Source organism: Geobacillus sp. Y412MC52 (assembly GCF_000174795.2).
Taxonomy (GTDB): Bacteria; Bacillota; Bacilli; order Bacillales; family Anoxybacillaceae; genus Geobacillus; species Geobacillus thermoleovorans.
In genome coordinates, this window is the sequence record NC_014915.1 from 1,187,347 (window position 1) to 1,302,689 (window position 115,343).

Sequence of the window (115,343 nt, forward strand, 5' to 3'; positions counted from 1 at the left end):
TCCGCTCACTACTATCATAAAGGTGGTTGAAACGTTGGAATCGATCATTTCATTTATCGTCGTCTTTGGTGCTCTTGTCTTTTTTCACGAGCTCGGCCACTTGCTGCTAGCAAAACGGGCCGGCATTTTGTGCCGCGAATTTGCCATCGGCTTCGGGCCGAAAGTGTTTTCGTTCAAGAAAAACGAAACGGTGTACACGATCCGCCTGCTCCCGCTTGGCGGCTTCGTCCGCATGGCCGGTGAAGACCCGGAGACGATTGAATTGAAGCGTGGGCAAGTCGTCGGTCTTTTGCTTGATGAGAGCGGCCAAGTGGAAAAAATCGTCCTCAACCATAAGGACGATTATCCGAATATCCGCGTAGTGGAAGTGGAAGAGGCCGATTTAGAGCATGGCATGTATGTGACCGGCTATACGGACGGCGAGCGGTTCGAGCGGTTTACGGTCAAGGAGCCGGCGTTTTTCGTCGTCGACCGCCAAGAGATTCAAATTGCTCCGTACCATCGCCAATTTGCGGCAAAAACGCTCGGGCAGCGAACGATGACGATTTTGGCCGGACCGCTCGCCAACTTTCTCTTGTCGCTCGTTGTCTTTATCATCATCGGTCTTTTGCAAGGCTATCCGGTCGACAAGCCGGTGATCGGCGAGCTGACGCCGGAAGGAGCGGCGCGCGCCGCCGGCTTGAAGCAAGGGGATGAAGTGATCGCCATTAACGGCGAACGGATGGAAACATGGACGGAAATCGTCAACACGATTCGCGCCCATCCGGGAGAACCGCTTCAGTTTCAAATTGAGCGGAATGGGAAAGAACGGAGTGTGACGGTCACTCCGGAGGCGAAAACGGTGCAAGGGGAGACGATCGGCTTGATCGGCGTCTATCAGCCGATGGAAAAATCGGTGTTGGGCTCGATCAAGCAAGGGCTGGTTGAGACGTATTACTGGACGCGGGAAATTGTAACGGGGCTCGGCCAATTGATCACCGGCCAGTTTCAGCTTGACATGCTGTCCGGACCGGTCGGCATCGCCGTATCGACCGGCAAAGTGGCTGAGTCTGGGATCTACTACTTGATGAAATGGGGCGCGATTTTAAGCATCAACCTGGGGATTGTCAACCTGTTGCCATTGCCGGCGCTAGACGGCGGGCGGCTCCTCTTTTTCGCCATTGAAGCGGTGCGCGGCAAGCCGGTCGACCGGCAAAAAGAAGGAATGGTTCATTTTATCGGCTTTGCCTTGCTTATGTTGCTTATGCTTGTGGTGACATGGAATGACATTCAAAAATTTTTCCTATAGAGAGAAAACGAGGTGGCTAATGGATGAGACAAAGTCAAGCATTTATTCCGACGTTGCGTGAAGTGCCGGCGGATGCGGAAGTGAAAAGCCATCAGCTCCTGCTGCGGGCCGGCTTCATTCGTCAAAGCGCAAGCGGCGTCTATACGTTTTTGCCGCTTGGGCAGCGTGTTTTGCAAAAAGTGGAAGCCATCATTCGCGAGGAAATGAACCGGATTGGAGCGATGGAGCTCTTCATGCCGGCCTTGCAGCCAGCTGAGCTTTGGCAGCAGTCCGGCCGCTGGTACTCGTACGGGCCGGAGCTGATGCGCTTAAAAGACCGGCACGAGCGCGATTTCGCCCTCGGGCCGACGCATGAGGAAATGATCACGGCGATCGTCCGTGACGAGGTGAAAACGTACAAGCGGCTGCCGCTTGTCTTGTATCAAATCCAAACGAAATTCCGCGATGAAAAGCGTCCGCGTTTTGGGCTGTTGCGCGGCCGCGAGTTCATGATGAAAGACGCCTACTCGTTCCATACGTCGAAAGAAAGCTTGGATGAAACGTACAACAACATGTATGAGGCGTATGCGAACATTTTCCGCCGCTGCGGATTGAACTTCCGCGCCGTCATCGCCGACTCGGGGGCGATTGGCGGCAAAGATACGCATGAGTTTATGGTGTTATCTGACATCGGCGAAGATACGATCGCCTACTCCGATGCGTCTGACTATGCCGCCAACATCGAGATGGCGCCGGTCGTGGCGACGTACGAAAAAAGCGATGAGCCGCCAGCCGAATTGAAAAAAGTGGCGACGCCGGGGCAAAAAACGATCGCTGAAGTCGCTTCGCACTTACAAATATCGCCGGAGCGCTGCATCAAATCGCTTTTGTTCAATGTGGACGGCCGCTATGTGCTCGTTCTCGTCCGCGGCGATCATGAAGCGAACGAGGTGAAGGTGAAAAACGTGCTCGACGCGACGGTCGTCGAATTGGCGACGCCGGAAGAAACGGAGCGGGTGATGAACGCTCCAATCGGTTCGCTCGGCCCGATCGGCGTCAGCGAAGACGTCACGGTGATCGCGGACCATGCTGTCGCCGCCATCGTCAATGGCGTTTGCGGCGCGAACGAGGAAGGATACCATTACATCGGAGTCAACCCGGGCCGCGATTTTGCCGTCAGTCAATACGCCGATTTGCGCTTCGTAAAAGAAGGCGACCCGTCTCCAGATGGCAAAGGGACGATCCGCTTTGCCCGCGGCATTGAAGTCGGGCATGTGTTTAAGCTGGGGACAAAATACAGCGAAGCGATGAACGCCGTCTATTTGGATGAAAACGGCCAAACGCAGACGATGATCATGGGTTGCTACGGCATCGGCGTATCAAGATTGGTGGCCGCAATCGCCGAACAGTTTGCTGACGAACACGGGCTTGTGTGGCCGGCTTCGGTCGCACCGTTTCACATCCATTTGCTTACAGCGAACGCAAAAAGCGATGAACAGCGCGCGTTGGCGGAAGAGTGGTATGAAAAGCTCGGACAGGCTGGGTTTGAAGTGTTGTATGACGACCGCCCCGAACGGGCCGGAGTGAAGTTTGCCGACAGCGATTTGATCGGCATTCCGCTCCGCGTCACCGTCGGCAAGCGAGCGGGCGAAGGCGTTGTGGAAGTAAAAGTGCGGAAAACAGGCGAGACGTTCGATGTGCCGGTCAGCGAGCTTGTCGACACTGCGCGCCGTCTCCTTCAATCATGAGTGCCGGCGCTGGCGAAAAAGAATTCTGTCTTTTTCGCCGGCGCTTTTGTTATGGTATGATATAGAAAGAGAATGATGTTGAGAGGGGAACAAACGGACGTCATGGTGACAAAAGAGCAAAAAGAGCGGTTTCTCATCCTGCTTGAGCAGCTGAAGATGACGTCGGACGAATGGATGCCGCATTTTCGTGAGGCAGCCATTCGCAAAGTCGTGATCGATAAAGAGGAGAAAAGCTGGCATTTTTATTTTCAGTTCGACAACGTGCTGCCGGTTCATGTATACAAAACGTTTGCCGATCGGCTGCAGACGGCGTTCCGCCATATCGCCGCCGTCCGCCATACGATGGAGGTCGAAGCGCCGCGCGTAACTGAGGCGGATGTGCAGGCGTATTGGCCGCTTTGCCTTGCCGAGCTGCAAGAAGGCATGTCGCCGCTTGTCGATTGGCTCAACCGGCAGACGCCTGAGCTGAAAGGAAACAAGCTGCTTGTCGTTGCCCGCCATGAAGCGGAAGCGCTGGCGATCAAACGGCGGTTCGCCAAAAAAATCGCTGATGTGTACGCTTCGTTTGGGTTTCCCCCCCTTCAGCTTGACGTCAGCGTCGAGCCGTCCAAGCAAGAAATGGAACAGTTTTTGGCGCAAAAACAGCAAGAGGACGAAGAGCGAGCGCTTGCTGTACTGACCGATTTAGCGAGGGGAGAAGAAAAGGCCGCGTCTGCGCCGCTGTCCGGTCCGCTTGTCATCGGCTATCCGATCCGCGACGAGGAGCCGGTGCGGCGGCTTGAAACGATCGTCGAAGAAGAGCGGCGCGTCGTTGTGCAAGGCTATGTATTTGACGCCGAAGTGAGCGAATTAAAAAGCGGCCGCACGCTGTTGACCATGAAAATCACAGATTACACGAACTCGATTTTAGTCAAAATGTTCTCGCGCGACAAAGAGGACGCCGAGCTCATGAGCGGCGTCAAAAAAGGCATGTGGGTGAAAGTGCGCGGCAGCGTGCAAAACGATACGTTCGTCCGTGATTTGGTCATCATCGCCAACGATTTGAACGAAATCGCCGCAAACGAACGGCAAGATACGGCGCCGGAAGGGGAAAAGAGGGTCGAGCTCCATTTGCATACCCCGATGAGCCAAATGGACGCGGTCACCTCGGTGACAAAACTCATTGAGCAAGCGAAAAAATGGGGGCATCCGGCGATCGCCGTCACCGACCATGCCGTTGTTCAGTCGTTTCCGGAGGCCTACAGCGCGGCGAAAAAACACGGCATGAAGGTCATTTACGGCCTTGAAGCGAACATCGTCGACGATGGCGTGCCGATCGCCTACAATGAAACGCACCGCCGTCTTTCGGAGGAAACGTACGTCGTGTTCGACGTCGAAACGACGGGCCTGTCGGCTGTGTACAATACGATCATTGAGCTGGCGGCGGTGAAAGTGAAAGACGGCGAGATCATCGACCGATTCATGTCGTTTGCCAACCCTGGACATCCGTTGTCGGTGACAACGATGGAGCTGACTGGGATCACCGATGAGATGGTGAAAGACGCCCCGAAGCCGGACGAGGTGCTAGCCCGTTTTGTTGACTGGGCCGGCGATGCGACGCTTGTTGCCCACAACGCCAGCTTTGACATCGGTTTTTTAAACGCGGGCCTCGCTCGCATGGGGCGCGGCAAAATCGCGAATCCAGTCATCGATACGCTCGAGCTGGCCCGTTTTTTATACCCGGATTTGAAAAACCATCGGCTCAATACATTGTGCAAAAAATTTGACATTGAATTGACGCAGCATCACCGCGCCATCTACGACGCGGAGGCGACCGGGCATTTGCTTATGCGGCTGTTGAAGGAAGCGGAAGAGCGCGGCATACTGTTTCATGACGAATTAAACAGCCGCACGCACAGCGAAGCGTCCTATCGGCTTGCGCGCCCGTTCCATGTGACGCTGTTGGCGCAAAACGAGACTGGATTGAAAAATTTGTTCAAGCTTGTGTCATTGTCGCACATTCAATATTTTCACCGTGTGCCGCGCATCCCGCGCTCCGTGCTCGTCAAGCACCGCGACGGCCTGCTTGTCGGCTCGGGCTGCGACAAAGGAGAGCTGTTTGACAACTTGATCCAAAAGGCGCCGGAAGAAGTCGAAGACATCGCCCGTTTTTACGATTTTCTTGAAGTGCATCCGCCGGACGTGTACAAGCCGCTCATCGAGATGGATTATGTGAAAGACGAAGAGATGATCAAAAACATCATCCGCAGCATCGTCGCCCTTGGTGAGAAGCTTGACATCCCGGTTGTCGCCACTGGCAACGTCCATTACTTGAACCCAGAAGATAAAATTTACCGGAAAATCTTAATCCATTCGCAAGGCGGGGCGAATCCGCTCAACCGCCATGAACTGCCGGATGTATATTTCCGTACGACGAATGAAATGCTTGACTGCTTCTCGTTTTTAGGGCCGGAAAAAGCGAAGGAAATCGTCGTTGACAACACGCAAAAAATCGCTTCGTTAATCGGCGATGTCAAGCCGATCAAAGATGAGCTGTATACGCCGCGCATCGAAGGGGCGGACGAGGAAATCAGGGAAATGAGCTACCGGCGGGCGAAGGAAATTTACGGCGACCCGTTGCCGAAACTTGTTGAAGAGCGGCTTGAGAAGGAGCTAAAAAGCATCATCGGCCATGGCTTTGCGGTCATTTATTTGATCTCGCACAAGCTTGTGAAAAAATCGCTCGATGACGGCTACCTTGTCGGGTCGCGCGGATCGGTCGGCTCGTCGTTTGTCGCGACGATGACGGAAATCACCGAGGTCAATCCGCTGCCGCCGCATTACGTTTGCCCGAACTGCAAGCATTCGGAGTTCTTTAACGACGGTTCAGTCGGCTCAGGGTTTGATTTGCCGGATAAAAACTGCCCGCGATGTGGGACGAAATACAAGAAAGACGGGCACGACATCCCGTTTGAGACGTTTCTCGGCTTTAAAGGCGACAAAGTGCCGGATATCGACTTGAACTTTTCCGGCGAATACCAGCCGCGCGCCCACAACTATACGAAAGTGCTGTTTGGCGAAGACAACGTCTACCGCGCCGGGACGATTGGCACGGTCGCTGACAAAACGGCGTACGGATTTGTCAAAGCGTATGCGAGCGACCATAACTTAGAGCTGCGCGGCGCGGAAATCGACCGGCTCGCGGCTGGCTGCACCGGGGTGAAGCGGACGACCGGGCAGCATCCGGGCGGCATCATCGTCGTCCCGGATTATATGGAAATTTACGATTTTACGCCGATTCAATATCCGGCCGATGACACGTCCTCTGAATGGCGGACGACCCATTTCGACTTCCATTCGATCCACGACAATTTGTTGAAGCTCGATATTCTCGGGCACGACGATCCGACGGTCATTCGCATGCTGCAAGATTTAAGCGGCATCGATCCGAAAACGATCCCGACCGACGACCCGGATGTGATGGGCATTTTCAGCAGCACCGAGCCGCTTGGCGTTACGCCGGAGCAAATCATGTGCAATGTCGGCACGATCGGCATTCCGGAGTTTGGCACGCGCTTCGTTCGGCAAATGTTGGAAGAGACAAGGCCAAAAACGTTTTCCGAACTCGTGCAAATTTCCGGCTTGTCGCACGGCACCGATGTGTGGCTCGGCAACGCGCAAGAGCTCATTCAAAACGGCACGTGTACGTTATCGGAAGTCATCGGCTGCCGCGACGACATTATGGTCTATTTGATTTACCGCGGGCTCGAGCCGTCGCTCGCTTTTAAAATCATGGAATCCGTGCGCAAAGGAAAAGGCTTAACGCCGGAGTTTGAAGCAGAAATGCGCAAACATGACGTGCCGGAGTGGTACATCGATTCATGCAAAAAAATCAAGTACATGTTCCCGAAAGCGCACGCCGCCGCCTACGTGTTAATGGCGGTGCGCATCGCCTACTTTAAGGTGCACCATCCGCTTTTGTATTACGCGTCGTACTTTACGGTGCGGGCGGAGGACTTTGACCTTGACGCCATGATCAAAGGATCAGCCGCCATTCGCAAGCGGATTGAGGAAATCAACGCCAAAGGCATTCAGGCGACGGCGAAAGAAAAAAGCTTGCTCACGGTTCTTGAGGTGGCCTTAGAGATGTGCGAGCGCGGCTTTTCCTTTAAAAATATCGATTTGTACCGCTCGCAGGCGACGGAATTCGTCATTGACGGCAATTCTCTCATTCCGCCGTTCAACGCCATTCCGGGGCTTGGGACGAACGTGGCGCAGGCGATCGTGCGCGCCCGCGAGGAAGGCGAGTTTTTGTCGAAGGAGGATTTGCAACAGCGCGGCAAATTGTCGAAAACGCTGCTCGAGTATCTAGAAAGCCGCGGCTGCCTTGACTCGCTTCCAGACCATAACCAGCTGTCGCTGTTTTAGTGGAAACGCCGCCGCTGAAGGAAGCGGACAGCGCTCTTTCGCCCGAGCGGCAGTTTCCCGTTGCAATATATTTCCCAATGTGTTATAGTTTTAGTGGAATTGGCAAAGATAATGGCAAGCAGAGAGTGGGGAAACCCACTCTTTCGTCTTGAATGGGCACCCATCTCTCGTTCATTCCCCGCCTTGTGCAGGGGATTTTCTCATTATGCCACGCATGCACGTTTGCTCGGTAAGGAGGAACACAATGAGCAAAAAGGTGACAGAAACGGTCGAACAACTCGTCACACCGATCTTAGACGAAATGGGGCTTGAACTCGTCGATATTGAATATGTGAAGGAAGGGAAAAATTGGTTTTTGCGCGTCTTCATTGACTCTGACGATGGCGTCGATATTGAACAATGCGGTGCTGTCAGCGAAAAATTGAGCGAAAAGCTGGATGAAGTTGATCCGATTCCGTATAACTATTTTTTGGAAGTATCATCGCCCGGAGCGGAGCGGCCGCTGAAAAAGGCAAAAGATTTTGCCAAGGCCATTGGGAAAAATGTATATATCAAAACGTATGAGCCCATTGAAGGAGAAAAGCAGTTTGAAGGCGAACTAACCGCTTTTGACGGAACGACCGTGACGCTGTTGGTCAAAGACCGCGGACGGCAAAAAACGGTCGCCATTCCGTATGAAAAAGTGGCAAGCGCCCGATTAGCCGTCATTTTCTTCTAATCGCAAAAGGGGGATTTTTGTTGCATGAACACGCAATTGCTTGAGGCGTTAGCCGATCTGATGCGGGAAAAAGGCATCAGCAAAGAAGTCGTGATGGAAGCGATCGAAGCGGCGATCGTTTCGGCGTATAAACGCAATTTCGGCCAGGCGCAAAACGTGCGCGTCGATCTCAATATGGACACCGGCACGATCCGCGTGTTCACGCGCAAAGATGTCGTCGAAGAGGTGGCCGATCCGCGCCTTGAAATTTCGCTTGAGGACGCGCAGCGGATCAATCCGAATTATCAAATCGGCGACGTCGTCGAGCTCGAAGTGACGCCGCGCGATTTCGGGCGCATCGCCGCACAGACGGCGAAGCAAGTCGTCACCCAGCGCGTGCGCGAGGCAGAGCGGAGCATCATCTACGCCGAATTTGTCGACCGTGAAGAGGACATTATGACCGGCATCGTTCAGCGCGTCGACCCGCGCTTTGTCTACGTCAGCCTCGGCAAGGCGGAGGCGCTCCTGCCGGCAAACGAACAAATGCCGAATGAAACATATAAGCCGCACGACCGGTTGAAAGTATACATTACGAAAGTGGAAAAAACGACAAAAGGGCCGCAAATTTTCGTCTCCCGCACCCACCCGGGACTGTTGAAACGGCTGTTTGAGCTCGAAGTGCCGGAAATTTACGACGGAACGGTCGAGATTAAATCGATCGCCCGCGAAGCCGGCGACCGTTCGAAAATTTCCGTCCACTCCGACAACCCGGAAGTCGATCCGGTCGGCGCATGCGTCGGACCGAGAGGGCAACGCGTGCAGGCCATTGTTGATGAGCTGAACGGAGAAAAAATCGATATCGTCCGCTGGTCGGCCGATCCGGTGGAGTTTGTCGCCAACGCGTTAAGCCCGGCGAAAGTGTTGCGCGTCATTGTCAACGAGGAGCAAAAGGCGACGACGGTCATCGTTCCGGACTATCAGCTGTCGCTCGCCATCGGCAAACGCGGGCAAAACGCGCGGCTGGCGGCGAAATTGACCGGCTGGAAAATTGATATTAAAAGCGAATCGGAAGCGCGGGAGATGGGCATTGATCCGCATGCGCCATCCACTTCGCTTGATTTCAGCGATGCGGCGGCCGATAATGAAAATAGCGAAGAAAACGGCCCATCGTTTGATCAATCGGCGGAAATCGAGTGAGGGGGGATGAAAAATGGCAGCGCAAAAGAAAATTCCGTTGCGCAAATGCGTCGTCACTGGAGAGATGAAGCCGAAACGGGAGATGGTGCGCATCGTCCGCTCGAAAGAGGGGGAAGTGTCGATCGACCCAACCGGCAAAAAGGCGGGGCGCGGCGCGTATATTACCCTTGATCCGGAATGCATTTTGCAGGCGAAAAAGAAAAACATTTTGGCCCGCCATTTAAAAGCAGACATCGATGATGCGATTTATGACGAATTGCTCGCCTTGGCGGAAAAGGAGAAACAGGCCGGACATGAAGCATAACCGTTGGGCATCGCTGCTTGGATTGGCGCAGCGGGCGGGCAAAGTCGTCTCCGGCGAGGAGCTTGTCGTCAAAGAAGTGCAGCGGGGCCGGGCGCGGCTCGTCTTGCTTTCGCAAGACGCATCGGTCAACACCGAAAAAAAAGTGACGGACAAATGCACGTTTTATGGCGTCCCGCTTTGCAAAGTGCCGGACCGGTATGTGCTTGGCGGCGCGATCGGCAAGGACGCCCGCGTCGTTGTCGCTGTCATCGACGAAGGGTTTGCGCGCCAATTGCAAACGATGCTCGACCGATCTTAATGGGGGTGAATGTATGTCGAAAATGCGTGTGTATGAATACGCGAAAAAACAGAACGTTCCAAGCAAGGACGTCATTCATAAATTGAAAGAAATGAACATTGAAGTGAACAACCATATGGCGATGCTGGAGGCTGATGTCGTCGAAAAACTCGACCATCAATATCGCCCGAACACCGGGAAAAAAGAAGAGAAAAAAGCGGAAAAGAAAACGGAGAAGCCGAAACGGCCGACGCCGGCGAAAGCGGCCGATTTTGCTGATGAGGAAATTTTTGACGACAGCAAAGAAGCGGCGAAAATGAAACCGGCGAAGAAAAAGGGAGCGCCAAAAGGGAAGGAAACGAAAAAAACCGAGGCGCAACAGCAAGAAAAGAAACTGCTCCAAGCGGCGAAAAAGAAAGGAAAAGGGCCGGCGAAAGGGAAAAAGCAGGCAGCACCAGCCGCAAAACAAGCGCCGCAGCCGGCGAAAAAAGAAAAAGAGCTGCCGAAAAAAATTACGTTTGAAGGCTCGCTTACCGTGGCCGAACTGGCGAAAAAGCTTGGCCGCGAACCGTCGGAAATTATTAAGAAGCTGTTTATGCTCGGCGTGATGGCGACAATCAACCAAGATTTAGACAAAGACGCCATCGAGCTCATCTGCTCGGATTACGGCGTTGAAGTCGAAGAAAAAGTGACGATCGATGAGACGAACTTTGAAGCGATCGAAATTGTCGATGCGCCGGAAGATTTGGTTGAACGGCCGCCGGTCGTGACGATCATGGGGCACGTCGACCACGGGAAAACGACGTTGCTTGATGCGATCCGCCATTCCAAAGTGACGGAGCAAGAAGCCGGCGGTATTACGCAACACATCGGTGCGTATCAAGTGACGGTCAATGACAAAAAAATTACGTTCCTCGATACGCCGGGGCATGAAGCGTTTACAACGATGCGGGCGCGCGGCGCGCAAGTGACCGATATCGTCATTCTTGTCGTTGCCGCGGATGACGGGGTGATGCCGCAGACGGTGGAAGCGATCAACCACGCCAAGGCGGCAAACGTGCCGATTATTGTCGCCATCAACAAAATCGATAAGCCGGAAGCGAACCCGGACCGCGTCATGCAAGAATTGATGGAATACAACCTCGTTCCGGAAGAATGGGGCGGCGATACGATTTTCTGCAAGTTGTCGGCGAAAACGAAAGAGGGCCTTGATCATCTTTTGGAAATGATTTTGCTTGTCAGTGAGATGGAAGAATTAAAAGCCAACCCGAACCGGCGTGCGGTCGGTACGGTGATCGAAGCGAAGCTTGATAAAGGGCGTGGCCCGGTGGCAACGCTTTTGATTCAAGCGGGAACGTTGCGTGTCGGCGATCCGATCGTCGTCGGCACAACATACGGGCGCGTGCGCGCGATGGTGAACGACAGCGGCCGGCGCGTCAAAGAGGCGACTCCGTCGATGCCAGTCGAAATTACTGGGCTGCATGAAGTGCCGCAAGCCGGCGACCGCTTCATGGTGTTTGAGGATGAGAAAAAGGCGCGGCAAATCGCGGAGGCGCGGGCGCAGCGGCAGCTGCAGGAGCAGCGAAGCGTCAAAACGCGCGTCAGCTTGGATGATTTGTTTGAACAAATTAAGCAAGGCGAAATGAAAGAGCTGAATTTGATCGTCAAAGCCGATGTTCAAGGATCGGTTGAGGCGCTTGTCGCCGCCTTGCAAAAAATCGATGTGGAAGGCGTGCGGGTGAAAATCATCCACGCGGCTGTCGGCGCCATCACCGAATCGGATATTTCGCTGGCGACGGCATCGAACGCCATCGTCATTGGATTTAACGTCCGTCCGGATGCAAACGCAAAGCGCGCCGCTGAATCGGAAAAAGTCGACATCCGCCTCCATCGCATCATTTACAATGTCATCGAGGAAATTGAAGCGGCGATGAAAGGGATGCTCGATCCGGAGTACGAAGAGAAAGTGATCGGTCAGGCGGAAGTGCGGCAAACGTTCAAAGTATCGAAAGTCGGCACGATCGCCGGTTGCTATGTCACGGACGGCAAAATTACCCGCGACAGCAAGGTGCGCCTCATTCGCCAAGGCATCGTCGTCTACGAAGGGGAAATCGATTCGCTCAAGCGGTATAAAGACGATGTGCGCGAAGTGGCGCAAGGGTATGAATGCGGGCTGACGATCAAAAACTTCAATGATATCAAAGAAGGAGATGTCATCGAAGCATACATCATGCAGGAAGTGGCCCGGGCATGATCGGCTTCGCCGCGTGCGAATGCATCATCTACAACGCCCGCTCGCTCAAGGATAAACGGGCCGTCCTGCAGCGGGTCATGACAAGAATCCGGCAAAAATATAACGTCTCTGTGGCCGAAATCGATCATCAAGATGCATGGCAACGAGCGACCATCGGCCTTGTTGCCATTACGTCCAGCCGCCGGGCGACCGAACGGGAGCTCGAGCGGGCGCTTGCTTTGATCGACTCGTTCCCTGAGCTGGAGCGGGCGGCCACATCATTCGAGTGGTTGTAACCGAGGTGATGGGTGATGAATATACGGGCAACTCGCGTTGGCGAGCAAATGAAAAAAGAGTTGAGCGACATCATCAGCCGCAGGCTGAAAGACCCGCGCATCGGCTTTGTCACGGTGACCGATGTGCGGGTCACCGGTGATTTGCAGCAGGCGAAAGTGTACATCAGCGTCCTCGGCGATGACAAGCAGCGGGAAAATACATTGAAGGCGCTCGAGAAAGCGAAAGGGTTTATCCGTTCGGAAATCGGGCAGCGCATCCGCCTTCGCAAGACGCCGGAAATTTTCTTTGAAATCGATGAAACGATTGAATACGGCAGCCGCATCGAACAGCTGATCCGGCAAATTTCAAGCGATGACCACCCGGCGAAAGAGGCGGATGGGGAGCCGAACAATGGATAGACGAACCGTCTATCCATTTCCATTCATGATCATGGAAACGGAAAGGGTGCATCGATGGACGGGGTATTGCTGCTGAATAAACCGAAAGGGATGACGTCTCACGACTGCGTGGCCAAAGTGCGCCGTCTGCTTGGCGTAAAAAAAGCGGGACACACCGGCACGCTTGACCCAAACGTGTCCGGTGTGCTGCCCATTTGCCTTGGCAAGGCGACGCGCATCGCCGAGTTTTTGACCGGGACGACGAAAACGTATGAAGGAAAAGTGACGCTTGGCGCCGCGACGACAACCGAAGATGCGGACGGCGACATCATCGCCGCCCGTCCGGTTGACCGGCCGATTGCGCGCGCGGAAATCGAAGCGGTGTTTGACAGCTTGACCGGAGAAATTGAGCAAACGCCGCCGATGTACTCCGCGGTGAAAGTGGGCGGCAAAAAACTGTATGAATACGCGCGCGCCGGCATCGAAGTCGAACGTCCGACGCGGCGCGTGACCATTTATGAGCTCGAACTGCTTGATGAACGTGAACAATTCTTTGGGGAAACGGTGTCATTTCGCTTTCGCGTCACGTGCAGCAAAGGCACGTACGTGCGTACGCTGGCGGTGATGATCGGCGAGCGGCTCGGCTATCCGGCGCATATGTCCGACCTCATCCGTACGGCGTCCGGGCCGTTTCGGCTTGAAGATTGCGTAACGTTTGAAGACGTTGAGCGCCGGGCGGCCGACGGGACGGCTGATGCCTTGCTCATCCCGATCGAGCGGGCGCTTTTTCATTTGCCGAAATATGAAATCAATGATAAAGTAGCAGAGAAGGTAAAAAACGGGGCGCTGCTCCGGCTTCCCGCTTTTTTAGAGAAGCTTGACGGGCCGGTCGTGCTTGTTTCGCCCGAGCGGGAAGCGCTGGCCCTGTACGTGAAGCATCCGGCGCGCCCCGGCTTGATGAAACCGCTCAAAGTGTTTCGTTAACGCCGCGGGTGCAGCGCGGAAATAAAGAAGGTAGGTCATGGACATGGAAACGCTGTTTCTTTCGCATCCGCACCGTCTCGAACGCCAGGCGCTCCCTCCGACGGTGATGGCGCTGGGCTATTTCGACGGCATCCACCTCGGCCATCAAAAAGTGATCCGCACCGCGGTCGAGATCGCCAACGAGCGTGGGTACGAAAGCGCGGTGATGACGTTTCATCCTCATCCGTCCGTTGTGCTTGGCAAACAGTCCGAGCTGCGCTCGATCACGCCGCTTGGCAAAAAGGAGCAGCTGATTGCATCACTTGGCGTCAACCGGCTGTACATCGTTGAATTTACGCCGACGTTTGCTGCGCTGTCGCCAGAAGCGTTCGTTGACCAATATTTGGACGGGTTGCACGTGAAACATGTCGTCGCCGGCTTCGATTTCACTTATGGGCGGTTCGGAAAAGGAACGATGGAGACGATGCCGATTCATGCGCGCGGCCGCTTTGGACAGACGGTCATTCCGAAGCTCGCGATCGACGGGGAAAAAGTGAGCTCGTCCCGGGTGCGGAAACTGCTCGAAGACGGGGCGGTCGAACAGCTTCCCCGCCTGCTCGGCCGCTTTTATGAGCTTGAAGGAACGGTCGTTGCCGGGGAACGGCGCGGGCGGATGATCGGCTTTCCAACGGCGAACATCGCTTTAAACAGCGATTATGTCTTGCCGGCAGTCGGCGTCTATGCAGTCAAGGCGGTGATCGGCGGGCAAGTATATGAAGGGGTGGCGAACGTCGGCTACAAACCGACGTTCCATAAAACGCGCGAAGGATTGCCGAATATTGAGGTGCACTTATTCGAGTTTTCCGGCGATATTTATGGACAAACGATGACCATTGAGTGGCACCGCCGTCTGCGGAGCGAGCAGAAGTTCGCCAGTGTCGACGAACTGACGGCGCAAATCGCCCGCGACAAGAAAGAGGCGGAGCAGTATTTCCGCTGTTTCAGCGAAAAGACTTGCATTTTGCCGGAAAAAGAGGTATTCTAATCAATGTATGCGAACCATTGCTTGGCTAGGCGAGTCACCGACGCCCGCTCGGCAATTGGGGATCTAGGACTAGGGAGGTGAACAAGGATGGCATTGACGCAGGAGCGCAAACGCGAAATCATCGAGCAATTTAAAATCCATGAGAACGACACCGGTTCTCCGGAAGTGCAAGTTGCGATCCTGACGGAGCAAATCAACAACTTGAACGAGCATTTGCGCATTCATAAAAAAGACCATCATTCACGGCGCGGCTTGCTGAAAATGGTCGGGAAGCGCCGCAACTTATTGGCCTACTTGCGCAAGAAAGATGTGGCGCGCTACCGTGAATTGATTGAGAAACTTGGATTACGTCGATAAAAAAGCGGGAGCATTCCCGCTTTTTTGCTAGTTTATAGGCGTGATTGACACGGCGATGATAACAATGGTGCCAATTCGTCTATACTAATCATCAGCGGATCTATAATTTCATCTGTACATAGAGAGGAGTACTCGTCTGTATGGAACAAGAGAAACGCGTGTTTTCCATCGATGTGGCCGGGCGGCCGCTCATCGTCGAAACCGGCGAGCTGGCGAAGCAGGCGAATGGCGCGGCGCTCGTCCGCTACGGCGATACGGTCGTGTTGAGCACAGCCACCGCGTCGCGAGAGGCGAAAAACGTTGACTTTTTCCCGCTCACCGTCAACTACGAGGAACGGTTGTATGCGGTTGGAAAAATTCCTGGCGGGTTTATTAAGCGCGAAGGTCGCCCGAGCGAGAAAGCCATTTTGGTGAGCCGTCTCATCGACCGACCGATTCGCCCGCTGTTTGCCGAAGGATTCCGCAACGAAGTGCAAGTCGTATCGATGGTCATGAGCGTTGATCAAGACTGCGCGCCGGAAGTAGCGGCCTTAATCGGTTCGTCGGTGGCGCTGACGATTTCCGACATTCCGTTTGAAGGGCCGATCGCCGGTGTCATCGTCGGCCGCGTCGACGGCCAGTTTGTCATCAATCCGACGGTCGAGCAAATGGAAAAAAGCGATCTGCATCTTGTCGTCGCCGGCACAAAAGATGCGATCAACATGGTGGAAGCCGGGGCAGATGAGGTGCCGGAAGAAGTGATTCTTGAAGCGATCATGTTCGGCCATGAGGAAGTGAAGCGGCTCATCGCCTTCCAAGAGGAAATCGCCGCCCAAGTCGGCAAAGAAAAAATGGAAGTCGTCCTTTACGAGCCGGATCCAGCGCTGGAGGCGGAAATCCGCCAGCTTGCCGAAGCGGACATTAAGCGAGCGGTGCAAGTGCCGGAGAAACTGGCGCGCGATGCTGCCATTGAAGATGTGAAAGCTGGCGTCATCGCCAAATATGAGGCGGAAGAAGCGGATGAGGAGAAGCTCAAGCAAGTACAGGAAATTTTGCATAAACTCGTAAAAGAGGAAGTGCGCCGTTTGATCACGGTCGAGAAAATCCGTCCGGACGGGCGCAAAGTCGATGAAATCCGTCCGCTTTCATCGGCGGTCGGCGTCCTGCCGCGCACGCACGGCTCCGGTTTGTTTACGCGCGGGCAGACGCAAGTGTTGAGCGTTTGTACGCTTGGGGCGCTTGGCGACGTGCAAATTTTGGACGGGCTTGACCTTGAAGAATCGAAGCGGTTTATGCACCATTACAACTTCCCGCCGTTTTCCGTCGGGGAAACCGGGCCGATGCGCGGGCCGGGGCGTCGTGAAATCGGACACGGGGCGCTTGGCGAACGGGCGCTCGAGCCGGTCGTGCCGTCGGAGCGCGAATTCCCGTATACGATCCGCCTCGTTTCAGAAGTGCTTGAGTCGAACGGCTCGACATCGCAGGCCAGCATTTGCGCCAGCACGCTGGCGATGATGGATGCTGGGGTGCCGATTAAAGCACCGGTCGCCGGCATTGCCATGGGGCTTGTGAAAAACGACGACCATTACACGATTTTGACGGACATTCAAGGCATCGAAGACCATCTTGGCGATATGGACTTTAAAGTCGCCGGCACGAGAAAAGGCGTGACGGCATTGCAAATGGACATTAAAATCAAAGGATTGACGCGCGAGATTTTGGAAGAGGCGCTCATGCAAGCGCGCAAAGGGCGGCTCGAGATTTTGGATCATATGATGCAAACGCTCAGCGAACCGCGCAAAGAGCTGTCCAAATATGCACCGAAAATTTTGATCATGCACATCAACCCGGACAAAATCCGGGAGGTTATCGGACCAAGCGGCAAGCAGATCAACAAAATCATCGACGAAACCGGCGTCAAAATCGACATCGAACAAGACGGCACGATTTTCATCTCGTCTGTGGATGAAGCGGCCAACCAAAAAGCGAAGCAAATCATCGAAGACATCGTCCGCGAAGTCGAAGTCGGCCAAGTGTACTTAGGCAAAGTGAAACGGATTGAAAAATTCGGCGCCTTCGTTGAGTTGTTCAACGGCAAAGACGGGCTTGTCCATATTTCCGAGCTCGCTGAAGGGCGGGTCGGCAAAGTCGAAGACGTCGTTTCGATTGGCGATGAAATTTTAGTGAAAGTAACGGAAATCGATAAGCAAGGGCGCGTCAACCTGTCGCGCAAAGCGGTGTTGCGCGATGCCCGCAACATTGGAGGGGAACTGCCGCGGGAATCTAGGGAAAAACGAGGAAGACGGCCGGAGCGCCATCGCATGAAGCCTTAGGAATTTGTTTCTTAAGGCTCTTTTGTTATGTTCTATCCTGTCCCCCTAAGACATATGTTGTAGTAGTAAAAAAGGAGCATTCCCGTTAGGAGCTTTTCCGGGGGACTTGATCAAAAAAAGCCCTCTTGGTATGATGCAGGGGTGTCAAACACATCACTCACCATACCAAGGAGGACTTCAGATGAATTGTACACAAAACTATAAAATTGATCAAGTCACCGAACAAACGCTTGTCGTGGGCATCGATATCGCGAAACGAACCCACTACGCCTGCTTCGTGGATGACCGGGGGCGTGTGCTTCGCAAATCGTTCCCGATCTTCCAGTCGAAAGAGGGCTTTCGCCAGCTGTATGAAGCGATTCAGGAGGCGATGCAAGCGTTCGGAAAGCCGCAGGTGATCGTCGCGGTGGAGCCGACCGGGCACTACTGGTTGAACCTGGCCTACTTCCTCGAGGAGCACGGGATCCCGTTGGTCATGGTCAACCCGGCGCATGTGTGCCGGTCGAAAGAACTCGATGACAACCTGCCGACGAAACATGACGCCAAAGACGCCCTAGTCATCGCCAGACTGGCGAAAGACGGACGATTCCTCGTCCCCCGGCTGCTGCACGAGATCGAAGCCGATTTGCGCGTCGGGAGCACGCTCAAAGAGAAGCTCCGCAAGGAACAGACGGCGGTGAAAAACGCGATCGTCCGCTGGACCGACCGATATTTTCCAGAGTTTTGGACGGTGTTTCGCGACCTGGGGAAAACGGCGCTTTCGGTGCTGGAGTGGACGCCGCTTCCGGCTGATATGGCGGGCCGATCCGCCGAGGAGCTCATCGAAGTGTACCGGCAAAGCGAAGGGCTGAAATGCCCGCAGAAGGCCAAAATTCAGGCGTTGATCGACGCCGCGAAGGACTCGATTGGGGTGACGGAAGGGACGACGATGGCCCGGTTTGAAATCGCCGCGCTCGTCCGCCGATACCGCCAATTGGAGGCTGAGATCGCCGCGTTGGACGCCGAGTTGAAGGCGTTGGTTCAAACGACGATGGAGTATCAATGGCTGAAAACGGTCGACGGGTTGGGAGACGCCACGATCATCGATCTGCTGGCGGAGATCGGCAGCTTCGCCCACTATCGGGACCCGCGTCAATTGGTGAAGTTGGCGGGCCTGACGCTCAAAGAGAACTCCTCCGGCCAGCGCAAAGGGCAAAAGCACATCTCCAAACGGGGACGGAAACGGCTGCGATCGGTGCTGTTTCGGGCGATGATTCCGCTGATCCGGCACAACGAGGCGTTTCGCGAGCTGCATGACTATTACACGACCCGCCCCGTCAATCCGCTGACCGGAAAGCAGTCCATCGTCGCATTATGCCGGAAGCTGTTGAATGTGCTGTTTGCGATTTGTACGAAGAAACAAGCCTTTGACGCGGAGCGAATGAAACAGGACGTCTTGTCCCAGGTGCAACGGGCGGCCTAAGGCCTCCCCCTGCGAACGGAAGAATCGTTGGACAACAGGATGACACCGGAGAAGCTGGCGTGATTTTATCCATTCGACCTTGAGTCCCCAAAGGAGCTTGGCCGGCCTCCGCCTGATGACGAGACCGAACGAGGGAATGTTGGCGCGAAGACGCCCGGAGACATGGGAGGGTTCGTCCTCATCAGCGACGCGGAGATCCAAAGGGTGCATCGAATACGCTTCTCCCCACGGAAGGAAAATATCCCCAGCCGTGGCCGCGAAGCGCACCCTAGGTCTGTAAGATATCCACAAAACTGAAAAAGGATGTAAGGGATTTTGTCGAAAAATATTTTTTGGACACCCCTGAGGGGCCGAAAAGCCTTGATAAATCAACATTTCTAGAGGGAGGGGGACAAGGGTGAACAACGGAATTGCCCGCTATATGGCGCTAGCGGTCATGTTTCTTGCCGCCTGGGCGGCGGTTCATTGGCCTCCGGTTGGCGATTACATCGCGAGCTGGCGCCCGATGGAAACAACCGCGATGAAAGAGCGCGACAAGCTGTACGACACGATCGTCAAACAAGCGAAGCAATATGAAATTCCCGCCCAAGATGCGGTCATCGATAAAGTATGGAAGGCGACGCCCGGCTACAACGGGCTCGCCGTTGACATTGACGCCTCCTATCAAAACATGAAGAAAACGGGGATGTTTGATGAGCGAAAACTCGTGTTCCGTCAAGTGCCCCCGCGCGTCCATTTGGACGATTTGCCGCCGGCGCCGATTTACCGCGGCCATCCTGACAAGCCGATGGTGGCGTTTGCGGTCAATGTCGCTTGGGGGGAAGAATACCTCCCCGACATGCTTGAGACGATGAAAAAATACAATGTCAAGGCGACGTTCTTCTTGGAAGGACGATGGGTAAAAAAACACCCGGAGATGGCAAAAATGATAGCAGACGCCGGCCATGAAATCGGCAACCATTCCTACAGCCATCCCGATATGAAAACGCTCGCTGTCGACAACATCCGCCGCGAGCTCGAGAAAACAAACGAAGTGATTAAGGCGGCGACATCGGTTAAATGCAAATGGTTTGCCCCGCCAAGCGGCAGCTACCGCGACGAGGTTGTCGAGGTCGCCGCGGAACTCGGCATGAAAACGATTCTATGGAGCGTCGATACAATTGATTGGCAAAAACCGTCGCCATCTGTTATAGTGAAACGGGTGACATCGAAAGTTCATCCTGGCGCCATCATTTTGATGCACCCAACGATGCCGACGGCGGCTGCACTTGACGAGCTGATCACCTCGATTAAGCAAAAAGGCTACGCCCTAGGCAGCTTGACGGCCTTATTCGATGAGAAAAGACTGGCAAACAAACAGGAGGAACATGGAGTTGATTAACAAATATACGTGCAAAAACGGTGTGCGAATCGTGCTCGAGCAAATTCCGACTGTAAGGTCGGTGGCCATCGGCATATGGATCGGGACCGGCTCGCGCAATGAAACGGAGCAAACCAATGGCATTTCCCATTTTTTAGAGCATATGTTTTTCAAGGGGACAACGACGCGCACGGCCCGGGACATTGCGGAAGCATTCGACAGCATCGGCGGGCAAGTAAACGCCTTTACATCGAAGGAGTATACGTGTTACTACGCCAAAGTGTTGGATGAACACGCGCCGCTGGCGCTTGAAATGCTCGCCGATATGTTTTTCCACTCGACATTTGTGGAGGATGAGCTGCAAAAGGAGCGCAACGTCGTGCTCGAGGAAATCAAAATGTATGAAGATACACCGGATGACATCGTCCACGATTTGCTCGGCAAAGCGTGCTATGCGGGTCATCCGCTCGGCTATCCGATTTTGGGCACGGAAGAGACGCTGCGCACGTTTACTGGCGACACGCTGCGCCAATATATGGCGGACTACTATACACCGGATCGCGTCGTCATTTCGGTCGCCGGCAACGTCGACGAACGGTTTATTGATGAGGTCGAGCGCTATTTCGGCTCGTTCGCCGCAGAGAGCAAGCCGCCTTCTTCAGGGACGCCGGCGTTTGTGCCGCAAAAGATCGCGCGCAAAAAGGACACTGAGCAGGCGCACGTATGCATCGGATTCAACGGGTTGCCGATCGGCCATCCGGACGCGTACCCGCTCCTCATCTTGAACAATATTTTAGGCGGCAGCATGAGCAGCCGGCTGTTTCAGGAAGTGCGCGAACAGCGCGGATTGGCGTATTCGGTGTTCTCGTACCATTCCGCCTACCAAGACAGCGGCCTGCTCGCCATTTACGCCGGCACAGGAAGCAGCCAGCTTGATGTGCTGTTCGAAACGATCCAGCAGACCATTCGCCAGCTGAAGGAGGACGGAGTGACCGAAAAAGAGTTGCATAACAGCAAAGAGCAGATGAAAGGAAGCCTGATGCTTGGGCTCGAGAGCACGAACAGCCGGATGAGCCGCAACGGCAAAAATGAACTCCTTCTCGGCCGCCACCGCTCGCTTGATGAGATCATTGAAGAGATTGAAAGTGTCACGGTGGAAAAAGTAAACGAACTGGCGCGCACGGTTTTCACGGACGATTACGCGCTCGCCTTAATCAGCCCGGACGGCGTGCTGCCGCGCCCGCTCCGTTCATAGACCGAGCTCAAAAAAGCTAACGACCTTTCGCTAGGTTGTTAGCTTTTTCGTTTCCGCCTCTTTCACCCTTCCTCGGGGACGTCGATCATCACCATATCGGCGCCGATTTTGCGAATATATTTCCACGGCACGCGAATTTCCTGTCCGTCTTTGCGAAACCCGAACCATTTTCCCGTTGGGATGAGCAGCGCCTCGATCTGCCCCGTTTGCTCGTTGATTTCCAAATCGGTCTGCCCGAGCACCCCGAGCCGCTCGGCTCGGCTTACATCGACAATTTCTTTTCCGCTTAATTCGCTCAGCCTCATGCTGGTTTCCTCCTTTTTCGCTTCTTTACTTTATATGTAAGGAACAAAAACAGAAAAAATGACTGCCTCTTGTCAGCTTTGGGCGCATATCGCCCATTTTTTCCTGCAAGGATATTCACCTATATTTTCCTTCCGACATAAGATGGGAAAGGAAACGGAGCAGTTTGCCAGAAAAGAAGGTGAGCGTACAACATGATGCTGACAGGAATGCATATCGCCATCATCGGCGGCGATGCTAGGCAGCTTGAAGTCATCCGTAAACTCGTTGAACTCGACGCGAAGTTGTCGCTTGTCGGCTTCGACCAGCTCGCCCATCATTTCACCGGGGCGATGAAGCTGCCGATTGGCGAAGTCGATTTTGCCGATTTGGATGCGATCATTTTGCCGGTTCACGGCACGACGCTGGACGGAAACGTCAACAGCGTGTTTGCCCACGAACCGATTCCGTTTACAGAAGAGATGGTGCAAAAAACGGCGCGGCAATGCACGATTTATTCCGGCATCAGCAACGCGTATTTGGACGAATTGGTGAAAAAAACAGGGCGCAAGCACGTGCAGTTGTTTGAGCGCGACGATGTCGCCATTTACAACTCCATTCCGACCGCGGAAGGCACGGTGATGATGGTCATTCAGCATACGGATTTTACGATCCATGGCTCATGCGTTGCCGTCTTGGGGCTTGGACGCGTTGGCATGACCGTCGCCCGGACGTTCGCCGCGTTGGGGGCGAAAGTGAAAGTCGGGGCGCGCCGGTCGGAGCATCTCGCCCGCATTACAGAAATGGGGCTCGTGCCGTTTCACTTAAACGATTTGGAAAAAGAAGTGCGTGACATTGACGTCTGCATCAACACCGTGCCTCATCTCATCGTGACGGCGAGCGTCATCGCCAAAATGCCGCCCCATACGCTGATTATCGATTTGGCGTCAAAACCGGGCGGCACTGACTTCCGCTATGCCGAAAAACGCGGAGTGAAAGCCATTTTGGCGCCCGGGCTGCCGGGGATCGTCGCGCCGAAGACAGCTGGGCAAATCATCGCCAACGTCTTGGCGCAGCTGTTATATGCAGATTTACAAAAACGGGAGGAGAATCATGCATGAGCGGAAACAGCTTGAAAGGAAAACGGATCGGCTTTGGCCTCACCGGGTCGCATTGCACATATGATGCGGTGTTCCCGGAGATCGAGAAGCTTGTCAACGAAGGAGCGGAGGTGCTGCCGATCGTCACCTATACGGTGAAAACGACGAACACCCGCTTCGGGGAAGGGGAAGAATGGGTGAAAAAACTGGAGCAACTGACCGGAAACGAGGTGATCGATACGATCGTCAAAGCAGAACCTCTCGGACCGAAAATCCCGCTCGACTGCATGGTGATCGCCCCGCTCACCGGCAACTCGATGAGCAAGCTGGCCAATGCCATGACGGATTCCCCCGTGCTGATGGCAGCGAAAGCGACGATGCGCAACCACCGCCCGGTCGTGCTTGGCATCTCCACGAACGATGCGCTCGGCTTAAACGGCGTCAATCTAATGCGGCTTATGGCAGCAAAAAACATTTATTTCATCCCGTTCGGCCAAGACGCCCCGCAGGCGAAGCCGAACTCCATGGTCGCCTACATGCCGCTTTTGCGCGATACGATTCTCGCCGCGCTTGAAGGGAAGCAGCTGCAGCCGGTCATTATCGAGCGGTTCCGCTACAACTGAATCAAAAATCAATGTTCCGCATAAAAATGTTCTCTCGTCCACAGCGGAATGTGATAAAATAAAGACTATGAATTCACTTCTTAGAGTGACGATGTGGAAGGAGAATGGTTGATGGCTCAAAAACAATATCATGTCGCTGTCGTCGGAGCAACGGGGGCAGTTGGGCAGCAAATGGTGCGGACGCTTGAAGACCGGAACTTCCCGGTTGGAAAATTGACTTTGTTGTCATCGGAGCGGTCAGCCGGCAAAAAAATGCGCTTTCGCAGCGAGGAGATCGAAGTGCAGGCGGCATCGCCCGAGCGCTTTAACGGGGTCGACATCGCCTTGTTCAGCGCCGGCGGCGCCGTATCGAAAGCGCTGGCGCCGGAAGCGGTGCGGCGCGGGGCGATCGTGATCGACAATACGAGCGCGTTTCGGATGGAGGAAAACGTGCCGCTTGTCGTTCCGGAAGTGAACGAAAGCGATTTGACGTGGCATAACGGCATTATCGCCAATCCGAACTGCTCGACGATTCAAATGGTCGTGGCGTTGGAGCCGATTCGAAAAGCGTTTGGCTTAGAGCGCGTCATCGTCTCGACGTACCAGGCCGTCTCCGGGGCGGGAGCGCAGGCCATTGAAGAGCTCAACGAGCAGACGAAAGCCGTGCTCGAAGGCAAGCCGGTTGAGGCGAACATTTTGCCAGTGAAATCGGACCGGAAGCATTACCCAATTGCGTTCAACGCCATTCCGCAAATCGATAAGTTTCAAGACAATGGATTCACGTTTGAAGAGATGAAAATGATCAATGAAACAAAAAAAATCATGCATATGCCTGAGCTGAAAGTGGCGGCGACGTGCGTGCGCATTCCGGTGGCGAGCGGCCATTCGGAATCGGTGTACATCGAAATTGAACAAGACGGCGTCACCGCCTCTGACTTGCAGGCGGTGCTCCGCGAAGCGCCGGGCGTCGTGCTTCAAGATGATCCGAGCGAACAGTTGTATCCGATGCCGGCCAATTGCGTCGGTAAGTACGACGTGTTTGTCGGCCGCATCCGCCGCGATTTGGACAACCGCCGCGGCTTCCATCTATGGATTGTCGCTGACAACTTGCTAAAAGGTGCAGCCTCGAACTCGGTGCAAATCGCAGAAAGTTTGTTGAAGCTCGGGCTCATTTGAAAAAGCATCGAGGTGTTAGCATGAAACTCATTGTTCAAAAGTTCGGCGGCACGTCCGTCCGCGACGAGCGCGGGCGGAACTTGGCGCGCCGCCATATTGAACGGGCGTTGGAAGATGGCTATAAAGTCGTGGCCGTCGTATCGGCTATGGGACGTTCCGGCGATCCATATGCGACCGATACGCTGCTTAGTTTGATCGGCGGCGTTCATCACCATGTCACAAAACGAGAGCAAGATATGCTTATGGCGTGCGGAGAAATCATCTCAAGCGTTGTGTTCAGCAACTTGTTGAACGAACACGGCATCAAAGCGACGGCGTTCACCGGCGCCCAGGCAGGATTTTGCACGAACAGCGATCATACGAACGCGAAAATTCTCGAAATGCGCTGCGACCGCCTCCTTGAGGCGCTTCGGCAATACGACGTCGTCGTTGTCGCCGGCTTTCAAGGCATGGCGGAAAACGGCGACATAACAACGCTCGGCCGCGGCGGGAGCGACACGTCGGCGGCAGCGCTCGGCGCGGCGTTAAACGCGGAGTGGGTTGATATTTTCACCGATGTCGACGGCGTCATGACCGCCGACCCGCGCATCGTTGAGAGCGCCCGGCCGCTTGACGTCGTTACGTATACGGAAATTTGCAACATGGCGTACCAAGGGGCGAAAGTGATCCATCCGCGCGCGGTGGAGATCGCCATGCAGGCGAAAGTGCCGCTGCGCATTCGCTCGACGTACTCCGATGCCCCCGGGACGCTCGTCACTTCATCGGTGCGCGGCCGAAAAGGAAGCGATGTGAAAGAGCGGCTTGTCACCGGCATTACGTACGTCGCCGACGTCACACAAATCAAAGTGCTGGCGAAAGAAGGCCACTATGAGCTGCAGTCTGACGTGTTTCAAGCGATGGCCCATGAAGGGATCAGCGTGGACTTTATCAACATTTCCCCGTACGGTGTTGTGTACACCGTGAGCGGCGACATGACGGAAAAAGCGGTGGCCGCCCTGCGCCGCATCGGCTACGAACCGGCCGTGACGCCCCGATGCGCCAAAGTGTCGGTCGTCGGCGCCGGCATTGCCGGCGTACCGGGGGTGACGGCGAAAATCGTCACTGCCTTGTCGGAGCAAGGCATTCAAATTTTGCAGTCCGCCGACAGCCATACGACGATTTGGGTGTTAGTGAAGCAAGACGATATGGAAAAGGCGGTCAACGCTCTGCATGACGCCTTCTGTTTATCCGAGGCGGATGCGGGCGAAGATGAAGCGATTTGGAGCGAGGAGTGAAAACCGTGGTTCAGTTCGGGAACATCATAACGGCGATGGTTACGCCATTTGACCGAAAAGGGAATCTCGACTTGGCAAAAACAACGGAGCTTGTCAACTATTTGCTTGACAATGGCACAGATGCGCTCGTTGTCGCCGGCACGACCGGCGAGTCGCCGACGTTGACGACCGAGGAAAAAATCGCGCTTTTTCGCCATGTCGTCTCCGTCGTCAACGGCCGAGCGCCGGTCATTGCTGGAACGGGCACGAACGATACGCGCGCGTCGATCGAGCTGACGAAAAAGGCGGAAGAGGCGGGCGTCGATGCTGTCATGCTTGTGGCTCCGTATTACAACAAGCCGAACCAAGAAGGGCTGTATCAACATTTCAAAGCGATTGCCGAAAGCACACGGCTTCCGGTGATGCTGTATAACGTTCCAGGGCGCACGTCGGTGAGTCTTGCTCCGGAGACGGTCATCCGGCTGTCCGAAGTTCCGAACATTGTCGCTGTCAAGGAAGCGGGCGGCAATTTGGACGCCATGGCGGAAATCATTGAGCGTACGCCGGACGACTTTTTGCTCTACAGCGGCGACGACAGCTTGACGCTTCCAGTGCTAGCGATCGGCGGCAATGGCGTCGTCTCGGTCGCTTCGCACATCATTGGCAATGAAATGCAGGAAATGATTCGTTCCTTTTTAGCGGGCGATCATCAGAAGGCGGCGGCGCTGCATCGAAAATGGCTGCCGCTCATGAAAGGCTTGTTTGCCGCCCCAAGCCCGGTGCCGGTGAAAACGGCGCTGCAGCTGCGCGGGCTGGACGTTGGTTCGGTGCGCCTTCCGCTTGTGCCGCTTGCCGAACAAGAGCGGAAGGAGCTAAGCCGCCTGCTCGATGCGCTGTCGTAACGAAACGATTCCCCAACGCTTTGCTTGCGCGTTGGGGCCTTTTTTTGCCTTGGCTGTGAAATCCATTGGCTCGTGAATGAACCATCTTGTGTTTTTCAGCATCGATTCGTTATAATAAAAGCAAGTGACTTTGAGCGGGTTAGCATCACAATTGGGAGGACGCAGCCTTGAAATCGAAAATAAAGCCGGTAGAGAAAATACGCATTTTTGCCCTTGGGGGAGTCGGAGAAATCGGCAAAAACATGTATGTTGTCGAATTGGACGAGGACATTTTTGTCATCGACGCCGGGGTGATGTTTCCGGAAGACGAAATGCTCGGCATCGACAAAGTGATCCCGGACATCACATATTTGATTGAACGGCAGCATCGCATTCAGGCAATTTTTCTCACCCACGGGCACGAGGAGCATATGGGGGCGATCGCCTACGTGCTCAAGCAGCTGTCTGTGCCGGTATACGGAACGAAGCTGACGCTCGGGTTGGCGGAGGCGCTGTTAAAAGAACAAGGGGTGTCGGGCGCAAAGCTCAATGAAGTTCATCCGGATGAGGAGCTCGTGTTTGACAAGGCGAAAGTGACGTTTTTCCGCACGATCCACAGCATCCCCGATTCGATCGGCATCAGTCTGCATACATCGCAAGGTGCGATCGTGTACACGAGTGATTTTAAATTTGACCAAACCCCGTACGGCAACAACCGCACCGACTTAGGGAAAATGGCGCAAATCGGCGAAGAAGGGGTGCTGTGTCTTTTGTCGGACAGCACAAACGCCGAACGCCCCGGCTACAGCGGCTCCGATACGGTAGTCGCCTATGAGATCGCTGACGTGATCGGCCATGCGAAAGGGCGTGTGTTTGTTGCCTGCTACGCTTCCAACATCACCCGCATCCAGCAAGTGCTGTACGCCGCCCACCAATCCGGGCGTAAAGTGGCAGTCATCGGCAAAACGCTGCATAAAGTAATGGACATCGCCGTGCGCCTTGGCTATTTGCACGTTCCAGACAAGGTGACGATTTCTGCGCACGATATCGATCGCTACAATGACCGCGAGCTCGTCATTTTGACAACCGGCGGGCATGGCGAGCCGATGAGCGCGCTTTGGCGCATGGCGCGTCAAGCGAACAAACAAGTGAACATCAAAGAAGGGGATACCGTCATCGTCGCCGCATCCGTCATGCCGGGCTATGAGCTTGGGTTCGCGAAAACGATCGACGCCTTGTATCGGGCCGGCGCCAACGTGATTTACCGCGACCGGCAAGTGCACGTATCTGGGCACGGTTGCCAAGAAGAATTAAAGTTGATGCTCAATTTAATGAAGCCAAAATACTTTATTCCGGTGCATGGGGAATATCGGATGCAAAAAGCGCACGCCCGGTTGGCGAAGGCGGTCGGCATCTCGGAGGAGCGGACGTTTTTAATCGACAAAGGCGAAGTGATCGAGTTCCGCGGCGGTGCCGCCCGCCCCGGCGGCAAAGTGCCGTACGGCAACATTTTAATTGATGGCCTCGGCATTGGCGATGTCGGCAACATTGTGTTGCGTGACCGCCGCTTATTGTCCCAGGACGGCATTTTGATCGCCGTCGTCACGCTGAATAAAGAAGCGAAAACGATCGCCGCCGGCCCGGAAATCATTTCGCGGGGGTTCGTCTACATGCGCGAGTCTGAGACACTGCTTGAGGAAGCAGAGAAAATGGTGGCGGCAATCATCGAGCGCTGCCTTGAATCGTACATGCTTGAATGGTCGTCGTTGAAAGCGAACATCCGTGAAGCGTTAAGCCAGTTTTTATTTGAAAAAACGAAGCGCAGACCAATGATTTTGCCTATTATTATGGAAGTATAATGCAATCATGCTCAAAGTCAACCGGAAAATGCTGGAAACGGTCAGCCGTTGCCGGCATTTTTCTTTTTTCTTTCGGCCATACTAAGCGTATGATCGACAAGAAAGGAGACGAAATGGATGGAGAAGGAACGTTATTTTCAAGCGGAAACCGAGGGCGAACAGCCGGAAACAAAGGCCGAGGAAGCGACTGCGGCCATCACCCAGCTTGGGCAGACGAACGTCCCGCAAATGGATCCCGATACGAACATTCATTGTTTGACGATCGTCGGACAGATTGAAGGGCATATTCAGCTGCCTCCGCAAAATAAGGCGACGAAATACGAGCACGTCATTCCACAGATTGTGGCCATCGAGCAAAACCCGAAAATTGAAGGGCTGCTCGTCATTTTAAATACGGTCGGCGGCGATGTGGAAGCAGGGCTCGCCATTGCCGAAATGCTCGCCTCGCTCTCGAAACCGACTGTTTCCGTTGTGCTTGGCGGCGGCCATTCGATCGGCGTGCCGATCGCTGTGTCGTGCAACTATTCGTTCATCACCGAGACGGCGACGATGACGATTCATCCGATCCGTTTGACGGGTCTTGTCATCGGCGTGCCGCAGACGTTTGAGTACTTGGATAAAATGCAGGAGCGCGTCGTCCGCTTCGTGACGAAACATTCGAAGATCAGCGAGGAAAAGTTTAAAGAGCTCATGTTTTCCAAAGGCAATTTGACGCGCGACATCGGCACGAACGTCGTTGGGCCTGACGCCGTCCGGTACGGGCTCATCGATGAAGTCGGGGGCGTGTCCCAAGCGATGGTGAAGCTGCGCGAGCTGATCGCGATGAGGAAAAACGGGGAAGGGAAGATGATCCAATGATTTTGTATACGATCATGCCCGAACATTTGATTTTTCCGGTCGATGCCGCTGTTTATGAGAAGCGGAAAATGGTGTATTACGATGGCATTCCGTTTCTCGTCCAATCTGTAGAAACGGGAGAATATGAAATCGTGCAAAACTTAAGCACCAATCCGTTCCATTTTTTAAACGCCAAATATGCGCCTGGGGCGCGATTTCCGGCTTCTCTGGCAACATCGTAATGAATTGTTCAGCCGTTCATGATATAATAGTAAACAAACGGAAAAAAGCAGCCATTGTTGGCTGCTTTTTTCCGGCTTGCCAATTCATTCATGCTGGAGTGAACGATCATGGCGAAACGAAAGCGAAGAAGAAAAGGGAAGCCGTCAAAAACACAGCCATGGACGGAAACAATCCGCTTTGAATTGATCGGACTTGGCTTGCTCGCGGTCGCTGTCGTTGCGATGGCCCGCCTCGGGCTTGTCGGGGAGACGCTCGTGCTTGTGGGCCGCTTTTTTTTCGGCGAATGGTACATGCTATTAGTAGGCGGACTTTTCATATTATCGCTCATCGTCATGTGGCGGCGGGAGTGGCCGTCATGGACGGGCCGCCCGTTTGTCGGCGCTTCGTCCATCGCCGCGGCGCTTCTGCTTTTGAGCCATGACAAGCTGTTTGAACTCATGTCGCGGCGCGGCGAGCTTGATCCGAGCATCATTCGGACGACGTGGGGGCTGTTTTGGAACGAAGCAAGCGGCAAGGCGGCCGATGTGGATTTAGGGGGCGGAATGGTCGGCGCCCTGTTATTTGCCGCCAGCTACCAGCTGTTCGATTCGCCCGGGACGAAATGGATTTGTTTCCTTCTGTTCATCGTCGGCTTTGTCGTGCTGACCGGGAAATCGCTGCGCGAGACGGCCGGCAAATGGGTTGCTTTTGCCGCAGCGTTTGTGCGAAAAGAATGGTTGGCGTTTGTCGAAGATATAAAGCAATGGCGGGCGGGGAGGAAGCGCAAGGAAAGCGGCGGCCGAAGCCGACGCTCGCGGCGGGCGGCCGCAAAGCGGGAAGACGAGCCGGCTGAAGCAAGCAGCGTCGAGCCGGATGAGGAATTGCTTTCCCCGCCGCCGATCATTTCCGATTTTGCCGCGGTCCGGTCGGCCGCTGAGCCGGAAGAAGAGAAGAATCCACTGGTGGAAGGCGACAGTGGGGGGGAGGAGGACAAACCGGCGCCGCCGCTTGCGTTTTCCGAGCATGAAAACACCAATTACGACCTGCCGCCGCTTGATTTGCTTCGCCTGCCGAAGCCGGCCGGGCAATCGGCCGATCATGCGAACATTTACGCCAACGCGCGAAAACTGGAGAAAACGTTCCAAAGCTTCGGCGTCAAGGCGAAAGTGACGCAAGTGCACCTCGGTCCGGCGGTGACGAAATATGAAGTGTATCCGGACGTCGGGGTGAAAGTGAGCAAAATTGTCAGCTTAAGCGACGATTTGGCGCTCGCTTTGGCGGCGAAAGACATCCGCATTGAAGCACCGATCCCCGGCAAGTCCGCGATCGGCATCGAAGTGCCAAATGAAGAGATCGCCACTGTTTCGCTGCGCGAAGTGCTGGAAGCCATTGAGCATACACGGGACAAGGCGAAGCTTTTGATTCCGCTTGGGCGCGACATCTCCGGTGAAGTCGTCGCTGCGGAACTAAACAAAATGCCGCATTTGTTGATCGCCGGCGCGACCGGCAGCGGCAAAAGCGTCTGCATCAACGGCATTATCGTCAGCCTGCTCATGCGCACGAAGCCGCATGAGGTGAAGCTGATGATGATCGATCCGAAAATGGTGGAGTTAAGTGTGTACAACGGTGTTCCTCATTTGTTGACACCGGTCGTCACCGACGCGAAAAAAGCGGCCCAGGCGCTGAAAAAAGTCGTCCAAGAAATGGAGCGGCGCTACGAGCTGTTCTCGCATACCGGCACGCGCAACATTGAAGGATATAACGAGCATATCCGCCACCATAACGAAACGGCGTCGGAACAGCAGCCGCTTTTGCCATACATCGTCGTGATCATCGACGAATTGGCCGACTTGATGATGGTGGCTTCCTCGGATGTGGAAGAGGCGATCACCCGTTTGGCGCAAATGGCGCGCGCCGCTGGCATCCATTTGATCATCGCCACCCAGCGCCCGTCGGTGGACGTCATCACCGGCGTCATCAAAGCGAACATTCCGTCGCGCATCGCCTTCAGTGTATCATCGCAAATCGACTCGCGCACCATTTTGGATATGGGCGGGGCGGAAAAACTGCTCGGCCGCGGCGATATGCTGTTTTTGCCGATGGGGGCCTCAAAACCAGTGCGCGTCCAAGGGGCGTTTGTCTCCGACCAAGAGGTGGAAGAAGTCGTTCGGTTTGTCATCGGACAGCAGCAGGCGCAATATTATGAGGAGATGTTCGTCGAAGACAGCGAACCCTCTTCCTCAGCTCTTGAAGACGAGTTGTACGATGAGGCGGTCCGTCTTGTCGTTGAAATGCAAAGCGCCTCCGTCTCGATGCTGCAACGCCGCTTCCGCATCGGTTACAATCGCGCCGCTCGGCTCATTGATGCCATGGAGGAGCGCGGCGTCGTCGGCCCGTATGAAGGAAGCAAGCCGCGCGCCGTTCTTTGGTCGAAGGAAGATTTAAAAAAGACATCATAAATGGGAAAAAGGGCGGGCGAAAAAAGCCTGCCCGCTCAATCATACATCTTATTGGAAGCGTTGCCAATCCTATTTCTTTTTCTTCGACAAAATTTGATATCACCTATTTATTTGCCCAGTAAAAAATGATATAGTAATCTCAAAAAGGTTATATGTCTAATGTCAGAGGTCTGATCTCAACGGAAATGCGTAACACGGAGGACGTTGTCATGTCAATCAAATCAGACAGCCGCCACCTTTACTTGCAAGTGATTGATCGCATCAAGCGCGATATTGAAACGGGAGTGTACAAAGAAAAGCAAAAACTGCCGTCCGAGTTTGAACTCGCCAAACAGCTTGGCGTCAGCCGGGCGACATTGAGGGAAGCGCTGCGGGTGCTTGAAGAAGAAAACATTATCATCCGCCGCCACGGCGTCGGAACGTTTGTCAACGCCCGTCCGCTGTTTACGTCCGGCATCGAGCAGCTCTCAAGCGTCACGGATATGATTCGTCAAGCGGGGCGCAAGCCAGGAACGATTTTTTTGTCTTCCTCCATCCAACAGCCGACGGAAGACGATATGCGCCGCTTCCAATGCCGGCCGGACGAGAATTTGTTGCTCATCGAGCGGGTGCGCACCGCCGATGGGGAGCCGGTCGTTTATTGCTTGGATAAAATTTTATGCAAATATTTGCCGAAGGGCATCTCCTATGAACATGAGTCGCTGTTTGAAAACTTGCACAACCAAACGCATCGCGACATCGCCTATGCGGTCGCGCGCATCGTGCCGCTTGGCTATCATGAAAAAGTGTCGCCGATTTTGCAATGCGACCCGGAAACGGCGCTGCTTGTGCTCAAGCAAATGCATTTCGATAAAAACGATGAGCCGATTTTTTATTCCGTCAACTACTTCCGCTCCGACAAGTTCAGCTTCCATGTCATGCGGAAGCGGTTCAGCTTTTAAGGGGGGTGAAAAGGGTACATAGAAAGAAGCCGGAAGTTTCATACTAAATATAAAGGAACCAATTTTCAAAGCAGGGGGTAGTGATGGATGAAAAAGCGAATGGGATTGGTGTTGTCCGTCCTGTTTGCCGCCGGCACGCTGCTTAGCGCCTGCGGACAAGCCGGCAACAATGCGGGAGGCGGCAATCAGAAAGATACGTTCAGTGTCGCCATGGTCACCGACGTCGGCGGCATTGACGACAAATCGTTCAACCAGTCGGCTTGGGAAGGGCTGCAAAAGTTCGGCAAAGACAACGGGCTTGAAAAAGGCCGCGGCGGCTACGACTATTTGCAGTCATCGAGCGACGCTGACTATGCCACGAACTTAAACAAGCTTGTGCGCAGCGACTTTGACTTGATTTTCGGCATCGGGTATTTGATGGGCGACGCGGTGAAAGAAGTCGCGAAGCAAAACCCGAAAAAACATTTCGCCATCGTCGACACTGTTGTTGACGAGCCAAATGTCGCCAGCATCACGTTCAAGGAGCATGAAGGCTCGTTCCTTGTCGGTGTTGTCGCCGGGCTAATGACGAAAACGAATAAAATCGGCTTTGTCGGTGGGATGGAGATTCCGTTGATCGAAAAATTCGAAAGCGGATTCCGCGCCGGCGTGAAAGCGGTCAATCCGAAGGCGACTGTGGAAGTGCAATACGCCGGGGCGTTCGACCAAGCGGATAAAGGGAAAGCGATCGCCTCGAGCATGTACGCGTCTGGCATCGACATCATCTACCATGCAGCTGGAGCGACTGGGAACGGCGTCTTCTCGGAAGCGAAAGATTTGAAGAAGAAAGATCCGAACCGCGAAATTTGGGTCATCGGTGTTGACAAAGACCAAGCGCCGGAGGGAGAAGTGAAAGTCGGCGGCAAAACGTACAACGTAACGCTCACTTCGATGGTGAAGCGCGTCGACGTCGCTGTCTATGACACGGCGAAACGGGCGAAAGAGGGCGACTTCCCGGGCGGCAAAACGATTGAGTACGGGTTGCCGGAAAATGGGGTTGGCATTGCCCCGACGCAAGACAACATTCCGGAGAACGTGTTAAAAACAGTTGACGAATGGAAGCAAAAAATCATCAAAGGCGAAGTGAAAGTTCCGACAAACCGGAAAGAGTACGAGCAATTCGCTGCGACGATCAAGTGACGAACAACGGCGAAGAAGGCTAGTGCGCGCCGCTAGCCTTCTTCAAAATCATGAAATGAAGGGCGGCTGTTTCGCTGTCGCCTTTCATTTTGTGATTTTGACCTTGCTTGAGTAAGGAGTGAATCGCTTGGAATACGTGATTGAAATGCTCAATATCCGCAAGGTGTTTGGCACGTTTGTCGCCAATGACAACATTACGCTGCAAGTGAAAAAGGGGGAGATACACGCTCTGCTTGGCGAAAACGGGGCCGGCAAATCGACGCTCATGAACGTGCTGTTCGGTTTATACCAGCCGGACGGCGGCAAAATCCGCGTGAAAGGAAAGCCGGTGCGCATCACCGACCCGAACGTCGCCAATGATCTTGGCATCGGCATGGTGCATCAGCACTTTATGCTCGTCGATACGTTCACCGTGACGGAAAACATCATCTTAGGCAGCGAGCCGACGCGGGCCGGAACGATCGATATGAAGCGGGCGGAGCGGGAAGTGCGCGAATTGTCGGAACGATATGGACTCGCGGTCGATCCGACAGCGAAGATCGCCGACATTTCCGTCGGCATGCAGCAGCGCGTGGAAATTTTAAAGACGCTTTACCGCGGCGCCGATATTTTGATTTTTGACGAACCGACAGCGGTGTTGACGCCGCAGGAAATTCGCGAGCTCATGCAAATTATGCGCACGCTCGTCCGCGAAGGAAAATCCATCATTTTAATTACGCACAAACTCAAAGAAATTATGGAAGTGTGCGACCGCGTCACCGTCATCCGCCGCGGCAAAGGAATTGCGACGCTCAATGTGGCGGAGACGAATCCGAACGAACTGGCGGCGCTCATGGTCGGCCGCGAGGTGCAGTTTACGACCGCTAAGAAACCGGCTGAGCCGGGAAAACCGGTGTTGGAAATTAAAGACTTAGTCGTCAAGGACGCGCGCGGGATCAAAGCGGTCAACGGTTTGAACTTGACGGTGCACGCCGGCGAGATCGTCGGCATTGCTGGAGTCGACGGCAACGGCCAGACCGAGCTCATTGAAGCCATAACCGGCTTGATCAAAGCTGAATCAGGGACAATCCGCCTCAACGGCCGAGACATTACGAATTTGCCGCCGCGCAAAATCATCGAAGCCGGCGTCGGCCATATTCCGCAAGATCGGCATAAGCACGGGCTTGTCCTTGACTTTCCGATCGGCGAAAACATGGTGCTGCAAACGTACTATCAGCCGCCGTACTCGAAGCGGGGTCTGTTGAATTTTCAAGCCATTTACGAAAAAGCGCGCCAGCTCATCCGCGAATTTGACGTGCGCACGCCGGATGAATATACGAAGGCGCGGGCGCTATCGGGCGGAAACCAGCAAAAAGCGATCATCGGCCGTGAAGTCGACCGCGACCCGGACTTGTTGATCGCCGCCCAGCCGACGAGGGGGCTTGATGTTGGAGCGATCGAATTTATTCATAAGCGGCTCATTGAACAGCGAGACCGCGGGAAAGCGGTGCTGCTCGTCTCGTTTGAGCTTGACGAAGTGATGAACGTCAGCGACCGGATCGCTGTCATTTATGAAGGAAACATCGTCGCCATCGTTGATCCGAAAGAAACAACCGAACAGGAGCTCGGGCTGTTGATGGCTGGAAGCAAACGGAAGGAAGCAGGTGTGTCGTGATGAAGTCGAATCGTCTCCAGCAATTTTTGATACCATTGTTGGCCGTTCTTCTTGGCATGATCGCCGGTTCGATCGTGATGCTTGCAAGCGGCTACAACCCGATCGCCGGCTTTGGCGCTCTCGTGTACGGGGCGTTTGGCGATACGTACTATATCGGCGAAACGATCCGCCAGACGACGCCATACATTTTAACGGGCTTGGCGGTGGCGTTTGCCTTTCGCACCGGCTTGTTTAACATCGGGGTTGAAGGGCAGCTGATCGTCGGCTGGCTCGCTGCCGTCTGGGTCGGGGTGTCCTTTGATTTGCCCAAAATCATCCATTTGCCGCTTGCCTTGTTGGCCGCCGCGTTGGCCGGGGCGCTATGGGGCTTGATTCCGGGTGTGCTGAAGGCGTATTTAAAAGTGCACGAAGTCATTATTACGATCATGATGAACTATATTGCTTTGCATGTAACGAACGCCATCATCCGTTCCGTTTTGTCTGATGAGGGATTTAAATCAAAGCCGGTGAAAGAAAGCGCATCGCTTCACTCCGACTTTTTTGATGCCATTACGCATCATTCCACCATGCATTACGGCATTTTCATCGCTGTCGCCGCCGCATTTGTCATGTGGTTTTTGCTTGAGCGGACGACGAAAGGGTTTGAGCTGCGGGCGGTCGGTTTCAATCAGCACGCGTCACAGTACGCGGGCATGAATGTGCGCGCCAACATCATTTTAGCGATGGTCATCTCCGGCGCTTTTGCCGGCGTCGCCGGGGCGATGGAGGGGCTTGGCACATTTGGAAACATCTCGACGAAAGCCGGCTTTACCGGCCTTGGATTTGATGGCATCGCGGTTGCCTTGATCGGAGGAAACAACGCGTTTGGCATTTTGCTCTCCGCCTTGTTGTTTGGCGCCTTAAAAGTCGGGGCGTTGGAAATGCCGTCAAGCGCCGGCGTGCCGACCGAACTCGTCGATATTATTATCGCGCTCATCATTTTCTTTGTTGCATCCAGCTACATGATCCGCTGGCTGTTATCTCGTTGGCAAAAGGGGGCGGAGTAAGTGAGCGTGTATGACGTCTTGCAAACGATTGTCCCGACAACGATTTTCTTTGCGGCTCCTCTCATTTTCACCGCCCTTGGCGGCGTGTTTAGCGAACGGTCCGGCGTCGTCAACATCGGGCTTGAAGGATTGATGACCATCGGCGCGTTTGTCGGCATCGTCTTTAATTTGACGTTTGCCGATCGGTTTGGCGAATGGACGCCGTGGCTTGCCTTATTGGCTGCCATGGTGGTCGGCGCTGTATTTTCCCTGCTGCACGCTGTCGCATCGGTCACATTTCGCGCCGACCAAGTCGTAAGCGGGGTGGCGATCAACTTTTTGGCGCTTGGTCTGTCGCTGTTTTTAGTGAAGAAAATGTACGGCAAGGGGCAGACGGACCAAATTCAAGTTGGGTTTGACAAAATTGACGTGCCAGTGTTAAGCGACATTCCCGTCATCGGGCCGCTGTTGTTTTCCAACGCGTACGCGCCGTCGTATATCGCCATTGCGCTGGCGTTTGTATCATGGTATGTCATTTACAAAACGCCGTTTGGCCTGCGGCTGCGTGCGGTCGGCGAACATCCGATGGCGGCGGATACGATGGGGATTCATGTCGCCAAAATGCGCTACATCGCTGTCATGATCAGCGGCGCGCTCGGCGGCTTGGGCGGTGCGGTATACGCGACGATCATTTCCCGCGATTTCAGCCATGCGACGATTTCCGGGCACGGATTTATGGCGCTTGCGGCGATGATTTTCGGCAAGTGGCATCCGATCGGCGCGATGGGGGCGGCGCTCTTTTTCGGGTTGGCGCAAAGCTTAAGCATCGTCGGGCAAACGATTCCGTTCTTGAAAAACGTCCCGACCGTTTACTTGCTCATCGCCCCGTATGCACTCACGATTTTGGCGCTGGCGGGCTTCATCGGCCGCGCTGAGGCGCCGAAAGCGGCTGGCACGCCATACATCAAAGGAAAACGGTGATGAAAGCGGCTGTCCGAAAAATGGACGGCCGTTTTTGCTGAATGGAATGATTTGCATTTTTCCATTGGCAAAAGGTATATTGTTGATAAGACGCTTTACAATAAATGAAAGATAGTGCATATCTGCAAAGAGAAAAAGTAAGGAGGAGTTGGATTGGTCGACGAAAAAGTCACAGCGGTCGGACCGGTTCGCGTCCATACGATTTCGACCGATAAGTACAAAACGAACACGATCGTTTGGAAAATGAAGGCCCCTCTTGCTAAAGAGACGGTCACGCTGCGCGCGCTTTTGCCATACGTCTTGCAAAGCGGCACGGCCGACTATCCGAGCGTTAAGGCGCTGCGCACCTATTTGGATGAACTGTATGGGGCGACGCTGAACGTCGATTTAACGAAAAAAGGCGAACATCATATCATGACGATTCGCATCGATGTCGCCAATGAACGATTTTTGCCGGAGCAAACGCCGCTTCTTGCGAAAGCGTTTCAGTTCTTGGCCGATCTTCTGTTCCGCCCGGCGCTTGATGGCGGCCGGTTTGTCACTGACATTGTTGAGCAGGAAAAGCGGGCGCTCCGTCAACGCATTCAGGCGGTGTATGATGACAAAATGCGCTATGCGAACATGCGCCTTGTAGAAGAAATGTGCAAAGGCGAACCGTACGCCCTCTCTCCAAACGGCGAGCTTGAAGACGTGGACGGCATCACGGCGGAAGGGCTGTATCGCTATTATGAACGAGCGCTGGCCGAGGATGAGCTGGATCTATATGTCATTGGCGACGTGGCTGAAGAGGCGGTGCTCAATGCGGTGAAGCAGCGTTTTTCTCTGCCGGATCGTCCAAAGCGGGAGCGCGCATCGTCGGTTTCTGTCAAGCCGCAAGGGGAAGTTCGCGAAGTCATCGAGCGGCAAGACGTGAAGCAAGGAAAGCTCAACATCGGCTATCGGACAAATGTGACGTATGAAGATGACGATTATTACGCCTTGCAAATGTTTAACGGCATTTTTGGCGGTTTTTCCCATTCGAAGCTGTTCATCAACGTCCGCGAGAAGGCAAGCCTTGCCTATTATGCCGCCTCAAGGCTTGAGAGCCATAAAGGGCTTTTGATGGTCATGTCCGGCATTGAACCGGCCAACTATGAGAAGGCGCGCCGCATCATCGATGAGCAAATGCAGGCGATGAAAAACGGCGATTTCACAGATGAAGAAATGGCGCAGACGAAAGCGGTCATCCGCAACCAGCTGCTTGAGACGCTCGATACGCCGCGCGGGCTTGTGGAGGTGTTGTACCATAACGTCGTCTCAACGCGAAAGCGCCCGATCGATGAATGGATTGCCGGCACCGATCAAGTGACGCGCGAGGATGTGGTGCGCGTCGCTGACAAGGTGGAGCTTGATACGGTGTACTTTTTGACCGGAATGGAGGCGACGGAAGATGGAAAAACGGGTGTATGAGACGCTGCACGAAGAGCTGTTTTATGAAAAAATGGACAACGGCCTTGACGTGTACATTTTGCCGAAAAAAGGATTCAACAAAACGTATGCGACATTCACCACGAACTACGGTTCGGTCGACAACCAGTTCGTCCCGCTCGGTAAAACGGAGATGAAGCGCGTTCCGGACGGCATCGCCCATTTTTTGGAGCATAAGCTGTTTGAAAAAGAAGACGGCGACGTGTTTCAGCAGTTCAGCAAACAAGGCGCCTCGGCGAACGCCTTTACGACGTTCACCCGCACCGCCTATTTGTTCTCAAGCACCGACAACGTCGAGAAAAACTTGGAAACGTTGATCGATTTTGTGCAAAGCCCGTACTTTTCCGACAAGACAGTGGAAAAAGAAAAAGGGATCATCGGCCAGGAAATTCGGATGTACGACGACAACCCAGACTGGCGCGTCTATTTCGGCGCCATCGAAAGCATGTATCACAACCATCCGGTCAAAATCGACATCGCCGGCACAGTTGAATCGATCGCCCAAATTACGAAAGAGTTGCTGTATGAGTGCTACGAAACGTTTTACCACCCGAGCAACATGCTTTTGTTTGTCGTCGGCCCGGTCGATGAACAAAAAATCATGCAGCAAATCCGCGACAACCAGGCGAAAAAGTCGTTCCCGCAAGCCCCGGAAGTGAAGCGGTTTGCATATGAAGAACCGAGCGCAGTAGCGGAAAAGAAAAAAGTGATTCCGATGCATGTGCAGACGAACAAGTGCTTTGTCGGCATCAAAGCGCCGTCCGTTCCTGAAGCCGGCGAACAAAAACTTCGGCATGAGCTTGCCTTCCACGTCGCATTGGACTATTTGTTTGGAAAAAGCTCGCCGCATTATGAACGGCTGTACCGCGAAGGATTGATCGATGATACATTTATGTACGATTATACAGAAGAGCGCGGGTTCGGCTTCGCGTTGATCGGCGGCGATACAAGGGACGCTGAACGGCTCGCTTCGGAAATTCAAACGGTGCTGCTGTCGTTTTCGTCGGAAGCAGTCAAAAAGGAAGAGTTTGAACGGGTGAAAAAGAAAAAAATCGGCGCCTTTTTGCGCGCGCTCAACTCGCCGGAATACATCGCCAACCAGTTTACGCGCTACGCGTTTTACGGATCCAACTTGTTTGACATTTTGCCGGCGCTTTCATCCCTTGCCATGGACGATATCGCGGCGGTTGCCTCTTCTTGCTTCCGCGATTCGCAAATCGCGGTTTGCGAAGTCGTTCCAAAAGGGCAATAAGGCATCCTTCCTGAGAAGGATGCTTTTTTGCGGCAAAAAGGAGAGGATGGTTTCATGCGCTACGCCTTGATTACGGGAGCCTCTGGAGGCATCGGACAAAGCATCGCCCGTGTGCTCGCTCGGGAGGGGTACGGACTTTTTCTCCATTACTATCGGCGACGGGCGCCTGTTGAAGCGCTGAAAGAAGAGCTTAACGATGTGCATATTGTGCCGATTGAGGCCGATTTGTCGGCACCGGATGGGGTGGAAAAGCTCGTTTCGCAAATCGATCGCCCGGTTGATGCCATCGTTTACAACAGCGGTGCAAGCTATTACGGATTGTTGACCGACATGAACGATGAATTAATCGAGCGGATGGTGCGGCTTCACATGACAAGCCCGGCGTTGCTCATCAAAAGGCTGATCCCATCAATGGTGGCGAGAAAGCGCGGTCATATTGTGTTCATTTCCTCGATTTGGGGATTGTGCGGCGCTTCGTGCGAGGCGGTGTACTCGATGACAAAGGGAGGGCAGAACGCGTTTGCCAAGGCGCTGGCCAAGGAGCTTGCCCCAAGCGGCATTCGCGTCAACGCTGTTGCACCGGGGGCGATTGATACCGATATGCTGCGGGTGTTTCGTCCTGAGGAGCTGGAAGCGCTCACTGACGAAATTCCAGCCGGCCGGCTCGGCACCCCGGATGAGGTGGCGGAAACGGTGGCGTTTTTGCTGTCTGATGCCGCTTCGTATATCACCGGCCAAGTCATTTCCGTCAACGGCGGCTGGTATTGTTGAACGTATATTTTCCGGTTCGGCAGGCAAACTATCCTTGAAACATTCAACAAGGAGGGATTGACATGTCGGTACTGGATAACTTTGAACAATGGAAAGACTTTTTGGCGGAACGTTTAGAACAAGCGCAACAGCAAGGATTGACTCAGCAAGTGATCACAGATGTCGCTTACCAAATCGGGGATTATTTGGCGAAACACGTCGACCCGAAAAACCCGGAAGAACGGGTGCTCGCTGATCTTTGGAGCGTTGCGGATGAAAAAGAGCAGCACGCCCTTGCCAACATGATGGTCAAGCTGGTCCAACAAAAATAATCACCCGGTAAAAGAGAGGGGCCTCCCTCTCTTTTTTCTTCCTCCCTCTAGAAATGTTGATTTATCAAGGCTTTTCGGCCCCTCAGGGGTGTCCAAAAAATATTTTTCGACAAAATCCCTTACATCCTTTTTCAGTTTTGTGGATATCTTACAGACCTAGGGTGCGCTTCGCGGCCACGGCTGGGGATATTTTCCTTCCGTGGGGAGAAGCGTATTCGATGCACCCTTTGGATCTCCGCGTCGCTGATGAGGACGAACCCTCCCATGTCTCCGGGCGTCTTGGCGCCAACATTCCCTCGTTCGGTCTCGTCATCAGGCGGAGGCCGGCCAAGCTCCTTTGGGGACTCAAGGTCGAATGGATAAAATCACGCCAGCTTCTCCGGTGTCATCCTGTTGTCCAACGATTCTTCCGTTCGCAGGGGGAGGCCTTAGGCCGCCCGTTGCACCTGGGACAAGACGTCCTGTTTCATTCGCTCCGCGTCAAAGGCTTGTTTCTTCGTACAAATCGCAAACAGCACATTCAACAGCTTCCGGCATAATGCGACGATGGACTGCTTTCCGGTCAGCGGATTGACGGGGCGGGTCGTGTAATAGTCATGCAGCTCGCGAAACGCCTCGTTGTGCCGGATCAGCGGAATCATCGCCCGAAACAGCACCGATCGCAGCCGTTTCCGTCCCCGTTTGGAGATGTGCTTTTGCCCTTTGCGCTGGCCGGAGGAGTTCTCTTTGAGCGTCAGGCCCGCCAACTTCACCAATTGACGCGGGTCCCGATAGTGGGCGAAGCTGCCGATCTCCGCCAGCAGATCGATGATCGTGGCGTCTCCCAACCCGTCGACCGTTTTCAGCCATTGATACTCCATCGTCGTTTGAACCAACGCCTTCAACTCGGCGTCCAACGCGGCGATCTCAGCCTCCAATTGGCGGTATCGGCGGACGAGCGCGGCGATTTCAAACCGGGCCATCGTCGTCCCTTCCGTCACCCCAATCGAGTCCTTCGCGGCGTCGATCAACGCCTGAATTTTGGCCTTCTGCGGGCATTTCAGCCCTTCGCTTTGCCGGTACACCTCGATGAGCTCCTCGGCGGATCGGCTGGCCATATCGGCCGGAAGCGGCGTCCACTCCAGCACCGAAAGCGCCGTTTTCCCCAGGTCGCGAAACACCGTCCAAAACTCTGGAAAGTATCGGTCGGTCCAGCGGACGATCGCGTTTTTCACCGCCGTCTGTTCCTTGCGGAGCTTCTCTTTGAGCGTGCTCCCGACGCGCAAATCGGCTTCGATCTCGTGCAGCAGCCGGGGGACGAGGAATCGTCCGTCTTTCGCCAGTCTGGCGATGACTAGGGCGTCTTTGGCGTCATGTTTCGTCGGCAGGTTGTCATCGAGTTCTTTCGACCGGCACACATGCGCCGGGTTGACCATGACCAACGGGATCCCGTGCTCCTCGAGGAAGTAGGCCAGGTTCAACCAGTAGTGCCCGGTCGGCTCCACCGCGACGATCACCTGCGGCTTTCCGAACGCTTGCATCGCCTCCTGAATCGCTTCATACAGCTGGCGAAAGCCCTCTTTCGACTGGAAGATCGGGAACGATTTGCGAAGCACACGCCCCCGGTCATCCACGAAGCAGGCGTAGTGGGTTCGTTTCGCGATATCGATGCCCACGACAAGCGTTTGTTCGGTGACTTGATTGATTTTCTGATTTTGTGTACAATTCATTTGAAGTCCTCCTTGGTATGGTGAGTGATGTGTTTGACACCCCTGCATCATACCAAGAGGGCTTTTTTTGATCAAGTCCCCGGAAAAGCTCCTAACGGGAATGCTCCTTTTCGGTTGCTTTTCCATTTATAATTATAGTAGTATGAACTTAGCATAAGGCGTTCGTGCGGACACCGGCAAGGGAGGAGACGGGATGGGCAAGCAGGAATGGTATTTGGAATATGAAATTCATGTCAACCGCCCGGGGTTGCTCGGCGACGTTGCTTCGCTGCTCGGTATGTTGTCCATTAACATCGTGACGATCAACGGTGTCCGGGATTCGCGCCGCGGCATGTTGCTTTTGTGCGACAATAACGAGCAAATTGAACGGTTGGCGACGATCTTGCGGACGATGGACAACATTACGGTGACGAAGCTGCGCCAGCCGAAGCTGCTCGACCGCCTCGCCGTCCGCCACGGCCGTTATATCCAGCGCGATGCCGATGACAAAAAAACGTTCCGCTTCGTCCGTGATGAACTTGGACTGCTTGTCGATTTTATGGCGGAACTTTTTAAAGAAAAAGGGCATAAGCTAATCGGCATCCGCGGGATGCCGCGCGTCGGCAAGACAGAATCGATCGTCGCCGCCAGCGTGTGCGCCAACAAACGATGGCTGTTTGTTTCATCGACGCTGATTAAACAGACGGTTCGCACGCAGTTGATGGAAGATGAGTATAGCGAGGACAACATTTTCATTATCGACGGCATCGTCTCAACGCGCCGCGGGAACGAGCAGCACTGGCAGCTCATCCGTGAGCTCATGCGCCTTGAGGCGACGAAAGTCGTCGAGCATCCGGACATGTTTGTTCGCCATACGGAATACACGCTCGATGATTTTGATTATATTATTGAGCTGCGCCATGAACCGGACGAAGATATTTCCTACGAAGCGATTGACCGCCCGTCATTGTTGGGCGATGACGGGTTTTCCGAATTTGGGTTTTAATTTAAAAAAAGTGGAAGGTGTTGGCCGTTGACGGAACTAGGAAAACGTTTGCGGGAAGCACGGGAAGAAAAAAAGATGAGTTTGGACGAGCTGCAGGAGATGACGAAAATTCAAAAGCGGTATTTGATCGGCATCGAAGAAGGCAACTATGCCATCATGCCTGGAAATTTTTATGTGCGTGCCTTCATCCGGCAATATGCTGAAGCGGTCGGACTTGATCCGGATGAGCTGTTTGAACAGTATAAACAGGACATTCCCCAGTCTTATCAAGATGACATTCCGCAGACGCTGTCGCGCGTGAAGACGCGCCAGCAACTGTCTGCCGAGGGGGCGAAATGGCTCGATTGGCTGCCGAAAGTGATTGTCGCGGCGGTCGTCATCGGGGCGGCTGTCCTCGTTTGGGTGCTGCTCCAGCACGGCGCCGCAAATGAGCCGCCGACAAAGACAAGCCCAAAAACAGCGGAGGTCGAAAAGCCGAAACATTCGCCGCTTGAGCAGGCGAAACAAAAGCAGCCGGCGAAGGAAACGGACGAGAAGGCAACGAATGAAAACGGACAGCAAAATGAACAGCCAGCGCCGACTGGCGAAGAAGAACAGCCGGGTGCGGCGATGAATGTGACGGAAAAGCGCGGCAACACGGCGACGATTGAAGTCGCCAGCTCCGGCGCGTTTTCCATCGAGCTTTCATCCAAAGGAACGTCATGGGTCGAAGTATACAATACGAAAGGCCATACGTTTTACCGCGGAAACTTGACAAGCGGGCAGACGAAAACGTTCGATCTGTCGGCCGAAAGCGAAGTATGGGTGAAAATCGGGCGTACGCTGGACGTCGACATGAAGGTAAACGGCCAGCCGTTTGCCTATCCGTTTGCCCCGAAAGAGGAAGTATACCAAAAGCTGCATTTCGTGTTGAAGAAATGATGGAACAGGGCGCTTTTCCGCAGGAAGGCGCCTGCTTTTCGCACGGACTGAACTATGTTGAATGAGCGGAGGTATTTGTGGTGAACTTGCCGAATAAAATTACGGTAGCGCGCATTATGCTCATCCCGTTTTTCTTGATCGTGATGCTCGTTCCGTTCGGGTGGGGAAGCATCCAAATCGGCGGGACAGAGCTTCCGGTGGCCCATCTTGCCGGCGCGCTCATTTTCATCATCGCCTCAGCGACGGACTGGATCGATGGCTACTATGCCCGCAAATACGGGTTGGTGACGAATTTAGGAAAATTTTTAGATCCGCTTGCCGATAAATTGCTTGTGTCGGCGGCGCTTATCGTGCTTGTCGAGCTCGGGGCCGTTCCGGCGTGGATGGTGATTGTCATCATCAGCCGCGAGTTTGCCGTCACCGGCTTGCGGCTCGTGCTTGCCGGCGAGGGGGAAGTCGTCGCTGCCAACATGCTTGGCAAAATCAAGACATGGACGCAAATTGTCGCCATTTCCGCTTTATTGTTACATAACTTCCCTTTCTCGCTCATTTCGTTTCCGTTCGCTGAATTGGCGCTGTGGGTGGCGGTCATTTTCACGATTTGGTCTGGCTGGGATTATTTTGCGAAAAACAGACATGCGTTTTCCCATTCGAAATAGCCGGCCGCAAAGGGGGAGAAAGTCTGTTGAACGCGGAGATCATTGCCGTTGGCTCCGAGCTGTTGCTTGGGCAAATCGCCAATACGAACGCCCAGTTTTTGTCGCAGCAGCTGGCGATGCTTGGCATTAACGTCTATTTCCATACCGTCGTCGGCGACAACGCCGGCCGCCTCGAACAGGCGGTGAAAACGGCGCAAACGAGAGCGAACCTCATCATTTTCACCGGCGGCCTCGGCCCGACGAAAGACGATTTAACGAAGGAGACGATCGCCCGTTTGCTTGGCCGCCGGCTCGTGATCGACGAGGAAGCGCTCCGAGCGATTGAGGTGTATTTTGCCCGCACAAACCGGCCGATGACAGAAAACAATAAAAAGCAGGCGCTCGTCTTGGAAGGATCGACGGTGCTGAAAAACGAGCACGGCATGGCGCCAGGGATGGCGCTTGTGGCAGACGGCATTACGTACATGCTGCTGCCCGGGCCGCCGAAAGAAATGCGGCCGATGTTCAAAAAATACGGAAACGCCTTTTTGCGCCGTACGTTTTCGCTTTCCGAGCGCATCGAGTCGCGCGTGCTCCGCTTTTTTGGCATCGGTGAATCAGCGCTCGAGACGGCGATTGCGGATTTGATCGACGCCCAGTCGAATCCGACGATCGCGCCGCTGGCCGGCGACGGTGAAGTGACGCTTCGTCTGACAGCGAAGCATCAGGATGAGGCGGAGGCGAAGCGGCTTCTTGACGAAGTGGAAGCGGCCATTTTGGCGCGCGTCGGCCGCCACTGCTACGGATATAACGATGAAACGTTGTTTACAAAGACGCTCGAGCGGTTAAAAGAAAGAGGATGGACGATCGCGTCGGCCGAAAGTTTGACCGGCGGCCTTTTCCTCGAACAGCTCACCGCCATCCCCGGCGCGTCGCAAGTCGTGCAGGGCGGTGTCGTCTGCTACACAAACGGCGTCAAAGAACAGGTGCTTGGCATACCGCGCCCGCTGCTTGAGGCAGAAGGGGCGGTGAGCGAGCCGTGCGCCCGTTTGCTTGCTGAAAACGTCCGCGCGATGTGCGATGCGGATATCGGCATCAGCTTCACCGGCGTCGCCGGACCCGATCCGCTTGAGGGCCACCCGCCCGGCACCGTGTATATCGGCATCGCCGTCCGCGGGCGCGATGCGACTGTCCACCGTCTGACGCTGTCCGGCACGCGTGATGCCATTCGCATCCGCACCGCCAAATACGGCTGTTTTTTTCTGCTTGAGATGCTCGCGGCCGACTGCTGATCGGCCGCCCCCTTCCTTCTCCATTCTCCACCGCACATCGTTTTTTCCACCGCATGAGTATGGCGATTGTTGCTAGTTTCTCCACCGAAAAAAACGAATGGACGTTCGTTTTTTGCTTGGCAATGGCCGCAAAACGCGGTATAGTATAAGTAGTCCTAGAATAAGGAGGAGTAGGTTAGTGAACCAAGATCGTCAAGCTGCATTGGAGCAGGCATTAAAACAAATTGAACGACAGTTTGGCAAGGGGGCCATCATGAAGCTCGGCGAGCAAGTCGACCGCAAAGTGTCGGTCGTGCCGAGCGGTTCGCTGGCGCTCGACATCGCGTTAGGCGTCGGCGGCTATCCGCGCGGGCGGATTGTGGAAATTTACGGCCCGGAATCGTCCGGGAAAACGACCGTTGCCCTTCACGCGATCGCTGAAGTGCAAAAGCGGGGCGGGCAAGCAGCTTTCATCGACGCAGAGCATGCGCTCGATCCGATTTACGCACAAAAATTAGGGGTCAATATCGATGAATTGCTGCTTTCCCAGCCTGACACGGGCGAGCAAGGTGCGTCACGTTTCCGTATAAGTGCGTAGGCACGAAAGCGGAGTCCGATGGGAACATCGGGACAACTCTACAGCCGAGTTGGAAGGTGAAATTCCTTCCCGTGGTGATAGTCCTATATCCACGAGCCTGAGACTCCTGCATGCATTCCGGTGCACCCTCACCGGGATGTATGAAGCCAGGTGAAGTCGTAACCCAAGTAGCCTAAGGCCGCAAAATGTGGCTATGGCGAAAGTGGTGCGGGGCTCCTTAAAAGACGCCTATGGTGACGAAAGGAACCTATGCGTGAAGCTCGGTTACCGGTGCTCCCTGAAAAGGGACCATACAGGACGAACCACCGTGTCTTGTTTGCGGTGTTTCCTTTAACCGGCTGGCTTAGTTCGGTTACTGCTCTGATGGGTAGCGGACGTTCCAATCAGAGGTCCTGCCGAGTAGAGTAGGCACCTAAGGGCGTTCAAAAGAAGGGATAGGCTGTAGGGAACGTGAGAGGCCCCCTAAGGAGGAGACAGGGCTGGTCGATGATATCTTAGGGGGAGTCAGCGGTTCCATAGTAATGATGAAGGAGCGCCGTTTGAACCCCAAAGGCAACGATGGGGGAGGAAAAAACGCTCTGGAGTGAAGGGAACCAGCCGGGGCGGCAAAGTATCTACATGTTACGGCAAGCAGGCTAATTCATGGCACTTCCACCCAGTATTATAAAAAGGGAGAAAGGAGCATGAAGGTAAACAAACTTGTCGTAAAAAGCGAACAGGACTTGAGAAACTGCTTGGATCTTCTTTATCAAGAAGCTAAAAAGGGAAAACATTTTTACGGCATGCTTGAGTTGCTTCAAAATGATGTTGTCATTTTAGAAGCTATTCGCAATATTAAAAGCAATAAAGGTAGCAAAACGGCGGGGATTGATCAGAAAATAGTAGATGATTATTTGCTTATGCCAACGGAAAAGGTTTTCGGGATGATAAAAGCCAAACTCAATGACTATAAGCCTATACCAGTGAGAAGGTGCAACAAGCCCAAAGGAAATGCCAAAAGCTCAAAAAGAAAAGGCAATAGTCCGAATGAGGAAGGGGAAACGAGGCCCTTAGGAATATCCGCAGTGACGGATAGAATCATCCAAGAGATGCTACGGATAGTGCTCGAGCCGATTTTCGAAGCCCAATTCTATCCGCACAGTTATGGGTTCAGACCGTATCGCTCCACCGAACATGCCTTAGCCTGGATGCTGAAAATCATCAACGGAAGCAAACTGTATTGGGTTGTAAAAGGTGACATTGAAAGTTATTTTGATCACATCAATCATAAGAAGCTTCTGAACATCATGTGGAATATGGGCGTTAGGGATAAACGGGTACTATGCATCGTTAAGAAAATGCTGAAGGCGGGGCAAGTGATACAAGGTAAATTCTATCCAACCGCTAAGGGGATTCCTCAGGGAGGAATTATTAGCCCGTTGTTGGCTAATGTATATCTCAACAGCTTTGACTGGATGGTTGGCCAAGAATATGAGTATCACCCTAATAACGCAAACTATCGGGAAAAGAAAAACGCATTAGCGGCGTTAAGGAACAAGGGACATCATCCCGTCTTTTACATTCGTTATGCTGATGATTGGGTTATTCTTACGGATACGAAAGAATATGCGGAAAAAATAAGGGAGCAATGTAAGCAGTATTTAGCCTGTGAGTTGCACTTAACTCTATCGGATGAGAAAACGTTCATTGCAGATATCCGCGAACAACGGGTTAAGTTTCTAGGCTTTTGTATTGAGGCAGGAAAGCGGCGTTTTCATAAAAAAGGATTCGCCGCTAGAATGATTCCCGATATGGAAAAAGTCAATGCCAAGGTCAAAGAAATTAAGCGCGATATTCGATTGTTAAGAACGAGAAAATCGGAATTAGAGAAAGCCCTTGATATTGAAAACATTAACACCAAAATTATAGGATTAGCCAATCATCTAAAAATAGGCATTTCCAAGTACATTATGGGCAAAGTAGATCGCGTCATTGAAGAGACAGCCTACCGCACCTGGGTTAAAATGTATGGGAAAGAAAAAGCGGCGCAATATAAAAGGCCTGTGTCAGAGTTTCACAATCGGATTGACAGACATAAAGGCTATCAAATGAAACATTTTTCTGTCGTCACAGAGGATGGCATAAGAGTAGGGATTACCCATGCAAAAATAACGCCTATACAGTATGCAACAGTATTCAAACAAGAAATGACCCCATACACTGCAGACGGCAGAAAAATGTATGAAGAAAAGCATAGAAAAATACGATTGCCGGATAAAATGAGTCTGTTCGATCACGATTCGATATTCATCTACATTTTATCTGAGCATAATGATGGGAAATATAATCTTGAATATTTCTTAAATAGGGTGAATGTATTTCACAGAGATAAAGGAAAATGCAAAATATGTGCCGTATACTTAAGTCCCGGTAACTTCCACTGCCATCATATTGACCCGAGTAAACCTTTAAGTGAGATCAATAAGACCGTTAATCTAATTAGCTTATGCAACCAATGCCATAGGCTTGTCCATAGCAACCAAGAACCGCCGTTTACAGAACGAAAAATGTTTGACAAACTAACGAAATATAGGAACAAGCTGAAAATATAAAAGTCCTGTTCGCTGGAAGAATTGTAGGTGCTGCTGCCATGTCATCGCGAGGTGATATGGTGGAGAGATAGCCCAAAGGGGGCTATCGAAGCTGTCCCGGTGGAACGCCGTGTGCGGGGAAACTCGCACGCACGGTGTGGGGTGGGGGAAAAGCCGGAGATTGCATCAAAGGCTTACCTATCACTATCGCTCGAAATCGCGGAAGCGCTCGTGCGAAGCGGCGCGGTCGATATTATCGTCATCGACTCGGTGGCGGCGCTTGTGCCGAAAGCGGAAATTGAAGGGGAGATGGGCGACGCCCATGTTGGCTTGCAAGCGCGGCTTATGTCCCAGGCGCTTCGCAAGCTGTCTGGCGCCATTAACAAATCGAAAACGATCGCCATCTTCATCAACCAAATTCGCGAAAAAGTCGGCGTCATGTTTGGCAATCCGGAAACGACGCCGGGCGGGCGGGCGCTCAAGTTTTACGCTTCCGTCCGCCTAGAGGTGCGCCGCGCCGAGCAAATTAAGCAAGGCAATGATATGGTCGGCAACAAGACGAAAATTAAAGTCGTCAAAAACAAAGTTGCGCCGCCATTTAAAACGGCTGACGTCGACATTATGTACGGCGAAGGCATTTCCCGCGAAGGGGAAATTCTCGACATGGCGTCCGAATTGGACATCGTGCAAAAAAGCGGTTCGTGGTATTCGTACAAAGACGAGCGGCTTGGCCAAGGGCGGGAAAACGCGAAGCAATTTTTGAAGGAAAACCCGCACATCGCCGATGAGATCGCCCGCGCCATCCGCCAGCATTACGGCATCGACGTTGAAGAGGGAACAAGCGAACCGCAGCAAGACGGGTTCGGATTGCTTGAAGAATAACGGCGCAAGGCGTCCTGGCAAGTGGCCGGGGCGCCTTTTTCCAGTACGCCCGGCATGGGTGCGACGCTATAGGGTGAAAGTCCCGAACGGGGGCTGGCGAGCGCCTACCGTTAGCTGAAGGCAAGGGTGTCCACCGTGAGGTGGAATCTGAAGGAAGCTGGAGGCAAACACTTGACCTGAGGTACACGAACCCAATGGGAGGCCGCCACAGTCGGACGAGTCTGCTGGACAAGACGAAGTCCTAAGCCGCCAAGGGCTGTGGAGGTAGATTGGGCAGGTGCATGAGTGGAAAGTGTCCATCCTTATCCGGGGAGGCCTGTACGGAACGCCTTCTGACGATGGCAACCAGAGTCGAAAGGCTCTGCTGAACGTACAGGAGTCAGCAGAGGCCATAGTACTGGAGTAAGGGACGCCTGAAACAGGAAGGGCCGAACGTCAACTCAGGGATGAATCAGACTCTTTCGAGATGTTGCGTGTCGAAGCAGAATTCCTTTCGGAACTCATCTGAGGAAGCAAGGGTGAAGCCCAGAGGGCCTCAGATCGAGGGCTGAGCGCAACCCGGCAAGACCTGAATCTCATCCCGCGGAAGGAGAAGATCACGATGGCTTTGTTGGAACGCATCTTAGCGAGAGACAACCTCATCACGGCGCTCAAACGGGTCGAAGCCAACCAAGGAGCACCGGGAATCGACGGAGTATCAACCGATCAACTCCGTGATTACATCCGCGCTCACTGGAGCACGATCCGCGCCCAACTCTTGGCGGGAACCTACCGGCCGGCGCCTGTCCGCAGGGTCGAAATCCCGAAACCGGGCGGCGGCACACGGCAGCTAGGCATTCCCACCGTGGTGGACCGGCTGATCCAACAAGCCATTCTTCAAGAACTCACACCCATTTTCGATCCAGACTTCTCCCCTTCCAGCTTCGGATTCCGTCCGGGCCGCAACGCCCACGATGCCGTGCGGCAAGCGCAAGGCTACATCCAGGAAGGATATCGGTACGTGGTCGACATGGACCTGGAAAAGTTCTTTGATCGGGTCAACCATGACATCTTGATGAGTCGGGTGGCCCGAAAAGTCAAGGATAAACGCGTGCTGAAACTGATCCGTGCCTACCTGCAAGCCGGCGTTATGATCGAAGGGGTGAAGGTGCAGACGGAGGAAGGGACGCCGCAAGGCGGCCCCCTCAGCCCCCTGCTGGCGAACATCCTTCTCGACGATTTAGACAAGGAATTGGAGAAGCGAGGATTGAAATTCTGCCGTTACGCAGATGACTGCAACATCTATGTGAAAAGTCTGCGGGCAGGACAACGGGTGAAACAAAGCATCCAACGGTTCTTGGAGAAAACGCTCAAACTCAAAGTAAACGAGGAGAAAAGTGCGGTGGACCGCCCGTGGAAACGGGCCTTTCTGGGGTTTAGCTTCACACCGGAACGAAAAGCGCGAATCCGGCTCGCCCCAAGGTCGATTCAACGTCTGAAACAGCGGATTCGACAGCTGACCAACCCAAACTGGAGCATATCGATGCCAGAACGAATTCATCGCGTCAATCAATACGTCATGGGATGGATCGGGTATTTTCGGCTCGTCGAAACCCCGTCTGTCCTTCAGACCATCGAAGGATGGATTCGGAGGAGGCTTCGACTCTGTCAATGGCTTCAATGGAAACGGGTCAGAACCAGAATCCGTGAGTTAAGAGCGCTGGGGCTGAAAGAGACAGCGGTGATGGAGATCGCCAATACCCGAAAAGGAGCTTGGCGAACAACGAAAACGCCGCAACTCCACCAGGCCCTGGGCAAGACCTACTGGACCGCTCAAGGGCTCAAGAGTTTGACGCAACGATATTTCGAACTCCGTCAAGGTTGACGAACCGCCTAGTGCGGACCCGCATGCTAGGTGGTGTGAGAGGACGGGGGTTAGCCGCCCCCTCCTACTCGATTCCGTTCGGCCTGCCAAGGAGAGCGATAAGCCTAAAAAGGACGGCGTGCGGAACGGTCTTGTTCCGTTGTCATCCTCTAGGCGCGTGGGTGTAATATCTTGACAATTCCTATTGCCGCCTTTACAATGAACATGTATATTTGTCCATACGCGCGGCAGGGCCATACGCCCGCCCGCTGCGGCGGACCGCCTTCGTGCGGAAGGCTGCGCGGGCGATTGCTATGCCAAGCGACTGAGCTAATGGATTGAAAACGGGAATGTCCATCTGCGCCGGTCATGGCGGTGAGAAGAGAGAGCGAAAGGAAACCGAACAGCAAGAGGAGGTGAAACGATGGGTTCGATCATCATCTCCGCTTTGCTTGCCTTAGTCATTGGTGCCGTTGTTGGCTTTTTTGTTCGCAAATCGATTGCCGAAGCGAAAATCGGCGGGGCGAAAGCCGCTGCCGAACAGCTGATTGAGGAGGCGAAACGCGAGGCGGACGCCTTGAAAAAAGAGGCGCTTCTCGAAGCGAAAGACGAGATTCATAAACTGCGTACGGAGGCGGAGCGTGATATCCGCGACCGGAGAAGCGAGCTCCAAAAACAAGAAAACCGCCTGATGCAAAAGGAGGAAAATCTCGACCGCAAAGATGAAGCGCTCAACAAACGTGAGGCGTTGCTTGAGGCAAAGGAAGAAGCGTTGAACGAAAGACAACAGCATATTGAACAAATGGAAAGCAAAGTGGAAGCGCTCGTCAACCAACAACAAGCCGAACTTGAACGCATTTCCGGCCTGACGCGCGACGATGCCCGCCAGCTCATTTTAGAGCGCGTTGAGAAAGAGCTGTCGCATGAGATTGCGATGATGATCAAAGAGGCGGAAACGCGGGCGAAAGAGGAGGCAGACAAACGGGCAAAGGCGATTTTGTCGCTTGCCATCCAACGTTGCGCCGCCGACCATGTCGCCGAAACGACTGTTTCCGTCGTCAATTTGCCAAACGACGAAATGAAAGGGCGGATCATCGGGCGCGAAGGGCGGAACATCCGCACGCTCGAGACGTTGACCGGCATCGATTTGATCATCGACGATACGCCGGAAGCGGTCATTTTGTCCGGATTTGACCCGATTCGCCGCGAGACGGCGCGCATCGCGCTCGATAAGCTTGTGCAAGATGGCCGCATCCATCCAGCGCGCATTGAGGAAATGGTCGAAAAGGCGCGCCGCGAAGTGGATGAGCATATCCGCGAAGTCGGCGAACAGACGACGTTTGAAGTCGGTGTTCACGGCTTGCATCCGGATTTGATCAAAATTTTAGGGCGGCTCAAGTTCCGAACGAGCTACGGACAAAACGTCTTAAAACACTCGGTGGAAGTGGCGTTTTTAGCCGGACTGATGGCGGCCGAGCTTGGGGAGGACGAAATGCTGGCGCGCCGGGCCGGCTTGCTTCATGACATTGGCAAAGCGATCGACCACGAAGTGGAAGGAAGCCATGTGGAAATCGGCGTTGAGCTGGCGACGAAGTATAAAGAACATCCGGTCGTCATCAACAGCATCGCTTCCCACCATGGCGATACGGAACCGACGTCGGTCATCGCTGTGCTCGTCGCGGCGGCCGATGCGCTGTCGGCGGCGCGGCCGGGAGCGCGCAGCGAAACGCTGGAAAACTATATCCGTCGTCTAGAGAAGCTTGAAGAAATCGCCGAATCGTACGAAGGCGTGGAAAAATCGTACGCCATTCAAGCTGGACGTGAAGTGCGCATTATGGTCAAACCAGATATGATCGACGATTTGGAAGCGCACCGGCTGGCGCGTGACATCCGCAAACGAATCGAAGAAGAGCTCGATTACCCGGGCCATATTAAAGTGACGGTCATCCGCGAAACGCGGGCGGTCGAATACGCGAAATAAAGTGGCTATTGCCACTTTCTTTTTTTGTGCGTAAAATAGGAGGGTATAACGATGCGGAGATGGGCGCAAGGCGATATTTTTCGTTTAGAAAGGGATCAGGGATGAGAATTTTATTTATCGGCGACGTCGTCGGTTTGCCGGGGCAAAAAATGGTGGAGCACTATTTGCCAAGGCTGAAGGAAAAACATCGGCCGGACGTTGTTGTGATCAACGGCGAAAACGCCGCCGGCGGGAAAGGAATCACCGAACCGATTTACCGGGCGCTTCTCGCTTGGGGGGCTCATGTGATCACGTTGGGCAATCACGCATGGGACAAACGCGATATTTTTGAGTTTATCGATCAGGCGAAGGCGCTGATCCGCCCGGCGAATTACCCGCCCGGCACGCCGGGAAAAGGCATCGTCTTTGTGCCGACCGAGCATGGCGAAGCGGCGGTCATCAATTTGCAAGGGCGGGCGTTTTTGCCGGCGATTGACTGCCCATTTCAAAAGGCGGACGAGCTGATCGCCGCCGCCTCCGCGCGCACGCCGGTCATCATCGTCGATTTCCATGCCGAGGCGACGAGTGAAAAACAGGCGATGGGCTGGTACTTAGACGGCCGCGTATCCGCGGTCATCGGCACGCATACACACGTCCAGACGGCCGATAACCGCATTTTGCCAAGAGGGACGGCGTACATTACCGACGTTGGCATGACCGGTCCATACGACGGCATTTTAGGCGTCGATCGAGAGGCGGTGCTGCGCAAATTTTTAACCGGGCTGCCAGTTCGTTTCGACGTCAAGGAAGGACGAAGCCAATTGAATGCCGTCTTTGTTGATGTAGACGAAAAAAGCGGACGGGCGTTTCGCATTGAACGGTTGATCATTAACGATGACCACCCTTATTTTGAATAGTCCATCTTTTAAAAATTTTTTAAAATGTCCTCCTCCCATGCAGGAATAGTTGTCGAAACAGTGAATATAGTTACAATGAAGACCTTTTACCGAAATCATTTTCCAAGGAAACGAGGGAGGAGCTAGGAATGGAAATATTAAAAGTTTCAGCAAAATCGAATCCGAACTCTGTAGCTGGTGCACTTGCCGGGGTGCTGCGCGAGCGCGGCGCGGCGGAAATTCAAGCGATCGGCGCAGGTGCATTGAACCAAGCCGTTAAAGCAGTAGCGATCGCACGAGGGTTTGTGGCACCGAGCGGCATGGACTTGATTTGCATTCCGGCGTTTACGGATATTATCATCGACGGAGAAGAGCGGACAGCGATCAAATTGATTGTCGAACCTCGTTAACTGGATGATCAGACAATGGCGGCTATAACCTGTTGGCGCCTTCGGCTGCGAAGGCAGGCAGGTTATTTTTGCTTTTTCAAGGGGGGAACGGAATGATCTTCGATGCACATTGCGATGTGTTGATGAAGTTATGGCAAGATCGGTCTCTGTCGTTTTACGACGGAGCTTCGCTTCACGTCACTCTTTCCGGGATGGCGGAAGCAGGGGTGAAAGTGCAATGCTTTGCCATCTACATACCGGAAACGGTGTCGGAGGAAGCCCGGTTCACTGTTGCGCTGGAGATGGTGGATATCTTCTTTACCCATGTGATCGAGGCGTTTCCGTCTGTGAAGTTCGTGCGGACGAGACGGGATATCGCCGCCCTTAAAAAAGAGGAAGTCGGCGCCATGTTGACGCTGGAAGGGTGCGACGCCATCGGCGCCAACCTTGTCAAGCTAAAGACGCTCCTCCGCCTCGGCGTCGCTTCCGTAGGGTTGACATGGAACTTCCCGAACGCTGTTGCTGACGGAGCGTGGGAGAAGCGCGGCGCCGGGCTGACGGCGTTTGGCCGGCAAGTCGTTGCGCTTCTTAATGAAGCAAAACGATGGGTCGATGTGTCCCACTTATCGGAGAAAGCGTTTTGGGATGTCATCGAGATGGCTCGGTTCCCCATCGCTTCCCATTCCAACGTGCATCGTCTATGCCCGCATCCACGCAACTTAACCGACGAGCAGATCAAAGCGTTGATCGAAAAAGACGGCATGATCGGCATTAATTTCGTTCCGTATTTTTTGACGGCGAAGAAAAACGAGGCGATGATCGCTGATGTGCTTCGCCATCTCGACCATATATGCGCGCTCGGGGGGGAAAACAACGTCGGGTTTGGTTCCGACTTCGATGGCATCACGGAGACGGTCGCCGGCCTTGGAACGGTAAGGGAATATGCGCGGCTTGTCAACGAGTTGTACAAGCATTACTCCGCCGAGCAAGTATCCCGCTTTTTATTCGGCAACTTCTACGCCCATTTGCCGGAGTGACGAATATCACTGAGTATCGGCTCTGCGTATCCTAGAATAGAAGACAGGGCATCCGCGGCGCCGGCTGAAAAAGGCGTTCAAAATGGTAGTTTCCTTGTCAGAAAAGTGGTACAATAGTAGCGAAAGGCTGGAGTGAATATAAAGGGGTGTAATGCATGATCGAACAGCTGTCATGGAAGGTGGGCGGCCAGCAAGGGGAAGGAATTGAAAGTACAGGGGAAATTTTTTCCACAGCGCTGAACCGCCTCGGATATTACTTATATGGATACCGCCATTTTTCTTCACGCATCAAAGGGGGTCATACGAACAACAAAATTCGCGTCAGCACGAAACCGGTGCGGGCGGTCGCTGATGATTTGGACATCTTGGTGGCGTTTGACCAAGAGACAATCGACTTCAACTTCCACGAGCTGCGTGACGGCGGCATCGTCATGGCGGACGCCAAATTCAATCCAGTGATTCCGGAAGGAAAAGGAGTGGCGCTTTACGCCGTTCCGTTCACCGATATCGCCACACAGCTTGGCAATCCGCTGATGAAAAACATGGTTGCCATCGGCGCGACAAGTGCGGTGCTCGATTTGGACGCCGCCGTGTTCGAAAGTGTTGTCGTGGATACATTTGGGCGCAAAGGGGCGCAAGTCGTTGAGAAAAACATGGAAGCGATTCGCGCTGGAGCGCAATATATGAAAGAGCAGCTCGATGGTTCGACGAAAACGATGAAACTAGCCAAAGCCGACGGCAAACGGCGAATGTTCATGATTGGCAACGATGCCATCGCCTTGGGCGCCATTGCCGGCGGGGCGCGCTTTATGGCCGCCTATCCGATCACCCCAGCTTCGGAGATTATGGAGTATTTGATTAAAAAGCTGCCGGATTTTGGGGGCGCGGTCATCCAGACAGAAGATGAAATCGCAGCCTGTACGATGGCGATCGGCGCCAACTATGCGGGCGTGCGGGCGTTCACCGCTTCCGCCGGACCCGGGTTGTCGCTTATGGCCGAAGCGATTGGACTGGCCGGGATGACGGAAACACCGCTTGTTGTCGTCGATACGCAGCGGGGCGGCCCAAGCACCGGCTTGCCGACAAAGCAAGAGCAGTCGGATTTGCTCGCGATGATCTATGGCACGCACGGGGAAATTCCCAAAATTGTCATGGCGCCAAGCACGGTCGAAGAAGCGTTTTACGATATGGCGGAAGCGTTCAACTTAGCTGAGGAATACCAATGCCCGGTCATTTTTCTGTCCGATTTGCAGCTGTCGCTCGGCAAGCAGACGGTTGAGCCGCTTGATTACGATCGGATCGAGATCCGCCGCGGCAAGCTGATGAATGGTGAGTTGCCGCCGCTTCCGGACAAAGACAACTTCAAACGGTATGAAATCACGCCGGACGGTGTTTCGCCGCGGGTGCTGCCGGGAACAAAATACGGCATCCACCATGTCACCGGGGTCGAACACGCCGAAACAGGCCGCCCGTCAGAGACGGCGGCAAACCGCCAGGCGCAAATGGAAAAACGGATGCGCAAACTCGAGCACATCCACTTCCCGACGCCGGTGCACAAACAACTCCGCCACGAAGAACCGGATTTGCTCCTTGTTGGCTTTTTATCGACGCGCGGAGCCATTGAAGAAGCGATGGAGCGGCTCGAGCAAGATGGCGTCAAAGTCAACCATGCGCACATCCGTCTGCTTCATCCGTTCCCGGTTGATGACGTGCGGCCGCTTGTCGAGAAAGCGAAACGAGTCGTCGTCGTCGAGCAAAACGCCACCGGGCAGCTGGCGAACTTGTTGAAAATGAACGTCGGGCACGCTGATAAAATCGCCAGCGTCTTAAAATTCGACGGCAATCCGTTCTTGCCGGGCGACGTCTATACTAAATGCAAGGAGTTGTTAGCGCAATGGCCACCTTTAAAGATTTCCGCAATGATGTGAAACCGAACTGGTGTCCGGGGTGCGGCGACTTTTCCGTGCAGGCCGCCATCCAGCGCGCGGCCGCCAATCTCGGGTTGGAGCCGCACGAACTCGCGGTCATTTCCGGGATCGGCTGCTCGGGCCGCATTTCCGGCTACATTCACTCTTACGGCTTTCACGGCACGCACGGCCGCGTTTTGCCGCTGGCGCAAGGAGTGAAAATGGCGAACCGCGATTTGACGGTCATCGCCGCCGGCGGGGATGGCGACGGATTCGCGATCGGCATGGGGCACACGGTTCATGCCATTCGCCGCAACATCGACATCACATACATCGTCATGGACAACCAAATTTACGGGTTGACGAAAGGACAAACATCGCCGCGCAGTGCTGCCGGCTTCCAAACAAAAAGCACGCCGCACGGGTCGATCGAGCCGGCTTTGTCGCCGCTCGAGATCGCGTTAAGCGCCGGAGCGACGTTTGTCGCGCAAGGTTTCTCAAGCGATTTAAAAGAATTGACGAGCTTGATTGAGGAAGGCGTCAAGCATAAAGGCTTTGCGCTCATCAACGTCTTCAGCCCGTGCGTGACGTACAACAAAGTGAATACGTACGAGTGGTTCAAAGAGCGGCTCATCAAGGTGAGCGACATCGAAGGATACGACCCGTCCGACCGGGAGATGGCGATGCAGACGGTCATGAAATACGATGGTCTCGTCACCGGGATCATTTATCAAAACAAAGAACAAAAGTCGTACCAAGAGCTTGTGCCAGGCTACAGCGAGGCGCCGCTTGCCGAGGCGGAGCTGAAAATGAGCAAAGAAAAGTTCGCCGAACTCGTAGCAGAGTTTATGTAAAAATGGAAACAATTTGCACCCGATGGAGGCTTGCCTCATTGGGTGTTTTTTGTTATCATGACATGTTCCGGTCCTCCGGAACAAACCCCATTGTGTTTCCTTGCCGCTCGCGATATACTATGGTAGTGTGTGGTTGGAAGAAATTTGCCGAGGCGAGGCCGGCTGCACAGGAAAAGGCGGCCGCTCGTCCCGGATGATCGAATGATTTTGTGAAGAAAGGAGATTGCTATGAACGAAAAACAACGTTTGGAGCAAACGGGACAAATCAAAACCGAAAGCCATCCAGCGGACAGAAAATCCGCCTTGGACCGGCTGAAAGAAAAAACGACGAAAGACTATGAGAAATATTTCACGAGCGTGTTTCTCCCGCCGAATTTAAAAGAGGCGAAGAAACGCGGCAAAGAGGAAGTCAAGTACGTCAAAGACTTTGCGATTCCTGAAGAGTTTCGCGGCATGGGGCGCGGACGGAAGTTTTACATCCGCACGTATGGCTGTCAAATGAACGAGCACGATACGGAAGTGATGGCCGGCATTTTCATGGCGCTCGGCTATGAGCCGACCGACCGTCCGGAAGAGGCAAACGTCATTTTGCTCAACACGTGCGCGATCCGTGAAAACGCGGAAAACAAAGTGTTTGGCGAGCTCGGCTACTTAAAGCCGCTCAAAACGACGAACCCGGACTTATTGCTCGGCGTGTGCGGCTGTATGTCGCAAGAAGAATCGGTTGTCAAGAAAATTTTAAAGCAATACCAATACGTCGACCTTATTTTCGGCACGCACAACATCCATCGCCTGCCGTACATTTTGCATGAGGCGTACATGTCGAAAGAAATGGTCGTCGAAGTATGGTCGAAAGAGGGCGACGTTGTTGAAAACTTGCCGAAAGTGCGCAAAGGGAAGATTAAAGCATGGGTCAACATTATGTATGGCTGTGACAAGTTTTGCACGTACTGCATCGTTCCGTACACGCGCGGCAAAGAGCGAAGCCGCCGTCCGGAAGACATCATCCAAGAAGTGCGCCAGCTTGCCGCCCAAGGCTATAAAGAAATTACGCTCCTTGGGCAAAACGTCAACGCTTACGGAAAAGATTTCACCGACATCCAGTACAGCCTTGGCGATTTAATGGATGAGCTGCGCAAAATTGACATTGCGCGCATCCGCTTCACAACAAGCCATCCGCGCGACTTTGACGACCGGCTCATCGAAGTGCTCGCCAAACGCGGCAACTTGGTTGAGCATATCCATTTGCCGGTGCAATCGGGCAGCACGGAAATTTTAAAAATGATGGGCCGCAAATATACGCGCGAGGAGTACTTGGAGCTCGTTCGCAAAATCAAAGCCGCCATTCCGGATGTCGCGTTGACGACGGATATTATCGTCGGCTTCCCGAACGAGACGGACGAGCAGTTTGAAGAAACGCTGTCGCTTTACCGTGAAGTCGAATTTGACTCTGCCTACACGTTCATCTATTCACCGCGCGAAGGCACGCCGGCGGCGAACATGAAGGACAACGTGCCGATGGAAGTGAAAAAAGAGCGGCTCAAGCGTCTCAACGACCTTGTTCAAGAAATCGCGGCCAAGAAAATGAAGCAATACGAAGGGCAAGTCGTCGAAGTGCTTGTGGAAGGCGAAAGCAAAACGAATCCGGATGTATTGGCGGGTTATACGCGCAAAAACAAGCTCGTCCACTTCGTCGGCCCCAAATCGCTCATTGGCCAATTGGTCAACGTGCGCATTACGCAGGCAAAGACGTGGACGCTGACGGGCGAGCTAGTCAATGAAGCGATCGAGGTGAACGAACATGGCAAAATATACGCGGGATGATATCTTGGCCCAGGCGAAGCAGCTGGCGAAAATGATCGCCGAAACGGAAGAAGTCGACTTTTTCAAACGAGCGGAAGAAAAAATCCACCAAAACGAAAAAGTGCGCACGTTGATCAACGAGCTGAAATCGCTGCAAAAGCAAGCGGTCAACCTTCAGCATTACGGAAAACATGAAGCGCTGAAACAGGTTGAGGCCAAAATTGACGCCATTTACGAAGAGTTGTCGCAAATCCCGATCGTCAGCGAATTCCAGCAGTCCCAATCCGATGTGAACGACCTGCTTCAGCTCGTCGCCTCGACGATTTCGAATACGGTGACCGATGAAATTCTCGCTTCGACGGGCGGCGACGTGCTGCGCGGCGAAACCGGCGCCGCGCTTCGCTACAACAAACACGGCGGCTGCCATTAATGGCATGCGGCTCAAAAGCGTCCTTTGGGGCGCTTTTTTTCTTATGGGCGCGCTCTCCCTTTCCCCGAACCGCGGGCGGCTGCCTGGCGGCAAAAAAGAAGGCACATCGAACGGAGCAGGCGCATACAATGAACTATACGGAATAATGATTCATTTGCTGTGCACATTAGCGGAGATGGCGCATAGGATGAAATGAAGATTCATTTGAGGAGGGTTCCGTTCGATGTCTGAATACAGAGAAATTATTACGAAAGCTGTTGTCGGCAAAGGCCGCAAGTTTACACAATCGACCCATACGGTGACGGCGCCGAACCGCCCGTCAAGCATTCTCGGCTGCTGGATCATCAACCACCGTTATGAAGCGAAAAAATGCGATAAAACGGTCGAAATTCACGGCCATTATGACATCAACGTCTGGTATTCGTACAACCACAATACAAAAACCGAAGTCGTCACCGAAACGGTGTCGTATACGGACGTCGTCAAATTAAAATATCGCGACAAAGATAATTTAATCAGCGATGACACCGATGTCATCGTCCGCGTCATCCAGCAGCCGAACTGCCTCGAATGCACGATTTCGCCAAACGGCAATAAAATCGTCGTCGATGTTGAGCGGGAGTTTGTCGCCGAAGTGATCGGCGAAACGAAGGTGTGCGTTGCCATCAATCCGGAAGGCTGCGGCAAGGACGACGATTTTTGCGACGACGATGACCTTGATGAAGAATTAGAAGATTTAAGCCCAGATTTGCTGCTTGGCGAAGAAGAATAAAACTAGGAAATTTCTTTCCTAGTTTTTTCTTTTGCCGCTTGTTATAATAGTAGCGCAATCAACGAGCCTTCGGGCCGAAAAGGTTGGGGAGAAGCGATGCCATCGTACACACCGATGATTCAGCAATATTTGCACATTAAAGCGCAATATCCGGACGCGTTTTTATTTTTCCGGCTTGGCGATTTTTACGAACTGTTTTTTGACGACGCCATCAAGGCGGCGCAAGAGCTGGAAATTACGCTCACAAGCCGCGATGGCGGCGGCGATGAACGGGTGCCGATGTGCGGGGTGCCGTACCATTCGGCGCAAGGATATATTGAACAGTTAATCGAAAAGGGATATAAAGTCGCCATTTGCGAACAAGTCGAAGACCCGAAAACGGCCAAAGGCGTCGTTCGCCGCGAAGTTGTGCAGCTCATCACTCCAGGGACGCTCATGGAAGGCAAAGGGCTCACCGAGAAGGAAAACCACTACTTGGCGGCGCTCACGCCGTTTGCTGATGGTACATACGGATTGGCTTACGCCGATTTGTCGACCGGCGAGGTCCGATTGACGCTTCTTTCTTCGTGGGAGGAAGCGGCAAACGAATTGCACGCCGTTGGAGCGCGGGAGATCATCGTTGCCACAGACAGCGGCGAAGAGTGGGTGCGCGAGCTGAAAGAGCGGTACGGGGCGGCGGTCTCTTATGAGGACGACACATCTCTATGCGACGAATGGAACGGCGTCATCGGCCATGTGGCGCAAGAAAAGCTGCGGCAGGCCGCAGCCCGCTTGCTTCATTACCTCGTCCGCACGCAAAAGCGGCGGCTCGATCATTTGCAGCCGGCTGAGTTGTATCAAGTTGACCACTATATGAAAATGGACCGACATTCCAAGCTGCATTTGGAATTGGTCGAAACAGTGCGGTCAAAAGGAAGGAAAGGCTCGTTGTTATGGCTTTTGGATGAAACGGTGACAGCGATGGGCGGGCGGCTCTTAAAACAATGGCTGGACCGGCCGCTCATTGATCGGCGCGAAATCGAACGGCGCCTCGATTTTGTGGAAACGTTGAAAACGAGCTATTTTGAACGGCAGGAGCTGCGCGACAGGCTGCGCGGCGTTTACGACATTGAGCGCCTTGTCGGCCGTGTCTCCTACGGCAACGCCAATGCCCGCGATCTCGTGCAGCTGAAAAAGTCGCTTCTTCAAGTGCCGGCGCTCCGCCAGACGGTCGGCGCGCTGCCGCTCGCTGAAGCGGACAAGCTGTGCGAGCGCCTTGACCCGTGCGAAGAGCTCGTCGATTTGCTCGAGCGCTCGATTCAAGAACAGCCGCCGCTTTCCGTCAAAGAAGGGAACCTCATCAAAGACGGGTATGACAAGCAGCTCGACCGCTACCGCGATGCGAGCCGCAACGGCAAAGCGTGGATCGCTGAACTTGAGGCGAAGGAGCGGGAAGCGACCGGCATCAAATCGCTCAAAGTCGGCTACAACCGAGTGTTTGGCTACTATATTGAAGTGACAAAGCCCAATCTCCCCCTTGTTCCAGAAGGACGTTACGAACGGAAGCAGACGCTCGCCAACGCCGAGCGCTTTATCACCCCGGAGTTGAAGGAAAAAGAGGCGCTCATTTTGGAGGCGGAAGAAAAAAGCATCGAACTCGAATATGAACTGTTTGTCGCCATTCGCGAGCAGGTGAAGCAATACATCCCGCGCCTGCAGACGTTGGCGAAAGCCATTGCCGAGCTTGATGTGCTTCAATCATTCGCAACGATCAGCGACGAGTATCGCTACGTGCGTCCGCAGTTTTCCACGGAGCGCGTCTTGGTGATTCAAGGCGGCCGCCACCCGGTTGTCGAAAAAGTGCTCGGCGCGCAAATGTACGTGCCGAATGACTGCTACATGAACCGCGAGCGGGAAATGCTGCTCATCACTGGACCGAACATGGCTGGAAAAAGCACGTACATGCGGCAAGTGGCGCTCACCGCCGTCATGGCGCAAATCGGCTGTTTCGTTCCCGCCGAGCGGGCGGTGCTGCCCATTTTTGACCAAGTGTTCACCCGCATCGGCGCTGCTGACGACCTGTCGGCAGGACAAAGCACGTTTATGGTCGAAATGTTGGAGGCGCGCCACGCCATCGCTCATGCGACGCAAAACAGCCTCATTTTGTTTGATGAAATCGGGCGCGGCACATCGACGTACGACGGCATGGCGCTCGCTCAGGCGATCATTGAGTACATTCACGACCATATCGGCGCGAAAACACTATTTAGCACCCACTACCATGAACTCACCGCCTTGGAGCGTTCGCTCCCGCGGCTTTCGAACGTCCATGCCCGCGCCATCGAGGAAAACGGCAAAGTCGTCTTTTTGCATCAAATCGCCGACGGGCCGGCCGACAAGAGCTACGGCATTCACGTCGCCGAGCTGGCCGGGCTGCCGGCTTCGCTCATTGAACGCGCGCGGGCCATTTTAGCGGAACTGGAGAAAGCGGCGGGAAAACAGGAAGCCGCCGCAGGCAGGATGGACGATGGCGCTTTGGCGGAAGCGGGTTTGGCTTTTCAGGGGAACGAAGCGTTAGACGTCGGCAGCAAGGTTGAGCGCGAGAAGGCCTCCCGTCCGTCAGCCGGCGCGGCGCGGGAGGGCGTTTTGGCGGAAGCGGCGTTTGAGCAGCTGAGCATGTTTCCTGACCTTGCCCCGGCGCCTGTGGAGCCGCCGCTTTCAAGCAAAGAGAAAAAGGCGCTCGCGGCGCTGAAAGAGATCAATTTGCTCGAGATGACGCCGCTTGAGGCGCTCAACAAACTGTATGAACTGCAAAAGCTCCTCAAGTAAAGGAGGGAGGCCCGATGGGACGCATCCGCAAGCTCGATGACCTGCTGGCAAACAAAATCGCCGCCGGCGAGGTCGTCGAGCGGCCGGCTTCGGTCGTCAAGGAGTTGGTGGAAAACGCCATTGATGCCCATAGTACGGTCATCAACATCGAGCTTGAAGAGGCGGGAATGGCGAAAATCCGCGTCATCGACAACGGCGACGGCATGGAGGAAGACGACTGCTTGCTCGCTTTTGAACGCCATGCGACAAGCAAAATTCACAACGAGCACGATTTGTTCCGCATCCGCACGCTCGGGTTCCGCGGTGAGGCGCTGCCGAGCATCGCTTCTGTATCCGAAGTGGAGCTGACGACCGGCACGGGCAGCGGACCGGGAACGAAGCTTGTGCTTCAAGGCGGCGCACTCGTCTCCCGCGAGCGGGCGGCGGGGCGCAAAGGGACGGATATTACCGTATCGAACTTGTTTTTCAACACCCCAGCGCGCTTGAAATATATGAAAACGATCCACACCGAGCTCGGCCATGCGGCCGACGTCGTCAACCGGCTAGCGCTCGCCCATCCGGACGTATCATTTCGCCTCCGCCACCAGGGCAAAACATTGCTTGCCACCAATGGCAGCGGCGATGTCCGGCACGTGCTCGCCGCTATTTACGGCGCCGAGACGGCGAGACAAATGATCCCCATCGAAGCGGAATCGCTCGATTTTACCGTTCGCGGCTACATTTCGCCGCCGGACGTGACGCGCGCCTCGCGCAACTACATCTCGCTTGTTGTCAATGGCCGCTATGTGCGCAGCGTGCCGCTCATGAAAGCGATTGAAGCCGGCTACCATACGCTCTTGCCGATCGGCCGCTATCCGATTGTGTTTTTATCCATTGAAATGGATCCGGTGCTTGTCGATGTCAACGTCCATCCGGCAAAGCTCGAAGTCCGCTTTAGCAAGGAAGCAGAGCTGAATGAGCTCGTCACAGACGCGATCCGCCAGGCATTTCGCGAGCGGACGCTCATTCCGTCCGTATCTGCCGACAGCAAGATGGCAAAACCAAAGGCGGAGCAGGCGGCTTGGACGTTCACTCATCGCGTCCGCGAGCCGTCTGTCTTATCGAGCGACATCGGCGGCGGGGAAGATGCGACCGCCCCTTTTGCGCTGCTAACCGGTGACGCACCGGCTGAGCGGCCATCCGCGGCTGTGCAGACGGATGAATGGGGAATACCGGACGAACATGGGCCCGCTTTCGAGCGAAAGCAGGAGGAAGAGGTGGGAGAAGAACGGCGTGCCCTCCGCTTGCCGACAGATGGGCAAGCGGAGGATAAAGCGGCGGCCGATCGCCTGCCGCCGCTTTATCCGATTGGACAATTGCATGGGACGTACATTTTGGCGGAGAACGAACATGGGCTGTATATGATCGATCAGCATGCGGCTCAAGAGCGGATCAACTATGAATATTTCCGGGAAAAACTCGGCGAAGCCACGAAGGAAGTGCAGGAGCTGCTTATTCCGTTGATGTTTGAATATCCAGCCGACGAGTACGAGCGGATCGCCGCCTGCCGCGATGAGCTGGCGCGCTGCGGCGTGTTTCTTGAGCCGTTTGGGCCGCGGGCGTTTCTCGTTCGCTCCCATCCGACGTGGTTTCCGAAAGGGAGAGAAAAGGAAATCATTGAGGAAATGATCGAACAAGTGTTGGCGGCCAAAACGGTCGACATCAAGCAATTGCGCGAACAAGCGGCGATCTTAATGAGCTGCAAGCGCGCCATTAAGGCAAACCAACATTTGCGCCAGGATGAACTGTTCGCTTTGCTTGAGGCGCTGCGGCAGACGACGGACCCATTTACTTGTCCCCACGGCCGGCCGATCATCGTTCATTTTTCGACATATGAAATTGAAAAACTATTTAAACGGGTGATGTAGCCTGCGCCCCCTTTGCGCGACAAAGGGGGCGCTTTTTGTAATCGTTTTGTAATCTACTTTTATTCTTTCTGTTACAGACGGATTGCTTTGATTTTACTATAATGGCTCATGTGTAGGAATACGTGGTGAATTTTGTAGAGTGATAGCGAATTTTGTATAAACATGGATACATAAAGATGGATACATCGACGTCATAGGGGGATGCAGCATGAAAAAAACGGTTGTATTGACAAGCACGTTGATCGGTTCCTTGTTGGCCGGCCACGCGGCATCGGCGGCGAGCTATACGGTGCAAAAAGGCGATACGCTTTGGAAGATTGCCCGGCAATCCGGCACGACGGTCGCAGCGTTAAAGCAAGAAAACGATTTGTCTTCGGATTTGATTTTTCCCGGACAAGTATTGCGCGTCAATGAGCCAAATGAATCGAACGAATCTTCTTCGAATACATATACGGTCGAGCCTGGTGATACGTTAAGCGGAATCGCCCGCAAGTTTGGCACGACTGTGGATGCGCTGCTCAAGCTCAATCCAAGCATTACGAACCCAGACTTCATTCGCGCCGGGCAGAAGCTGCAAGTAGCAGGGGAACAGGAACGTTCCAATACATACAATGTGCAGCCGGCAGCCGTGCCGACAAGCGGCCGGTATATCGTGCAGGCGGGGGATACGCTGCTTGAGATTGCGAACAAGTTTCAAACGACGGTCGACCGTCTATTGGCACTGAATCCGCAAATTACAAACCCGAACACCATCCGCATTGGCCAAGCCATTAAAGTGGCGGGCGGAACGACTGATGTCCGGGAGGCCAAGCAGCAAGTATCGGCCGCCAACTCGGCTGTTGCCGAGTCGTCCGCATCGCTTGCCGACCGAATCATCGATATTGCGGAAAAATATTTAGGGGCGCGTTATTTGTACGGAGCAAGCCCGTCGCGCACCGATGTGTTTGACTGCTCATCGTTTACGATGCGCGTCTTCAGCGAAGCTGGCATTTCGCTGCCGCGCACATCCATCGCTCAGGCGCAAGCGGGAAGAACGGTGTCGTTTGGCCAGTTGCAAAAAGGCGATCTCGTCTTTTTTGACACCGATTCAAACGGGACGATCAACCATGTCGGCATTTACGCTGGCAACGGGCAAATGATCAACGCGACCGTTTCGTTGGGTGTTGCGTATTCGTCGCTGACGTCATCCTATTGGAAAACGCGGTATGTAAAAGCGGTTCGGGTGCTTAACTAACGGAATGAGTATGGGCGTTTTGCCTTTTGCCTAAACACATAACCGAATGCGGCGGAAGGTTGCTCGCATAAAGCATATTTGTGGCTTTGGTGGGCAGCCTTTTTCGTATGCTTTCGAGGCAAAGCCTATTGCCCCAGTTGCCCATCAGGAGAACGGTATGAATCGCAGGGGTTGACAATCATTAGGTATAGAAAAGGTGTCCCGCTTTTAGGGACACCTTTAGTCATTATTCGACAGGTTTTTTCGCTTTTCACACTGTTTCTTGCTGGAAGGAGCGGATAAGGGCCAGAACGATCAAAATCATGATGATCGCAAATGGAAATGCGGCGATAATGGATGCTGTCTGCAACGATTCAAGTCCGCCGACGAACAGAAGGATGGCCGCTGTCGCTGATTGGACAATGCCCCAGACGAATTTGACTGAGTTTGGCGGGTTTAAGCTGCCGTTGGTCGTCTGCATGCCAAGCACAAACGTCGCCGAGTCGGCCGATGTGACAAAAAACGTGCAAATGAGCAAAATGGCGATTCCTGAAAGCAACGTAGCGAGCGGGAAATGTTCGAATGTAAAGAACAAGGCTGTTTCCATTCCTTTTTCACTCATCACTTCGCCAATGCCGGCATGTCGGAACTGTTCGAGATAAAGGGCCGAACCGCCAAAAACCGAAAACCAGAGAGCGCTGAAAATCGTTGGAACCACCAAGACGCCGATCATAAATTCACGGATTGTGCGCCCTCGGGAAATGCGGGCGATGAACGTCCCTACGAACGGCGCCCACGCGATCCACCACGCCCAATAAAAAATAGTCCACACTTTCGGCCAATCATTTTGTTCAAACGGGTTAAGCCGGAAACTCATCGATGGGAGGTTTTGCAAGTACGTCCCGATCGTTGATGTGAACACATCCATAATAAAATTCGTCGGCCCGGCAAACAGCATGAAAACCATGAGCAGCAACGCGAGCGCAATATTTAAGTTGCTCAGCCATTTTATGCCTTTGTTAAGGCCGGTTTGCGCTGAAAGCATAAACAGAATAGTGACAACGACAATGATGAGCAGCTGCGTCGAAAAGCTGTTTGAAATACGGGGAAACAGCTGATGCAATCCCCCACTAATTTGAATGGCTCCCAGCCCTAACGAAGTGGCGACGCCAAACACGGTCGCGTAGACGGCTAACGTATCAATGGCTACCCCGAGGACGCCTTCTGTGCGTGTGCCAAACAGCGGGCGCAACGTGCGGCTAACAACACCGGCCTCCCGTTTGCGAAACTGGAAGTAAGCGAGTGCCAAGGCTAGGACGCCGTAGATCGCCCATGGATGCAGCCCCCAATGGAAAAACGAGTAGCGCATCGCCAGACGGGCCGCTTCCGCTGTCGCCCCTTCCCCTGTTGGCGGCGTGTAATAGTGGGACACCGGTTCGGCCACTCCCCAAAACACTAACCCGATTCCCATTCCGGCGCTAAACAGCATGGCAAACCATGTCATATAGCTGTATTCTGGTTTTTCTCCGTCGCGGCCAAGACGGATATTTCCGTAGCGGGAAAAAATGAGAAACAAACAAAACGCTAAAAACAATGAAGCGCTGAGCAAATAAAACCAGCCGAATTTATCGATTAGAAACGTGTGCACCGCGCTGCTGACCGCATTTAAATTGTAGCGCGGCAATAAAGATTCCGGAATAATCCCCCAAATAATAAACGCAATGGAAATCACAATCGAAATCGAAAAGACAGTCGTTGTTTTTTTCATCTCTCTCCTCCTTACTGGTGCGATGATATGATGGGAGTCGGGTTAGCGGTTTTGGGGATTTCTATTTATAGGGTAACCAAATTCGACAACGGATACAAATGATTCGGATGTTCAACGCATATCATTGGTGCTATCATTTTTTATCATGTAAAATATTCATAGTTTACTTAAATAAGGAGCATTCCCGTTAGGAGCTTTTCCGGGGGACTTGATCAAAAAAAGCCCTCTTGGTATGATGCAGGGGTGTCAAACACATCACTCACCATACCAAGGAGGACTTCAGATGAATTGTACACAAAACTATAAAATTGATCAAGTCACCGAACAAACGCTTGTCGTGGGCATCGATATCGCGAAACGAACCCACTACGCCTGCTTCGTGGATGACCGGGGGCGTGTGCTTCGCAAATCGTTCCCGATCTTCCAGTCGAAAGAGGGCTTTCGCCAGCTGTATGAAGCGATTCAGGAGGCGATGCAAGCGTTCGGAAAGCCGCAGGTGATCGTCGCGGTGGAGCCGACCGGGCACTACTGGTTGAACCTGGCCTACTTCCTCGAGGAGCACGGGATCCCGTTGGTCATGGTCAACCCGGCGCATGTGTGCCGGTCGAAAGAACTCGATGACAACCTGCCGACGAAACATGACGCCAAAGACGCCCTAGTCATCGCCAGACTGGCGAAAGACGGACGATTCCTCGTCCCCCGGCTGCTGCACGAGATCGAAGCCGATTTGCGCGTCGGGAGCACGCTCAAAGAGAAGCTCCGCAAGGAACAGACGGCGGTGAAAAACGCGATCGTCCGCTGGACCGACCGATATTTTCCAGAGTTTTGGACGGTGTTTCGCGACCTGGGGAAAACGGCGCTTTCGGTGCTGGAGTGGACGCCGCTTCCGGCTGATATGGCGGGCCGATCCGCCGAGGAGCTCATCGAAGTGTACCGGCAAAGCGAAGGGCTGAAATGCCCGCAGAAGGCCAAAATTCAGGCGTTGATCGACGCCGCGAAGGACTCGATTGGGGTGACGGAAGGGACGACGATGGCCCGGTTTGAAATCGCCGCGCTCGTCCGCCGATACCGCCAATTGGAGGCTGAGATCGCCGCGTTGGACGCCGAGTTGAAGGCGTTGGTTCAAACGACGATGGAGTATCAATGGCTGAAAACGGTCGACGGGTTGGGAGACGCCACGATCATCGATCTGCTGGCGGAGATCGGCAGCTTCGCCCACTATCGGGACCCGCGTCAATTGGTGAAGTTGGCGGGCCTGACGCTCAAAGAGAACTCCTCCGGCCAGCGCAAAGGGCAAAAGCACATCTCCAAACGGGGACGGAAACGGCTGCGATCGGTGCTGTTTCGGGCGATGATTCCGCTGATCCGGCACAACGAGGCGTTTCGCGAGCTGCATGACTATTACACGACCCGCCCCGTCAATCCGCTGACCGGAAAGCAGTCCATCGTCGCATTATGCCGGAAGCTGTTGAATGTGCTGTTTGCGATTTGTACGAAGAAACAAGCCTTTGACGCGGAGCGAATGAAACAGGACGTCTTGTCCCAGGTGCAACGGGCGGCCTAAGGCCTCCCCCTGCGAACGGAAGAATCGTTGGACAACAGGATGACACCGGAGAAGCTGGCGTGATTTTATCCATTCGACCTTGAGTCCCCAAAGGAGCTTGGCCGGCCTCCGCCTGATGACGAGACCGAACGAGGGAATGTTGGCGCGAAGACGCCCGGAGACATGGGAGGGTTCGTCCTCATCAGCGACGCGGAGATCCAAAGGGTGCATCGAATACGCTTCTCCCCACGGAAGGAAAATATCCCCAGCCGTGGCCGCGAAGCGCACCCTAGGTCTGTAAGATATCCACAAAACTGAAAAAGGATGTAAGGGATTTTGTCGAAAAATATTTTTTGGACACCCCTGAGGGGCCGAAAAGCCTTGATAAATCAACATTTCTAGAGGGAGGTCATTGGTATGAACAGCCGCCCGTCGGTCATGGTCAGCATCGTGCTGGCCATGCTCGTCGCCTCGATGGATACGACGATCATGAACACGACGATGCCGATCATCGCCAAAGAGCTTGGAGGGTTTTCTTTGTACGCCTGGGCGTTTGCGTCATACATGATTACAACGACCGTCCTGTCGCCGATTGCCGGCCGTCTGTCCGACCTGTTTGGCCGCAAAAACGTATTCAGCTTTGGCATCATTTTATTTTTGATTGGCTCGCTTCTTTGCGGTTTGTCGCAAAATATGGTGCAACTCGTCCTGTTCCGCGCCGTACAAGGGGTCGGCGCCGGGTTTATGATGCCGTTTCCGGCCATTATCGCCGGCGATTTGTTTCCGGTGGAAAAGCGCGGAAAGATCCAGGCATTTTTTACCGCCATGTGGGGCATTTCCGCCGTCTTGGCGCCGCTTTTAGGCTCGCTGTTTGTCGAATACGCGACATGGCGCTGGATTTTTTATGTCAACATTCCCATCTGCTTGCTCTCGCTTGTGACGTTGTTTCCATATAAAGAAGTATATGAACCGAAGCGGGCGGCGGTCGATTACATGGGGGCTGCGTTGTTTGCGGCGGCGGTCAGTTTGCTTTTGCTCGTCACCGTCGTTGCGCGGGGGCAATGGTGGTACGGGGCGGCCGGCGCGCTCTTGCTTGTTGCGTTTTACTTTTTCGAAAAACGGCAGCCGTCTCCGCTCGTGCCGCTGTCGCTTGTGCAGCACCGGACGCTCAAATGGATGAACATTAACGGCTTTGTCAGCTGCGTCGCGTTGTTTGGAACGTCAAGCTACATCCCGCTCTTTTTGCAAAACGTCGCCCATTTGTCCGTATTTATAAGCGGCGTTGCCTTGCTTGGCTCGTCCGTTGGCTGGATGATCGCCGCCGTGCCGGCCGGGAAATGGATTTTGCGCTATGGCTACCGTCCGCTTCTCATCATCGGCAATGTGCTGCTGGTTGCGTCCGGCCTGCTTCTGGCGCTGCTGAACGAAAGTCACGGATTTTGGTATGTGTTTTTCGTCATGTTTGTCCAAGGGCTGTCATTCGGGTTGACGTCGACCGTTGGGATCATTGGCTCGCAGCAGCTTGCCGACGCTCATGAAAAAGGAATCGCGACGTCCTTTTTTATGTTTTGCCGCAATATCGGCACGGCGATCGGCGTGACCGTCATGGGAGCGTTTTTGACGAAGGCGCCGACGTTTATGACCGGCATCCATCATTTGTTTTTGTTCGGCCTCATTGGCAGCATCGCGGCGCTTGTCACCTCGCTTTTCATTCATGATGAAGCCGAAGCCGGCCGAAACACGTGGCAGCCGGAAGGAACGGCGTAAGGCGGGGAAGCGGCATGGGTGCGGCCTGTTTGCTCTTCTTGCGAGTTTACGGTGAAAGAGGAGGCTCATTGAGAAAATCCAGTTGATTTTCTCAATGAAGCAGGCTTTTTCATCAAGATGGCGAAAGAGCCAAAAAAATACTAAACATTGGCTGTTATCATCCGATAATGTAGATGGAACAACATACTGATTTACAGACGGAGGACTTGCCAATGAACATGAAAATGACCGTGCGCAAAAAACTGCTGGCCGGCTTCGGCCTCGTCTACGTGTTGATCGCGCTGTTAGTCGGGTTTTCTTATTACGAGATTTCGACTCTTGACCGTACATACACCGATGTGATCGACAAACGGGTGACGAAGCTTGTCAATGCCAAAGAGCTTGAAGTATTGATCCGCCGCGAGGTCGGCAGCATGCGCGGCTATTTGTTGACCGGCGATGAGACGTCAAGGAAAAACTTTGAAAAAGCGCATGGGGAGTACAAGAAAATAAGCGAAAAGCTTGCGGCGGAGCTGACGCGGGAAGAAACGAAACAACTGCTTGCCGAGCTCGATTTGCTTGAACAGCAGTTTTACGAACTTGGGCAAAAAACGTTCGACTTAAAATCGCAAAACAAACCGGAGCAGTACATCGCCCTTGTGACCACAACAGGGCGCGACTTAACAACCCAATTTGATGAAAAGGTGAATCAATTGGTCGCTCTCCAGCAGCGGGAAATGAAGGAGGCTAATGATGATGCGAGCGCATCGGCGGCTGCGGTCCAGCGGCTGATCATCACCGTCGGCTTGTTGACGGCGGCGGCCGGGGCAGCTGTCAGCTACTACATCAGCCGCTCGCTTTCCCGCCCGCTATTGACGCTGTCGGAAGCGGCGAAGCGGATTGCCGCCGGCGATTTGACAGAGACAAAAACCAGTGTCCGTAACCGCGACGAAATTGGCGAACTTGCCGCTTCGTTTGAACAGATGGTAAAAAATTTGCGTGGGGTGCTTCAGGAAGTGACGCAAAGCGCTGAGCAAGTGGCCGCTTCGTCGGAAGAGCTGGCAGCGAGCGCCGAACAGACGAGCAAAGCGACCGAGCAAATCGCCATGACGATTCAGGGCGTTGCTTCCGGCATGGACAAGCAAATGCAAAGCGTGGAAGAAACGTCCGCCGCCGTCGATTCGATGTCTGAGAGAATCGAGCAAATTTCCGGACGGGCGCAAAGCGTGTCCGCCATCGCTAGTGAGGCGTCGAGACAAGCGGCTGAGGGCGGGCAAACGATCGAGGCGGGCGTCGCGCAAATGAACAAAGTGAACGATACGGTCGAGCGGCTGGCTGACCTCATTAAAGGGCTTGGCCACCGTTCCGAGCAAATCGGCTCGATCATCGAAGCAATCCGCAGCATCGCGGCGCAGACGAACTTGCTCGCCTTAAACGCCGCCATTGAGGCGGCGCGCGCCGGCGAGCACGGGCGCGGCTTTGCCGTCGTCGCTGACGAAGTGCGGAAGCTCGCCGAGCAATCGGCCCAATCGGCCCAGCAAATCGCGGAATTGATCGCTGCCATTCAAGAAGAAACGGTCCATGCCGTCCAATCGATGGAGTCGGTCGTTAACGAAGTGACGGCCGGAACGAACGTCATTCGCGCCTCGGGAGAAATGTTCGCCCGCATTCGCGCCGCCGTGGACGAAGTTGCGGCGCAAATCCGCGACGTATCCACCGCGGTCAGCGACATGGTCTCTTCTTCGGAGCAAATGGTGCGCTCCGTCCGGCTTGTCGCCGACGTGGCCGAGTCGACATCGGCCGGTGCGCAGGAGGTGTCGGCGGCGACCGAGGAACAGCTGGCCTCGATGGAGGAAATTTCAGCTTCGGCCGCGTCGCTCTCGAAAATGGCGGACGATTTGCAGGCGATTGTCAACAAGTTTTCATTATGATGAGCGCCTTTTATGGCGTTCATTTTTTCCATATGGTTATGGCGAAAGGGAAGAAAGGCGATTTTTCGCGTTGCCATGTATAAAACGATTTGTGGATGGCGAAAACGTATGAGAGAAATGGTTCCATGCACAGCTGTTTTTATGTATAATGATGGTTGACACAAGTCCCACAACAGAAAGCAGTGACGCGCTATGGCTGAAAAAGTCGCCGTCATCGTCGGGCCGACGGCGGTCGGCAAAACGAAGCTCGGCATCGCGTTGGCGAAAAAGCTGGGCGGAGAGGTCATCAGCGGCGATTCGATGCAAATTTATAAAGGGATGGACATTGGCACGGCGAAAGTGAAGCCCGATGAGATGGAAGGAATCCCGCATCATTTGCTGGACATCAAAGAGCCGTGCGAACCGTTTTCCGTCGTCGAATTTCAGCGGCTTTGCCGTGCGCTCATCACCGAGATTTCGGCGCGCGGCCGGCTGCCGATCATCGTCGGCGGCACCGGGCTGTACATTCAGGCAGCCCTTTACGATTACCAATTTTCCGCCGCCCCTTCCGACGAAGCGTACCGCCGGGCGCTCAAACAGCTGGCGGCCGAGCAAGGAGCCGAAGCGCTTCACCGGCGGCTTGAGGCGGTTGATCCAATAAGTGCGGCCCGCATTCATCCGCACAACATCCGCCGCGTCATCCGCGCCTTAGAAGTGTATCATTGCACCGGGAAGCCGTTCAGCGAGTGGCAGCAAACGGAAAAGCGGCTTTTGTATGAGGCGGCCATCGTTGGCTTGACGGCGGAGCGGGAGGCGCTTTACCGCCGCATCAACGAGCGGGTCGATGAGATGATCGCCGCAGGGTTGATCGAAGAGGCGAGGGCGCTTTATGACCGCGGCCTGCGCGACTGCCAGGCGGTGCAAGCCATCGGCTACAAGGAGCTGTACGACTATTTTGACGGCCGCGTTTCCCTTGATGAAGCGATCGAGCAGCTGAAACAAAATTCGCGCCGCTATGCGAAACGGCAGCTCACTTGGTTTCGCAACCAAATGCCGGTGAAATGGTTTGACATGACCGACGCCGGGCAGTTCGCCGCCAAGGTGCAGGAAATTTCTCGCTATGTAGCAGGAAAGCTTCAACTTGAAGCGAATATATAAGTATATCCTTAGAGAGAAAAGAGGAGGACGTTTGATGAAAAATACGATCAATATTCAAGACCAGTTTTTAAACCAGCTGCGCAAAGAGGGCATTCAAGTGACCGTCTTCTTATTGAACGGCTTCCAACTGCGCGGGTACATTAAAGGGTTTGACAACTTCACCGTACTTTTGGAAGTGCAAGGAAAACAACAGCTCATTTACAAGCACGCCATTTCGACGTTTGCGCCGGAGCGGAACATCCATTTTGAAACCGAACAGTAAGACCGACGGTACATACGCCGCCGAAAAAAGGCGCCTTCCTTCGCGGAGGGCGCCTTTTGCCATTTCCCGTTTTCCTTCCGCGCCCGCTATTTGATCGACAAGCTCCAGCGTCACCCGAAGGGAAGTGAGGGACGAGGTGAATTCAGATGCGTAAACCGCCGCTTTTGTGAATAAACATATACAAACTTTTTCCGCTATAGCCGACCCGCTGTTCGTTTGGGCGATTGTCACGGATCGGCGGTGGCGTACGTATACTAGTAACGAAAAGGCAAGGCGTCAAAAGCCAAGTCGGAACGGGTGCGGATGGCAGAAAACGGGAAGCGAGGTGACGCCCCTTGTCAGAATTGACGATGAACAAGGCGAAAGGGCAAATCAACATCGTGTTGAACTCCAAAACGGTAAACCATTTAGTGAAAGAAGAGAGAAACGACTGGCTCGATGGCGAAGAGCATCAGGCGCTCCGCAATATTCAAAAGGAGCTTGATCAACTGATCGGCCTTGATCATGTCAAAAAAATCATCAAGGAAATTTACGCCTGGCTGTACATCAACCGGCTGCGCAAGGAGAACGGCTTAAAGGCCAACCGCCAGGCGCTCCATATGATTTTCAAAGGCAATCCCGGCACCGGCAAAACGACGGTGGCGCGCTTGCTCGGCAAGCTGTTTTTTGAGATGAACGTGCTGTCCAAAGGGCATTTCATCGAGGCGGAGCGGGCCGATTTGGTCGGAGAGTACATCGGGCATACGGCGAGCAAAACGCGCGATTTGATCAAAAAAGCGCGCGGCGGAATTTTGTTCATCGATGAAGCGTATTCGCTCGCCCGCGGGGGCGAAAAAGATTTCGGCAAAGAAGCGATTGACACGCTTGTCAAAGGGATGGAAGACTATTGCGACGACTTGGTTGTGATTTTGGCCGGCTATCCGAAAGAAATGGACTACTTTTTGTCGCTAAATCCCGGCTTGCCGTCGCGCTTTCCTCTCACGATCGAGTTTCCCGATTATACGGTCGAGGAGCTTGTGCAAATCGCCAAGCAAATGCTGCGCGAACGCGAGTATGAAATGACGCCGGAAGCGGAGCGGAAACTGTACATTCATCTCGAAGGGACGCTGGAAGCGACCGGCCGCCTCAAGTTCAGCAACGGCCGCTATGTGCGCAACTTAATCGAAAAAGCGATCCGCAAGCAGGCGGTCCGCCTTCTTCATGAAGGGCGCTACGACAAAAAAGAGCTGATGACGATCCGTGACCGCGATTTAGTGATTCATGCTTGAACGCTCTCCCACCTACGCTCACACGTGGAAGTGGGGGTCTTCTCGGCGCGAGATGAAAAAAAGCAAAGGAGGCTCCTCTTTCTTTTTCTTGTCGAAAGAAAGAGGTCTTCCTTTCTTTTTTGTGCCGCAAAAAAGAGGAATGCGATCAAAAAGAGCGAATACATAAACAGCGGGGGCATCATACACCTATTTATCTGAATTATCTGTCTAGTGGATCTGCACGCCCTGCGTCCATTCGGAGAAAAGGGGGAAAGGCGCTTGTACATGACGATTGGGGAGATGTTTTCCCAGACAGTGCGAAAGTTTCCAAACCGGGAGGCGGTCGTCGACGCGGCGACCGGACGCCGCTATACGTACGCCGAATGGGAGAGGGAAGTGAACCGGTGGGCGAACGCGTTTTTGGAAGCGGGCGTCCGCAAAGGAGACCGCGTTTCGACGGTGCTGTACAATACGCTTGAGCTCGCGACCGCCTTGTTTGCCTGCGCCAAAATCGGCGCGGTGTTCAATCCGATCAACTTTCGGCTGAGGGCGGAAGAAATCGCCTATATTTTGACGGACGCCGAGCCGAAAATCGTGCTGTTTGAACGGGCGGTGGAACCGGAACTTGCCGCGATTCACAGCCGTTTCCCGCACGTGTCATTTTGGTCGATCGACCGCGATCCGCCGCCGTTTGCCAAAAACGCTCACGAGCAGGCCGCGCGGGCCCTAGGGGAAGCGCCGCGTGTTCATGTGGATGAGAGCGATCTTTATGCCATTATGTATACAAGCGGCACAACTGGGCGTCCAAAAGGAGTGATGCACCGTCACCGCGACATGATCGAGCAAAGCGTCATTTGCCATGGCGTCATGCGCATCCGCGAGACGGATTGCGGGCTGGCGGCAGCGCCGCTGTTCCATTGCGCCGAGCTGCATTGCTGCTTGCTGCCGCGCGTGCATGCCGGAGCGGCGAGCATCATTTTGCACCATTTTGACGCCAAGCTCGTGCTTGAAACGATCGAACGGGAGCGGATTACGATCATGTTTGGAGCCCCGACGATGTGGAACATGATCTTGCAGGAGAATGTAAGCGGTTACGATTTATCTTCGCTTCGCCTCGGCCTATACGGCGCCGCTCCGATGGCTCCAGCGCTTGTCAGGCAATGCCAAGAGCAGCTCGGCATCGAGCTGATTCAAGCGTACGGCATGACGGAAATGGGGCCGGCGGTGACGTTTTTGTTGGAAGACGAGCAGCTGAAAAAAGCCGGTTCCGCTGGACGCGCCTGCCTGAACCATGAGATCCGCGTCGTCCGTGCGCGTGAAGACGGTCCGTCCGACCCAGACGATGTGCTGCCGCCATATGAAGTCGGTGAAATTGTGATGCGCGGGCCGTGCATGATGGCTGGCTACTACAAGCGCGAGGAAGCGACGGAAAAAGCGTTGTACAAAGGTTGGTATCATTCCGGCGACCTCGGCTACCTTGATGAAGACGGCTACTTGTATGTCGCCGACCGGGTCGATGACATGGTGATCAGCGGCGGGGAAAACGTCTATCCGCGCGAAGTCGAGGACGTGTTGTACGAGCATCCGAAAGTGCTTGATGTCGCTGTGCTCGGCGAGCCGGATGAGTTGTGGGGCGAAAAAGTCGTCGCCTTCGTCGTCAAAAAAGATGACCTCCTGACCGCCGATGAGCTCGAGCAGTTTTGCAAAACGAGCGACCGCCTTGCTCCGTACAAACGTCCGCGCGCCTACTATTTCATCGATGCTCTGCCCCGCAACGCGAGCGGGAAAATCCAAAAGTTTTTGCTGCGCGAACAGCTGAAAAAACAGGCGGCGGGCGGAACAGAGAAAAAGTGACCGAACAGAAGAGAGGGATGAACGGGTGACGGCTCGCTATTTGCGTGAGGAGCACCATATGTTCCGCGCGGCGTTTCGCAAGTTTTTGGAAAAAGAAGCGTACCCGCATTATAACGATTGGGAGAAGCGCGGCATCATTCCGCGTTCGTTTTGGGCGAAGATGGGCGAGAACGGCTTTCTTTGCCCGTGGGTCGATGAGAAGTATGGGGGTCTCAACGCCGATTTTGCCTACTCGGTCGTCATCAATGAAGAACTGGAAAAAGTCGGATCGAGCCTCGTCGGCATCGGCCTGCACAACGACATCGTCACGCCGTATATCGCATCGTACGGAACCGAGGAGCAAAAACAAAAATGGCTGCCAAAATGCGTCACCGGCGAGCTCATCACGGCGATCGCCATGACCGAGCCGGGGGCGGGTTCGGATTTGGCCAACATTTCGACAACGGCAGTAAAAGACGGTGACTACTACATCGTCAACGGACAAAAAACGTTTATCACGAACGGCATTCATGCCGACTTGATCGTCGTCGCCTGCAAAACCGACCCGCAGGCAAAGCCGCCGCACCGCGGCATCAGCCTGCTCGTCGTGGAGCGGGATACGCCGGGGTTTACGCGCGGTCGGAAGCTCGAGAAAGTCGGGCTGCACGCCCAAGATACCGCCGAACTGTTTTTCCAAGATGCGAAAGTGCCGGCATATAATTTGCTCGGCGAGGAAGGAAAAGGTTTTTACTATTTGATGGAAAAGCTCCAGCAGGAGCGGCTCGTTGTCGCCATTGCCGCACAAACGGCGGCGGAAGTGATGTTTTCCTTGACGAAGCAATATGTCAAACAGCGCACGGCGTTCGGCAAACGGGTGAGCGAGTTTCAGACCGTCCAGTTCCGCCTTGCCGAGATGGCGACGGAAATCGCCCTTGGCCGCACGTTTGTCGACCGCGTCATTGAAGAGCATATGGCGGGAAAACAGATCGTCACGGAAGTGTCGATGGCGAAATGGTGGATTACCGAGATGGCAAAACGTGTCGCGGCCGAGGCGATGCAGCTGCACGGCGGTTATGGTTATATGGAAGAATATGAGATCGCCCGGCGCTATCGCGACATTCCCGTAAGCGCCATTTACGCTGGGACGAACGAGATGATGAAAACAATCATCGCCCGGCAGCTAGATTTGTAGAGAGAGGGAAAGATATGCTTCATGGCATTGTAGTCGTTGATTTTTCCCATTACTTGCCGGGCCCGTTTGCCAGCTGGCGGCTCGCCCAGCTCGGAGCGGAAGTCATCAAAATTGAGCCCCCATCCGGCGATCGGCTGCGCCCGTTCGCCGAGGGCCGGTTGTTTGCCGCCTATAACGCCGGCAAAAAAAGCATCGGGTTGGATTTAAAAACGGACGCGGGTCGCGAGCAAGCCCGGCGGCTCGCTGCCCGCGCCGATGTAGTGATCGAAAGCTTCCGCCCCGGGGTGATGGCGCGGCTTGGGCTCGGTTATGACGATATATGCCGCATGAACGAACAAATCATCTATTGCTCGATTAGCGGCTTCGGTCAACAGAGCGGCCGCTCATTGCTTGGCAGCCATGATTTAAACTATATGGCGCTCTCCGGCTTGCTTGCGCAGCTGGCCGATGAACGCGGCCGCCCGGTTCATCCGAAGATCACGCTTGCCGATTTTATCGGCGGCATGGCGGCGGCCGAGCGCATTTTGGCTGCCCTCTTTGCACGCGAGCGAACCGGCAAAGGCGCCCATCTTGATGTTTCGCTTGTCGATGGCTTGGCAGCGATGATGGCTGGCCATTTTGCCATTGAACACGGCGGTGGGCCGAAGACCGGTCTTTCCGAGTTGTCTGGGGAGGTGGTGTGCTACCAGCTGTATGAGACAAAAGACGGCCGTTATATGAGTTTAGCGGCGCTCGAGCCGCACTTTTGGCGGCGGTTTTGCGAGGCGGTCGGCCATCCGGAATGGACGGAGGCGCAATGGGCGCCGGCGCGATCGGGGGAAGCCGTATATGACGAGCTCGCCGCCTTGTTCCGTGAAAAGACATTGGATGAGTGGAGCGCGTTCGCCGAAGCGGTCGACGTCTGCCTTGCCCCGGTGCTGGAGACGGGTGAGGCGAAGGCGCTGTTTGCTGACAGCCGGCTCCGCCATCTCGTTCGGCTGCAGCCGGGCGGCGTGTGGACGGCCGCACATGGGCCGGACGGCCAATGGGGCGGCGGGGAGCCGCCTAAAGTCAATGAACATGCGCATTTGGTAAAGGGGGAGAAATGACCGATGATGAAAACACCGTTAAACATTTCCATGATGCTTGAGCGGGCGGAGTTGTTTTTCCCGAAAAAACAAGTCGTTTCGCGCATGAAAGGAGGCGTCGTCCGCCATACATACAAGGAGATCGGCGAGCGGACGCGCAGGCTGTCAAGCGTGTTGAAGCGGCTCGGGGTTGAAGTCGGCGACCGCGTTGGCACGTTCGCTTGGAATCATCACCGCCATTTGGAAGCGTATTTTGCCATTCCCGGCATCGGGGCGGTGCTCCATACGATCAACATCCGCCTCTCGCCGCAGCATATCTCTTACATCATCAACCATGCCGATGACCGTGTGCTGCTGATCGATGATGATTTGCTGCCGGCAATTGAAGCGATCAAGGACGAGATCCCGAATGTACGCGCTTTCATCGTCATGACCGATGCCGACGAGCTGCCGGAAACAACGTTGTCGCCAGTGTACCATTACGAGAAACTGCTTGCCGAGGGCGATCCAACATTTCCGTTCTTGAAAGACCTCGATGAATACCAACCGGCTGGCATGTGCTATACGTCGGCGACAACGGGAAATCCAAAAGGGGTTGTGTATACGCACCGGAGCACCGTTCTGCATGCGATGGCGCTCGGGCTGGCTGATACGCAAGGGCTGTGCGAGCGCGATGTCGTCATGCCGGTCGTACCGATGTTCCATGTCAACGCGTGGGGGCTGCCGTTTGCCGCCACTTGGTTCGGTTCGACGATCGTTATGCCGGGCCCGGCGTTTACGCCGAAAGTGCTTGCCGAGCTGATTGACGCCGAACGGGTGACGATCACCGCCGGCGTGCCGACGATTTGGCTCGGGCTGTTGCAAGAGTTGGAGAAAGGAAACTATGACGTCAGCAGCTTAACGCGCGTCATTTGCGGCGGTTCAGCCGCGCCGAAAGGGATCATCCGTGCGTTTGAAGAAAAATACGGCATTCCGTTCATTCACGCGTACGGCATGACGGAAACGAGCCCGCTTGTGCTTGTCTCACGCCCAAAAAGCTATCAAGACGGGCTGTCGTACGAGGAGAAACTGGACATTCGCGCCAAGCAAGGGCTGCTTGCTCCAGGGCTTGAGATGAAAGTGATCGGCCAAAACGGGCCGGTTCGTTGGGACGGGCAGGAAATGGGCGAGCTTTGCTTGCGCGGTCCGTGGATTGCCGCCGAGTATTACAACGATGAGAGAACGAACGAAGCATTTCGCGATGGCTGGCTCCATACCGGCGATGTCGTCACCGTGGACGAAGAAGGGTTTGTGAAAATTGTCGACCGGACGAAGGATGTCATTAAAAGCGGCGGCGAATGGATTTCATCGGTTGATTTGGAGAATGCGCTCATGGCCCATGAGGCGGTGTTCGAAGCGGCGGTCGTCGCTGTGCCGCATCCGAAATGGCAAGAGCGCCCGATTGCCTGCGTCGTGCTGAAAGAAGGCAAAAGCGTGACAAAAGAAGAGCTGTACGACTTTTTGCGCCCGCAATTTACAAAATGGTGGCTGCCGGATGACATTGTGTTTCTCGATGAAATTCCGAAAACGAGCGTCGGCAAGTTTTTGAAGCGGAAACTGCGCGATGAGATGGCAGCGCGCTATGCCGATGCGACGAAGGAGTAAAGGAGGCGGACACCGTGGCAGAAACGATTGCGGTCATCGGCGCTGGGGTGATGGGAAGCGGCATCGCGCAAACGGCGGCGATGGCGGGAAAAACGGTGTATTTATATGACGTGTCCGAAGCGGCCTTGCAAAATGGGCTCGCTTCGGCGGAAAAAAGCTTGCGCCGCTTTGTCAAAACCGGCGGGCTGTCCGAGCCGGAAGCGCGAGCGGCGCTCGGGCGCATCCGCTCGACCGTCGATTTGGCCGAAGCGGTGCGCGGGGCGGATGTCGTCATCGAAGCCGTGCCGGAAAACTTGGCGCTGAAAAAAGACGTGTTTCAGCAGCTTGATCAACTGGCGAAGCCGGACGCCATTTTGGCGACCAACACATCCGAGCTGAGCGTCACGGCGCTTGCCGCCGCGACCAACCGGCCGGAGAACGTCATCGGCATGCATTGGTTCAATCCGGCGCCAGTGATGAAGTTGATCGAAATTGTGAAAGGTGAGACGACTTCCGACGACACAGTCGACGCCATCCGTCGGCTGTCTGTGGAGCTTGGCAAAGAAACGGTCGTCGTGAAAGACCGGCAAGGGTTTGTGACGACACGGGCGCTTGCCGCCCATATGATTGAATGCATCCGCATGTACGAAGAAGGAGTTGCTTCCGCTGAGGATATCGACAAAGCGGTGCGGCTTGGCCTCAATTATCCGATGGGACCCTTTGAGCTCGCCGACATGGTCGGGCTTGATACGCTCCTGTTTGTGAGTGAAAACATGACGGAAGCATACGGCGACCGGTTCCGGGCGCCGCAGCTTTTGCGCAAGCTCGTTGAAGCCGGGTATTTAGGGCGGAAGACGGGGAAAGGGTTTTACACGTATACAAAATGAACAAGTGCCTCTTCACAGGAAGAGCAATGAGAACAGAAAGTGCCAATTTGGCAGCGCCCGCGGCTTATCGGCCGGCGGGCGCCATTGGATAAAAGGTGCGGTTTGCACCGTCAAGGCATGGTGATGACAAAAACAACAAGGAGGAGAAAATGGTGCGTGAAGCGGTCATTGTCGAAGCGGTCAGGACGCCGGTCGGCAAGCGGAACGGCGTCTTCCGGGACGTTCATCCGGTCCATTTGGCCGCGGTGGTGCTCGATGAAGTCGTGCGCCGGGCCGGCATGGACAAAGGGGCGGTGGAAGACATCGTCATGGGCTGCGTGACGCCGGTCGCCGAACAAGGGTACAACATCGGCCGGCTGGCGGCGCTTGAGGCCGGATTCCCGATCGAAGTGCCGGCAGTGCAAATCAACCGAATGTGCGGCTCGGGGCAGCAGGCGATTCATTTCGCCGCCCAGGAAATCCGCTCCGGCGATATGGATGTCACGATCGCCGCCGGGGTCGAAAGCATGACGAAAGTGCCGATTTTAAGCGATGGCAACGAGCAGACGATTCCGCCGTCGCTTCATGAAAAATACGAATTCATCCACCAGGGCGTCTCGGCTGAGCGGATCGCCAAAAAATACGGCCTAACGCGCGAGGAGCTTGACGCCTACGCGTACGAAAGCCATCAACGCGCCTTGGCGGCCTTGCGCGAAGGGAAGTTTCGCGCGGAAATCGTCCCGGTGAAAGGGCTTGACCGCGACGGGCGCGAGATCCTCGTCGCCCTTGACGAAGGGCCGCGGGCCGATACATCGCCGGAAGCGCTCGCCGCGCTCAAGCCGGTGTTTCAAGAAGACGGCCTCATCACCGCTGGCAATGCGAGCCAAATGAGCGACGGGGCGGCCGCTGTGCTTTTGATGGAACGGGAGGCGGCGAGGCGGTTCGGACTGAAGCCGAAAGCGCGCATTGTCGCGCAAACGGTCGTCGGCTCCGACCCGACGTATATGCTCGATGGCGTCATTCCGGCGACGAGGCAAGTGCTGAAAAAAGCCAGCCTCTCGATCGATGACATCGACCTCATTGAAATCAACGAAGCGTTCGCCCCGGTCGTGCTCGCCTGGCAAAAAGAAATCGGCGCTCCGCTTGAGAAGGTGAATGTCAACGGCGGCGCCATTGCGCTTGGCCATCCGCTCGGCGCCACCGGTGCGAAGCTCATGACGTCGCTTGTTCATGAACTTGAACGGCGCGGCGGTCGCTATGGGCTATTGACGATTTGCATCGGCCACGGGATGGCGACGGCCACGATCATCGAGCGGGAGTAAGAGCAACGCGTGGAAAAAACATTTGTTTGACACACACTCGACAGCGGTGGCGGCCGCTGTTTTCTCTTTGAAAATAAAAATATGCGATGGAGCTGGAACAATGTGATAAGATGAAAGAAAAGCAAGTGAAAGGAGGAGCGCAAGCACAGTGCAGAAGGAGAAGCCGTTTTACACGTATCGCGACATTGAACAAGCGATGAGTTGGTTTCTTTTTGGCAACCGGATTTGACGGTTTCGCTCGCCCCCGTGTTTCCTCCGGAAGAAAGCGATGTCTAGCTGATGGAGAACAGCCTTGTTTGGTTGCCATCTCTGGAAATAACGGCTTCGCTTTTGGTGTCAGCAGCAGAAAGAAGAAAGCAAAGGGGATCGATGTCATGAAGCAAACCGTTCTCGCTTCCTTCTATTTATCCCTTGCCGCTGGCATTTGGGGCGGGATGTACGTCGTGAGCAAATACGTGTTGGACTACATACCGGCGTTGACGCTCGTCTGGATGCGCTACGCCGTCGCCTTGATTGTGCTCGGTGCCATCGCCGCGGTGAAACGTGAGCGTCCTCCAAAGAGCGGGCGCGACTGGGGGATGGTCATCGCAATCGGAATCATCGGCTACGTCGTTTCCATTTCGTTGCAGTTTGTCGGCACGAAATGGTCGAACGCCCATACCGCTTCGCTCATCACCGCCTCGACGCCGGCATTTGTCGTCTTGTTTGCCCGCTGGCTGCTTGGTGAGGCGCTCACATGGCGAAAGACAAGTGCACTCCTGTTGGCGACATCCGGGGTGATCGTCATCGTCGGACTTGGAGGCGGCGGGGAATCGACGCTTGCCGGAAATATGGCTTTAGTTGGTGCGGCGATCACTTGGGCGCTGTTGTCGGTGCTTGTGAAAATCGCTTCGGCCCGCCTGTCCGTGCTTTCGATCACCACGTACGCTATTTTCACTGCGTTTATCGGCATGACGCCGATGATGCTCACCGAAGGGCCGGGGCTTGCCGCGAGCCATTGGAGCGTTCCCGTCGCCCTTGGAGTGTTGTATCTTGGTGTTGTATCGACAGCGGGAGCATTTTTTCTTTGGAACAAAGGGATGGAAATGATCGACGCCGGCATCGGCTCGCTCTTTTTCTTTTTCCAGCCGCTCGTCGGCTCGTTCTTTGGCTGGCTTCTGTTGCATGAGGAGCTCGCCGCCTCGTTTTGGCTCGGCGGGGCGCTCATTGTTGCCGGCGTGGCCGTGGCGGTGCGAAGCGAGCAAAGCGCGTAAAGGAAAGCGTCAGCAAACTAATAGATGCAACCAAAACGTTTAACATATCTTGGATAGAAAAGCCACTTATCGATTTTTCGACTGTCAAGGGCAAGCGACAGGCTTGCCTCCGTCACGCTAAGGCGTGATGGGAGACCGAACAACGACTCGCTTCCCAAGACCCATTCATGGGTCTGGAAGCCGCGTTGTTCGGTCACTCGACAGTCGGATGAAATGACCGGTAAAAAAGAAAAATAGTAAAGCTTTAAATTGCATCTATATAAAAGCGAGGAGCCGTCTATCTTTTCGTACGAATCAATGAGTAGATGTTGTTTTTGCCGTTTTATCATTGCTCGCCCGCTTTTTCTCCAACCGCCCGCCGCGGCAGCTTCCAACCGTATGTGTAAGACAAAATGCGGAGGGCGGCGACGACAATAAACAACACATACAGCTCCATGGGCGATTCGGCCCATTTCAGCCCAACGGCGAGGCCGGCGAGAATGGCCCAGGCGGCATAAATTTCTGCGCGCAACACGAGCGGCTTTCTTCCCGCCAACACGTCACGGATAATGCCGCCGCCGCTTCCGGTCAACACCGCGGCGACGATGACCGCGCTTAATGGATGCCCCATGTTTGCCGCGTACAGCGCTCCTTGAATGGCGAACGCGGACAACCCAAGGGCGTCAAAAAAGTTGCCCCACCGCTTCCACGGCGGCAGCATTTGCTTTGGGAACAAATACACAACTGTCATGGCCGCCAAAGCGACAAGAAAGAGCGGCTGCTGTCCCCATAACGCCGACACGGGAACCCCGATCAGCAAATTGCGCACCGCCCCGCCGCCAAAAGCGGTGACAATCCCTAAAATGTACACCCCAAGCAAATCGTACTCCTCTTCCATCGCGACGATCGCCCCGCTAATGGCAAAGGCGATCGTGCCGATGATGCTCAATACTTCCCACGTCATTCGTGCTGTTCCTTTCCGTGCGGTGTTCTTGTATCATTGTAGGGGCAAAAGCGGCGGAAAATCAATCGTTTTTTTGGAACGAACTAGCAGACCGACGGTGGGATTTGGTATCATGAACGTAGAGAACATGTTCGCCGCGAGGGAAAGGAAGGGGGATGCCATGAGCCGTGAACAAGCGATCCTTGTCGGCTGCCAGCTCGCTGGTGTCGATGATGAACGGTTTCGCTATTCGATGGAGGAGCTCGCTTCGCTCGTTGCGACGGCGAACGGCGAGGTTGTGGCAGAGGTGACGCAAAAACGTGAAGCGCCGCACCCGGCGACGTATATCGGCAAAGGGAAAACGGAAGAGCTCGCCGCCATAGTCAAGCATCTGGAACCGGACGTGGTTATTTTCAACAGCGAGCTCTCTCCAAGCCAAGCGCGCAATTTGACGAAAATGCTTGGCGAGGTGAAAGTGATTGACCGGACGCAGCTCATTTTAGACATTTTTGCAAGGCGCGCCCGCTCAAAAGAAGGAAAGCTGCAAGTCGAGCTCGCCCAGCTGGAGTATATGTTGCCGCGCCTTAGCGGTCAAGGAGAGGCGCTATCCCGCTTGGGCGGCGGCATCGGCACGCGCGGCCCGGGGGAGACGAAGCTCGAGACCGACCGCCGCCATATTCGCCGCCGCATTGACGACATTAAAGCTGAGCTTGTGCGCATTGCTGAGCATCGAGGGAGGTACCGCGAGCGCCGGCAAAAAAACCAAGCGTTTCAAGTGGCGCTCGTCGGCTATACGAACGCCGGCAAATCAACGATTTTCAATCGGCTGACCGCCGCCGATTCGTTGGAAGAAAACTTGTTGTTTGCCACGCTCGACCCGTTGACGCGCAAATGTGTCTTGCCATGCGGCTACACGGTGCTTGTCACCGATACGGTCGGGTTCATTCAAGACTTGCCGACGACGCTTGTCGCCGCGTTCCGCTCGACGCTCGAGGAAGTGACGGAAGCCGATCTATTGCTTCACGTCGTCGATTCGTCTCATCCGGATTACGTTGCGCACGAGCGAACGGTGTCGCGGCTGCTCGCTGAATTAGGGGCTTCTTCCATTCCGATGGTCACGGTGTACAATAAAAGCGATCAAAAAGCGTCGGAATTCATTCCGACAACGACTGCTTCCATCATGATCAGCGCGCTTTCCGCCGCCGACATTGACCGGCTCCGCTATTTTCTTGAAGAGGCGGTGAAACAGCAAATGACCCGTTACGACGTGTCGATCCCAAGCGGTGAAGGAAAATTGCTCGCTCGGTTAAAATCGGACACCATTTTGCACGAATGGCATTATAATGAACAGGGAGGCACGTACGACTGCCAAGGGTACGTGCTGCCGACGCACCCCTTGTATGGGGAGCTGCAATCATTCCAACGGTAGAAAGGGTTCATCTATGTTTTGGACACAATGGAGACACGGAGAAACCATCGCTCTTCTCATCGAGGAAATCGAAGCACAAATCGCGCCGATTCACCGCCGCATCGATGAACTGGTCGACGTCAACCAATACCGCGTGCTTGAGAGCTTCCGTCGCCATCAAGTGAGCGACGCCCACTTCATCCCGTCAACCGGTTATGGGTATGACGATGCGGGCCGCGATACGCTCGATCGCATTTTCGCTGATGTGTTTGGAGCGGAAGCGGGGCTTGTGCGCCCGCAAATCATTTCCGGCACGCACGCGATTGCGATCGCGCTGTTTGGCGTGTTGCGCCCGGGCGATGAATTGCTTTACATCACGGGCGCTCCGTACGATACGCTTGAGGAAATCGTCGGCGTCCGCGGCCGCGGCGTCGGCTCGCTGAAAGAGTTTGGCATTCGTTATCGCAGCGTGCCGCTCACAGCAGAAGGGATGGTCGATTTTCCGGCCGTTCGCGAAGCGATCCATGAGCGGACGAAAATGATCGGCATTCAACGTTCGCGCGGCTATGCAGACCGGCCGTCGTTTACTGTCGAAGAGATCGGCGACATGATTGCATTCGTCAAGTCGATCAAACCGGATGTCGTCGTGTTTGTCGACAATTGCTACGGAGAATTCGTCGAGGAGAAAGAGCCATGCCATGTCGGCGCCGATTTGATGGCCGGCTCGCTCATTAAAAACCCGGGAGGGGGCTTGGCGAAAACGGGCGGTTACATTGTCGGCAAGCGGGAATATGTGGAGGCGTGCGCCTATCGGATGACCTCGCCGGGCATTGGAGCGGAAGTCGGTCCGTCGCTTTACAGCTTGCCGGATATGTATCAAGGCTTTTTCCTTGCGCCGCACACCGTGGGCCAGGCGCTCAAGGGGGCGGTTTTTACAGCGGCGATGCTCGAGCGGATCGGACTAAAAACCTCGCCATCGTGGAAGGCGAAGCGCACGGATTTGGTTCAGTCCGTCCGTTTTGACGATCCGGAACAAATGGTGGCGTTTTGCCAAGCGATTCAGGCTTCCTCCCCGGTCAACGCTCATTTCACTCCGTATCCGAGCGACATGCCCGGCTATGAAGACAAAGTGATCATGGCCGCCGGCACGTTCGTCCAAGGGGCAAGCATTGAGTTGACGGCCGACGGGCCGTTGCGCCCCCCGTATGTCGCGTATGTGCAAGGCGGATTGACGTATTCGCATGTGAAAATCGCCGTCTGTTCCGCCATTCAGCGTTTGCTTGAACAGCGGTTGATTTGTTTGTGAGGAAACGTCACGTTTCATTGACTCATTTCCTAACATTATGGTAAAATAAAGGTATCAAAAGCGAGGAGGAATTGGCATGAGCAGCCAAATTCGTCGTTCCATGCCATTGTTTCCGATTGGGATCGTGATGCAGCTGACCGACTTGTCGGCTCGGCAAATCCGCTATTATGAAGAGCACGGCCTCGTTTCGCCAGCGCGCACCGAAGGCAACCGGAGGCTGTTTTCGCTCAATGACATTGACCGCTTGCTGGAAATTAAAGATTTGATCGACCAAGGCGTCAACTTGGCGGGCATTAAGCAAATTTTTGCCGCGCGGGAGGAAGGACGCCACCAGCAGGCGGAGAAAGCCGAAAAAGTAGGAAAACCGAAGCTGTCGGACGAAGAACTGCGCGAAATTTTGCGGAATGAATTGCTGCAGGCCGGGCGGTTCCAGCGCGCATCGCTTCGCCAAGGAGATCTCGCTCGCTTCTTTCATTAATGACGGAAAATGATTTCCGAGCCGGGGAGGAGTTTGGACATGGCAAAATATACGCGTGACGACATTCTACACATCGTCAAAGAGGAAAATGTCAAGTACATCCGCCTGCAATTCACCGATATTTTGGGCACGATCAAAAACGTCGAAATTCCGATCAGCCAGCTGGAGAAAGCGCTTAACAACAAAATTATGTTTGACGGGTCGTCGATCGAAGGATTTGTCCGCATCGAAGAGTCGGATATGTATTTGTATCCGGACTTGGATACGTTCGTCATTTTCCCGTGGACTTCAGAAAAAGGAAAAGTCGCCCGCTTTATCTGCGACATTTACAACCCGGACGGCACGCCGTTTGAAGGCTGTCCGCGCTATAACTTGAAGCGGATGCTGAAAGAGATGGAGGCGCTTGGCTTCAACGCCTTTAACTTAGGAGCTGAGCCTGAATTCTTCCTTTTCAAGCTTGACGAAAAAGGACACCCGACGATGGAGCTGAACGATCGCGGCGGCTATTTCGATTTGGCGCCGACCGATCTTGGGGAAAACTGCCGGCGCGACATTGTGCTCGAGCTTGAGGAAATGGGGTTTGAAATCGAAGCGTCCCATCATGAAGTCGCCCCGGGCCAGCATGAGATCGATTTTAAATACGCCCATGCGATTAAAGCGTGCGACGACATTCAAACGTTTAAGCTCGTCGTCAAAACGATCGCCCGCAAACATGGATTGCATGCGACCTTTATGCCGAAGCCGATTTTTGGGATTAACGGTTCAGGAATGCATTGCAACCTGTCGCTGTTCCGCAACGGTGAAAACGCCTTTTTCGATCCGAACGGCGACTTGCAGTTGAGCGATACGGCGCGGCAGTTTATCGCCGGTGTGCTGAAGCATGCGCCGAACTTTACGGCGGTGACGAACCCGACCGTCAACTCGTACAAGCGGCTTGTTCCAGGCTATGAAGCGCCGTGCTACGTCGCTTGGTCGGCGCGCAACCGCAGCCCGCTCATCCGCATTCCAGCTTCGCGCGGCATGAGCACGCGCATTGAGGTGCGCAGCGTTGACCCGTCGGCCAACCCATACTTGGCCATGGCGGTGCTTTTAGCCGCTGGGCTTGACGGCATTCGCAACAAGCTCACTCCTCCGGCGCCAGTGGATCGAAACATTTACGTCATGACGAAAGAAGAACGGCTCGAAGAAGGCATTGTCGATTTGCCGGCAACGCTGCATGAAGCGTTGGAAAACTTGAAGTCCGATGAAGTGATGATTCACGCGCTCGGCAAACATTTATTCGAGCATTTCGTCGAAGCGAAAGAAATTGAGTGGGATATGTATCGGACAACGGTTCATCAATGGGAATTGGACCAATATATGGAACTCTACTGATTCATAAAAAAGCTGCCCCGTTTTTTTCAGGGCAGCTTTTTTATGGGCGCAGGCCGGCACGAGTCAGTCGAACAGGCGATAGACGCCGATCACTTTGCCGAGAATCGTGCAGTCGCGGACGATGATCGGCTCAAGATGGGCGTTTTCCGGCTGCAGGCGGATGTGGTCTTTTTCCTTGAAAAACCGCTTCACCGTCGCCTCGTTGTCTTCCGTCATGGCTACGACGATGTCGCCGTTGTTGGCCGATGACTGCTGGCGGACGATGACGTAGTCGCCGTCGAGAATGCCGGCTTCGATCATGCTGTCGCCCATCACTTCAAGCATAAACAGCTGCTCCTCGCCGGCGGCGAGCCGCTTCGGCAGCGGAAAGTAGCCTTCGATGTTTTCCACCGCTGTAATCGGTTGGCCGGCCGTCACCTTGCCGATGATCGGCACCGAGATGATCTCCTCTTTTTCTCTCTCCTTGGCCATATCGTTGTCCAAAATTTCAATGGCGCGCGGCTTTGTCGGGTCGCGGCGGATGTACCCTTTGCTTTCTAGGCGCGCGAGATGCCCGTGGACCGTCGAACTTGACGCCAGTCCAACCGCTTCCCCAATTTCCCGCACCGACGGAGGATAGCCTTTTGTTTTTACTTCCTGTTTAATAAACTCTAAAATTTGCTGTTGTCGTTTTGACAGTTTCGTCATTGTTTCACACCTCTCGCCACATCATTTGCCTTCATTATACCATGCGGAAGACGAAAAAACAAACATAAGTTCGAGTTTTTTATTGACACAAACAAATGTTCTTGACTATAATGAAGGAAAGCGAACAAACATTCTAGAAAGGGTGGGGAGAATGGGGAAAACGTTGCTGCATTACTTTCTGTTTTCATTTTTGTTTGCGCTCGTGTTGGCAGGGTTCGTTTACGCCAGCAGCCCGGTCGATAAAAAAGAATACGTGACGATCACGGTCGCTCCCGGAGATACGCTTTGGGGGCTGGCAAAACAGTACGAACAGGAACACCATATGCCGCCTGATGAGTTCATCCGCTGGGTCGTCGATGTCAACCATTTGCCGAGCCCGCGTCTTGCCGCCGGTGAACAAATTGTCATTCCTGTGTTAAAATCAAAGCAGGGCGGCTCGGTGGCCGTCAATCAGTGATGGAAAGAAGGGATTGGCCATGAGGGCGGTCATTTACTGCCGAGTCAGCACGGACAAAGCTGAACAGGAAACGTCGCTCGCGAGGCAACGAGATGAGCTCGAGCAGCTGGCGGCCGAGTGTGGATTTGAAGTCGTTAAAGTGATCGCCGAGCAGGCGAGCGGTTATGAAGCCGACCGCGACGGCGTGTTGGAGCTGCTTTCGCTTTGCGAGGAAGGCGAGGTCGATGTGCTGCTCATTCAAGACGAAACGCGGCTTGGGCGCGGCCATGCGCGCATGGCGTTGCTGCATTGCTTGAAAAAGCAAGGGGTGAAAATATACAGCGCCAGCCACCGCGGGGAGATGCCGCTGTCGGAGGCCGATGAGATGGTGTTATCCATCATCGCTATTGTCGAGGAGTACCAAAGAAAAATACATAACGCCAAAATTAAGCGTGGCATGCAGCGAGCCATCGCCAGCGGCTACCGACCGGAGCGGAACCTAAGGCGCCGGGGCGAAAACGCCGGGCGCGATCGAATCGATCTGCCGGTTGAGGAGATCGTCCGCTTGCGCGAGCGCGGACTGACGTTTGCCGATATCGCCGCGACGATGCGAAGCTTCGGCTACGAGGCGTCCAAGGCGACCGTCCATCGGCGTTACCAGGAATATATGGACGAGCAACAAAGGCGGCGTTGATCGTGTACTGCGCCTGACCCTAAAGCGGCGAGTGGGCAAAGGAAGCCAAGATGCCATCGTTGCCATCTTCCCGGTTGATCAGATAAGATAAAACAGAGTGAGAATATGGCAGATAGGAGAAGATGATCAATGCTTGCCAAACATAAATTAGCCCGCATCAATGAACTGGCGAAAAAAGCGAAAACGGCCGGCTTGTCGGCCGAAGAGGCCTTCGAGCAAGCGAAGCTGCGCCGTGAGTACATTCAAGCGTTCCGCAAGGCGATGACCGATATGCTCCATACAGTGACCGTCATTGACCCGAACGGCAACGACGTGACGCCGAAAAAATTAAAGGAAAGCCAGCGGCGGCGCTTCCATTAAACGGTCGAAAGAGGGGTGGCCCGGAAAATAACGTTGTACAAGCCGATCGATTTTCTATATGATAGTAAATGACACCATGTTGATGAAAGGGAGGAAGACGATGGCGCATTCAATCGAGGAGTTGGCGATTACTACGATTCGAACGCTGTCGATTGACGCGATCGAAAAAGCGAAATCCGGGCACCCGGGCATGCCGATGGGCGCGGCGCCGATGGCGTACACGCTTTGGACGAAATTTATGGATCATAACCCGGCGAATCCAAACTGGTTCAACCGCGACCGGTTTGTCTTGTCAGCCGGGCACGGGTCGATGTTATTGTACAGCTTGCTTCATTTAAGCGGCTACGACGTATCGATGGATGATTTGAAACAATTCCGTCAATGGGGAAGCAAAACGCCGGGCCATCCGGAATACGGCCATACGCCGGGCGTGGAAGCGACGACCGGCCCACTCGGCCAAGGGATTGCGATGGCGGTCGGCATGGCGATGGCGGAACGGCATTTGGCCGCTACATACAACCGCGACGGGTTTGAGATTATCAATCATTATACGTACGCCATTTGCGGCGATGGCGATTTGATGGAAGGAGTGGCGAGCGAAGCTGCGTCACTCGCCGGCCACTTGAAGCTCGGCCGTCTGATCGTCCTGTATGACTCGAACGACATTTCGCTGGACGGGGAGCTCAACCTGTCGTTCTCGGAAAACGTCGCCCAACGTTTCCAAGCGTACGGCTGGCAATATTTGCGCGTTGAGGACGGCAACAATATTGAAGAAATCGCCAAAGCGCTCGAGGAGGCGCGGGCGGACCTCAGCCGGCCGACGCTCATTGAAGTAAAAACGACGATTGGCTACGGCGCGCCAAATAAAGCGGGCACGTCCGGCGTCCACGGCGCTCCGCTCGGCGCCCAAGAGGCGAAGTTGACGAAAGAGGCGTATCGTTGGACATTTGCGGAAGATTTTTACGTGCCAGAAGAAGTGTACGCCCACTTCCGTGCGACGGTGCAAGAGCCGGGAGCGAAAAAAGAGGCGGAATGGAATGAGCAGCTCGCCGCCTATGAACAGGCCCATCCGGAACTGGCCGCCCAATTGAAGCGAGCGATCGAAGGCAAACTTCCAGATGGATGGGAAGCTTCTTTGCCGGTATACGAAGCAGGCAAAAGCTTGGCAACCCGCTCATCGTCCGGGGAAGTGATCAACGCCATCGCCAAAGCGGTGCCGCAATTGTTTGGCGGTTCGGCGGACTTGGCAAGCTCGAATAAAACGCTCATCAAAGGCGGCGGCAACTTCTTGCCGGACAGCTACGAAGGGCGCAACGTTTGGTTTGGCGTGCGCGAGTTTGCCATGGGGGCGGCGCTGAACGGCATGGCGCTTCACGGCGGGTTGAAAGTGTTCGGCGGCACGTTCTTCGTGTTCTCTGACTATTTGCGTCCGGCGATCCGCTTGGCGGCGCTGATGGGCTTGCCGGTCATCTACGTCTTGACGCACGACAGCATCGCCGTCGGCGAAGACGGGCCGACGCACGAGCCGATCGAACATCTCGCTTCGCTTCGGGCGATGCCGAACTTGTCGGTCATCCGTCCGGCTGACGCAAACGAAACGGCGGCAGCATGGCGGCTGGCGCTCGAATCGACGGACAAGCCGACTGCGCTCGTCTTGACGCGTCAAGATGTGCCGACGTTGGCGGCAACAGCTGAGTTGGCGTATGAAGGCGTGAAAAAAGGTGCGTACGTCGTTTCACCGGCGAAAAACGGCGCTCCGGAGGCGCTGTTGTTGGCGACTGGCTCGGAAGTCGGTCTGGCCGTCAAAGCGCAAGAAGCGCTCGCCGCTGAGGGCATCCATGTCTCCGTCATCAGCATGCCATCGTGGGACCGCTTCGAAGCGCAGCCAAAATCGTACCGCGATGAAGTGCTTCCGCCGGCCGTGACGAAGCGGCTCGCCATTGAAATGGGCGCGTCGCTCGGTTGGGAGCGCTACGTCGGCGCCGAGGGCGACATTTTGGCCATCGACCGATTCGGTGCTTCCGCTCCGGGAGAGAAAATCATGGCCGAGTATGGCTTTACGGTTGACAACGTCGTCCGCCGCACAAAAGCGCTGCTCGGCAAGTAACCGGAAAAGCTGCCCTTGCGTTGTTGCAGGGGCAGCTTGTTTTTGTGAAAGATGGCTGCGCCTTGGTCAAGTATTTTCGGGGTTGAATCGAGGGCAAAGGCTTGTTTGTTGGCCTGTTTGCGGCCGCATGGCCATCGCAAACAAAAATCGACAATGTTAGTGAAAAAACTTGCCGTTAATAGACATATTTTTCCCCTTTCCTTTTCTATAATAGAAAATAGATTGAACAGAAATGGGGGATGGGGCATGGTCCGCTATTGGATTTATTTGTTGAATGACGATGTGGCGTCGCATTACCGCCATCGGGCAGAAAAAATTGTCGAACTGCTTCGTGAGCATCAATACGCGAAAGCGCCGCTGAAGGCGATTTGCCGCAAGCAAGTCGAATTTATCACCGAACGGCTGTCATTTTCGCGCCTGGAACTTGGCTTAAAGCAATATTTTGCCGGCCGCGTCGGCAAAAATTTGGAGCGCAATATGTTTGTTTTGCAAAACGACGCCGGCGAGGAAGCGTTGCTTGTCGTGCAAAAGCGCCGCTTGCTTCTTGTCGCTGACAGCGCGCCGCTTGCCTCGGACATCGGGCGGGCGCTCGCTCGGATTTCGCCGACGTTTTTGGCGGTCGACGCCGATTTTGTCGATTACTACTGGCTGTCTGCGCCTCGGCAAGGAAGAAAATTTGCGTAATGAAAAGATTTTTGTCGCGAAATATTGTCTAATGACGCATCGTTTAGTACACTGTTAGGGAGACAACAAGAAGGAGGAAAATCGCTGTTATGTGGGGTACGATTCTCGTTGGCGTGCTGGCGCTCATCGCCGGGGTGGCGATCGGATTTTTCGTCGCCCGCAAAACGATGATCAATTATTTGAAGAAAAACCCGCCGATCAATGAACAAATGATTCGCATGATGATGATGCAAATGGGAATGACGCCATCCCAGAAGAAAATCAATCAGATGATGAAAATGATGAACAATCAACTGAAATAAGCGAAACGGACACTCGATCGAGAGTGTCTTTTTATTTTGCCAAAATGTTCTTTCAAAATTTTTCTAGTTTTGTTACAATAATATGGCGATTGTTCGTCAGCCAAATGAAAGGAGGGCGGGCCTTATGCGCGTGTTTCGCGATTTGTTTTGGTTTTTCCGTCAAGAAAAGAAGGCGTATATCACCGGCATTTTCGTGCTTGTCATCGTGGCGTTTTTGGAGACAGTCCCGCCGAAAGTGATCGGCTTGTTGGTCGATCATATGAAAAACGGCACGATGACAAAAGAAGTGCTCATCCGCTGGATCGCCGTCCTCGCCGCCGTTGCGGCGGCGCTTTACGGGCTCCGCTACGCTTGGCGCATTTTCATTTTCGGTTCGGCGGTCAAGCTTGCCCGCCAGCTGCGCAACGAGCTGTATCAGCATTTTACGAACATGTCGCCGTCGTTTTACCAGCGGAAGCGGATCGGCGATTTAATGGCCCATGCGACCAACGATTTGCAAGCGATTCAGCAGACGGCCGGAAGCGGCATTTTGACGCTTGTTGACTCGGTGACGCTTGGCGGGTTTGTGTTGGCAACGATGGCGTTTTCGATCAGCTGGAAGCTGACGCTCATCAGCCTATTGCCGATGCCCGTGATGGCGGCGGCGACGAGCCGCTATGGGACGATGCTCCATCGTCGGTTTTTAACGGCGCAAGCGGCGTTTTCGTCGCTGAACGACAAGGTGCAGGAAAGCGTCAGCGGCATCCGCGTCATCAAGGCGTTCGGCTATGAGGAACACGATGTCGAGGCGTTTCGCCGTCAATCGGAAGACGTCGTGGCGAAAAACGTTGCCGTCGCCAAAATTGACGCCTTGTTTGATCCGACGATCGGGCTGCTTGTTGGGCTGTCGTTTTTTCTCGCTGTGGCGTTTGGCAGCCAAATGGTTTTGGCGGGCGAATTGACGATCGGCGAGCTTGTGTCGTTTACGACCTACCTTGGCCTGCTCATTTGGCCGATGTTGGCGTTCGGCTGGCTGTTTAACATTGTTGAGCGAGGGCGCGCTTCGTACGACCGGGTGCGGGCGCTGTTGGCTGAACAAGATGAAATCATCGAGCGCCCCGATGCCGTAGATGTCCCGCCGAAAGGGGATATTGAATACCGCGTTGATCAATTTGCCTATCCGGGAGAGACAAAGCCGGCGCTTCGGGGCATTCGTTTTCAGCTCAAGCGTGGAGCGACGCTTGGCGTCGTCGGCAAAACCGGGGCGGGAAAAACGACGTTGCTTCGTTTGCTGCTGCGCGAGTTTGACGGCTATGACGGCGAGATTCGCTTCGGCGGCCGCGACATTCGTGATTATACGCTTTCCGCGCTCCGTTCGGCGATCGGCTACGTGCCGCAAGACCATTTCTTGTTTTCTGCCTCTGTCCGCGACAACATCGCCTTTGCCAAGCCGGAAGCCGGAGAGGACGAGGTCGTCCGGGCGGCGCGGCTGGCCGACATTCATGATGACATTTTGCAGTTTCCTGACGGGTATGAGACGGTCATCGGCGAGCGCGGCGTTTCCCTATCCGGTGGGCAAAAACAGCGGCTGTCAATCGCCCGGGCGCTTCTCATTGACCCGGAAGTGCTCATTTTTGATGACGCGTTGTCGGCCGTGGATGCGAAGACCGAGGTGCGGATTTTAGCGGCGCTCAAACAGGAGCGGCGCGGAAAAACGACGATCATCGCCGCTCATCGTTTAAGCGCGGTTGAGCATGCCGATTGGATTCTCGTCCTTGACGGGGGGCGAATTGTGCAGGCCGGAACGCACGAGCAGCTGATGGCAGAAGACGGCTGGTATCGTGACATGCACCGACGCCAGCAGCTTGAGGCGCTTGCGGAGTAACAACAGATCTGAACGTTCGAGCTCTCGCCAAAAACGAGCGGAGCGAAAAGCTTGAAAATACAAGTTGTTTGTGAAATAGGGGGAAGTGGATGAACGACCGATGGTTGACAACAAAAGAGCAGCGGCGCGTTTTATGGCGGCTGCTCGCTTATATGGGAAGATACAAAAAAGAAACTGCGCTTGCGTTTACGCTTCTTCTGTTGGCAACGGCCGGGGAGCTTTCCGGCCCGTATTTGGTGAAAGTGTTCATTGACGACTATTTGGCGCCGGGCCGCCTTGCTTTTGGACCGGTGGCGGCGCTGGCCGCCGCCTATCTCGGCGTGCTCGTCTTGAAAACGATCATTTCCTACTTCCAGCTTGTCGAGTTTCAGCGGCTCGCTTTGCACGTCATTCAAGCGCTGCGGATGGATGTGTTTGCGAAAGTGCACCGGCTCGGGATGAGCTATTTTGACCGGACGCCGGGCGGAAGCATCGTTTCGCGGGTGACGAACGATACAGAAGCGATCAAGGACATGTTCATCAGCGTCCTAGCGGCCTTTGTGCAAAACGGATTGTTTGTCATCGGCGTGTTTGTCGCCATGTTTTCGCTTGATGCTAAGCTTGCGTTGTTTTGCCTGTTCATCCTCCCGGCGATCGCGTTCATCATGCACACATACCGACGCTACAGCTCGGTGTTTTATCAAGAGATGCGCGAACGGCTGAGCGAACTGAACGCCAAATTGAACGAATCGCTGCAAGGAATGGCCGTCATTCAAGCGTTCCGCCAGCAGCGCCGTTTATATCAAGAGTTTGCCGCCGTCAATGAAGCGCATTACAAGGCGGGAATGAAAAACATCCACCTCGATGGGCTGCTGCTTCGACCGGCGATCGATGTGGTGTATATGCTGTCGATCATGGTCGTGCTCAGCTTTTTTGGCATCACGGCGCTTGATGGCCCAGTTGAGATCGGCGTGCTGTATGCGTTTGTCAACTATTTGGAGCGCTTTTTCGAACCGGTGACGCAAATGATGATGCGCCTGTCTCTTTACCAGCAGGCGATCGTTTCCGCCTCTCGCGTGTTTGCCCTTCTTGATCATCAAGAAGAGGCGCCGGCCAATCCAAATTGGTCGCCGCATGTGATCGAGCGCGGGGAAATCGAATTTCGGGATGTCAGCTTTTCCTACGACGGCAAACGGGATGTGCTGAAACGGCTGTCGTTTGTCATCCGTCCAGGTCAGACGGTCGCGTTTGTCGGCCATACCGGCAGCGGCAAAAGTTCGATCATCAACTTGCTCATGCGCTTTTATGAGTTTGACCGCGGCGATATTTTGCTTGACGGCCGGTCGATCCGCGATTACTCGCGCGCCGAGCTGCGCCGCCGCCTCGGCCTTGTCTTGCAAGATCCGTTTTTGTTTTACGGGACGGTCAAAGAGAACATTCGCATGTATAATCAGGAACTGGACGACGAAGCCATTAAGGAGGCCGCTCGGCTCGTGCAGGCCGATGCGTTTATTGAGCAATTGCCCGATCGTTACGACCATGTGCTCGCCGAGCGCGGGGCGACGTTATCAAGCGGTCAGCGCCAGCTTCTTTCCTTTGCTCGCACGATCGCTGCTGATCCGAAAATTTTGGTGCTCGATGAGGCGACCGCCCATATTGACACTGAAACAGAGGAAGCGATTCAAGATGCGCTCATGCGCATGCGGAAAGGGCGGACGACGATCGTCATCGCCCACCGTCTATCAACGATTCAAGACGCCGATCAAATTTTCGTCCTCCACCGCGGCGAAATCATCGAGCGCGGTACGCATCAGCAACTGCTGGCGCAAAAAGGGCTTTACTACCAAATGTACTTGCTGCAAAACGGCCTTGTCGACGTCCATGCGTAAATGGCGGCGTTTTGCCGCCCCTGCTTGGAACAAAAAGAAGAAAGCGCCACATCCCGCCTAGCGGGAGGCGCTTTGCTTTCGCCGCTTGGTTTGTTCGCGTTGATAGGCATTGAGCAACGTGTCAAGTTCTTTGCTGATTTTCATGGCCGCCGCGGAGTTTAACCCCGTTTTGGCCACCGTGTCGACAAGCTCCATCCGCTTTTGTTCAATCAAGGTCAACAATTTGCATTTTGGCACGAATCGACCGTCCTTTGCTTGAAGTATTGTGTATGGTGCTTTATACTATTTTATCAGTGAACGCAAAAATGGAAAATAGAAAAATTGACCAGGAACAATGAGAAACACGTTACGGGAAGAAGGAATTCTGCTAAAATAAAAAGTAAAAAAGCAGGGGCTGGTTCACCAATGAATGATCTCAATCTATTTTTAGCGTTCGGCGCCGGGTTTTTGTCGTTTATTTCCCCGTGCTGCTTGCCGCTTTATCCGGCGTTTTTATCGTATATCACCGGCGTGTCGGTCAGCGAGTTGAAAGAGGAAAACGCGATGCTGAACCGCCGCAGCTTATGGCATACGCTTTGCTTTTTGCTCGGCTTCTCGCTCATTTTTATCTCGCTTGGCTTTGGCACCTCGCTGCTTGGAAGGCTGTTTGTTGATTATCAAGATGCGATCCGGCAAATCGGCGCGGTCGTGATCGTCGCTCTCGGCCTCGTCGTCGCCGGGCTGTGGAAGCCGGCGTTTTTGCTGAAAGACCGGCGCATTTCGTTTCGTGAACGGCCATCGGGATATGTCGGCTCCGTGCTGATCGGCATGGCGTTTGCCGCCGGTTGGACGCCGTGCATGGGGCCGATTTTGGTGGCGGTTGTCGCTCTAGCCGCCACCAACCCGGGCTCAGGAATGGTGTATATGCTTGCTTATACGCTCGGATTTGCCGTTCCGTTTTTCATGTTGTCGTTTTTTATCGGCAAGTTGCAATGGATCCGCCGCCATAGCGCATCCATCATGAAGGCGGGCGGCTATGTCATGGTGGCGATGGGCGTCGTTTTGTACTTTGACTGGATGACAAAGCTGATTGCTTATACGACAAGCTTGTTTGGCGGATTTACTGGTTTTTAGCGGCGATGGAGCCGCCCTTTGTGCGGGCTGTTGTTGGAGGAATATCGTTGAGGAGAGGGCGATGGAAAGATGGCTGCCATTTTAATTGCTGACGATGCGAAGTTTATGCGGGTAACGCTGGCGCGCATATTGGAAAAAACGGATCACACCGTAGCCGGTGAGGCGGAAAACGGCAAAGAGGCGGTCGAGCTGTATCGCCGGCTGCGCCCCGATCTTGTCATCATGGACATTACGATGCCGGTCATGAATGGGATTGAAGCGGTGCGGGCGATTAAGGAGATCGATCCCGGGGCGAAAATCATCATCTGCTCGGCGCTCGGGCAGCAGCGTATGGTCGTTGAGGCCATTGAAGCCGGAGCGGCCGACTTCATCGTCAAGCCGTTTGAAGAAACCCGCGTGCTCGAGGCGATTGCCCGTCTTTTGTAAGCGGGCTTCGGCTCCGTACGGCATAGGAAGGCGCCGGCTTATGACCGCTGGAAGACATCTGGCTGCGTTCCTCTTGGCAAGCGAGAGGGATGAAGCGAGCGCGATGTTTGGCGAAGGCGGGGGCGGCTTTAGAGGACGGTAGGCAAGCGGAGCGGTTTTTGCTATAATAGCGTTGTCCGTGAATTTTGTCGGAAGAAGGTGATGGCTTTGGCGTTCATTACATCGCTCATCGCCGTTGTGATGGCGTTTTTCATCTTTTTTGTGCGCATGAAGGCGTCGGAAAAGCCGACGAATGCCAAAAAAATTATTTTGCCGCCGCTGTTTATGAGCACCGGGGCGCTGATGTTCATCGATCCGGTCTTTCGCGTTACGCGCGGGGAGCTCATCGAAGCGGTCATTCTCGGCCTGTTTTTCTCGCTGTTTCTCATTAAAACGTCGAAATTTGAAATCCGCGGCAGCGATATTTATTTGAAACGCTCAAAATCCTTTATTTGGATTTTGCTCGGGCTGATTGTCATTCGTCTTGGCTTGAAAACGTATTTAGGACGAACGATCGACTACCGCCAGTTAAGCGGCATGTTTTATTTGCTCGCGTTTTCGATGATCGTCCCATGGCGGATTGCGATGTACGTTTCGTATAGAAAGCTGGCGGCGCAGCTGAAACCGCCAGTGCTGACATAAAGAGCTGTCCCGCTGATGGACAGCTCCCTTTTTTGTTGCGCCAAGCCACTTCACTTCGCTTCCCTGGAATTGTCCCGCAGACGGAGCTGAAGTCGTCGGTCCCGGCCTAAAAAGCTGCTTGTTTGGGCCGCTTTTTTCATGCTGAAACAGACGAAAGCCGCTGGTCAGCCTTAGACGAAAGGCGGAACGTCAGCGGCTTTCCAATAAATGTTTATAAGGGGCGAGATCGATGTTCTTCGCCTGCAATGTCCGGATCAAAAACTTATGGTCGCGCTTGGGGGTTGCGATGATGTAGCCGCGGATCAGCAAGTCGCGTGTGATGCGCGGCGCCTGCTCCTTGAGCGCAAGCTCGCCGATTTTGCCGGCGATCTTTTGCCGCGCCACGTCGCGGAACAATTCCGGCACAGGGCGAACCAATTCCTCAAGCAGCGCTTTTTCTTCTTCCCCCCATAAATGGCGCGTCTGTTCAATGTAATATTCCTGCCAGTCGAGCTCCGATTTTCCATCTTCTTTCGGCAGCCGCTTCAAAAACTTGCGGAACATGAAAAAGCCGCCGATCGACATCATGACAAGCAAAAAGACGACCCAAAGCAAAATAAACCAAAGAAACCATCCGGTCAGCACGATCCCCACCCCAACATGATGATCAACTGTTTTGCCATAGGCAAGATTCTTCTACTATTATGTCGAAAAGCTTGCTGTTTGGCAAGTTTCAAACGGCGGCTTGTTACGAAGTGTAACGCAACTGTAATGCAACTGTAAAAAAGCTTGTCCCGCCTTACAGCGCCAATGGATGGAAAGCCGCCGGCCGCTTTGTATGGAAAAGATATACAGTGACGTTCCCTTCTTTGCCTGCTAATCTAGTAAACAAAGAAAAAAAGCCAAAAGGCAACGATGAGGGGGATGCGCAGAGTGAAAAAAACGATCGCAGCGCTCACGATCATTTGCTGTATGGCGTTAAGCTCTCATGGGCTGTCGGCGGAAGCGGCTGGCTCGTATACATACTATCAAGTGAAAAAAGGGGATACGTTGTCGAAGATCGCCAAACAATATCATACTACGGTTGCTTCGTTAAAGTTGTTAAATCACTTAAAAAGCGATGCCATTTATGCCGGAGAAAGGCTGAAAGTGCCGGCTGCGGCGAAGCGATCGGCTTCGGCGCCGGCAAAGAAGAAATCGATCTCATTAAGCGCTGCTGACCGGAAGCTTCTCGCCCAGCTTGTGCAAGCGGAGACCGGTTCGAGCGAGCCGTTTGCCGGCAAGGTGGAAGTGGCGCTTGTGGTTTTAAACCGCACAAAGCATCCGGAGTTTCCAAAGACGGTGCGCGGCGTCATTTATCAAAAAACGAAATCCGGCTATGCGTTTGTACCAGCCAAAACGGGGAAATTGACCCGCATTCAGCCGACCAAGCAGGATTACGAGGCGGTCGACAAGGCGCTAGCCTTATTCCCAAACGATCGCCGCGGCTCGCTTTATTTCTACAATCCGAAAATCACAAAAGACAAATGGATGTTGTCGCGTCCGGTGACGATTCGCATCGGGCACCATGTCTTCACGAGATGAACGGGGTCGAATAAGGCCTCGTTCTTTTGTTTTGTGCATAGCGGCGGGCCGGCGTTGTTTCATCACGATTCGGCAGGAATTTCGACCGGCGGCTGCGAATGTGTGTAACGAGGAGGGGAGCGATCGTGAAAAGAATCGATCTCATCTATAACACGCTGTGTCAGTGGAAGAAGAGCGGAGAGTCGTGGGCGAGCGCAGAGGAGCTAGCTGACGCTCTCGGATTGGATCGAGCTAACGTCAGCCGCGATTTGAATCGGTTGTGGAGGGAAGGAAAAGTGCAAAAACGGCCGGGAAGGCCGGTGCGGTTTGCGGTCGCCGGCAATAGAGCGACAGCGCCGCGGTTGGACCGGCTTGCCGCCGAACAGCCGAGTTTGGCCATGGCCATCGAGCAGGGCAAAGCTGCCCTCTTGTATCCGCCGAAAGGACTGCCGATGCTGATTGTCGGGGAAACTGGGACGGGGAAATCGATGTTTGCCGAGTTGCTCCATGAATTTGCCGTCGCAACTGGCCGTTTTCCGCCGGGGGCGCCGTTTGTGACTTTTAACTGTGCTGACTACGCCAACAACCCGCAACTGTTGCTTGGGCAACTGTTTGGAATCCGGAAAGGAGCGTACACGGGAGCGCATGAACAAAAAGGGCTGCTTGAGAAGGCGGATGGAGGCATTTTATTTTTAGATGAAGTGCACCGCCTGCCGGCGGAAGGTCAGGAGATGCTGTTTACATTTATTGACCGCGGCGTCTACCGCCGGCTAGGGGAAACGGACACGGAACGAACGGCTGATGTGCTGTTGATTTGCGCAACGACTGAAAACCCGGAATCCAACTTGCTGAAAACGTTTCGTCGCCGCATTCCGATGCATATTTGGTTGCCGCCGCTTGAGAAGCGGACGCTTGAGGAACGGTACTGTCTCGTCATGCAATTTTTTCAACAGGAAGCGGTGCGCCTCGGGAAAGACATTCATGTCTCTGCCAATGCGTTGCGCGCCTTTTTGTTTTACCCCTGTCCAAACAACGTCGGACAGCTGAAAGCCGACATTCAGCTCGTTTGCGCCAAGGCGTATGCCGACTATGTCACCGGAAAAAAAGAAAACGTCCGCATCCAGCGCGCTGACTTGTCGTTTGAGGTGCAAAGCGGGCTGTTGCTCGAGAAAAAGCATCCGCAGGCCGCCTCCTTTCCGCTGCCGCACGGTCGGTGCGTGTTTTCAGCGCATGGAGGCGAATGCCGACCAGAACTGGTGAATGATGACCAGCAATCGATTTATGACAATATTGAGCGCAAATACAGTGAGTTGAAAAAGCAGGGCGTCACCGGCGATGAACTGGATTTGCTGCTTGAGATGGACATTGAACGTTATGTTTCGCAGTATATGAAAGGTCTTCATCGCCGCATTCGCGATCGCTGCGATCTGGAGAAAATGATCGCACCTGACGTCCTGTCATTAACCGAGGCGCTAATTGTCTACGCGGAGAACAAACTGGAACGCCGTTTCCCGGAAAAGGTGATGTATGCGCTCGCTTTGCATATTCAAACGGCGCTTAATCGCCTTCGGACCGGGAACGCCGTGACCCACCCACAGCTCAATCAGGTGCGCACCGCTTATAAAAAAGAGTTTGCCGTTGCCTTGGACTGCTTGCAGCTTATGGAAGAACAGATGCGCATTGATTTTCCCATCGATGAAGCGGGGTTTTTGACCATGTTTTTCGCGCACCGTGACGAAAAACAGGAGGAACAGGAAGAGCGGGTGGCGGTGGTTGTCATCATGCATGGCAACGGCGTTGCGTCGGCTATGGCGGATGTCGTCAACAAATTGTTGGCAGCCGCATGCGTGCAAGCGGTCGATATGCCGCTCGATGCGGACCCGAAACAAGTTTACGAGCAAGTAAAAGCAGTCTTGCAGCCGGTTGCATCGACGAAAGGGGCATTGCTGCTTGTTGATATGGGATCGCTCGTGTCTTTTGCCCATTTTTTAGAAAAAGAGCTTGCCATTCCAGTGAAAGTCATTTCTCTAGCGAGTACGCCGCATGTATTGGAAGCCGCCCGCAAAGCGATGCTCGGCTATTCGCTTGTCGACATTTATAACGAAGTGAAAACCGCTGCGCCATATTATATGCGCCAACCGTTTTGGGAAGAGGACGGGGCGGAGCAAGATAGGCTGGCGATTGTTACGGCTTGTTTGACGGGAAAAGGAAGTGCGCTTGCATTAAAGCATATATTGGAAACTTACTTGCAGCTTGATGAACAATTGTGGGAAATTATCCCTATTCATATCGTTGATGAAAAAGAAGCGCAAAATAGGTTGTCAAACATAGCCAAACATGTTCGAATCGTCGCCATCGTCAGCCATTTCCGCCTCGATGAACGGATTCCGCACTTTGCTTTGGACGAAGTGCTCAGTCTGAAAGCCATGAAAGAAATACAAGCGCTTGTCGATGATGAAGAAATGTATATGCATATGGCCCGAGAACTGGAGGGCCATCTTCGCCATCTGTCCTCAGGACGGGCGATTCCGGTGATCCGCGCGGTGCTCGCGTCGATCAGCCAAGAGATCGGGTTTCCGTCGCAGTCCAGCGATATGGCCGGACTTGTCCTTCATTTATGCTGCCTGCTTGATCGGTTGTTGGCCGGTGAACCATCAAGCGATGCTGGGACGGACGGTGGTTGCCGTGAACACGAACCGCTGTATACGATCGTGAAGGAGGGGCTGTTTCCGCTCGAACAGCGGTACGGCGTTCGCATCGGTGAGAACGAATTGTGTCACATTATTCGCTTTTTCCGCTCGCTGCGGCAAAAACGGGACACATAAGGCGTCTGCTTCTTTGTTTTGCGCCGTTCGATTGAAAACGGTTTCAATACACAGTTGCCGCTGACTGACACACAATGAGCCGATCTCGCTTTTCACTGCTTTTTTATTGTTGGCATGGAATTTGCTTGTTTAAGATGGCGATCACAAAACAAAGGAGGAGAAAAGCGATGAACATTTTACTCATTTGCGCCGCCGGCATGTCGACGAGTTTGCTCGTGACGAAGATGCAGGAGGCGGCAAAGCAAAAAGGGATCGAGGCGAACATTTGGGCTGTGTCAGCTGATGAAGCGAAAAGTCATCTCGACCAGGCGGATGTTGTGCTGATTGGTCCACAAATCCGCTATAAGCTTGCCGCCTTCAAAAAAGAGGGTGAGGCGCGCGGCATTCCGGTTGATGTCATCAATCCAGCTGACTACGGGCGTGTCAACGGCTCTGGGGTGCTGGACTTTGCGCTGCGGTTAAAAAAATAAACAGGGGGTAGGGGCGGATGGATCGGTTTATTCGTGTGTTGGAAGAGCGTGTGATGCCTGTCGCCGGCAGGATTGCCGAACAGCGCCATTTGCAAGCCATTCGTGACGGAATCATTTTGTCGATGCCGCTCTTGATTATCGGGTCTTTATTTTTAATCATTGGTTTTTTGCCGATCCCCGGTTATAACGAATGGATGGCGAAATGGTTTGGCGAACATTGGCTCGATAAGCTGTTGTATCCGGTCGGGGCGACATTCGACATTATGGCGCTTGTCGTCAGCTTCGGCGTCGCTTACCGGTTGGCGGAAAAGTACAAAGTTGATGCGCTTTCGGCCGGGGCGATTTCACTTGCCGCTTTTTTGCTCGCAACTCCGTATAAAGTGCCGTTCACGCCGGAAGGAGCGAAAGAAGCCATTATGGTCAGCGGCGGCATTCCGGTGCAATGGGTCGGCAGCAAAGGTTTGTTTGTCGCCATGATTTTGGCGATCGCATCGACGGAAATTTACCGAAAAATCATCCAAAAAAATATTGTCATTCGACTTCCGGATGGGGTGCCGCCTGCAGTGGCCCGCTCTTTTGTTGCTTTGATTCCGGGGGCCGCTGTTCTCGTCGTTGTCTGGGTGGCCCGCCTTATTTTGGAAATGACGCCGTTTGAAAGTTTCCATAATATTGTATCTGTGCTTCTAAACAAACCGCTCAGTGTGCTCGGCGGCAGTTTATTTGGCGCCATTGTCGCTGTACTGCTTGTGCAGCTGCTATGGTCGACCGGTTTGCACGGGGCGGCGATCGTAGGAGGAGTAATGGGGCCGATTTGGCTGTCGCTGATGGACGAAAACCGGATGGTGTTCCAGCAAAATCCGAATGCCGAACTGCCCAACGTCATTACGCAGCAGTTTTTTGATCTTTGGATTTACATCGGCGGTTCAGGAGCGACATTGGCGTTGGCGTTGACCATGATGCTTCGGGCGCGCAGCCGGCAGTTGAAAAGCTTAGGGCGGCTCGCGATCGCACCTGGCATTTTCAATATTAATGAGCCGATCACGTTCGGTATGCCGATCGTCATGAATCCATTGCTTATCATTCCATTCATTCTCGTGCCTGTCGTGCTTGTTGTTGTCTCCTACGCGGCGATGGCGACTGGGCTTGTCGCCAAACCAAGCGGGGTGGCCGTGCCATGGACGACACCGATCGTGATCAGTGGCTATTTAGCGACGGGGGGCAAAATTTCCGGGAGCATTTTGCAAATCGTCAACTTCTTCATCGCGTTTGCCATCTACTATCCATTTTTCTCGATTTGGGACAAACAAAAAGCGGCCGAAGAGCAGACCGATCCAACAATCTCAAGCGGAGCGGGAACAACGCACTCGCTGTAAATAAGGAGAGGAACGAAATGCCGCGCTATTGCATAGTCAACGCCGATGATTTCGGTTACTCGAAAGGGGTCAACTACGGAATTTTGGAAGCGTTTCAACACGGTGTCGTCACGTCGGCGACGCTGATGGCCAACATGCCAGCGGCAGAACACGCCGCCCGGTTGGCGAAGGAACATCCGGAACTCGGCGTCGGCATTCATTTTGTGCTGACGTGCGGCCGGCCGCTGGCCGATGTTCCGTCGCTTGTGAACGAGAACGGGGAGTTTCCGCGGCGTGGAGAGGCGCTTGCTGGCGCTAGGCGCAGCGATATCGAGCGGGAGCTTGCTGCCCAACTCGAGCGGGTTTTCTCGCTTGGGCTCTCTCCCACGCATATCGACAGCCATCATCACGTCCATGAGCACCCGAATGTGTTTCCGGTTGTGGAACAATTGGCCGAACGCTATCGGCTGCCGATCCGTCCGGTGCGGACGACACGGCCGCACCGGCTGGCAACCGTCGATGTCTTTTTTCCCGACTTTTACGGGGATGGATTGACAAAGGACCATTTTTTGACGCTCATCGACCGGATTGGCGACGGGCAGACGGCAGAAGTGATGTGCCATCCGGCCTATATGGACGCCCCTCTTGCTGCGGGAAGCTCTTATTGCCGGCAGCGGATCGAGGAGTTGGCTGTACTGACCGATCCAGCGCTCTCTAAGGAGATCGCAGAGCGTGGCGTCCAGTTAATTACGTACCGTGAATTCTATCAACTATAGGAGATGGCGTTATGCAAACGTATGAACAAACTGTATTCCAACTGATTCTTCATGGCGGAAACGGCCGCAGTTATGCAATGGAGGCGATTATGGCGGCGAAAAAAGGGGAATTTGCCGAGGCGCGCAGGCTGCTTGAACAGGCGGGAGCAGAACTGCAGGCGGCCCATGGGCTGCAGACCGCGTTGCTGCAACAAGAAGCGAGCGGCGGGCAGCCGGTGGTGACGCTTCTGATGGTGCATGCCCAAGATCATTTAATGACGGCGATCACGGTCAAGGATTTAGCCGCTGAATTCGTGGAGCTGTATGAAGCGCTCAAGCGGCAAACAGCCGAATCATAATCGCCGTCGGCCGGCTTGTTGACCGGGTGAGGATGATTCGCTTCAACGGGAATGAACCCAAGGCGGGCGGCAACGGGCTGTTCTAGCGACCGCCCGCTTTGTTGATTTTACAATAATTTTATTATGTAAATATAATGACACCAGCCGTTCAGCCCGCCCGGCTGCCGCCGGGCGCGGCTAAACGGAGATAAGGAAACTCCGCTTGTTTTCGTCACATATCGTGGCTTGTGTTGTGCTTTTGCCGCGTGTGATTGCGGTTCTTCACTTTTTTCGAACCGTCAAGCGGCTCCGGCTGCCCAGGATTGTCGCCTTTTGGGGCGTTTTTGCGCATATCTTTGCCGTCGTTTTTGTTCGTCATTTGTTGTCCCTCCTTTGTCCGTTAGCATGCGGCGTTGTGCTTTCGCTTATTCGGCGCATAATTTGCGCCCGGTTTGAAACGATAAGTAGTGAACGACCGCGATGACTGCGAAGGAGGGACGAGCCATGGTTTACCATAAAACGAAGCAAGAGGCGTTTCAAGCAGCGCAAAAGGCGACGATGGAAGCGAAAGAATGGCACGATCACTTGGTGCGTGATCAAGCCGACTACGGCCACCAGCTGGCCCATCTTCGGCAAGAAGTAAACGAGGCGTTCGCCCAAATTGAAAACGCGCTCGAAGTTGCCTCGGAAACGCAGCGCGTGCAGCTCGAAAAATTCCGCAGCGATTTGCAGGCGATTGTTGATGAAGTGAATCAACATGAGTAAGGGAATGCCGGCGGCGGACATTCCCTTTTTTCATGCTATGGCAGTCCGGGATGGCGGAATGGCCGCCATGCTATTGGTTCTTTTTTCGTTTTTTGTTGTTTTGGCGCTGTGCTTCTGTCAGCGGTTCATTGGAAAATTCTTCATTGTAGCCGGCTCCCATTCCTTGCGCTTTGGCGGCGTTCATGCCAGGGATCACGTGGTTTGCTTTTCGCTTTGCCATTCGTTTCACCTCCGCTTCTAGTTTGCGACGAAACGGGCGCCTTATTCCTCTTTTGCCGCGGTAAGGAAGTAATATGGCGAGACATTGGAAATCATTATTTACAACTTGTCCTGTTCTATAATAAGATAAAGTCGTGCCGAACTTTATGGGGATTGGGAGAATTCATGCTATTTTTTCGACTTTTGTGCGAAAAAATAGTATAGTATTATTGTGAAGTGAAGGGGGTTATACATATGGCGAAACAAGATGTGTTCAACGCCCGCTCTTCGTTTGTTGTAAACGGCAAGACGTACAACTACTACCGTTTGCAAGCGCTTGAAGAAGCGGGCATCGGCCAGGTGAGCCGCCTGCCGTACTCGATCAAAGTATTGCTTGAATCGGTGCTTCGCCAAGTCGACGGCCGCGTCATCACGAAAGAGCACGTCGAAAACTTGGCGAAATGGGGAACGCCGGAAATGAAAGACATCGACGTGCCGTTTAAGCCGTCGCGCGTCATTTTGCAAGACTTCACCGGCGTGCCGGCTGTCGTCGATTTGGCTTCGATGCGCAAAGCGATGGCCGATTTGGGAGGCGATCCGTACGAAATCAACCCGGAAATTCCGGTCGATCTCGTCATCGACCACTCGGTGCAAGTCGACCGCTACGGGTCAGACGATGCGCTGGAGTACAACATGGATTTGGAATTCAAACGGAACGCCGAACGGTACAAGTTTTTGAAATGGGCGCAAAAAGCGTTTAACAACTATCGTGCCGTTCCGCCGGCAACGGGGATCGTCCACCAAGTGAACTTGGAATATTTGGCAAGCGTCGTTCATGCGGTCGAAGGGGAGAACGGCGAGTACGAAGCGTTCCCGGATACGCTTGTCGGCACGGACTCGCATACGACGATGATCAACGGCCTCGGCGTCCTCGGTTGGGGGGTCGGCGGCATTGAAGCGGAAGCCGGCATGCTCGGCCAACCGTCGTACTTCCCGGTGCCGGAAGTCATCGGCGTCCGCCTGACAGGCAAGCTGCCGGACGGAGCGACGGCCACCGACTTGGCGCTTAAGGTGACGCAAGTGCTTCGGAAAAAAGGCGTCGTCGGCAAATTCGTTGAATTTTTCGGACCAGGAGTGGCGACTTTGCCGCTTGCCGACCGGGCGACGATTGCCAACATGGCGCCGGAATACGGGGCAACGTGCGGCTTCTTCCCGGTCGACGCTGAAGCGCTTGACTATTTGCGCTTGACCGGCCGCGACGAACATCACGTTCAAGTCGTCGAAGCGTATTGCAAAGCGAACGGTTTGTTCTACACGCCGGATGCACCGGAGCCGGTGTTTACGGATGTTGTGGAAATCAACTTGTCGGAAATTGAAACGAACTTGTCTGGCCCGAAACGGCCGCAAGACTTGATCCCGCTCTCGAAAATGAAACAGTCGTTCCGCGACGCGGTGAAAGCGCCGCAAGGCAACCAAGGCTTTGGCTTGACGGAAGCGGACTTGGAGCGGGAAATTACGGTCGAGCTGAACGGCGAACAAGTGAAATTGAAAACGGGCGCTGTCGTCATCGCGGCGATCACAAGCTGTACGAACACGTCGAACCCGTACGTGCTTGTCGCCGCTGGTTTAGTGGCGAAAAAAGCGGTCGAAAAAGGCTTGCAAGTGCCGAAATACGTGAAAACGTCGCTCGCGCCGGGCTCGAAAGTCGTCACCGGCTACTTGCGTGACTCGGGGCTGCTTCCGTATCTGGAACAGCTCGGTTTCAACATTGTCGGCTACGGCTGCACGACATGCATCGGCAACTCAGGTCCGCTTGCGCCGGAGCTCGAAAAAGCGCTCGCGGAAAGCGATCTGCTCGTGACAAGCGTCCTGTCCGGCAACCGGAACTTTGAAGGCCGCATCCACCCGCTTGTCAAAGGCAACTATTTGGCATCGCCGCCGCTTGTTGTCGCCTATGCGCTCGCCGGCACGGTCGACATTGACTTGTTGAACGAGCCGATTGGCAAAGACAAAGACGGCAACGACGTCTATTTCCGCGACATTTGGCCGTCGATGGAAGAAGTGAAGAATGTCGTCAAGCAAGCGGTCGATCCGGAACTGTTCCGCAAAGAATATGAGCGCGTGTTCGACGGCAATCCGCGCTGGAACGCCATCGAAACGACGGATGAGCCGCTGTACCAATGGGATGAAAACTCGACGTACATTCAAAATCCGCCGTTCTTTGAAGGCTTGTCGCCGGAAGTGCGCAAAGTTGAACCTCTCACCGGCTTGCGCGTCGTCGGCAAGTTCGGTGATTCGGTCACGACTGACCATATTTCGCCAGCTGGGTCGATCGGCAAAAACACGCCGGCAGGCCAATATTTGATCTCAAAAGGCGTCGAGCCGAAAGATTTCA

The 115,343-nt window shown here is 54.2% G+C and carries 100 protein-coding genes and 1 pseudogene (2 of these 101 only partly in view); 92 read left to right on the forward strand and 9 right to left on the reverse strand.

Annotated features, from left to right (window positions below):
- The 18 genes from dxr to GYMC52_RS06100 form a co-directional block, all read left to right on the forward strand.
- Positions 1 to 20 carry the final stretch of a 1-deoxy-D-xylulose-5-phosphate reductoisomerase gene (dxr, locus tag GYMC52_RS06015; protein ID WP_013523413.1) on the forward strand. Its footprint begins 1,129 nt before the window's first position, so only the last 20 of its 1,149 coding nucleotides appear in the window; the start codon falls outside the window, past its left edge; the stop codon is at positions 18 to 20.
- Positions 21 to 22: 2 nt separating this feature from the next.
- Positions 23 to 1,288, forward strand: coding sequence for an RIP metalloprotease RseP (gene rseP / locus GYMC52_RS06020; RefSeq protein WP_173346434.1), 1,266 nt, complete (start codon positions 23 to 25; stop codon positions 1,286 to 1,288).
- Between the two features lie 23 nt (positions 1,289 to 1,311).
- Positions 1,312 to 3,015, forward strand: coding sequence for a proline--tRNA ligase (locus tag GYMC52_RS06025; protein WP_013523414.1), 1,704 nt, complete (start codon positions 1,312 to 1,314; stop codon positions 3,013 to 3,015).
- A gap of 102 nt (positions 3,016 to 3,117) precedes the next feature.
- The gene (locus tag GYMC52_RS06030; RefSeq protein WP_041469413.1) at positions 3,118 to 7,422 is read left to right on the forward strand and encodes a PolC-type DNA polymerase III; all 4,305 of its coding nucleotides are present in this window, start codon (positions 3,118 to 3,120) and stop codon (positions 7,420 to 7,422) included.
- A gap of 244 nt (positions 7,423 to 7,666) precedes the next feature.
- Complete coding sequence (gene rimP / locus GYMC52_RS06035) at positions 7,667 to 8,140, forward strand: ribosome maturation factor RimP (protein ID WP_013523416.1); 474 nt, start codon at positions 7,667 to 7,669, stop codon at positions 8,138 to 8,140.
- A 24-nt stretch (positions 8,141 to 8,164) separates the two neighbouring features.
- Entirely contained in the window at positions 8,165 to 9,316 is a 1,152-nt protein-coding gene (nusA, locus tag GYMC52_RS06040; RefSeq protein ID WP_013145730.1) for a transcription termination factor NusA, read from the forward strand.
- Between the two features lie 13 nt (positions 9,317 to 9,329).
- Positions 9,330 to 9,620, forward strand: a complete 291-nt coding sequence (gene rnpM, locus GYMC52_RS06045) for an RNase P modulator RnpM (protein ID WP_011230761.1) — start codon at positions 9,330 to 9,332, stop codon at positions 9,618 to 9,620.
- The gene (locus GYMC52_RS06050; protein ID WP_011230762.1) at positions 9,610 to 9,918 is read left to right on the forward strand and encodes a YlxQ family RNA-binding protein; all 309 of its coding nucleotides are present in this window, start codon (positions 9,610 to 9,612) and stop codon (positions 9,916 to 9,918) included. Before rnpM ends, GYMC52_RS06050 begins: the two co-directional genes overlap by 11 nt.
- Before the next feature lie 13 nt (positions 9,919 to 9,931).
- Positions 9,932 to 12,151, forward strand: coding sequence for a translation initiation factor IF-2 (gene infB, locus GYMC52_RS06055; protein ID WP_013523417.1), 2,220 nt, complete (start codon positions 9,932 to 9,934; stop codon positions 12,149 to 12,151).
- Positions 12,148 to 12,426: a DUF503 domain-containing protein gene (locus GYMC52_RS06060; protein ID WP_011230764.1), complete on the forward strand. Its 279-nt coding sequence runs from the start codon at positions 12,148 to 12,150 to the stop codon at positions 12,424 to 12,426. Before infB ends, GYMC52_RS06060 begins: the two co-directional genes overlap by 4 nt.
- Positions 12,427 to 12,441: 15 nt before the next feature.
- Positions 12,442 to 12,825 carry a 30S ribosome-binding factor RbfA gene (gene rbfA / locus GYMC52_RS06065; protein ID WP_013145728.1) on the forward strand — a complete coding sequence of 128 codons (384 nt, stop codon included), beginning with the start codon at positions 12,442 to 12,444 and terminating at the stop codon, positions 12,823 to 12,825.
- Between the two features lie 54 nt (positions 12,826 to 12,879).
- Positions 12,880 to 13,788, forward strand: coding sequence for a tRNA pseudouridine(55) synthase TruB (gene truB / locus GYMC52_RS06070; protein ID WP_013523418.1), 909 nt, complete (start codon positions 12,880 to 12,882; stop codon positions 13,786 to 13,788).
- 43 nt (positions 13,789 to 13,831) lie between these two features.
- The gene (ribF, locus tag GYMC52_RS06075; RefSeq protein ID WP_041469415.1) at positions 13,832 to 14,812 is read left to right on the forward strand and encodes a bifunctional riboflavin kinase/FAD synthetase; all 981 of its coding nucleotides are present in this window, start codon (positions 13,832 to 13,834) and stop codon (positions 14,810 to 14,812) included.
- Positions 14,813 to 14,899: 87 nt separating this feature from the next.
- The gene (rpsO, locus tag GYMC52_RS06080) at positions 14,900 to 15,169 is read left to right on the forward strand and encodes a 30S ribosomal protein S15 (RefSeq protein ID WP_011230768.1); all 270 of its coding nucleotides are present in this window, start codon (positions 14,900 to 14,902) and stop codon (positions 15,167 to 15,169) included.
- Positions 15,170 to 15,309: 140 nt separating this feature from the next.
- On the forward strand, positions 15,310 to 17,481 hold the full coding sequence (gene pnp, locus GYMC52_RS06085) for a polyribonucleotide nucleotidyltransferase (RefSeq protein ID WP_013523420.1): 2,172 nt from the start codon (positions 15,310 to 15,312) through the stop codon (positions 17,479 to 17,481).
- Between the two features lie 181 nt (positions 17,482 to 17,662).
- A complete protein-coding gene (locus GYMC52_RS06090; RefSeq protein WP_012820510.1) occupies positions 17,663 to 18,943 on the forward strand; it encodes an IS110 family transposase in 1,281 nt (426 codons plus the stop codon).
- A 397-nt stretch (positions 18,944 to 19,340) separates the two neighbouring features.
- On the forward strand, positions 19,341 to 20,324 hold the full coding sequence (locus GYMC52_RS06095) for a polysaccharide deacetylase family protein (protein ID WP_013145724.1): 984 nt from the start codon (positions 19,341 to 19,343) through the stop codon (positions 20,322 to 20,324).
- Positions 20,311 to 21,558 (forward strand): M16 family metallopeptidase, encoded by a 1,248-nt coding sequence (locus tag GYMC52_RS06100; RefSeq protein WP_013145723.1) that lies wholly within the window; start codon positions 20,311 to 20,313, stop codon positions 21,556 to 21,558. Before GYMC52_RS06095 ends, GYMC52_RS06100 begins: the two co-directional genes overlap by 14 nt.
- Before the next feature lie 62 nt (positions 21,559 to 21,620).
- Here GYMC52_RS06100 and GYMC52_RS06105 read toward each other — a convergent pair whose 3' ends face one another.
- Positions 21,621 to 21,863: a YlmC/YmxH family sporulation protein gene (locus GYMC52_RS06105; RefSeq protein ID WP_011230772.1), complete on the reverse strand. Its 243-nt coding sequence runs from the start codon at positions 21,861 to 21,863 to the stop codon at positions 21,621 to 21,623.
- Between the two features lie 192 nt (positions 21,864 to 22,055).
- On the opposite strand from GYMC52_RS06105, the gene dpaA reads away from it, so the two are divergent.
- The 18 genes from dpaA to GYMC52_RS06195 all read left to right on the forward strand — a co-directional run bounded on the left by dpaA (position 22,056) and on the right by GYMC52_RS06195 (position 41,810).
- Positions 22,056 to 22,961 carry a dipicolinic acid synthetase subunit A gene (gene dpaA, locus GYMC52_RS06110; protein WP_013145722.1) on the forward strand — a complete coding sequence of 302 codons (906 nt, stop codon included), beginning with the start codon at positions 22,056 to 22,058 and terminating at the stop codon, positions 22,959 to 22,961.
- Positions 22,958 to 23,563 carry a dipicolinate synthase subunit B gene (locus tag GYMC52_RS06115; protein WP_013145721.1) on the forward strand — a complete coding sequence of 202 codons (606 nt, stop codon included), beginning with the start codon at positions 22,958 to 22,960 and terminating at the stop codon, positions 23,561 to 23,563. Before dpaA ends, GYMC52_RS06115 begins: the two co-directional genes overlap by 4 nt.
- A 111-nt stretch (positions 23,564 to 23,674) precedes the next feature.
- On the forward strand, positions 23,675 to 24,718 hold the full coding sequence (asd, locus tag GYMC52_RS06120; protein WP_013145720.1) for an aspartate-semialdehyde dehydrogenase: 1,044 nt from the start codon (positions 23,675 to 23,677) through the stop codon (positions 24,716 to 24,718).
- A 20-nt stretch (positions 24,719 to 24,738) separates the two neighbouring features.
- On the forward strand, positions 24,739 to 25,992 hold the full coding sequence (gene dapG / locus GYMC52_RS06125; protein ID WP_013523421.1) for an aspartate kinase: 1,254 nt from the start codon (positions 24,739 to 24,741) through the stop codon (positions 25,990 to 25,992).
- 5 nt (positions 25,993 to 25,997) lie between these two features.
- Entirely contained in the window at positions 25,998 to 26,873 is an 876-nt protein-coding gene (gene dapA, locus GYMC52_RS06130) for a 4-hydroxy-tetrahydrodipicolinate synthase (RefSeq protein ID WP_013523422.1), read from the forward strand.
- A 167-nt stretch (positions 26,874 to 27,040) separates the two neighbouring features.
- Positions 27,041 to 28,711: a ribonuclease J gene (locus GYMC52_RS06135; RefSeq protein ID WP_013523423.1), complete on the forward strand. Its 1,671-nt coding sequence runs from the start codon at positions 27,041 to 27,043 to the stop codon at positions 28,709 to 28,711.
- Between the two features lie 117 nt (positions 28,712 to 28,828).
- Positions 28,829 to 29,569 (forward strand): ClpP family protease, encoded by a 741-nt coding sequence (locus GYMC52_RS06140; protein WP_013523424.1) that lies wholly within the window; start codon positions 28,829 to 28,831, stop codon positions 29,567 to 29,569.
- The gene (locus GYMC52_RS06145) at positions 29,566 to 29,790 is read left to right on the forward strand and encodes a YlzJ-like family protein (protein ID WP_013145716.1); all 225 of its coding nucleotides are present in this window, start codon (positions 29,566 to 29,568) and stop codon (positions 29,788 to 29,790) included. Before GYMC52_RS06140 ends, GYMC52_RS06145 begins: the two co-directional genes overlap by 4 nt.
- Before the next feature lie 108 nt (positions 29,791 to 29,898).
- Positions 29,899 to 32,229, forward strand: coding sequence for a DNA translocase FtsK (locus GYMC52_RS06150; RefSeq protein ID WP_013523425.1), 2,331 nt, complete (start codon positions 29,899 to 29,901; stop codon positions 32,227 to 32,229).
- Between the two features lie 209 nt (positions 32,230 to 32,438).
- The gene (locus GYMC52_RS06155) at positions 32,439 to 33,170 is read left to right on the forward strand and encodes a GntR family transcriptional regulator (RefSeq protein ID WP_013145714.1); all 732 of its coding nucleotides are present in this window, start codon (positions 32,439 to 32,441) and stop codon (positions 33,168 to 33,170) included.
- A gap of 87 nt (positions 33,171 to 33,257) precedes the next feature.
- Positions 33,258 to 34,349: a BMP family lipoprotein gene (locus tag GYMC52_RS06160; RefSeq protein WP_013523426.1), complete on the forward strand. Its 1,092-nt coding sequence runs from the start codon at positions 33,258 to 33,260 to the stop codon at positions 34,347 to 34,349.
- A 127-nt stretch (positions 34,350 to 34,476) separates the two neighbouring features.
- Positions 34,477 to 36,003: an ABC transporter ATP-binding protein gene (locus GYMC52_RS06165; RefSeq protein WP_013523427.1), complete on the forward strand. Its 1,527-nt coding sequence runs from the start codon at positions 34,477 to 34,479 to the stop codon at positions 36,001 to 36,003.
- Positions 36,003 to 37,049, forward strand: a complete 1,047-nt coding sequence (locus tag GYMC52_RS06170) for an ABC transporter permease (RefSeq protein ID WP_013145711.1) — start codon at positions 36,003 to 36,005, stop codon at positions 37,047 to 37,049. Before GYMC52_RS06165 ends, GYMC52_RS06170 begins: the two co-directional genes overlap by 1 nt.
- Complete coding sequence (locus GYMC52_RS06175; RefSeq protein ID WP_011230786.1) at positions 37,050 to 38,009, forward strand: ABC transporter permease; 960 nt, start codon at positions 37,050 to 37,052, stop codon at positions 38,007 to 38,009.
- Between the two features lie 153 nt (positions 38,010 to 38,162).
- A complete protein-coding gene (gene yfmF, locus GYMC52_RS06180) occupies positions 38,163 to 39,458 on the forward strand; it encodes an EF-P 5-aminopentanol modification-associated protein YfmF (protein ID WP_013145710.1) in 1,296 nt (431 codons plus the stop codon).
- Positions 39,439 to 40,728: an EF-P 5-aminopentanol modification-associated protein YfmH gene (yfmH, locus tag GYMC52_RS06185; protein ID WP_013145709.1), complete on the forward strand. Its 1,290-nt coding sequence runs from the start codon at positions 39,439 to 39,441 to the stop codon at positions 40,726 to 40,728. The genes yfmF and yfmH overlap by 20 nt, the downstream gene beginning before the upstream one ends.
- Positions 40,729 to 40,782: 54 nt before the next feature.
- On the forward strand, positions 40,783 to 41,499 hold the full coding sequence (ymfI, locus tag GYMC52_RS06190) for an elongation factor P 5-aminopentanone reductase (RefSeq protein WP_013145708.1): 717 nt from the start codon (positions 40,783 to 40,785) through the stop codon (positions 41,497 to 41,499).
- Between the two features lie 62 nt (positions 41,500 to 41,561).
- Positions 41,562 to 41,810 carry a DUF3243 domain-containing protein gene (locus GYMC52_RS06195; RefSeq protein WP_011230790.1) on the forward strand — a complete coding sequence of 83 codons (249 nt, stop codon included), beginning with the start codon at positions 41,562 to 41,564 and terminating at the stop codon, positions 41,808 to 41,810.
- 428 nt (positions 41,811 to 42,238) lie between these two features.
- On the opposite strand, the gene GYMC52_RS06200 is transcribed toward GYMC52_RS06195, so the two are convergent.
- Positions 42,239 to 43,519 (reverse strand): IS110 family transposase, encoded by a 1,281-nt coding sequence (locus GYMC52_RS06200; RefSeq protein ID WP_012820465.1) that lies wholly within the window; start codon positions 43,517 to 43,519, stop codon positions 42,239 to 42,241.
- 193 nt (positions 43,520 to 43,712) lie between these two features.
- Between GYMC52_RS06200 and GYMC52_RS06205 the strand changes: the two genes are divergently transcribed.
- From GYMC52_RS06205 to GYMC52_RS06305, 20 genes and pseudogenes are all read left to right on the forward strand, one after another.
- A complete protein-coding gene (locus GYMC52_RS06205) occupies positions 43,713 to 44,504 on the forward strand; it encodes a DUF3388 domain-containing protein (RefSeq protein ID WP_011230791.1) in 792 nt (263 codons plus the stop codon).
- A gap of 27 nt (positions 44,505 to 44,531) precedes the next feature.
- The gene (locus tag GYMC52_RS06210; protein ID WP_013145707.1) at positions 44,532 to 45,425 is read left to right on the forward strand and encodes a helix-turn-helix domain-containing protein; all 894 of its coding nucleotides are present in this window, start codon (positions 44,532 to 44,534) and stop codon (positions 45,423 to 45,425) included.
- 80 nt (positions 45,426 to 45,505) lie between these two features.
- On the forward strand, positions 45,506 to 46,084 hold the full coding sequence (gene pgsA / locus GYMC52_RS06215; protein ID WP_011230793.1) for a CDP-diacylglycerol--glycerol-3-phosphate 3-phosphatidyltransferase: 579 nt from the start codon (positions 45,506 to 45,508) through the stop codon (positions 46,082 to 46,084).
- Between the two features lie 26 nt (positions 46,085 to 46,110).
- Positions 46,111 to 47,355, forward strand: coding sequence for a competence/damage-inducible protein A (locus GYMC52_RS06220; RefSeq protein ID WP_013523429.1), 1,245 nt, complete (start codon positions 46,111 to 46,113; stop codon positions 47,353 to 47,355).
- 178 nt (positions 47,356 to 47,533) lie between these two features.
- Positions 47,534 to 47,902: pseudogene (locus GYMC52_RS06225) on the forward strand (ATPase domain-containing protein); the annotation flags it as partial.
- Between the two features lie 713 nt (positions 47,903 to 48,615).
- Positions 48,616 to 50,523 (forward strand): group II intron reverse transcriptase, encoded by a 1,908-nt coding sequence (locus tag GYMC52_RS06230; RefSeq protein WP_013523431.1) that lies wholly within the window; start codon positions 48,616 to 48,618, stop codon positions 50,521 to 50,523.
- A gap of 27 nt (positions 50,524 to 50,550) precedes the next feature.
- The gene (gene recA, locus GYMC52_RS06235; protein WP_013523432.1) at positions 50,551 to 51,384 is read left to right on the forward strand and encodes a recombinase RecA; all 834 of its coding nucleotides are present in this window, start codon (positions 50,551 to 50,553) and stop codon (positions 51,382 to 51,384) included.
- Positions 51,385 to 51,985: 601 nt separating this feature from the next.
- Positions 51,986 to 53,248: a group II intron reverse transcriptase/maturase gene (gene ltrA / locus GYMC52_RS06240; protein ID WP_013522881.1), complete on the forward strand. Its 1,263-nt coding sequence runs from the start codon at positions 51,986 to 51,988 to the stop codon at positions 53,246 to 53,248.
- A gap of 403 nt (positions 53,249 to 53,651) precedes the next feature.
- Positions 53,652 to 55,208, forward strand: a complete 1,557-nt coding sequence (gene rny, locus GYMC52_RS06245) for a ribonuclease Y (RefSeq protein WP_013523433.1) — start codon at positions 53,652 to 53,654, stop codon at positions 55,206 to 55,208.
- A 101-nt stretch (positions 55,209 to 55,309) separates the two neighbouring features.
- The gene (locus GYMC52_RS06250; protein WP_011230798.1) at positions 55,310 to 56,104 is read left to right on the forward strand and encodes a TIGR00282 family metallophosphoesterase; all 795 of its coding nucleotides are present in this window, start codon (positions 55,310 to 55,312) and stop codon (positions 56,102 to 56,104) included.
- A gap of 128 nt (positions 56,105 to 56,232) precedes the next feature.
- On the forward strand, positions 56,233 to 56,493 hold the full coding sequence (gene spoVS / locus GYMC52_RS06255) for a stage V sporulation protein SpoVS (RefSeq protein WP_003251598.1): 261 nt from the start codon (positions 56,233 to 56,235) through the stop codon (positions 56,491 to 56,493).
- Positions 56,494 to 56,585: 92 nt separating this feature from the next.
- Entirely contained in the window at positions 56,586 to 57,509 is a 924-nt protein-coding gene (locus tag GYMC52_RS06260) for a dipeptidase (protein ID WP_013523434.1), read from the forward strand.
- A gap of 155 nt (positions 57,510 to 57,664) precedes the next feature.
- Positions 57,665 to 59,437: a 2-oxoacid:acceptor oxidoreductase subunit alpha gene (locus GYMC52_RS06265; RefSeq protein ID WP_013523435.1), complete on the forward strand. Its 1,773-nt coding sequence runs from the start codon at positions 57,665 to 57,667 to the stop codon at positions 59,435 to 59,437.
- Positions 59,404 to 60,270, forward strand: coding sequence for a 2-oxoacid:ferredoxin oxidoreductase subunit beta (locus tag GYMC52_RS06270; protein WP_011230801.1), 867 nt, complete (start codon positions 59,404 to 59,406; stop codon positions 60,268 to 60,270). Before GYMC52_RS06265 ends, GYMC52_RS06270 begins: the two co-directional genes overlap by 34 nt.
- Positions 60,271 to 60,498: 228 nt before the next feature.
- Positions 60,499 to 62,094: a tRNA (N6-isopentenyl adenosine(37)-C2)-methylthiotransferase MiaB gene (gene miaB, locus GYMC52_RS06275; RefSeq protein WP_013523436.1), complete on the forward strand. Its 1,596-nt coding sequence runs from the start codon at positions 60,499 to 60,501 to the stop codon at positions 62,092 to 62,094.
- Positions 62,072 to 62,503 (forward strand): RicAFT regulatory complex protein RicA family protein, encoded by a 432-nt coding sequence (locus GYMC52_RS06280; RefSeq protein WP_011230803.1) that lies wholly within the window; start codon positions 62,072 to 62,074, stop codon positions 62,501 to 62,503. Before miaB ends, GYMC52_RS06280 begins: the two co-directional genes overlap by 23 nt.
- Before the next feature lie 223 nt (positions 62,504 to 62,726).
- Positions 62,727 to 63,275 (forward strand): outer spore coat protein CotE, encoded by a 549-nt coding sequence (locus GYMC52_RS06290; protein ID WP_013523437.1) that lies wholly within the window; start codon positions 62,727 to 62,729, stop codon positions 63,273 to 63,275.
- A 96-nt stretch (positions 63,276 to 63,371) separates the two neighbouring features.
- Entirely contained in the window at positions 63,372 to 66,083 is a 2,712-nt protein-coding gene (gene mutS / locus GYMC52_RS06295; RefSeq protein ID WP_013523438.1) for a DNA mismatch repair protein MutS, read from the forward strand.
- 14 nt (positions 66,084 to 66,097) lie between these two features.
- Positions 66,098 to 67,990 (forward strand): DNA mismatch repair endonuclease MutL, encoded by a 1,893-nt coding sequence (gene mutL / locus GYMC52_RS06300; protein WP_013523439.1) that lies wholly within the window; start codon positions 66,098 to 66,100, stop codon positions 67,988 to 67,990.
- A 208-nt stretch (positions 67,991 to 68,198) separates the two neighbouring features.
- Positions 68,199 to 69,224 carry a LysM peptidoglycan-binding domain-containing protein gene (locus GYMC52_RS06305; RefSeq protein WP_013523440.1) on the forward strand — a complete coding sequence of 342 codons (1,026 nt, stop codon included), beginning with the start codon at positions 68,199 to 68,201 and terminating at the stop codon, positions 69,222 to 69,224.
- A 250-nt stretch (positions 69,225 to 69,474) separates the two neighbouring features.
- On the opposite strand, the gene GYMC52_RS06310 is transcribed toward GYMC52_RS06305, so the two are convergent.
- Positions 69,475 to 70,971 carry a glycine betaine uptake BCCT transporter gene (locus tag GYMC52_RS06310; RefSeq protein ID WP_013523441.1) on the reverse strand — a complete coding sequence of 499 codons (1,497 nt, stop codon included), beginning with the start codon at positions 70,969 to 70,971 and terminating at the stop codon, positions 69,475 to 69,477.
- 283 nt (positions 70,972 to 71,254) lie between these two features.
- Here GYMC52_RS06310 and GYMC52_RS06315 point away from each other — a divergent pair, with 283 nt between their 5' ends.
- From GYMC52_RS06315 to GYMC52_RS06375, 13 genes are all read left to right on the forward strand, one after another.
- Positions 71,255 to 72,535, forward strand: a complete 1,281-nt coding sequence (locus GYMC52_RS06315) for an IS110 family transposase (RefSeq protein WP_012820510.1) — start codon at positions 71,255 to 71,257, stop codon at positions 72,533 to 72,535.
- A 396-nt stretch (positions 72,536 to 72,931) separates the two neighbouring features.
- Positions 72,932 to 74,281, forward strand: coding sequence for an MDR family MFS transporter (locus GYMC52_RS06320; RefSeq protein WP_013523442.1), 1,350 nt, complete (start codon positions 72,932 to 72,934; stop codon positions 74,279 to 74,281).
- A 212-nt stretch (positions 74,282 to 74,493) separates the two neighbouring features.
- Positions 74,494 to 76,191, forward strand: coding sequence for a methyl-accepting chemotaxis protein (locus GYMC52_RS06325; RefSeq protein WP_013523443.1), 1,698 nt, complete (start codon positions 74,494 to 74,496; stop codon positions 76,189 to 76,191).
- 192 nt (positions 76,192 to 76,383) lie between these two features.
- Positions 76,384 to 77,328 (forward strand): tRNA (adenosine(37)-N6)-dimethylallyltransferase MiaA, encoded by a 945-nt coding sequence (gene miaA / locus GYMC52_RS06330; RefSeq protein WP_013523444.1) that lies wholly within the window; start codon positions 76,384 to 76,386, stop codon positions 77,326 to 77,328.
- Positions 77,329 to 77,362: 34 nt separating this feature from the next.
- Complete coding sequence (gene hfq / locus GYMC52_RS06335; protein WP_011230812.1) at positions 77,363 to 77,590, forward strand: RNA chaperone Hfq; 228 nt, start codon at positions 77,363 to 77,365, stop codon at positions 77,588 to 77,590.
- 335 nt (positions 77,591 to 77,925) lie between these two features.
- Positions 77,926 to 78,858 carry a stage V sporulation protein K gene (gene spoVK / locus GYMC52_RS06340; RefSeq protein WP_011230813.1) on the forward strand — a complete coding sequence of 311 codons (933 nt, stop codon included), beginning with the start codon at positions 77,926 to 77,928 and terminating at the stop codon, positions 78,856 to 78,858.
- Positions 78,859 to 79,116: 258 nt separating this feature from the next.
- Positions 79,117 to 80,691: a fatty acid--CoA ligase gene (locus GYMC52_RS06345; protein WP_013523445.1), complete on the forward strand. Its 1,575-nt coding sequence runs from the start codon at positions 79,117 to 79,119 to the stop codon at positions 80,689 to 80,691.
- 25 nt (positions 80,692 to 80,716) lie between these two features.
- On the forward strand, positions 80,717 to 81,862 hold the full coding sequence (locus tag GYMC52_RS06350) for an acyl-CoA dehydrogenase family protein (RefSeq protein WP_011230815.1): 1,146 nt from the start codon (positions 80,717 to 80,719) through the stop codon (positions 81,860 to 81,862).
- Positions 81,863 to 81,876: 14 nt separating this feature from the next.
- Positions 81,877 to 82,950 (forward strand): CaiB/BaiF CoA transferase family protein, encoded by a 1,074-nt coding sequence (locus GYMC52_RS06355; protein WP_013523446.1) that lies wholly within the window; start codon positions 81,877 to 81,879, stop codon positions 82,948 to 82,950.
- Between the two features lie 3 nt (positions 82,951 to 82,953).
- Positions 82,954 to 84,573 (forward strand): long-chain fatty acid--CoA ligase, encoded by a 1,620-nt coding sequence (locus tag GYMC52_RS06360; protein WP_013523447.1) that lies wholly within the window; start codon positions 82,954 to 82,956, stop codon positions 84,571 to 84,573.
- A 14-nt stretch (positions 84,574 to 84,587) separates the two neighbouring features.
- Positions 84,588 to 85,439: a 3-hydroxyacyl-CoA dehydrogenase family protein gene (locus GYMC52_RS06365; RefSeq protein ID WP_013523448.1), complete on the forward strand. Its 852-nt coding sequence runs from the start codon at positions 84,588 to 84,590 to the stop codon at positions 85,437 to 85,439.
- 149 nt (positions 85,440 to 85,588) lie between these two features.
- A complete protein-coding gene (locus GYMC52_RS06370) occupies positions 85,589 to 86,740 on the forward strand; it encodes a thiolase family protein (RefSeq protein ID WP_013523449.1) in 1,152 nt (383 codons plus the stop codon).
- A gap of 374 nt (positions 86,741 to 87,114) precedes the next feature.
- A complete protein-coding gene (locus GYMC52_RS06375) occupies positions 87,115 to 87,993 on the forward strand; it encodes a DMT family transporter (RefSeq protein ID WP_013523450.1) in 879 nt (292 codons plus the stop codon).
- Between the two features lie 325 nt (positions 87,994 to 88,318).
- On the opposite strand, the gene GYMC52_RS06380 is transcribed toward GYMC52_RS06375, so the two are convergent.
- The gene (locus GYMC52_RS06380) at positions 88,319 to 88,936 is read right to left on the reverse strand and encodes a trimeric intracellular cation channel family protein (RefSeq protein WP_013523452.1); all 618 of its coding nucleotides are present in this window, start codon (positions 88,934 to 88,936) and stop codon (positions 88,319 to 88,321) included.
- Positions 88,937 to 89,096: 160 nt separating this feature from the next.
- Here GYMC52_RS06380 and hflX point away from each other — a divergent pair, with 160 nt between their 5' ends.
- From hflX to glnA, 4 genes are all read left to right on the forward strand, one after another.
- Positions 89,097 to 90,344: a GTPase HflX gene (gene hflX, locus GYMC52_RS06385; RefSeq protein WP_013523453.1), complete on the forward strand. Its 1,248-nt coding sequence runs from the start codon at positions 89,097 to 89,099 to the stop codon at positions 90,342 to 90,344.
- A 13-nt stretch (positions 90,345 to 90,357) separates the two neighbouring features.
- Positions 90,358 to 91,629, forward strand: coding sequence for an aminotransferase class I/II-fold pyridoxal phosphate-dependent enzyme (locus tag GYMC52_RS06390; RefSeq protein WP_011230824.1), 1,272 nt, complete (start codon positions 90,358 to 90,360; stop codon positions 91,627 to 91,629).
- A gap of 76 nt (positions 91,630 to 91,705) precedes the next feature.
- A complete protein-coding gene (locus GYMC52_RS06395) occupies positions 91,706 to 92,107 on the forward strand; it encodes a MerR family transcriptional regulator (protein ID WP_013523454.1) in 402 nt (133 codons plus the stop codon).
- A 39-nt stretch (positions 92,108 to 92,146) separates the two neighbouring features.
- On the forward strand, positions 92,147 to 93,481 hold the full coding sequence (gene glnA / locus GYMC52_RS06400) for a type I glutamate--ammonia ligase (RefSeq protein ID WP_013145685.1): 1,335 nt from the start codon (positions 92,147 to 92,149) through the stop codon (positions 93,479 to 93,481).
- Positions 93,482 to 93,544: 63 nt separating this feature from the next.
- On the opposite strand, the gene lexA is transcribed toward glnA, so the two are convergent.
- Positions 93,545 to 94,168, reverse strand: a complete 624-nt coding sequence (gene lexA / locus GYMC52_RS06405) for a transcriptional repressor LexA (protein ID WP_011230827.1) — start codon at positions 94,166 to 94,168, stop codon at positions 93,545 to 93,547.
- Between the two features lie 151 nt (positions 94,169 to 94,319).
- Between lexA and yneA the strand changes: the two genes are divergently transcribed.
- From yneA to GYMC52_RS06445, 8 genes are all read left to right on the forward strand, one after another.
- Positions 94,320 to 94,625 carry a cell division suppressor protein YneA gene (yneA, locus tag GYMC52_RS06410; protein WP_013523455.1) on the forward strand — a complete coding sequence of 102 codons (306 nt, stop codon included), beginning with the start codon at positions 94,320 to 94,322 and terminating at the stop codon, positions 94,623 to 94,625.
- A 19-nt stretch (positions 94,626 to 94,644) separates the two neighbouring features.
- The gene (locus GYMC52_RS06415) at positions 94,645 to 95,298 is read left to right on the forward strand and encodes a YneB family resolvase-like protein (RefSeq protein ID WP_013523456.1); all 654 of its coding nucleotides are present in this window, start codon (positions 94,645 to 94,647) and stop codon (positions 95,296 to 95,298) included.
- Between the two features lie 129 nt (positions 95,299 to 95,427).
- A complete protein-coding gene (locus GYMC52_RS06420) occupies positions 95,428 to 95,658 on the forward strand; it encodes a DUF896 domain-containing protein (protein ID WP_013145682.1) in 231 nt (76 codons plus the stop codon).
- Positions 95,659 to 95,758: 100 nt separating this feature from the next.
- Entirely contained in the window at positions 95,759 to 97,765 is a 2,007-nt protein-coding gene (gene tkt / locus GYMC52_RS06425) for a transketolase (protein WP_013523457.1), read from the forward strand.
- 246 nt (positions 97,766 to 98,011) lie between these two features.
- On the forward strand, positions 98,012 to 98,449 hold the full coding sequence (sirA, locus tag GYMC52_RS06430) for a sporulation inhibitor of replication protein SirA (RefSeq protein WP_013523458.1): 438 nt from the start codon (positions 98,012 to 98,014) through the stop codon (positions 98,447 to 98,449).
- A gap of 89 nt (positions 98,450 to 98,538) precedes the next feature.
- Positions 98,539 to 98,751, forward strand: coding sequence for a YneF family protein (locus GYMC52_RS06435; protein WP_011230833.1), 213 nt, complete (start codon positions 98,539 to 98,541; stop codon positions 98,749 to 98,751).
- Between the two features lie 124 nt (positions 98,752 to 98,875).
- Positions 98,876 to 100,615: an ABC transporter transmembrane domain-containing protein gene (locus GYMC52_RS06440; protein ID WP_013523459.1), complete on the forward strand. Its 1,740-nt coding sequence runs from the start codon at positions 98,876 to 98,878 to the stop codon at positions 100,613 to 100,615.
- A gap of 89 nt (positions 100,616 to 100,704) precedes the next feature.
- Complete coding sequence (locus tag GYMC52_RS06445; protein ID WP_013523460.1) at positions 100,705 to 102,483, forward strand: ABC transporter ATP-binding protein; 1,779 nt, start codon at positions 100,705 to 100,707, stop codon at positions 102,481 to 102,483.
- 57 nt (positions 102,484 to 102,540) lie between these two features.
- On the opposite strand, the gene GYMC52_RS06450 is transcribed toward GYMC52_RS06445, so the two are convergent.
- A complete protein-coding gene (locus GYMC52_RS06450; RefSeq protein ID WP_011230836.1) occupies positions 102,541 to 102,720 on the reverse strand; it encodes an aspartyl-phosphate phosphatase Spo0E family protein in 180 nt (59 codons plus the stop codon).
- Between the two features lie 168 nt (positions 102,721 to 102,888).
- Between GYMC52_RS06450 and GYMC52_RS06455 the strand changes: the two genes are divergently transcribed.
- The 3 genes from GYMC52_RS06455 (at position 102,889) to GYMC52_RS06465 (ending at position 104,703) form a co-directional block, all read left to right on the forward strand.
- Positions 102,889 to 103,596, forward strand: coding sequence for a cytochrome c biogenesis protein CcdA (locus GYMC52_RS06455; protein WP_013523461.1), 708 nt, complete (start codon positions 102,889 to 102,891; stop codon positions 103,594 to 103,596).
- A gap of 69 nt (positions 103,597 to 103,665) precedes the next feature.
- Positions 103,666 to 104,022 carry a response regulator gene (locus GYMC52_RS06460; protein ID WP_011230839.1) on the forward strand — a complete coding sequence of 119 codons (357 nt, stop codon included), beginning with the start codon at positions 103,666 to 103,668 and terminating at the stop codon, positions 104,020 to 104,022.
- Between the two features lie 201 nt (positions 104,023 to 104,223).
- Complete coding sequence (locus GYMC52_RS06465; RefSeq protein WP_020278238.1) at positions 104,224 to 104,703, forward strand: CcdC family protein; 480 nt, start codon at positions 104,224 to 104,226, stop codon at positions 104,701 to 104,703.
- A gap of 189 nt (positions 104,704 to 104,892) precedes the next feature.
- On the opposite strand, the gene GYMC52_RS06470 is transcribed toward GYMC52_RS06465, so the two are convergent.
- Complete coding sequence (locus tag GYMC52_RS06470; RefSeq protein WP_011230841.1) at positions 104,893 to 105,327, reverse strand: DUF2621 domain-containing protein; 435 nt, start codon at positions 105,325 to 105,327, stop codon at positions 104,893 to 104,895.
- 270 nt (positions 105,328 to 105,597) lie between these two features.
- Between GYMC52_RS06470 and GYMC52_RS06475 the strand changes: the two genes are divergently transcribed.
- The 6 genes from GYMC52_RS06475 to GYMC52_RS06500 all read left to right on the forward strand — a co-directional run bounded on the left by GYMC52_RS06475 (position 105,598) and on the right by GYMC52_RS06500 (position 112,006).
- Positions 105,598 to 106,266 carry a cell wall hydrolase gene (locus GYMC52_RS06475; protein WP_173346435.1) on the forward strand — a complete coding sequence of 223 codons (669 nt, stop codon included), beginning with the start codon at positions 105,598 to 105,600 and terminating at the stop codon, positions 106,264 to 106,266.
- Positions 106,267 to 106,391: 125 nt separating this feature from the next.
- Positions 106,392 to 109,070 carry a sigma-54-dependent transcriptional regulator gene (locus GYMC52_RS06480; RefSeq protein WP_013523462.1) on the forward strand — a complete coding sequence of 893 codons (2,679 nt, stop codon included), beginning with the start codon at positions 106,392 to 106,394 and terminating at the stop codon, positions 109,068 to 109,070.
- A 167-nt stretch (positions 109,071 to 109,237) separates the two neighbouring features.
- Entirely contained in the window at positions 109,238 to 109,540 is a 303-nt protein-coding gene (locus GYMC52_RS06485; protein ID WP_013145675.1) for a PTS sugar transporter subunit IIB, read from the forward strand.
- Positions 109,541 to 109,557: 17 nt separating this feature from the next.
- Positions 109,558 to 110,913 (forward strand): PTS cellobiose transporter subunit IIC, encoded by a 1,356-nt coding sequence (celB, locus tag GYMC52_RS06490; RefSeq protein WP_013145674.1) that lies wholly within the window; start codon positions 109,558 to 109,560, stop codon positions 110,911 to 110,913.
- Positions 110,914 to 110,930: 17 nt separating this feature from the next.
- A complete protein-coding gene (chbG, locus tag GYMC52_RS06495; RefSeq protein ID WP_013145673.1) occupies positions 110,931 to 111,668 on the forward strand; it encodes a chitin disaccharide deacetylase in 738 nt (245 codons plus the stop codon).
- An 11-nt stretch (positions 111,669 to 111,679) separates the two neighbouring features.
- Positions 111,680 to 112,006 carry a PTS lactose/cellobiose transporter subunit IIA gene (locus GYMC52_RS06500; RefSeq protein WP_013523463.1) on the forward strand — a complete coding sequence of 109 codons (327 nt, stop codon included), beginning with the start codon at positions 111,680 to 111,682 and terminating at the stop codon, positions 112,004 to 112,006.
- A 211-nt stretch (positions 112,007 to 112,217) separates the two neighbouring features.
- On the opposite strand, the gene GYMC52_RS06505 is transcribed toward GYMC52_RS06500, so the two are convergent.
- Entirely contained in the window at positions 112,218 to 112,364 is a 147-nt protein-coding gene (locus GYMC52_RS06505; RefSeq protein ID WP_011230843.1) for a small acid-soluble spore protein P, read from the reverse strand.
- A 125-nt stretch (positions 112,365 to 112,489) separates the two neighbouring features.
- Between GYMC52_RS06505 and GYMC52_RS06510 the strand changes: the two genes are divergently transcribed.
- The gene (locus tag GYMC52_RS06510; RefSeq protein WP_013523464.1) at positions 112,490 to 112,750 is read left to right on the forward strand and encodes a hypothetical protein; all 261 of its coding nucleotides are present in this window, start codon (positions 112,490 to 112,492) and stop codon (positions 112,748 to 112,750) included.
- Positions 112,751 to 112,820: 70 nt separating this feature from the next.
- On the opposite strand, the gene sspO is transcribed toward GYMC52_RS06510, so the two are convergent.
- A complete protein-coding gene (sspO, locus tag GYMC52_RS06515) occupies positions 112,821 to 112,970 on the reverse strand; it encodes a small acid-soluble spore protein O (protein WP_008879509.1) in 150 nt (49 codons plus the stop codon).
- Between the two features lie 233 nt (positions 112,971 to 113,203).
- Here sspO and acnA point away from each other — a divergent pair, with 233 nt between their 5' ends.
- Positions 113,204 to 115,343, forward strand: partial view of an aconitate hydratase AcnA gene (gene acnA / locus GYMC52_RS06520; protein ID WP_013523465.1) — the 5' portion only. 581 nt of this gene lie beyond the right edge of the window; the window shows 2,140 of its 2,721 coding nt (coding positions 1-2,140); its start codon is at positions 113,204 to 113,206; its stop codon lies off the right edge, out of view.

What these genes read in the sequence shown, in the direction of transcription:
- GYMC52_RS06025 (WP_013523414.1), top strand. Translation starts at nt 1,312, where the DNA reads ATGAGACAAAGTCAAGCATTTATTCCGACGTTGCGTGAAGTGCCGGCG.
- GYMC52_RS06030 (WP_041469413.1), top strand. Translation starts at nt 3,118, where the DNA reads ATGGTGACAAAAGAGCAAAAAGAGCGGTTTCTCATCCTGCTTGAGCAG.
- rimP (WP_013523416.1), top strand. Translation starts at nt 7,667, where the DNA reads ATGAGCAAAAAGGTGACAGAAACGGTCGAACAACTCGTCACACCGATC.
- nusA (WP_013145730.1), top strand. Translation starts at nt 8,165, where the DNA reads ATGAACACGCAATTGCTTGAGGCGTTAGCCGATCTGATGCGGGAAAAA.
- rnpM (WP_011230761.1), top strand. Translation starts at nt 9,330, where the DNA reads ATGGCAGCGCAAAAGAAAATTCCGTTGCGCAAATGCGTCGTCACTGGA.
- GYMC52_RS06050 (WP_011230762.1), top strand. Translation starts at nt 9,610, where the DNA reads ATGAAGCATAACCGTTGGGCATCGCTGCTTGGATTGGCGCAGCGGGCG.
- infB (WP_013523417.1), top strand. Translation starts at nt 9,932, where the DNA reads ATGTCGAAAATGCGTGTGTATGAATACGCGAAAAAACAGAACGTTCCA.
- GYMC52_RS06060 (WP_011230764.1), top strand. Translation starts at nt 12,148, where the DNA reads ATGATCGGCTTCGCCGCGTGCGAATGCATCATCTACAACGCCCGCTCG.
- rbfA (WP_013145728.1), top strand. Translation starts at nt 12,442, where the DNA reads ATGAATATACGGGCAACTCGCGTTGGCGAGCAAATGAAAAAAGAGTTG.
- truB (WP_013523418.1), top strand. Translation starts at nt 12,880, where the DNA reads ATGGACGGGGTATTGCTGCTGAATAAACCGAAAGGGATGACGTCTCAC.
- ribF (WP_041469415.1), top strand. Translation starts at nt 13,832, where the DNA reads ATGGAAACGCTGTTTCTTTCGCATCCGCACCGTCTCGAACGCCAGGCG.
- rpsO (WP_011230768.1), top strand. Translation starts at nt 14,900, where the DNA reads ATGGCATTGACGCAGGAGCGCAAACGCGAAATCATCGAGCAATTTAAA.
- pnp (WP_013523420.1), top strand. Translation starts at nt 15,310, where the DNA reads ATGGAACAAGAGAAACGCGTGTTTTCCATCGATGTGGCCGGGCGGCCG.
- GYMC52_RS06090 (WP_012820510.1), top strand. Translation starts at nt 17,663, where the DNA reads ATGAATTGTACACAAAACTATAAAATTGATCAAGTCACCGAACAAACG.
- GYMC52_RS06100 (WP_013145723.1), top strand. Translation starts at nt 20,311, where the DNA reads ATGGAGTTGATTAACAAATATACGTGCAAAAACGGTGTGCGAATCGTG.
- GYMC52_RS06105 (WP_011230772.1), bottom strand. Translation starts at nt 21,863, where the DNA reads ATGAGGCTGAGCGAATTAAGCGGAAAAGAAATTGTCGATGTAAGCCGA.
- dpaA (WP_013145722.1), top strand. Translation starts at nt 22,056, where the DNA reads ATGATGCTGACAGGAATGCATATCGCCATCATCGGCGGCGATGCTAGG.
- GYMC52_RS06115 (WP_013145721.1), top strand. Translation starts at nt 22,958, where the DNA reads ATGAGCGGAAACAGCTTGAAAGGAAAACGGATCGGCTTTGGCCTCACC.
- asd (WP_013145720.1), top strand. Translation starts at nt 23,675, where the DNA reads ATGGCTCAAAAACAATATCATGTCGCTGTCGTCGGAGCAACGGGGGCA.
- dapG (WP_013523421.1), top strand. Translation starts at nt 24,739, where the DNA reads ATGAAACTCATTGTTCAAAAGTTCGGCGGCACGTCCGTCCGCGACGAG.
- GYMC52_RS06140 (WP_013523424.1), top strand. Translation starts at nt 28,829, where the DNA reads ATGGAGAAGGAACGTTATTTTCAAGCGGAAACCGAGGGCGAACAGCCG.
- GYMC52_RS06145 (WP_013145716.1), top strand. Translation starts at nt 29,566, where the DNA reads ATGATTTTGTATACGATCATGCCCGAACATTTGATTTTTCCGGTCGAT.
- GYMC52_RS06150 (WP_013523425.1), top strand. Translation starts at nt 29,899, where the DNA reads ATGGCGAAACGAAAGCGAAGAAGAAAAGGGAAGCCGTCAAAAACACAG.
- GYMC52_RS06155 (WP_013145714.1), top strand. Translation starts at nt 32,439, where the DNA reads ATGTCAATCAAATCAGACAGCCGCCACCTTTACTTGCAAGTGATTGAT.
- GYMC52_RS06160 (WP_013523426.1), top strand. Translation starts at nt 33,258, where the DNA reads ATGAAAAAGCGAATGGGATTGGTGTTGTCCGTCCTGTTTGCCGCCGGC.
- GYMC52_RS06170 (WP_013145711.1), top strand. Translation starts at nt 36,003, where the DNA reads ATGAAGTCGAATCGTCTCCAGCAATTTTTGATACCATTGTTGGCCGTT.
- yfmH (WP_013145709.1), top strand. Translation starts at nt 39,439, where the DNA reads ATGGAAAAACGGGTGTATGAGACGCTGCACGAAGAGCTGTTTTATGAA.
- ymfI (WP_013145708.1), top strand. Translation starts at nt 40,783, where the DNA reads ATGCGCTACGCCTTGATTACGGGAGCCTCTGGAGGCATCGGACAAAGC.
- GYMC52_RS06195 (WP_011230790.1), top strand. Translation starts at nt 41,562, where the DNA reads ATGTCGGTACTGGATAACTTTGAACAATGGAAAGACTTTTTGGCGGAA.
- GYMC52_RS06200 (WP_012820465.1), bottom strand. Translation starts at nt 43,519, where the DNA reads ATGAATTGTACACAAAATCAGAAAATCAATCAAGTCACCGAACAAACG.
- GYMC52_RS06205 (WP_011230791.1), top strand. Translation starts at nt 43,713, where the DNA reads ATGGGCAAGCAGGAATGGTATTTGGAATATGAAATTCATGTCAACCGC.
- GYMC52_RS06230 (WP_013523431.1), top strand. Translation starts at nt 48,616, where the DNA reads ATGAAGGTAAACAAACTTGTCGTAAAAAGCGAACAGGACTTGAGAAAC.
- ltrA (WP_013522881.1), top strand. Translation starts at nt 51,986, where the DNA reads ATGGCTTTGTTGGAACGCATCTTAGCGAGAGACAACCTCATCACGGCG.
- rny (WP_013523433.1), top strand. Translation starts at nt 53,652, where the DNA reads ATGGGTTCGATCATCATCTCCGCTTTGCTTGCCTTAGTCATTGGTGCC.
- GYMC52_RS06250 (WP_011230798.1), top strand. Translation starts at nt 55,310, where the DNA reads ATGAGAATTTTATTTATCGGCGACGTCGTCGGTTTGCCGGGGCAAAAA.
- spoVS (WP_003251598.1), top strand. Translation starts at nt 56,233, where the DNA reads ATGGAAATATTAAAAGTTTCAGCAAAATCGAATCCGAACTCTGTAGCT.
- GYMC52_RS06260 (WP_013523434.1), top strand. Translation starts at nt 56,586, where the DNA reads ATGATCTTCGATGCACATTGCGATGTGTTGATGAAGTTATGGCAAGAT.
- GYMC52_RS06265 (WP_013523435.1), top strand. Translation starts at nt 57,665, where the DNA reads ATGATCGAACAGCTGTCATGGAAGGTGGGCGGCCAGCAAGGGGAAGGA.
- GYMC52_RS06270 (WP_011230801.1), top strand. Translation starts at nt 59,404, where the DNA reads ATGGCCACCTTTAAAGATTTCCGCAATGATGTGAAACCGAACTGGTGT.
- miaB (WP_013523436.1), top strand. Translation starts at nt 60,499, where the DNA reads ATGAACGAAAAACAACGTTTGGAGCAAACGGGACAAATCAAAACCGAA.
- GYMC52_RS06280 (WP_011230803.1), top strand. Translation starts at nt 62,072, where the DNA reads ATGGCAAAATATACGCGGGATGATATCTTGGCCCAGGCGAAGCAGCTG.
- GYMC52_RS06290 (WP_013523437.1), top strand. Translation starts at nt 62,727, where the DNA reads ATGTCTGAATACAGAGAAATTATTACGAAAGCTGTTGTCGGCAAAGGC.
- mutS (WP_013523438.1), top strand. Translation starts at nt 63,372, where the DNA reads ATGCCATCGTACACACCGATGATTCAGCAATATTTGCACATTAAAGCG.
- mutL (WP_013523439.1), top strand. Translation starts at nt 66,098, where the DNA reads ATGGGACGCATCCGCAAGCTCGATGACCTGCTGGCAAACAAAATCGCC.
- GYMC52_RS06305 (WP_013523440.1), top strand. Translation starts at nt 68,199, where the DNA reads ATGAAAAAAACGGTTGTATTGACAAGCACGTTGATCGGTTCCTTGTTG.
- GYMC52_RS06310 (WP_013523441.1), bottom strand. Translation starts at nt 70,971, where the DNA reads ATGAAAAAAACAACGACTGTCTTTTCGATTTCGATTGTGATTTCCATT.
- GYMC52_RS06315 (WP_012820510.1), top strand. Translation starts at nt 71,255, where the DNA reads ATGAATTGTACACAAAACTATAAAATTGATCAAGTCACCGAACAAACG.
- GYMC52_RS06320 (WP_013523442.1), top strand. Translation starts at nt 72,932, where the DNA reads ATGAACAGCCGCCCGTCGGTCATGGTCAGCATCGTGCTGGCCATGCTC.
- GYMC52_RS06325 (WP_013523443.1), top strand. Translation starts at nt 74,494, where the DNA reads ATGAACATGAAAATGACCGTGCGCAAAAAACTGCTGGCCGGCTTCGGC.
- miaA (WP_013523444.1), top strand. Translation starts at nt 76,384, where the DNA reads ATGGCTGAAAAAGTCGCCGTCATCGTCGGGCCGACGGCGGTCGGCAAA.
- hfq (WP_011230812.1), top strand. Translation starts at nt 77,363, where the DNA reads ATGAAAAATACGATCAATATTCAAGACCAGTTTTTAAACCAGCTGCGC.
- GYMC52_RS06355 (WP_013523446.1), top strand. Translation starts at nt 81,877, where the DNA reads ATGCTTCATGGCATTGTAGTCGTTGATTTTTCCCATTACTTGCCGGGC.
- GYMC52_RS06360 (WP_013523447.1), top strand. Translation starts at nt 82,954, where the DNA reads ATGATGAAAACACCGTTAAACATTTCCATGATGCTTGAGCGGGCGGAG.
- GYMC52_RS06370 (WP_013523449.1), top strand. Translation starts at nt 85,589, where the DNA reads ATGGTGCGTGAAGCGGTCATTGTCGAAGCGGTCAGGACGCCGGTCGGC.
- GYMC52_RS06375 (WP_013523450.1), top strand. Translation starts at nt 87,115, where the DNA reads ATGAAGCAAACCGTTCTCGCTTCCTTCTATTTATCCCTTGCCGCTGGC.
- GYMC52_RS06380 (WP_013523452.1), bottom strand. Translation starts at nt 88,936, where the DNA reads ATGACGTGGGAAGTATTGAGCATCATCGGCACGATCGCCTTTGCCATT.
- hflX (WP_013523453.1), top strand. Translation starts at nt 89,097, where the DNA reads ATGAGCCGTGAACAAGCGATCCTTGTCGGCTGCCAGCTCGCTGGTGTC.
- GYMC52_RS06390 (WP_011230824.1), top strand. Translation starts at nt 90,358, where the DNA reads ATGTTTTGGACACAATGGAGACACGGAGAAACCATCGCTCTTCTCATC.
- GYMC52_RS06395 (WP_013523454.1), top strand. Translation starts at nt 91,706, where the DNA reads ATGAGCAGCCAAATTCGTCGTTCCATGCCATTGTTTCCGATTGGGATC.
- glnA (WP_013145685.1), top strand. Translation starts at nt 92,147, where the DNA reads ATGGCAAAATATACGCGTGACGACATTCTACACATCGTCAAAGAGGAA.
- lexA (WP_011230827.1), bottom strand. Translation starts at nt 94,168, where the DNA reads ATGACGAAACTGTCAAAACGACAACAGCAAATTTTAGAGTTTATTAAA.
- yneA (WP_013523455.1), top strand. Translation starts at nt 94,320, where the DNA reads ATGGGGAAAACGTTGCTGCATTACTTTCTGTTTTCATTTTTGTTTGCG.
- GYMC52_RS06415 (WP_013523456.1), top strand. Translation starts at nt 94,645, where the DNA reads ATGAGGGCGGTCATTTACTGCCGAGTCAGCACGGACAAAGCTGAACAG.
- GYMC52_RS06420 (WP_013145682.1), top strand. Translation starts at nt 95,428, where the DNA reads ATGCTTGCCAAACATAAATTAGCCCGCATCAATGAACTGGCGAAAAAA.
- tkt (WP_013523457.1), top strand. Translation starts at nt 95,759, where the DNA reads ATGGCGCATTCAATCGAGGAGTTGGCGATTACTACGATTCGAACGCTG.
- sirA (WP_013523458.1), top strand. Translation starts at nt 98,012, where the DNA reads ATGGTCCGCTATTGGATTTATTTGTTGAATGACGATGTGGCGTCGCAT.
- GYMC52_RS06435 (WP_011230833.1), top strand. Translation starts at nt 98,539, where the DNA reads ATGTGGGGTACGATTCTCGTTGGCGTGCTGGCGCTCATCGCCGGGGTG.
- GYMC52_RS06440 (WP_013523459.1), top strand. Translation starts at nt 98,876, where the DNA reads ATGCGCGTGTTTCGCGATTTGTTTTGGTTTTTCCGTCAAGAAAAGAAG.
- GYMC52_RS06445 (WP_013523460.1), top strand. Translation starts at nt 100,705, where the DNA reads ATGAACGACCGATGGTTGACAACAAAAGAGCAGCGGCGCGTTTTATGG.
- GYMC52_RS06455 (WP_013523461.1), top strand. Translation starts at nt 102,889, where the DNA reads ATGAATGATCTCAATCTATTTTTAGCGTTCGGCGCCGGGTTTTTGTCG.
- GYMC52_RS06460 (WP_011230839.1), top strand. Translation starts at nt 103,666, where the DNA reads ATGGCTGCCATTTTAATTGCTGACGATGCGAAGTTTATGCGGGTAACG.
- GYMC52_RS06465 (WP_020278238.1), top strand. Translation starts at nt 104,224, where the DNA reads ATGGCTTTGGCGTTCATTACATCGCTCATCGCCGTTGTGATGGCGTTT.
- GYMC52_RS06475 (WP_173346435.1), top strand. Translation starts at nt 105,598, where the DNA reads ATGAGGGGGATGCGCAGAGTGAAAAAAACGATCGCAGCGCTCACGATC.
- GYMC52_RS06485 (WP_013145675.1), top strand. Translation starts at nt 109,238, where the DNA reads ATGAACATTTTACTCATTTGCGCCGCCGGCATGTCGACGAGTTTGCTC.
- celB (WP_013145674.1), top strand. Translation starts at nt 109,558, where the DNA reads ATGGATCGGTTTATTCGTGTGTTGGAAGAGCGTGTGATGCCTGTCGCC.
- chbG (WP_013145673.1), top strand. Translation starts at nt 110,931, where the DNA reads ATGCCGCGCTATTGCATAGTCAACGCCGATGATTTCGGTTACTCGAAA.
- GYMC52_RS06500 (WP_013523463.1), top strand. Translation starts at nt 111,680, where the DNA reads ATGCAAACGTATGAACAAACTGTATTCCAACTGATTCTTCATGGCGGA.
- GYMC52_RS06505 (WP_011230843.1), bottom strand. Translation starts at nt 112,364, where the DNA reads ATGACGAACAAAAACGACGGCAAAGATATGCGCAAAAACGCCCCAAAA.
- GYMC52_RS06510 (WP_013523464.1), top strand. Translation starts at nt 112,490, where the DNA reads ATGGTTTACCATAAAACGAAGCAAGAGGCGTTTCAAGCAGCGCAAAAG.
- sspO (WP_008879509.1), bottom strand. Translation starts at nt 112,970, where the DNA reads ATGGCAAAGCGAAAAGCAAACCACGTGATCCCTGGCATGAACGCCGCC.